At 68.3% G+C, this 115,343-nt stretch carries 103 protein-coding genes, 3 tRNA genes and 2 pseudogenes (2 of these 108 cut by a window edge); 51 read left to right on the top strand and 57 right to left on the bottom strand.

Features of this window, described 5'->3' with window-relative positions; translation table 11 throughout:
* Positions 1 to 524: the 5' end (the start) of a DUF2252 domain-containing protein gene (locus LJ657_RS25455; protein ID WP_232651069.1), read on the bottom strand. It extends 907 nt beyond the left edge of the window; the window shows 524 of its 1,431 coding nt (coding positions 1-524); it begins with the start codon at positions 522 to 524; its stop codon lies beyond the left edge, outside the window.
* Between the two features lie 605 nt (positions 525 to 1,129).
* On the opposite strand from LJ657_RS25455, the gene LJ657_RS25460 reads away from it, so the two are divergent.
* From LJ657_RS25460 to LJ657_RS25490, 8 genes and pseudogenes are all read left to right on the top strand, one after another.
* On the top strand, positions 1,130 to 4,852 hold the full coding sequence (locus tag LJ657_RS25460; protein ID WP_232651070.1) for an nSTAND1 domain-containing NTPase: 3,723 nt from the start codon (positions 1,130 to 1,132) through the stop codon (positions 4,850 to 4,852).
* A 304-nt stretch (positions 4,853 to 5,156) separates the two neighbouring features.
* Positions 5,157 to 5,495 (top strand): glycosyltransferase, encoded by a 339-nt coding sequence (locus LJ657_RS25465; protein ID WP_372487967.1) that lies wholly within the window; start codon positions 5,157 to 5,159, stop codon positions 5,493 to 5,495.
* The gene (locus LJ657_RS25470; RefSeq protein ID WP_232651071.1) at positions 5,492 to 6,880 is read left to right on the top strand and encodes a hypothetical protein; all 1,389 of its coding nucleotides are present in this window, start codon (positions 5,492 to 5,494) and stop codon (positions 6,878 to 6,880) included. The genes LJ657_RS25465 and LJ657_RS25470 overlap by 4 nt, the downstream gene beginning before the upstream one ends.
* 392 nt (positions 6,881 to 7,272) lie before the next feature.
* Positions 7,273 to 8,037 carry a ribosome-inactivating family protein gene (locus LJ657_RS25475; RefSeq protein WP_232651072.1) on the top strand — a complete coding sequence of 255 codons (765 nt, stop codon included), beginning with the start codon at positions 7,273 to 7,275 and terminating at the stop codon, positions 8,035 to 8,037.
* 242 nt (positions 8,038 to 8,279) lie between these two features.
* Positions 8,280 to 8,402: a hypothetical protein gene (locus LJ657_RS48240; protein WP_269786915.1), complete on the top strand. Its 123-nt coding sequence runs from the start codon at positions 8,280 to 8,282 to the stop codon at positions 8,400 to 8,402.
* Between the two features lie 70 nt (positions 8,403 to 8,472).
* Positions 8,473 to 8,922 (top strand): hypothetical protein, encoded by a 450-nt coding sequence (locus LJ657_RS25480; RefSeq protein ID WP_232651073.1) that lies wholly within the window; start codon positions 8,473 to 8,475, stop codon positions 8,920 to 8,922.
* Positions 8,923 to 9,084: 162 nt separating this feature from the next.
* Positions 9,085 to 10,335: a M23 family metallopeptidase gene (locus tag LJ657_RS25485; RefSeq protein ID WP_232651074.1), complete on the top strand. Its 1,251-nt coding sequence runs from the start codon at positions 9,085 to 9,087 to the stop codon at positions 10,333 to 10,335.
* 36 nt (positions 10,336 to 10,371) lie between these two features.
* Positions 10,372 to 10,578, top strand: a pseudogene (locus tag LJ657_RS25490) (hypothetical protein); the annotation flags it as partial.
* Between the two features lie 467 nt (positions 10,579 to 11,045).
* Here LJ657_RS25490 and LJ657_RS25495 read toward each other — a convergent pair.
* Positions 11,046 to 11,132: transfer RNA gene (locus LJ657_RS25495), tRNA-Leu, on the bottom strand.
* 567 nt (positions 11,133 to 11,699) lie between these two features.
* Here LJ657_RS25495 and LJ657_RS25500 point away from each other — a divergent pair.
* From LJ657_RS25500 to LJ657_RS49040, 8 genes and pseudogenes are all read left to right on the top strand, one after another.
* Positions 11,700 to 12,566 (top strand): FHA domain-containing protein, encoded by an 867-nt coding sequence (locus tag LJ657_RS25500; protein WP_232651075.1) that lies wholly within the window; start codon positions 11,700 to 11,702, stop codon positions 12,564 to 12,566.
* 10 nt (positions 12,567 to 12,576) lie between these two features.
* On the top strand, positions 12,577 to 13,092 hold the full coding sequence (locus LJ657_RS25505; protein WP_232651076.1) for an FHA domain-containing protein FhaB/FipA: 516 nt from the start codon (positions 12,577 to 12,579) through the stop codon (positions 13,090 to 13,092).
* Positions 13,093 to 13,182: 90 nt separating this feature from the next.
* Positions 13,183 to 14,736: a Stp1/IreP family PP2C-type Ser/Thr phosphatase gene (locus LJ657_RS25510; RefSeq protein ID WP_232651186.1), complete on the top strand. Its 1,554-nt coding sequence runs from the start codon at positions 13,183 to 13,185 to the stop codon at positions 14,734 to 14,736.
* Between the two features lie 27 nt (positions 14,737 to 14,763).
* A complete protein-coding gene (locus tag LJ657_RS25515) occupies positions 14,764 to 16,212 on the top strand; it encodes an FtsW/RodA/SpoVE family cell cycle protein (RefSeq protein ID WP_232651077.1) in 1,449 nt (482 codons plus the stop codon).
* Positions 16,209 to 17,699 (top strand): penicillin-binding transpeptidase domain-containing protein, encoded by a 1,491-nt coding sequence (locus LJ657_RS25520; RefSeq protein ID WP_232651078.1) that lies wholly within the window; start codon positions 16,209 to 16,211, stop codon positions 17,697 to 17,699. Before LJ657_RS25515 ends, LJ657_RS25520 begins: the two co-directional genes overlap by 4 nt.
* Positions 17,700 to 17,867: 168 nt before the next feature.
* Positions 17,868 to 19,847, top strand: a complete 1,980-nt coding sequence (gene pknB / locus LJ657_RS25525; RefSeq protein WP_232651079.1) for a Stk1 family PASTA domain-containing Ser/Thr kinase — start codon at positions 17,868 to 17,870, stop codon at positions 19,845 to 19,847.
* 875 nt (positions 19,848 to 20,722) lie between these two features.
* Positions 20,723 to 20,782: pseudogene (locus LJ657_RS49035) on the top strand (hypothetical protein); the annotation flags it as partial.
* A 110-nt stretch (positions 20,783 to 20,892) separates the two neighbouring features.
* Positions 20,893 to 21,087, top strand: a complete 195-nt coding sequence (locus tag LJ657_RS49040; RefSeq protein ID WP_372487971.1) for a restriction endonuclease — start codon at positions 20,893 to 20,895, stop codon at positions 21,085 to 21,087.
* A gap of 100 nt (positions 21,088 to 21,187) precedes the next feature.
* Here LJ657_RS49040 and LJ657_RS25535 read toward each other — a convergent pair whose 3' ends face one another.
* The 6 genes from LJ657_RS25535 to LJ657_RS25560 are packed head-to-tail and all read right to left on the bottom strand — an operon-like array spanning position 21,188 to position 25,544.
* On the bottom strand, positions 21,188 to 21,940 hold the full coding sequence (locus LJ657_RS25535; RefSeq protein ID WP_232651080.1) for a class E sortase: 753 nt from the start codon (positions 21,938 to 21,940) through the stop codon (positions 21,188 to 21,190).
* Between the two features lie 13 nt (positions 21,941 to 21,953).
* Complete coding sequence (locus LJ657_RS25540) at positions 21,954 to 23,201, bottom strand: class E sortase (RefSeq protein WP_232651081.1); 1,248 nt, start codon at positions 23,199 to 23,201, stop codon at positions 21,954 to 21,956.
* The gene (locus LJ657_RS25545; protein WP_232651082.1) at positions 23,198 to 23,836 is read right to left on the bottom strand and encodes an aminodeoxychorismate/anthranilate synthase component II; all 639 of its coding nucleotides are present in this window, start codon (positions 23,834 to 23,836) and stop codon (positions 23,198 to 23,200) included. The genes LJ657_RS25540 and LJ657_RS25545 overlap by 4 nt, the downstream gene beginning before the upstream one ends.
* Complete coding sequence (locus LJ657_RS25550; protein ID WP_232651083.1) at positions 23,833 to 24,030, bottom strand: hypothetical protein; 198 nt, start codon at positions 24,028 to 24,030, stop codon at positions 23,833 to 23,835. Before LJ657_RS25550 ends, LJ657_RS25545 begins: the two co-directional genes overlap by 4 nt.
* A 17-nt stretch (positions 24,031 to 24,047) precedes the next feature.
* Positions 24,048 to 24,740 carry a class E sortase gene (locus tag LJ657_RS25555; protein ID WP_232651084.1) on the bottom strand — a complete coding sequence of 231 codons (693 nt, stop codon included), beginning with the start codon at positions 24,738 to 24,740 and terminating at the stop codon, positions 24,048 to 24,050.
* A gap of 24 nt (positions 24,741 to 24,764) precedes the next feature.
* Positions 24,765 to 25,544 carry a DUF881 domain-containing protein gene (locus tag LJ657_RS25560; protein ID WP_232651085.1) on the bottom strand — a complete coding sequence of 260 codons (780 nt, stop codon included), beginning with the start codon at positions 25,542 to 25,544 and terminating at the stop codon, positions 24,765 to 24,767.
* A gap of 142 nt (positions 25,545 to 25,686) precedes the next feature.
* On the opposite strand from LJ657_RS25560, the gene crgA reads away from it, so the two are divergent.
* Positions 25,687 to 25,941, top strand: coding sequence for a cell division protein CrgA (crgA, locus tag LJ657_RS25565; RefSeq protein ID WP_030939008.1), 255 nt, complete (start codon positions 25,687 to 25,689; stop codon positions 25,939 to 25,941).
* Positions 25,942 to 26,208: 267 nt separating this feature from the next.
* On the opposite strand, the gene LJ657_RS25570 is transcribed toward crgA, so the two are convergent.
* The gene (locus tag LJ657_RS25570; protein ID WP_232651086.1) at positions 26,209 to 27,123 is read right to left on the bottom strand and encodes a rhomboid family intramembrane serine protease; all 915 of its coding nucleotides are present in this window, start codon (positions 27,121 to 27,123) and stop codon (positions 26,209 to 26,211) included.
* A gap of 128 nt (positions 27,124 to 27,251) precedes the next feature.
* Positions 27,252 to 27,785, bottom strand: a complete 534-nt coding sequence (locus LJ657_RS25575; RefSeq protein ID WP_232651087.1) for a peptidylprolyl isomerase — start codon at positions 27,783 to 27,785, stop codon at positions 27,252 to 27,254.
* A gap of 363 nt (positions 27,786 to 28,148) precedes the next feature.
* Here LJ657_RS25575 and LJ657_RS25580 point away from each other — a divergent pair, with 363 nt between their 5' ends.
* The 4 genes from LJ657_RS25580 to LJ657_RS25595 all read left to right on the top strand — a co-directional run bounded on the left by LJ657_RS25580 (position 28,149) and on the right by LJ657_RS25595 (position 31,537).
* Positions 28,149 to 28,850: a DUF5324 family protein gene (locus LJ657_RS25580; RefSeq protein ID WP_232651088.1), complete on the top strand. Its 702-nt coding sequence runs from the start codon at positions 28,149 to 28,151 to the stop codon at positions 28,848 to 28,850.
* Positions 28,851 to 29,660: 810 nt separating this feature from the next.
* Positions 29,661 to 30,074: a hypothetical protein gene (locus tag LJ657_RS25585; protein ID WP_232651089.1), complete on the top strand. Its 414-nt coding sequence runs from the start codon at positions 29,661 to 29,663 to the stop codon at positions 30,072 to 30,074.
* A 110-nt stretch (positions 30,075 to 30,184) separates the two neighbouring features.
* Positions 30,185 to 30,793 carry a hypothetical protein gene (locus LJ657_RS25590; protein WP_232651090.1) on the top strand — a complete coding sequence of 203 codons (609 nt, stop codon included), beginning with the start codon at positions 30,185 to 30,187 and terminating at the stop codon, positions 30,791 to 30,793.
* 96 nt (positions 30,794 to 30,889) lie between these two features.
* Positions 30,890 to 31,537, top strand: coding sequence for a hypothetical protein (locus LJ657_RS25595; RefSeq protein WP_232651091.1), 648 nt, complete (start codon positions 30,890 to 30,892; stop codon positions 31,535 to 31,537).
* A gap of 313 nt (positions 31,538 to 31,850) precedes the next feature.
* On the opposite strand, the gene LJ657_RS25600 is transcribed toward LJ657_RS25595, so the two are convergent.
* Positions 31,851 to 33,065 (bottom strand): MFS transporter, encoded by a 1,215-nt coding sequence (locus LJ657_RS25600; protein ID WP_232651092.1) that lies wholly within the window; start codon positions 33,063 to 33,065, stop codon positions 31,851 to 31,853.
* Positions 33,066 to 33,225: 160 nt separating this feature from the next.
* On the opposite strand from LJ657_RS25600, the gene LJ657_RS25605 reads away from it, so the two are divergent.
* Positions 33,226 to 34,056, top strand: a complete 831-nt coding sequence (locus LJ657_RS25605; protein ID WP_232651093.1) for a helix-turn-helix domain-containing protein — start codon at positions 33,226 to 33,228, stop codon at positions 34,054 to 34,056.
* A 151-nt stretch (positions 34,057 to 34,207) separates the two neighbouring features.
* Here LJ657_RS25605 and LJ657_RS25610 read toward each other — a convergent pair whose 3' ends face one another.
* From LJ657_RS25610 to LJ657_RS25655, 10 genes are all read right to left on the bottom strand, one after another.
* A complete protein-coding gene (locus LJ657_RS25610; RefSeq protein ID WP_232651094.1) occupies positions 34,208 to 35,314 on the bottom strand; it encodes a zinc-binding dehydrogenase in 1,107 nt (368 codons plus the stop codon).
* Positions 35,311 to 36,123 (bottom strand): phytanoyl-CoA dioxygenase family protein, encoded by an 813-nt coding sequence (locus LJ657_RS25615; RefSeq protein WP_232651095.1) that lies wholly within the window; start codon positions 36,121 to 36,123, stop codon positions 35,311 to 35,313. The genes LJ657_RS25610 and LJ657_RS25615 overlap by 4 nt, the downstream gene beginning before the upstream one ends.
* A 134-nt stretch (positions 36,124 to 36,257) precedes the next feature.
* Positions 36,258 to 36,992, bottom strand: a complete 735-nt coding sequence (locus LJ657_RS25620) for an SDR family NAD(P)-dependent oxidoreductase (protein ID WP_232651096.1) — start codon at positions 36,990 to 36,992, stop codon at positions 36,258 to 36,260.
* 31 nt (positions 36,993 to 37,023) lie between these two features.
* Entirely contained in the window at positions 37,024 to 37,440 is a 417-nt protein-coding gene (gene panD / locus LJ657_RS25625) for an aspartate 1-decarboxylase (protein WP_232651097.1), read from the bottom strand.
* Between the two features lie 80 nt (positions 37,441 to 37,520).
* Complete coding sequence (locus LJ657_RS25630; protein ID WP_232651098.1) at positions 37,521 to 38,039, bottom strand: flavin reductase family protein; 519 nt, start codon at positions 38,037 to 38,039, stop codon at positions 37,521 to 37,523.
* Complete coding sequence (locus LJ657_RS25635; RefSeq protein ID WP_232651099.1) at positions 38,033 to 39,223, bottom strand: acyl-CoA dehydrogenase family protein; 1,191 nt, start codon at positions 39,221 to 39,223, stop codon at positions 38,033 to 38,035. Before LJ657_RS25635 ends, LJ657_RS25630 begins: the two co-directional genes overlap by 7 nt.
* Before the next feature lie 44 nt (positions 39,224 to 39,267).
* Positions 39,268 to 40,428, bottom strand: a complete 1,161-nt coding sequence (locus LJ657_RS25640; protein ID WP_232651100.1) for an acyl-CoA dehydrogenase family protein — start codon at positions 40,426 to 40,428, stop codon at positions 39,268 to 39,270.
* Entirely contained in the window at positions 40,425 to 40,688 is a 264-nt protein-coding gene (locus LJ657_RS25645; RefSeq protein WP_232651101.1) for an acyl carrier protein, read from the bottom strand. Before LJ657_RS25645 ends, LJ657_RS25640 begins: the two co-directional genes overlap by 4 nt.
* The gene (locus tag LJ657_RS25650) at positions 40,685 to 42,259 is read right to left on the bottom strand and encodes an amino acid adenylation domain-containing protein (protein WP_232651102.1); all 1,575 of its coding nucleotides are present in this window, start codon (positions 42,257 to 42,259) and stop codon (positions 40,685 to 40,687) included. Before LJ657_RS25650 ends, LJ657_RS25645 begins: the two co-directional genes overlap by 4 nt.
* Positions 42,256 to 43,029, bottom strand: a complete 774-nt coding sequence (locus LJ657_RS25655; protein WP_232651103.1) for an alpha/beta fold hydrolase — start codon at positions 43,027 to 43,029, stop codon at positions 42,256 to 42,258. Before LJ657_RS25655 ends, LJ657_RS25650 begins: the two co-directional genes overlap by 4 nt.
* Before the next feature lie 567 nt (positions 43,030 to 43,596).
* On the opposite strand from LJ657_RS25655, the gene LJ657_RS25660 reads away from it, so the two are divergent.
* Positions 43,597 to 44,451 carry a LysR family transcriptional regulator gene (locus LJ657_RS25660; protein ID WP_232651104.1) on the top strand — a complete coding sequence of 285 codons (855 nt, stop codon included), beginning with the start codon at positions 43,597 to 43,599 and terminating at the stop codon, positions 44,449 to 44,451.
* Between the two features lie 413 nt (positions 44,452 to 44,864).
* On the opposite strand, the gene LJ657_RS25665 is transcribed toward LJ657_RS25660, so the two are convergent.
* A tRNA-Ala gene (locus tag LJ657_RS25665) sits at positions 44,865 to 44,937 on the bottom strand.
* Between the two features lie 180 nt (positions 44,938 to 45,117).
* Here LJ657_RS25665 and LJ657_RS25670 point away from each other — a divergent pair.
* Together LJ657_RS25670 and LJ657_RS25675 are read left to right on the top strand one after the other, a co-directional pair.
* Positions 45,118 to 45,666, top strand: coding sequence for a helix-turn-helix domain-containing protein (locus LJ657_RS25670; RefSeq protein ID WP_232651105.1), 549 nt, complete (start codon positions 45,118 to 45,120; stop codon positions 45,664 to 45,666).
* A gap of 173 nt (positions 45,667 to 45,839) precedes the next feature.
* Complete coding sequence (locus tag LJ657_RS25675; RefSeq protein WP_232651106.1) at positions 45,840 to 47,381, top strand: protein kinase domain-containing protein; 1,542 nt, start codon at positions 45,840 to 45,842, stop codon at positions 47,379 to 47,381.
* A gap of 75 nt (positions 47,382 to 47,456) precedes the next feature.
* On the opposite strand, the gene LJ657_RS25680 is transcribed toward LJ657_RS25675, so the two are convergent.
* Together LJ657_RS25680 and LJ657_RS25685 are read right to left on the bottom strand one after the other, a co-directional pair.
* On the bottom strand, positions 47,457 to 48,710 hold the full coding sequence (locus LJ657_RS25680) for a hypothetical protein (RefSeq protein ID WP_232651107.1): 1,254 nt from the start codon (positions 48,708 to 48,710) through the stop codon (positions 47,457 to 47,459).
* Between the two features lie 238 nt (positions 48,711 to 48,948).
* Positions 48,949 to 49,077, bottom strand: a complete 129-nt coding sequence (locus LJ657_RS25685; protein ID WP_003999697.1) for a DLW-39 family protein — start codon at positions 49,075 to 49,077, stop codon at positions 48,949 to 48,951.
* Between the two features lie 327 nt (positions 49,078 to 49,404).
* On the opposite strand from LJ657_RS25685, the gene LJ657_RS25690 reads away from it, so the two are divergent.
* Positions 49,405 to 49,725 carry a DUF6344 domain-containing protein gene (locus LJ657_RS25690; protein WP_232651108.1) on the top strand — a complete coding sequence of 107 codons (321 nt, stop codon included), beginning with the start codon at positions 49,405 to 49,407 and terminating at the stop codon, positions 49,723 to 49,725.
* Between the two features lie 99 nt (positions 49,726 to 49,824).
* On the opposite strand, the gene LJ657_RS25695 is transcribed toward LJ657_RS25690, so the two are convergent.
* The 9 genes from LJ657_RS25695 to dnaA all read right to left on the bottom strand — a co-directional run bounded on the left by LJ657_RS25695 (position 49,825) and on the right by dnaA (position 62,726).
* A tRNA-Ile gene (locus LJ657_RS25695) sits at positions 49,825 to 49,901 on the bottom strand.
* A 260-nt stretch (positions 49,902 to 50,161) separates the two neighbouring features.
* Positions 50,162 to 50,974: a DUF3566 domain-containing protein gene (locus tag LJ657_RS25700; RefSeq protein WP_232651109.1), complete on the bottom strand. Its 813-nt coding sequence runs from the start codon at positions 50,972 to 50,974 to the stop codon at positions 50,162 to 50,164.
* An 18-nt stretch (positions 50,975 to 50,992) separates the two neighbouring features.
* Entirely contained in the window at positions 50,993 to 53,587 is a 2,595-nt protein-coding gene (gene gyrA / locus LJ657_RS25705; protein WP_232651110.1) for a DNA gyrase subunit A, read from the bottom strand.
* Positions 53,588 to 53,629: 42 nt separating this feature from the next.
* A complete protein-coding gene (gyrB, locus tag LJ657_RS25710; RefSeq protein ID WP_232651111.1) occupies positions 53,630 to 55,690 on the bottom strand; it encodes a DNA topoisomerase (ATP-hydrolyzing) subunit B in 2,061 nt (686 codons plus the stop codon).
* Between the two features lie 398 nt (positions 55,691 to 56,088).
* Positions 56,089 to 56,622 (bottom strand): DciA family protein, encoded by a 534-nt coding sequence (locus LJ657_RS25715; protein WP_232651112.1) that lies wholly within the window; start codon positions 56,620 to 56,622, stop codon positions 56,089 to 56,091.
* On the bottom strand, positions 56,619 to 57,740 hold the full coding sequence (gene recF / locus LJ657_RS25720; protein ID WP_232651113.1) for a DNA replication/repair protein RecF: 1,122 nt from the start codon (positions 57,738 to 57,740) through the stop codon (positions 56,619 to 56,621). The genes LJ657_RS25715 and recF overlap by 4 nt, the downstream gene beginning before the upstream one ends.
* Before the next feature lie 52 nt (positions 57,741 to 57,792).
* Entirely contained in the window at positions 57,793 to 58,668 is an 876-nt protein-coding gene (gnd, locus tag LJ657_RS25725) for a phosphogluconate dehydrogenase (NAD(+)-dependent, decarboxylating) (protein ID WP_232651114.1), read from the bottom strand.
* A 140-nt stretch (positions 58,669 to 58,808) separates the two neighbouring features.
* A complete protein-coding gene (gene dnaN, locus LJ657_RS25730) occupies positions 58,809 to 59,939 on the bottom strand; it encodes a DNA polymerase III subunit beta (RefSeq protein WP_232651115.1) in 1,131 nt (376 codons plus the stop codon).
* An 888-nt stretch (positions 59,940 to 60,827) separates the two neighbouring features.
* On the bottom strand, positions 60,828 to 62,726 hold the full coding sequence (dnaA, locus tag LJ657_RS25735; protein WP_308117084.1) for a chromosomal replication initiator protein DnaA: 1,899 nt from the start codon (positions 62,724 to 62,726) through the stop codon (positions 60,828 to 60,830).
* A gap of 374 nt (positions 62,727 to 63,100) precedes the next feature.
* Here dnaA and rpmH point away from each other — a divergent pair, with 374 nt between their 5' ends.
* The 9 genes from rpmH (at position 63,101) to LJ657_RS25780 (ending at position 70,048) form a co-directional block, all read left to right on the top strand.
* Positions 63,101 to 63,238, top strand: coding sequence for a 50S ribosomal protein L34 (gene rpmH / locus LJ657_RS25740; protein WP_005482975.1), 138 nt, complete (start codon positions 63,101 to 63,103; stop codon positions 63,236 to 63,238).
* Between the two features lie 21 nt (positions 63,239 to 63,259).
* Complete coding sequence (rnpA, locus tag LJ657_RS25745; RefSeq protein WP_078912589.1) at positions 63,260 to 63,631, top strand: ribonuclease P protein component; 372 nt, start codon at positions 63,260 to 63,262, stop codon at positions 63,629 to 63,631.
* Entirely contained in the window at positions 63,628 to 63,981 is a 354-nt protein-coding gene (yidD, locus tag LJ657_RS25750) for a membrane protein insertion efficiency factor YidD (protein WP_232651117.1), read from the top strand. Before rnpA ends, yidD begins: the two co-directional genes overlap by 4 nt.
* 3 nt (positions 63,982 to 63,984) lie before the next feature.
* The gene (gene yidC, locus LJ657_RS25755) at positions 63,985 to 65,265 is read left to right on the top strand and encodes a membrane protein insertase YidC (protein WP_232651118.1); all 1,281 of its coding nucleotides are present in this window, start codon (positions 63,985 to 63,987) and stop codon (positions 65,263 to 65,265) included.
* A 15-nt stretch (positions 65,266 to 65,280) separates the two neighbouring features.
* A complete protein-coding gene (locus LJ657_RS25760) occupies positions 65,281 to 65,793 on the top strand; it encodes a Jag family protein (protein WP_232651119.1) in 513 nt (170 codons plus the stop codon).
* 119 nt (positions 65,794 to 65,912) lie between these two features.
* Positions 65,913 to 66,629 carry a 16S rRNA (guanine(527)-N(7))-methyltransferase RsmG gene (gene rsmG / locus LJ657_RS25765; RefSeq protein ID WP_232651120.1) on the top strand — a complete coding sequence of 239 codons (717 nt, stop codon included), beginning with the start codon at positions 65,913 to 65,915 and terminating at the stop codon, positions 66,627 to 66,629.
* 301 nt (positions 66,630 to 66,930) lie between these two features.
* A complete protein-coding gene (locus tag LJ657_RS25770) occupies positions 66,931 to 68,004 on the top strand; it encodes a ParA family protein (protein ID WP_269786945.1) in 1,074 nt (357 codons plus the stop codon).
* Complete coding sequence (locus tag LJ657_RS25775; RefSeq protein ID WP_232651121.1) at positions 68,001 to 69,101, top strand: ParB/RepB/Spo0J family partition protein; 1,101 nt, start codon at positions 68,001 to 68,003, stop codon at positions 69,099 to 69,101. Before LJ657_RS25770 ends, LJ657_RS25775 begins: the two co-directional genes overlap by 4 nt.
* Positions 69,102 to 69,430: 329 nt before the next feature.
* Positions 69,431 to 70,048: a GNAT family N-acetyltransferase gene (locus tag LJ657_RS25780; protein ID WP_232651122.1), complete on the top strand. Its 618-nt coding sequence runs from the start codon at positions 69,431 to 69,433 to the stop codon at positions 70,046 to 70,048.
* Positions 70,049 to 70,142: 94 nt separating this feature from the next.
* Here LJ657_RS25780 and trxA read toward each other — a convergent pair whose 3' ends face one another.
* From trxA to LJ657_RS25815, 7 genes are all read right to left on the bottom strand, one after another.
* Complete coding sequence (gene trxA / locus LJ657_RS25785; protein ID WP_007383275.1) at positions 70,143 to 70,475, bottom strand: thioredoxin; 333 nt, start codon at positions 70,473 to 70,475, stop codon at positions 70,143 to 70,145.
* Positions 70,476 to 70,516: 41 nt separating this feature from the next.
* Complete coding sequence (gene trxB / locus LJ657_RS25790) at positions 70,517 to 71,485, bottom strand: thioredoxin-disulfide reductase (RefSeq protein ID WP_232651123.1); 969 nt, start codon at positions 71,483 to 71,485, stop codon at positions 70,517 to 70,519.
* A gap of 168 nt (positions 71,486 to 71,653) precedes the next feature.
* Positions 71,654 to 72,571, bottom strand: coding sequence for an anti-sigma factor family protein (locus tag LJ657_RS25795; protein WP_232651124.1), 918 nt, complete (start codon positions 72,569 to 72,571; stop codon positions 71,654 to 71,656).
* Entirely contained in the window at positions 72,568 to 73,305 is a 738-nt protein-coding gene (gene sigM / locus LJ657_RS25800) for an RNA polymerase sigma factor SigM (RefSeq protein ID WP_232651125.1), read from the bottom strand. Before sigM ends, LJ657_RS25795 begins: the two co-directional genes overlap by 4 nt.
* Before the next feature lie 31 nt (positions 73,306 to 73,336).
* Positions 73,337 to 75,058 carry a protein kinase family protein gene (locus LJ657_RS25805; RefSeq protein ID WP_232651126.1) on the bottom strand — a complete coding sequence of 574 codons (1,722 nt, stop codon included), beginning with the start codon at positions 75,056 to 75,058 and terminating at the stop codon, positions 73,337 to 73,339.
* Between the two features lie 138 nt (positions 75,059 to 75,196).
* Complete coding sequence (gene murJ / locus LJ657_RS25810) at positions 75,197 to 77,482, bottom strand: murein biosynthesis integral membrane protein MurJ (RefSeq protein WP_232651127.1); 2,286 nt, start codon at positions 77,480 to 77,482, stop codon at positions 75,197 to 75,199.
* 44 nt (positions 77,483 to 77,526) lie between these two features.
* Positions 77,527 to 79,926, bottom strand: coding sequence for a DUF6049 family protein (locus tag LJ657_RS25815; protein WP_232651128.1), 2,400 nt, complete (start codon positions 79,924 to 79,926; stop codon positions 77,527 to 77,529).
* A gap of 258 nt (positions 79,927 to 80,184) precedes the next feature.
* On the opposite strand from LJ657_RS25815, the gene LJ657_RS25820 reads away from it, so the two are divergent.
* Positions 80,185 to 81,627: a CCA tRNA nucleotidyltransferase gene (locus LJ657_RS25820; protein WP_232651129.1), complete on the top strand. Its 1,443-nt coding sequence runs from the start codon at positions 80,185 to 80,187 to the stop codon at positions 81,625 to 81,627.
* A 95-nt stretch (positions 81,628 to 81,722) separates the two neighbouring features.
* Here LJ657_RS25820 and LJ657_RS49050 read toward each other — a convergent pair whose 3' ends face one another.
* The 4 genes from LJ657_RS49050 to LJ657_RS25840 form a co-directional block, all read right to left on the bottom strand.
* The gene (locus LJ657_RS49050) at positions 81,723 to 82,016 is read right to left on the bottom strand and encodes an LppU/SCO3897 family protein (protein WP_372487969.1); all 294 of its coding nucleotides are present in this window, start codon (positions 82,014 to 82,016) and stop codon (positions 81,723 to 81,725) included.
* Between the two features lie 412 nt (positions 82,017 to 82,428).
* Entirely contained in the window at positions 82,429 to 83,691 is a 1,263-nt protein-coding gene (locus LJ657_RS25830) for an MFS transporter (RefSeq protein WP_232651130.1), read from the bottom strand.
* Between the two features lie 88 nt (positions 83,692 to 83,779).
* The gene (locus LJ657_RS25835) at positions 83,780 to 84,862 is read right to left on the bottom strand and encodes an inositol-3-phosphate synthase (RefSeq protein WP_232651131.1); all 1,083 of its coding nucleotides are present in this window, start codon (positions 84,860 to 84,862) and stop codon (positions 83,780 to 83,782) included.
* A 44-nt stretch (positions 84,863 to 84,906) separates the two neighbouring features.
* Positions 84,907 to 85,590 carry a PadR family transcriptional regulator gene (locus LJ657_RS25840; protein WP_232651132.1) on the bottom strand — a complete coding sequence of 228 codons (684 nt, stop codon included), beginning with the start codon at positions 85,588 to 85,590 and terminating at the stop codon, positions 84,907 to 84,909.
* A 353-nt stretch (positions 85,591 to 85,943) separates the two neighbouring features.
* Here LJ657_RS25840 and LJ657_RS25845 point away from each other — a divergent pair, with 353 nt between their 5' ends.
* Together LJ657_RS25845 and LJ657_RS25850 are read left to right on the top strand one after the other, a co-directional pair.
* Positions 85,944 to 88,613, top strand: coding sequence for a transglycosylase domain-containing protein (locus LJ657_RS25845; RefSeq protein ID WP_232651133.1), 2,670 nt, complete (start codon positions 85,944 to 85,946; stop codon positions 88,611 to 88,613).
* A gap of 880 nt (positions 88,614 to 89,493) precedes the next feature.
* Positions 89,494 to 91,002: a glycosyltransferase family 87 protein gene (locus tag LJ657_RS25850; RefSeq protein WP_232651134.1), complete on the top strand. Its 1,509-nt coding sequence runs from the start codon at positions 89,494 to 89,496 to the stop codon at positions 91,000 to 91,002.
* Positions 91,003 to 91,115: 113 nt separating this feature from the next.
* On the opposite strand, the gene LJ657_RS25855 is transcribed toward LJ657_RS25850, so the two are convergent.
* From LJ657_RS25855 to LJ657_RS25865, 3 genes are all read right to left on the bottom strand, one after another.
* A complete protein-coding gene (locus LJ657_RS25855; RefSeq protein ID WP_232651135.1) occupies positions 91,116 to 92,147 on the bottom strand; it encodes an alanine racemase in 1,032 nt (343 codons plus the stop codon).
* Between the two features lie 101 nt (positions 92,148 to 92,248).
* Positions 92,249 to 93,370, bottom strand: coding sequence for a peptidoglycan bridge formation glycyltransferase FemX (gene femX, locus LJ657_RS25860; protein ID WP_232651136.1), 1,122 nt, complete (start codon positions 93,368 to 93,370; stop codon positions 92,249 to 92,251).
* A gap of 179 nt (positions 93,371 to 93,549) precedes the next feature.
* Positions 93,550 to 93,864, bottom strand: coding sequence for a hypothetical protein (locus LJ657_RS25865; RefSeq protein ID WP_232651137.1), 315 nt, complete (start codon positions 93,862 to 93,864; stop codon positions 93,550 to 93,552).
* A gap of 285 nt (positions 93,865 to 94,149) precedes the next feature.
* Between LJ657_RS25865 and rpsF the strand changes: the two genes are divergently transcribed.
* The 4 genes from rpsF to rplI all read left to right on the top strand — a co-directional run bounded on the left by rpsF (position 94,150) and on the right by rplI (position 95,868).
* Positions 94,150 to 94,440 carry a 30S ribosomal protein S6 gene (gene rpsF / locus LJ657_RS25870; RefSeq protein WP_005482942.1) on the top strand — a complete coding sequence of 97 codons (291 nt, stop codon included), beginning with the start codon at positions 94,150 to 94,152 and terminating at the stop codon, positions 94,438 to 94,440.
* A gap of 78 nt (positions 94,441 to 94,518) precedes the next feature.
* Entirely contained in the window at positions 94,519 to 95,109 is a 591-nt protein-coding gene (locus tag LJ657_RS25875) for a single-stranded DNA-binding protein (protein WP_232651138.1), read from the top strand.
* Positions 95,110 to 95,166: 57 nt separating this feature from the next.
* Positions 95,167 to 95,403: a 30S ribosomal protein S18 gene (gene rpsR, locus LJ657_RS25880; RefSeq protein ID WP_003949403.1), complete on the top strand. Its 237-nt coding sequence runs from the start codon at positions 95,167 to 95,169 to the stop codon at positions 95,401 to 95,403.
* Positions 95,404 to 95,421: 18 nt separating this feature from the next.
* Positions 95,422 to 95,868, top strand: coding sequence for a 50S ribosomal protein L9 (gene rplI, locus LJ657_RS25885; RefSeq protein ID WP_030938854.1), 447 nt, complete (start codon positions 95,422 to 95,424; stop codon positions 95,866 to 95,868).
* Positions 95,869 to 95,997: 129 nt separating this feature from the next.
* Here the strand turns inward: rplI and LJ657_RS25890 are convergent, their stop codons facing one another.
* Positions 95,998 to 97,335, bottom strand: a complete 1,338-nt coding sequence (locus LJ657_RS25890; RefSeq protein ID WP_232651139.1) for an MATE family efflux transporter — start codon at positions 97,333 to 97,335, stop codon at positions 95,998 to 96,000.
* A gap of 461 nt (positions 97,336 to 97,796) precedes the next feature.
* Between LJ657_RS25890 and dnaB the strand changes: the two genes are divergently transcribed.
* A complete protein-coding gene (gene dnaB / locus LJ657_RS25895) occupies positions 97,797 to 99,275 on the top strand; it encodes a replicative DNA helicase (protein WP_232651140.1) in 1,479 nt (492 codons plus the stop codon).
* Between the two features lie 71 nt (positions 99,276 to 99,346).
* On the top strand, positions 99,347 to 100,732 hold the full coding sequence (locus tag LJ657_RS25900; RefSeq protein WP_232651141.1) for a serine hydrolase domain-containing protein: 1,386 nt from the start codon (positions 99,347 to 99,349) through the stop codon (positions 100,730 to 100,732).
* A 58-nt stretch (positions 100,733 to 100,790) separates the two neighbouring features.
* Here LJ657_RS25900 and LJ657_RS25905 read toward each other — a convergent pair whose 3' ends face one another.
* Both LJ657_RS25905 and LJ657_RS25910 read right to left on the bottom strand, forming a co-directional pair.
* Positions 100,791 to 101,243, bottom strand: a complete 453-nt coding sequence (locus LJ657_RS25905) for a GNAT family N-acetyltransferase (protein WP_232651142.1) — start codon at positions 101,241 to 101,243, stop codon at positions 100,791 to 100,793.
* Between the two features lie 40 nt (positions 101,244 to 101,283).
* A complete protein-coding gene (locus LJ657_RS25910; RefSeq protein ID WP_232651143.1) occupies positions 101,284 to 102,150 on the bottom strand; it encodes a GNAT family N-acetyltransferase in 867 nt (288 codons plus the stop codon).
* Between the two features lie 198 nt (positions 102,151 to 102,348).
* Between LJ657_RS25910 and LJ657_RS25915 the strand changes: the two genes are divergently transcribed.
* The gene (locus tag LJ657_RS25915) at positions 102,349 to 102,981 is read left to right on the top strand and encodes an HAD family hydrolase (RefSeq protein ID WP_232651144.1); all 633 of its coding nucleotides are present in this window, start codon (positions 102,349 to 102,351) and stop codon (positions 102,979 to 102,981) included.
* Positions 102,982 to 103,370: 389 nt separating this feature from the next.
* Positions 103,371 to 104,906, top strand: a complete 1,536-nt coding sequence (locus LJ657_RS25920) for a globin domain-containing protein (protein WP_232651145.1) — start codon at positions 103,371 to 103,373, stop codon at positions 104,904 to 104,906.
* Between the two features lie 15 nt (positions 104,907 to 104,921).
* On the opposite strand, the gene LJ657_RS25925 is transcribed toward LJ657_RS25920, so the two are convergent.
* The 5 genes from LJ657_RS25925 to LJ657_RS25945 form a co-directional block, all read right to left on the bottom strand.
* Positions 104,922 to 105,404, bottom strand: a complete 483-nt coding sequence (locus tag LJ657_RS25925) for an NUDIX domain-containing protein (protein ID WP_232651146.1) — start codon at positions 105,402 to 105,404, stop codon at positions 104,922 to 104,924.
* Between the two features lie 88 nt (positions 105,405 to 105,492).
* Complete coding sequence (locus LJ657_RS25930; RefSeq protein WP_232651147.1) at positions 105,493 to 106,398, bottom strand: LysR family transcriptional regulator; 906 nt, start codon at positions 106,396 to 106,398, stop codon at positions 105,493 to 105,495.
* A 241-nt stretch (positions 106,399 to 106,639) separates the two neighbouring features.
* A complete protein-coding gene (locus LJ657_RS25935; protein WP_232651148.1) occupies positions 106,640 to 107,791 on the bottom strand; it encodes a cystathionine gamma-lyase in 1,152 nt (383 codons plus the stop codon).
* Positions 107,788 to 108,279 (bottom strand): low molecular weight protein-tyrosine-phosphatase, encoded by a 492-nt coding sequence (locus tag LJ657_RS25940; protein WP_232651149.1) that lies wholly within the window; start codon positions 108,277 to 108,279, stop codon positions 107,788 to 107,790. Before LJ657_RS25940 ends, LJ657_RS25935 begins: the two co-directional genes overlap by 4 nt.
* Positions 108,280 to 108,286: 7 nt before the next feature.
* Positions 108,287 to 108,664, bottom strand: a complete 378-nt coding sequence (locus LJ657_RS25945) for a phage holin family protein (protein WP_232651150.1) — start codon at positions 108,662 to 108,664, stop codon at positions 108,287 to 108,289.
* 59 nt (positions 108,665 to 108,723) lie between these two features.
* Here LJ657_RS25945 and LJ657_RS25950 point away from each other — a divergent pair, with 59 nt between their 5' ends.
* From LJ657_RS25950 to LJ657_RS25965, 4 genes are all read left to right on the top strand, one after another.
* The gene (locus tag LJ657_RS25950; RefSeq protein ID WP_232651151.1) at positions 108,724 to 109,041 is read left to right on the top strand and encodes a cupin domain-containing protein; all 318 of its coding nucleotides are present in this window, start codon (positions 108,724 to 108,726) and stop codon (positions 109,039 to 109,041) included.
* Between the two features lie 149 nt (positions 109,042 to 109,190).
* Positions 109,191 to 109,403, top strand: a complete 213-nt coding sequence (locus LJ657_RS25955) for a DUF5326 family protein (RefSeq protein ID WP_232651152.1) — start codon at positions 109,191 to 109,193, stop codon at positions 109,401 to 109,403.
* 333 nt (positions 109,404 to 109,736) lie between these two features.
* Positions 109,737 to 110,537 carry an IclR family transcriptional regulator gene (locus LJ657_RS25960; RefSeq protein WP_269786952.1) on the top strand — a complete coding sequence of 267 codons (801 nt, stop codon included), beginning with the start codon at positions 109,737 to 109,739 and terminating at the stop codon, positions 110,535 to 110,537.
* A 98-nt stretch (positions 110,538 to 110,635) separates the two neighbouring features.
* Entirely contained in the window at positions 110,636 to 111,073 is a 438-nt protein-coding gene (locus LJ657_RS25965) for an SsgA family sporulation/cell division regulator (RefSeq protein ID WP_232651154.1), read from the top strand.
* Between the two features lie 135 nt (positions 111,074 to 111,208).
* Here the strand turns inward: LJ657_RS25965 and LJ657_RS25970 are convergent, their stop codons facing one another.
* Entirely contained in the window at positions 111,209 to 112,681 is a 1,473-nt protein-coding gene (locus LJ657_RS25970; protein ID WP_232651155.1) for a YibE/F family protein, read from the bottom strand.
* Positions 112,682 to 112,934: 253 nt separating this feature from the next.
* Between LJ657_RS25970 and thiC the strand changes: the two genes are divergently transcribed.
* Positions 112,935 to 114,755, top strand: a complete 1,821-nt coding sequence (thiC, locus tag LJ657_RS25975; protein ID WP_232651156.1) for a phosphomethylpyrimidine synthase ThiC — start codon at positions 112,935 to 112,937, stop codon at positions 114,753 to 114,755.
* Between the two features lie 64 nt (positions 114,756 to 114,819).
* On the opposite strand, the gene LJ657_RS25980 is transcribed toward thiC, so the two are convergent.
* Positions 114,820 to 115,343, bottom strand: partial view of a hypothetical protein gene (locus LJ657_RS25980; RefSeq protein WP_232651157.1) — the final stretch only. 550 nt of this gene lie beyond the right edge of the window; the window shows 524 of its 1,074 coding nt (coding positions 551-1,074); its start codon lies beyond the right edge, outside the window; the stop codon is at positions 114,820 to 114,822.

Here is a 115,343-nt window from a genome sequence, read left to right on the forward strand (position 1 = left end):
CAGTGGTCCTCGTCGGCACCGGCCTCCCGGCCCGCGAGCACGAGGGAGGCGGCCAGCCGCTTCAGGTCCCACTCCCAGGGGCCGCGGACGGTCTCGTCGAAGTCGTTGAGGTCGATGACCAGGTCGCCGCGGGCATCGCCGTACAGACCGAAGTTGGCGGCATGCGCGTCTCCGCAGATCTGCGCACGGATCCGGGTCATGGGGGTGCGCGCGAGGTCGTACGCCATGAGACCGGCCGAACCGCGCAGGAAGGCGAAGGGGGTGGCCGCCATGCGGCCCGCGCGTATCGGAGTGAGCTCGGCGATCCGGCCGCGGTGCGACTCCTCGACCGCGTCGGCCGCGTGCGGGCGGGAGCCGTCGAGGTCGAGCGCGGAGTGCGTGCTGCGCGGCACCCGCTTGCGCAGCGCCTTGCCCTCGTCCTTGGGCGAGCCCTCGGCGGGCCACTCGGCGAAGCCCCGCACCCGGGGGAGCCGCGGCCCGCCCGACTCCGCCGCTTCCGCCGCTGCCTCTACGATTCCGGTCACACCGACCGCCTCCCCCGCACCCGCACGAACATCAACTCGTGCCGACCGTACAGCCGGCGGCCGAGGCGCGTCAGACCCTGTGGACAACTCCACGCCTGTGGAAAACACCTCCCGGACCGGCTGGGCGGGCCATGTGATGGTCCTCGCAGCGCCCTGAACCTGCTGCCGGACCAGCACATCCGAGTGGACCGGGCGGACCGGATCGCCCGATGTGGCGGGCCGGGATCCGGCGGTCATCGAGTGCGGTCACTGCCGTCGGGATCGTTTGCTTTCGATGACGAGAGCTCCGTACCGGGCCCGTCGTGACGACGTCCGACGGGGCGATGGTTCTGTTTCCATCCCCCGTCTCATCAGGGAAAACAAACGCGGCGCCGCTGGTACGAACAACTTCTCCTCCGGACGTCACAGTCGGACGTCACAGTCGGACGTCACAGTCGGACGTCACAGTCGGACGTCACAGTCGGACGTCACAGTCGGACGTCACAGTCGGACGTCACAGTCGGAAAGGGTTCTCGCCCGAGGGGGACGAAAAGTACCTTGTGCTGCCGATCAGCTTTTTGTTCTTGCACGCGTTTTTGTTCTTGCACGCGAAAGAGGCTTCACCGATGGGGCGTCCCGAACTACCGGTCGACCCGGCGGCCGGTCCCGTGCAGCGGCTCGCCCACGACCTTCGGGAGCTGCGCCGCTCGGCGGGCGGGGTGTCGTACCGGACCATGGCGAAGAAGGCCGGCTTCTCGACGACGACCCTGGCGAAAGCCGCGAGCGGCGAGCGGCTGCCGTCGTTGGCCGTGCTCCAGGCGTACGTCCAGGCGTGCGGGGACGATCCCGCTCCGTGGGAGGCACGGTGGGCCGAGGCCGAGGCGCTGTCCGGGGAGGAGCGGCAGGAGGACGCGGACGCCGCACCGCCCTACCGTGGCCTCACTCGCTTCGAGCCGGACGACTGTGAGCTGTTCTTCGGCCGGGACCGGCTGATCGACGAGCTGAGCGAGCTGGCGTGCGGGTCCCCGTTCGCCGTGGTGTTCGGGGCGTCGGGCAGCGGCAAGTCCTCCCTGCTGCGGGCCGGCCTGATTCCCGTGCTGAGGGAGAGGATCGCGCAGCAGGGGCGTACGGCGGTCCTGCGGATCCTCACCCCCGGAGCCCGGCCCGCCACCACCTACGGGCATCTGCTGACGCCCGAGGACGACGATCCGGAGAGCTGGGTGGTGGTGGATCAGTTCGAGGAGGTCTTCACCCTCTGCCGCGAGCGCGCCGAACGGGACCGCTTCCTCGACCTTCTGCTCGCCGCGCGCGATGCGGGAAGCCGACTGCGCGTACTCATAGCCGTACGGTCCGACTTCTACGCGCGGTGTGCGGAGCACCCGCGGCTGGCGGAGGCGCTGCACGCCAGTGGGCTCCTGGTCGGGCCCATGACCGCCGACGAGCTGCGCGAGGCGGTGATCGGTCCCGCGCAGGCGGCCGGGCTCATCGTGGAGCGGACCCTGACCGCACGGATCGTCGAAGACGTGCTCGACGAGCCCGGCGGGCTGCCGATGCTGTCCCACGCCCTGCTGGAGACCTGGCGGCGGCGCAAGGGCCGCATGCTGACCCTGGCCGCGTACGAAGCGGCCGGCGGGGTGCGCGGCGCGATCGCGGCCAGCGCCGAGGAGGCGTACGGGGAACTCTCACCGGCGCAGACCCATGCCGCCCGGCACCTGCTCCTGCGGATGGTCGAACCCGGCCAGGGCAACGCCGACACCCGCCGCCCGCTCAGCCGGGAGGAGATGGCCGGCTGGGAGGACCCCGAGGTGCGGGCCGTGGCCGGGCGGCTGACCAGGGCCCGGCTGCTGACCAGCGACGACGACGGAGTGCAGCTCGCCCACGAGGCGCTCATCACCAGCTGGCCGCGGCTGCGGGAGTGGATCGACGCGGACCGGGAGCGGCTGCGCCACCACCGGCAGCTGACCGAGGCCGCCCGCACCTGGCTGGAGCACGACCGCGACCCGGGCACGCTCTACCGGGGCACCCGCCTTTCGCGGGCCGAGGAACTGTTCGCGGGTGAGGACCGCGGCTACGACGGTTTGACCGCCGACGAGACGGCCTTCCTGGTCGCCGCGGCGGGACAGCGGGCGGCGGAGGAGCGGGCGGCCACCCGGGCCCGGCGCCGGAGCCGCACTCTCACGGCCTCGCTCTGTGCCGTGCTGGCGGTGGCCCTGGTCGTCGGCCTGACCGCGCTGCGACTGCGTCAGGACAGCGAGAAGCAGACCACCGACACGGCGGCCCGCCGGGTGGCCGCGGTCGCCGAAGCGCTGCGCACCACTGACCCGCGCACCGCGATGCTGCTCGGCGTCGCCGCATGGCGCATCTCTGAGCTGCCGGAGTCCCGCCGAGCCCTGCTGGGTGCCCTGGCCCAGCCCGAACTGGGCAACTTCACCGACCCGGCGCCCGGTGACGAACCGACGCGCATCCTCGACACCGGCGGGCGCACGCTGCTCAGCACCAGCGACAACACCGCCTGGCGAAGGTGGGATGTGGGCACCCACCGCCGTATCGCCTCGGGGCCGCTGCCTCACGGGGCGATACTCGCCGCGGGTCCGGGCGGCCGGGTGCTCGTCATCCAGACCGCCCGGCAGATCCAGCGGCTGTGGGACACCCGAACGAGGCGCTGGATCGGGGGCCCATTGCCGTTCAGGGACACCGTGAGCTTCGGGGCGAGTGGCCGCACTTACCTGATGAGGAGCCCGGACGACGACCGGGCCGGGCTCTACTCCGCCACCGACGGCCATCTGGTCTTCCAGACCCCGTCGGCCGGCAGCGGGGAGCTCGCCCACGCGGCGGCCGACGACCGGCTGCTGGCCGTCTGCCCGCGCGGCCGGGCCCCGCAGGTCTGGGACACCTCCGCGCGCAGCGTCCGGTCCGGTGCCTGGACGAGGGCTCGCGGCATCTGTGGTGACGGCGCCTTCCTGAGCCTCACCGGCGGCCGGCTCCTCGCTCTCGCCGGGGGCCGGGTGCGGGTATGGGACACCACGTCGGGACGAGAGCTCGCCGACGTCGCCCACCCGGGTGTCGATTCCGCCGCCGTGAGCGCGGACGGCTCGTTTCTGGCGACCGGCGGCGGCCAGGAGATCAGAGCGTGGCGTCTGCCCAACCACGGCGCCCCCGTTTTCCGGCACTCCCTGGACAACGAGACTCTCTCCGGTCTCGCCTGGGACTCCTCGCGACCCCTGCTGCGGTACCTCGAAGGGGGCACGGTCCACACCCTCGACCTCACCACGACGCTCACCCGCGCCTGGCGCAAGAGTCCGCTCGCCGGGGTCCGGCTCAGCCCCGACGGCAGGACGCTCGCCACCGCCGAACGTATCGGTGAACGCTACGTCTTCCAGCTGCGGAACACGCGCGACGGCCGTCTGCTGCGAACCCTGCCGACCCCGTCCTTTCCCGTCTTCCGCACCGGCATACCGACGGTCCCCGCGGAGATCACTGATCCTTTGCTGTCCTTCAGCCCCGACGGAGGCACGTTCGCGTACGGAGTCTCCGCCCCCTGGGACACGGCGCGGCAGCGTCTGACGGTGTGGGACGTGGCCGCCGGACACGCGAAGACCACGGTGGACCTGGCGCCGACGTCCGCGGCGTCTACGGTCGCCATCGCCCTGGGACCGGGCGGTCGTACGCTCCTCACCGCACGTCAGAACGACGACGGCCTCACCAACGAGACCTGGGAGACGACGCGACAGCGGAGGACGGCGCTTCTGCCCGGCCCGGGCGGCGATCATCTGGCCGTCAGCCGGGACGGCGGGCTCCTCGTGAGCGACAACCGTGTCGTCCGAGCGGGCCGGTCCCAGGTCCATGACCTCGTCCAGCACGATGCCATCGAAGAAATCGCCTTCGCTCCCGACGGCTCCCGCCTGGCGGCCGGCGACAGTACAGGGCGGGTGGCCATCTGGGACGGCGACCTCCGGCACCGAGCAGGCATCCTGCGGAACGTCTTTCTGACGCCCGTCGATCCGTCCTCCGACTCAGCCGAGACCGTCACGGCTCTCGCCTTCAGCCCGGACGGCAGCACGCTCGCCGTGGGCGGCGACGCGGGAACCGTCCAACTCTGGGACACCGCAACCCAGCAACCGCTCGGTCCTCCTCTGCCCACCTCCGGTGAGAACATCGACACGCTCGCCTTCAGCCCGGACAACACCATGCTGTACGTGGGCGGCGACCACGTCCCGCTCCAGCGGTACGTGGTGGATCCGGACCGAGCGGTATCTCTTGTCTGCGCCCGTGCCGGGAACGCCGAGCTGACTCGAGCGCAGTGGCGCACCTATGTTCCGGACCGGCCCTACAGGCGGGTCTGCTCCTGACCATCCCGGCGCCGCGGGTCAGGGTGCGGTCGGCACCTTCGGTGATGTCACGGGCGTCGACGCCCGGCCGCCGTACCCCGGTCTCGTCCCGTACGGCGTCGGAAACCTCTGCGCCGGACAGTGTTTGCCCCGACTGGTCTTCGCGTATCCACGGGGACGGCGCGGAGCGCGCCCGGACAGCCGACCGGACAGCCCAACACGGCCTGGGGGAGCGGGTCTTCCTGATGGGTCGGACACTCCCATCGACGCCGAGTGGGTCAAGGGCTCCATCGCCGTGGCGATCTACACACACGAGTCATTAGGTATGACTATCGTGGAGGCCATGCGCTGTGGCCTGCCAGTGGTGAGCACCGACTGCCCCCACGAGCCCGGCGAGATCATCCGCCACGGTGTCGACGGCTGTCCCGTCCCGCGCGACGGCACCCTGGGCGTGGCCGACGCGCTGCCGGCACTGATACGGGACGACGGCCGGCGTGCGGAGATGGGCAGGGCCGCCAGGGCCGGTGCGGCCGGGCGGGCCGCTCCGCCACCACCCGGTCCGGCCGACTGGCGCGACCGTGCCACGGTTCTCGCCGCCACGGCAGGCATCCTCGCCCGCGCAGCGGTGCGCCGCGGCCGGCGCGAGCCGGGCCGGGTCGGATGAACGCGGATCGCACAGCGGCGGCGCAGCGGATGCTGTGGATCGTGGTCGCCGGGTTCTGTCTGCTGTCGGCCGTCCTCGTACCGCTCACCCTGCCGCTCGGCTGGGACGAGATGGTGTACGCCAGCCGCTTCGGAGCGTACGGTCCCGCGACCCCGTTCAGCGCCCCGCGCACCCGCGGGGTCCCCCTGCTGCTTGCTCCGATCGCCTCCTGGAGCCACTCGACGGTGCTGCTCAGGGTGTGGCTGCTCCTGCTGGCCGGCGGTGCGCTCTGGCTGGGCTTCCGCCCCTGGCTGCGGATCGTGCACCGCCCGGCGGCGGTGTGGGTGGCGGCCGGACTGTACGGCAGCCTGTGGATCACTCTGTTCTACGCCGGTTCCGCGATGCCGAACCACTACACCGCGATGGGTGCCACCGCCGCGGTGGGCTGTTTCCTGGCGCCGCGGCCCCGGTACGCGGGTGTCGCGGCAGGCCTGGCGGTGGTGACCCTGATGCGGCCCAACGACGGCGTGGCCGTCGCCGTGCCGCTGCTCCTGGCCGCCGTACTGATGCCCGCGCTGCGCGGCCACGGCCGGCTGAGGGCGCGCCTGTCGGCCGTGGCGGCCGGACTCGTGGCGGGCGCGCTGCCCTGGGTCGTCGAGGCCGAGGTGCGGTTCGGCGGGGTGCGGAACCGGCTCACGCAGGCCGACGAGGTCCAGGGCGGCCTGCGGGCCGTCTTCTCCCTGCGTGCCCATCTCACCGCGCTGGACGGCCCGCTGCTGTGCCGTCCCTGTACGGGCGACACCGTACGGCTGCCCGTGACGGAGTGGTGGGTTCTGCTGCCGCTGCTGGTCGGCCTGGGGCTGTGGGCGGAGCACCGGGCGCGCCGGTCCACCGCCCCGCTGTGGCTGGCGGTGGCGGTGGCCGCCGCGGCGCCGTACCTCTTCCTCGTCCCCTACGCCGCGCCACGGTTCCTGCTGCCGACCTACGCCCTGCTGGCGCTCCCTGCCGCTGTCGGGCTCCTCGCCGTCGTCCACCGGGCCCGCACCCGTCGTTCGCTGCCGACAGCCGCGGTGCTCGCCCTGGCACTCCTCGGGCACTGGGTCATCCAGGCCGATCTCGTCCACACCCATGCGGGCATCCAGCAGCGGGCCCGCGGAGACTGGGACCGGATCGCCTCCGTGCTGCGCGAGCACGGGGTGCACCCGCCGTGTGTCCTCGCCGGGAACACCTCGACGATCCCCATCGCCCACACGGCAGGCTGCATGGTTCCGGAGACGGATCCCCCGGCGCACCCCAGCGCGATGGTCCTTCGCGAGCAGGAGCCACCGCACTGGGCGCGCGACTGGCCACGTTTTCCGGTGCCGGACACCTACAACCCCGGATGGACCGTCGCCGTGCGTCCATGACGGCCGGCCGTGCGCCTCAGGGCCGGCAGTGCGACGGGTCAGCTACGGGGTACCGGTCACCGGTCCGGGCCCGTACGCGGTCCTTCTGTTGCTGGAGCGCCCGGGCGGCGCCGGCCGGACGGATCCTCCTCGGCATCCCCACCGACACAACTCGGCTGTGAAGCCTTGGCCTCCTCCCGTAGTGCCGCGGGGCGAGCCGGCAGCGAGGGGGCCAAAGACCCAGGGGCGCAGCCAGACGGGCAGGGCGTCGAGCAGCCGCCTCACATCCGGAGAACTAATGTGGAACTCGATCCTCCGGAATTGTTTGCGGCGGCCAAGGGGCCTGCCGGACAACCTCCCGGCTGTGAACGTCGGTCGTGACATCGCCGCGCGTCGAACAACCGGAGCACACCATGCCGACCAGCGTCCTCACCGTGGTCGCCCTGTCCGTCCTTCTCGGGATCCTGGTGTTCTTCCTGACCCCCAGGAACACCGGGACCTCCGCCTCGACGACGGCGGATCATGTGCCGATCAGCGCCGCGACCGTCACCCGCAGGAACCACGACGACCTCCCACAGGTCCGCTGGCACATCAACCGTGGCTCGGGCGCCTATCTGACCATGCTCGACCAGCTGCGGAACCTCGCCGAGACCTCGGCCAACGGCCGAGTCCCGCCCAAGGTCGACACCGGGGTGGACGTCCTCAGCAACGACAGCACGGAACCGCGGAGTTTCGCCGACATCGTGATCAGCGGCGGCAACCACACGCCCACGGTGCAGACGACCGTACGGCTCAGCGACTTCTGCGTCATGCGGTTCTCCTCCAGGGACACCCCGCACAACTTCGTCCTGAACCTCGCCTCCGACGTCCCCGACGAGGACGAGACCACCACCGACAAGTGGTTCCTCGGCAAGGAGGGCCACGACGCCCTCGCCCACGTCGCGAACCAGCCGCTGACCGCCGTCGACCTGAGCGAGTTCAGCCTTGAGAGCAGCCTCAGGGACCTCGGCACCCGCGGCACCGACCGCACCGCACAGGCACGCGGCATCCTGCGCTACATCATCGCCATCACCGAGGCCTCCCGGTTCCGCCCCATCGCCGACCACATCGCGAACGGCATGGACAACGGGTCCAGCGTCTTCGTCACCGCACAACAGGCCGACCTGATGCGTAACTAGACCGGCCTCCGCGATGTCTTCACCGACCGCACCAACGCACGGCCCTATCCGCCGGCACAGCTCGTGACCGGGTGGATTCAGTACATGACATATTCAATACACCGCGGCCCTGCTTTCGACCAGGACGAAGACGGCGAGCAGGAGCACCGCGCCGACCAGCAGCACGGACCAGGTCCCTCGGCAAGGCCGGCTACGCCAACCATGCCGCCGTCCACGGGTACACGGTCGCGAGCTGGTGGGCCGTGTCGATCCTCGGCATCGCCGCGCTGGCCGCCTTCACCCTCATCCAAGGTCCCAGCCAGGACTCCGGCCCATCCGCCGCGACCGACACGGAGAAGACGACAGCGCCCGTCCTGCACTGCTGAGACACGCTGAAGGGGTTCCTCCCGGTAGCCCGGAGGAACCCCCAGCCGCAGCCGCTCGGCGGGGCCGCCCATGATCCCGCTTGGCGTTGATCTTGAACTGGTACGCGCCTGCTTCCCGCCCGGCGCGAAGCAGCGGCGCGCACGGATGCGGGAGCAGGAACAGACGACCGTCCCCACCGTGCTGCACAACCTGGCCGCCGTTCTCATCGTCTTCCAGACCGCGGTGCTGTACTTCGCCGCCGGCTACTGGAAGATCACGGGGAAGATGTGGCAGGACGGCGTGGCCATGTACTACATCGGCCGGATCACCGGCTTCGAGATGTCGTCGGCCTATGCGCATCTCATGAACAACGCCTTCGTGGGCACCGCCGTCCGCCACTTCACGATCTTCATCGAACTCGCGCCGGCCATCGCCATCCTGCCGCCCGCCCATGGGGCCGGAAGGCCAACACCGTGGCCCTGGAGGGCCCGCACCTGGGCATCGCGGCCTTCATGGGCCTCATATGCTTCGGCCTGCTGATGATCGGCGCGGACTGCACCTGCCTGCGTGACGACGACTACCGGTCGCTTGCCCGGTGCTTCCGGTCCGTCAAGGACCGGCTGTCGCAACGCCGTTGGGCACCGCCGCCCACAGGCGGAATGACCCCCGTGGCCATGTTGGCCGGACAGGACGGTGCGCCCGATGCGTGACACGACCGGGGAATCGGTGACGCCCCGCCGGGCGGGGCGGCCGGACCCCGGACCGGCAGGTGCCGCGGCGCAAGCCCTGTACCGCTTCCTCACCGCCGAGGCCGCCGACCGGGAGCATCTCGCGCCGCGCGTGGTCGCCGCCGTGGGCCGCGCACGGCTCGACGAGATCGTGGACGTCACGCTCGCGCGCATCGGAGACGTCACCGGCATACGCGACAGCCGCGACGGCCTGGTGATCGAGGGCACCACCGGCCGAGCCCTCGCCTTCGCCGTCAGCCAGGACGGCCTGCGACTCGACGAGCTCCTGATCCAGCCGGGGGCGTACCGGCCACCGCGCCTGCGCATCCCGCCGGAGGTACGCGGAGCGTTCGGGTGGATCGTCCTGGCACTGTTGCTCGTCCTGCGCATCGAAGCGTGCTGGGATGCACCCTCCCGCATCGTCTGGTGCGGGAGGGTGCTCATGGTGGTGGCCGGCTACGTGGCCCTGGAGGGCTGGTTCACCCCCGCTCGGCTCCCGTGGTGGATCCGCCGGCCCGTGGAGGCCGGGGCACTCGTCGCTCTTGCCTCCGCGTGGCGTCTGCCCGGACTGCCCGTCTCCGGTGGCAATGCCGCCGAACCCGTCGTAGGCCTCGTCCTGGTCGGTGTCCTCGGTGCGTTGCTCGTCCGGGCACGACGCCACCGCTGGGGAACGGCCGTCTCCCGCCCCCTCGTGTTCCCCCTGCGGGGCGGCAGGTGGTACATCGCGCAGGGCGGAGGGCGCGGCCTCAACCACCATTTCGCCTTCCCCGAACAGCGAGGTGCCCTGGACATCCTCCAGGTCGGCCCCGGCGGTGCACGGGCGCGCCACCGCGCCCGAGGCGACCGCGCGGGCGGTAAGAACATGAGCTATCTCGTGTACGGGCAGCCCGTGCACGCCCCCTGCGACGGAACGGTCGTCTCCGCCGCCGACCACATCGACGACCAGGAACCCGGCCTCATCCGCTACCAGCCCCGTTACGGCAACCACGTGTGGATCGACACGGGCGCCGAGATCGTCAAGCTGGTCCATCTGCGCCCCGGCACCGTGACCGTGGCCAAGGGCGACACCGTGCGCGCCGGGCAGGTGCTCGGCGAGGTCGGCAACTCGGGCAACAGCACCGAGCCGCACCTGCACATCCACGCCGAACGCGACGGCGTCGGCCTCGACCTGGAGTTCGAGGGAGTCTCGGGCCCGCTGTGCCGGGGCCGGACCGTCCGCTCGTAGACCACAGCACGCCCTTCATCACGGCAGGCAGCCCTCCGGCCCGCATTCCGCCCACGCCCTGCCCTCAACTCGTACGCAACGGGCATCCCCGGCGTCTACCTGTGCTCGGCGGCGACGCCACCGGGCGCGGGCGGGCACGGCATGTACGGCCACAACGCCGCGAGATCGGCACTGCGAGAACTTGGCCCCACCGTGGCCGCGCCCGCCTGCCCGTCAAACCGAGAGGCCGATTCGCCGCACTGAGCGACTCTGTCTGGGATCTTGAGAATCCTCGACGGCTGGGCGTGATCAACCGGCGTGCCCGGCTCGATTCCGAAGATGAACAACCGTTGACGGGACAAGGGCTTCGAGGCCTGGCACCCGCACGACGGACACCCTGGGTCATCGCCCAGTGCCCCCTCAAACCCCACACCCTGGTCGGCGGCATCTGGTCGGCGGCATCCACCTCCCGCACATCGACCCCGCGCACCGAAAACCTGGACCACGACCGGCCACCTGACGCCAGCGGCGTAGATCGAGTCCGACCCCCAGACATCACGGCACGACGAAGACAGGCCCCACCCGTGAGATAGCTCACGAGCTGGGGCCCTTCACATGTCCTGACAAGGATGTGCGATGCCTCACAGCCGCCGGACCATTCACCGGACAACGAGAAACGGGCCCCTGCCGTGACTTCCGTCACTGGCAGAGACCCGTATCGTCGGTATCTCTGGTGCGCGAGGGGGGAGTTGAACCCCCACGCCCTTGCGGGCACTGGAACCTGAATCCAGCGCGTCTGCCTATTCCGCCACCCGCGCATTGGGTGTGTCCTCCGGCTCCTGGCCCTTTGGGCTGGCGCCTTCCGACACGCAGAACATTAGCACGCTGGCAGGGGTGGGTTCACATCCCTTATCCCTGCGCAGCCGCCCACCAGCACAGACGCGCCCTCCGGCCGCCGACCGGCCCACGACCTGCCGGTCCACACCCCGCCGCGCCACGCGACCCGTCGCGCGACCCGGCGGCGCACACGACCGACCCGCGAAGCCCCCCGCTCCGTATCAACACGTACCGGTTCACGTATCAACCTCGTACCGGTCCTGCCCGTCTCCCCCGGAGCCGGGCAGGGTCCACAGTCAGGTGCGGGACACTGGTCTGCGGCCGCCTCTACGATCCTTGGCAGAAGGAGTGCGCGGGAAGAGTTCGAAGGGCTGCTTCGGAGGGAACCTCCGGAGGGAACTTCGTCCAGCGTCGACACCCGTCGACAGGGCCGACAGGGGGAACCAGCTGATTCACCCGCGCGTGGATACGATCAGTAAGCAGTACCAGGCAAGGCAGCGCCCGCCAGCCGGGACACTGGACGGAAGCGACATCGGAGGAGGTGCCTCATGGGAGTCCTGAAGAAGTTCGAGCAGCGTCTCGAAGGTCTGGTCAACGGCACCTTTGCCAAGGTGTTCAAGTCCGAGGTCCAGCCCGTGGAGATCGCCGGAGCGCTCCAGCGCGAGTGCGACAACAACGCCACCATCTGGAACCGCGACCGGACGGTCGTGCCCAACGACTTCATCGTGGAACTGAGCACACCGGACTTCGAGCGGCTCAGCCCCTACTCCGGCCAGCTCGGCGACGAACTCGCCGGCATGGTGCGCGACTACGCCAAGCAGCAGCGCTACACGTTCATGGGACCCATCAAGGTCCACCTGGAGAAGGCGGACGACCTCGACACCGGCCTGTACCGGGTGCGCAGCCGTACGCTCGCCTCCTCCAGCAGCCAGCAGGCTCCCGGGCCCGCCGCTCCGGCGGCCGGATCCGCAGGCCGCCCCGGCGGAGGCTACGGCTACCCGCCGGCCGCCGCGCCCGCGGGCGCCCCCCCGATGCCTGCCGCGCCGCCACCCGCCGCGCGCCCCGGCGCCGCGCCCTACGGCCAGCGTCCCGGCGCGGCCGGCGGCCCGGTCGGCGCACCGCAGCCCGGCTCACGCACCCGCCACTGGATCGAGATCAACGGCACCCGCCATCAGATCTCCGGGTCCACGCTGGTGCTGGGCCGCAGCACCGAGGCCGACGTGCGGATCGACGACCCCGGCGTGTCCCGCAGGCACTGCGAGATCCGGACCGGAACGCCCTCGACGATCCAGGATCTCGGGTCCACGAACGGCATCGTGGTGGACGGGCAGCACACAACCCGCGCTACGCTCCGCGACGGCTCGCGGATCGTCGTGGGCAGTACCACCATCATTTACCGGCAAGCCGAAGGGTGAAGCGGGGGCAATGTCAGAGCTGACCCTCACGGTCATGCGGCTGGGTTTCCTGGCCGTACTGTGGCTGTTCGTGATCGTGGCCGTGCAGGTCATCCGCAGCGACCTCTTCGGTACGCGCGTCACCCAGCGCGGGGCCAGGCGCGAGGCCGCACGGCCTCAGCAGGCCGCCCGCCAGCAGGCCGCGCCCCCGCAGCAGCGTCAGCAGACCGGCGGCGGCCGCCAGCGCCGCAACGCCCCCACCAAACTCGTCGTGTCCGAGGGCACCCTCACCGGCACGACCGTCGCGCTCCAGGGCCAGACCATCACCCTGGGCCGGGCGCACGACAGCACGATCGTGCTGGACGACGACTACGCCTCCAGCCGCCATGCCAGGATCTACCCGGACCGCGACGGCCAGTGGATCGTCGAGGACCTGGGCTCCACCAACGGCACCTACCTCGACCGGAGCCGGCTCACGACCCCCACGCCGATTCCGCTGGGCGCGCCGATCCGCATCGGCAAGACAGTCATCGAGCTGCGGAAGTAGTACGACAATGAGCGAGCGGAGCGAGCACGCAGCGGCGGCCCCCACCACGGGCTCCGGCGCGCTCCCGACCGGAGGGTGGGCACCGTGCGGATGTACCCGGAGCCGACGGGCGAGGTGCGCATGAGTCTGTCACTGCGCTTCGCCGCCGGATCGCACAAAGGCATGATCCGCGAGGGCAACGAGGACTCCGGATACGCCGGTCCGCGCCTGCTCGCGATCGCCGACGGCATGGGCGGCGCAGCCGCCGGCGAGGTCGCCTCCTCCGAGGCCATCTCCACCATCGTCGCCCTCGACGACGACGTGCCGGGCTCCGACATCCTCACCTCCCTCGGCACCGCCGTACAGCGCGCCAACGACCAACTGCGCTCCATGGTCGAGGAGGACCCCCAGCTCGAGGGCATGGGCACCACGCTCACCGCCCTGCTGTGGACCGGCCAGCGCCTCGGCCTCGTCCACGTCGGCGACTCACGCGCGTACCTGCTGCGCGACGGCGTCCTCACGCAGATCACCCAGGACCACACCTGGGTGCAGCGCCTGGTCGACGAGGGCCGCATCACCGAAGAAGAAGCCACCACCCACCCGCAGCGCTCCCTGCTGATGCGCGCGCTGGGCAGCGGAGAGCACGTCGAGCCGGATCTCTCGATCCGTGAGGTCCGTGCCGGCGACCGCTACCTGATCTGCTCCGACGGCCTGTCCGGGGTCGTCTCCCACCAGACGCTCGAGGACACCCTCGCCAGCTACCAGGGCCCGCAGGAGACCGTGCAGGAGCTGATCCAGCTCGCGCTGCGCGGCGGCGGCCCCGACAACATCACCGTCATCGTCGCCGACGTACTGGACCTGGACACCGGCGACACCCTCGCCGGGCAGCTCTCCGACACCCCGGTCGTGGTCGGCGCGGTCGCGGAGAACCAGAACCACCTGCACGACCCCGGCTTCATGGAGACCCCGGCAGGCCGCGCCTCCGGCCTCGGCCGCCAGGGCCACGGACAGGGCGGCGGCGAGTTCGGCCCGCCCGGCTCCGGCGACACCACCGGCTACATCCCCGCCGGCAGCTTCGGCGACTACAGCGACGACGACTTCGTCAAACCCCGCAGAGGCCGCACATGGGCGAAGAGATCCTTCTACATCGTGCTCGCCCTCGCCGTCGTCGGCGGCGGCCTCTACGGCGGCTGGCGCTGGACGCAGACGCAGTACTACGTCGGCACCAAGGAGGAGCACGTCGCGCTGTACCGGGGCATCAGCCAGGACCTGGCCTGGGTGTCCCTCTCGAAGGTGGAGAAGGACCACCCCGAGATCGAACTCAAGTACCTGCCTCCGTACCAGCAGGTGCAGGTCAAGGCCACGATCACCGAGGGCGGCCTGAGCGAGGCCCAGTCGAAGATCAACGAGCTTTCCGTGCAGGCCTCCGCGTGCAAGAAGGAGTCCGAGCGTCAGGCGGCCGAGAGCAAGAACAACGCGAAGACCGGCACGGGCCAGGCGGGCGGCACCACGGGAACCACCAAGACCTCCCGCACGTCCAAGGCATCACCGAGCCCCTCGACCTCACCGACCCCGTCCACATCAGCGACCGCACCCACCCCCAGCCCCGGCCCCACCCTCTCGGAGGATGAGCAGAAGGTCGTCTCGCTGTGCGGTAAGCAGTAGGCAAGCCGTGAGAGGCCCTGTCACACGATGAGCAGTACTACCAACACACCGACGCACCATACGTCCACGATCGGCGCGATCGGCGCACCGAGCCGGCGCAACACCGAGCTCGCGCTCCTGCTGTTCGCCGTCGTCATCCCGGTCTTCGCCTACGCCAACGTGGGCCTGGCCATCGACGACAAGGTGCCGGCCGGGTTGCTCGGCTACGGTCTCGGACTCGGCCTGCTCGCGGGCGTCGGCCACCTCGCCGTACGGAAGTTCGCCCCGTACGCCGACCCACTGCTGCTGCCCCTGGCCACACTCCTCAACGGCCTCGGCCTCGTCGCCATCTGGCGCCTCGACCAGTCGAAGCTGCTGCAGTCCATCGGAGTCGCTGGCGGCAAGGCGACCAACCAGCTGATCTACACCGCGCTGGGCATCGCCCTGTTCGTCATCGCGCTGATCTTCCTCAAGGACCACCGCGTCCTGCAGCGGTACACGTACATCTCCATGGCGGGCGCGCTGGTCCTGCTGCTGCTCCCTCTGGTCCCGGGCCTCGGCGCGGACCTCACCTACGGCGCCAAGATCTGGATCAAGGTCGGCAGCTTCACCATCCAGCCGGGTGAGTTCGCCAAGATCGTGCTGGCCATCTTCTTCGCCGGCTACCTGATGGTGAAGCGCGACGCGCTCGCCCTCGCCAGCCGCCGCTTCATGGGCCTGTACCTGCCGCGCGGCCGCGACCTCGGCCCGATCATCGTCGTCTGGATGATCTCGATCCTCATCCTGGTGTTCGAGACCGACCTCGGTACGTCGCTGCTGTTCTTCGGAATGTTCGTCATCATGCTGTACGTCGCCACCGAGCGGACCAGCTGGATCGTCTTCGGTCTGCTGATGTCCGCGGCCGGCGCCGTGGGCGTGGCGAGCTTCGAGCCGCACGTCCAGACTCGTGTCCAGGCCTGGCTGAACCCGATGCACGAGTACGTGCTCAGCCGTACCCCGGGCGTAACCGGAGTCCACTCCGACCAGTTGCAGCAGGCCCTGTGGGCCTTCGGATCCGGCGGCACCCTCGGCACCGGCTGGGGCCAGGGCCACTCCGAGCTCATCCGCTTCGCCGCCAACTCCGACTTCATCCTCGCCACCTTCGGCGAGGAGCTGGGCCTGGCCGGCCTCATGGCGATCCTGCTGATCTACGGTCTGATCGTGGAACGCGGTGTCCGCACCGCCCTCGCGGCCCGTGACCCCTTCGGCAAGCTGCTCGCCGTCGGCCTCTCCGGCGCCTTCGCCCTCCAGGTCTTCGTCGTCGCGGGCGGCGTCATGGGTCTCATCCCGCTGACCGGTATGACGATGCCGTTCCTGGCGTACGGCGGTTCCTCCGTCATCGCCAACTGGGCCCTGATCGGCATCCTGATCAGAATCAGCGACACCGCCCGCCGCCCGGCGCCCGCGCCCGCCGGCAACCCCGACGCCGAGATGACCCAGGTGGTCCGCCCGTCATGAACAAGCCCCTGCGCCGGATCGCGATCTTCTGCGGCCTGCTGGTCCTCGCACTGCTCATCCGTGACAACTGGCTCCAGTACGTCAAGGCCGACAGCCTCAGGACCGACCCGAAGAACCGCCGCGTCACCATCGCCCGCTACTCCTCCCCGCGCGGCGACATCATCGTCGACGGCAACCCGATCACCGGCTCCACCAAGACGAGCAAGAGCGGGCTCAACGATCTCGAGTACAAGCGCACGTACAAGGACGGCGCGATGTGGGCGCCCGTCACCGGATACGCCTCCCAGGCCTTCGGCGCCAGCCAGCTCGAGTCGATCGACGACGGCATCCTCACCGGCACCGACGACCGGCTCTTCTTCCGCAACACCCTCGACATGTTCACGGGCAAGCAGAAGCAGGGCGGCAACGTCGTCACCACCCTGAACGCAGCCGCGCAGAAGGCCGCGTACGACGGCCTGCAGAAGCAGGGCGGCAAGGGCGCCGTCGCCGCGATAGACCCGTCGACCGGCAAGATCCTCGCGCTCGCCTCCTACCCGTCGTACGACCCCTCGACCTTCGCGGGCAACTCCACGGGCACCGACACCACGGCCTGGCAGAAGCTCCAGAAGAAGGTCAACCCCAACGATCCGATGCTCAACCGGGCGCTGCGCGAGACCTACCCGCCCGGCTCCACCTTCAAGGTGGTCACCGCAGCGGCCGCGTTGGAGAACGGCCTGTACACCTCCGCGGACCAGGCCACGAACTCGCCGCTGCCCTACATCATGAAGGGCACCACGACCGAGCTGAAGAACGAGGGCAACATCCCCTGCAAGAACGCGACGATGCGGGTCGCTCTGCGGGTGTCCTGCAACACCGTGTTCGGCAAGATGGGCTCCGACCTCGGCAGCGACAAGATGCTGGCCGAGGCGAAGAAGTTCGGCTTCGACGCCGAACAGTTCACACCGGTCCGCTCCAGCGCCTCGGTGTTCTCCCAGGACATGAACCCCTCGCAGACCGCGCTGTCCTCGATCGGCCAGTACAACACCGCCGCGACCCCGCTGCAGATGGCCATGGTCGCCGCAGCGGTCGCCAACAACGGCAAGCTGATGAAGCCGTACATGGTCGACAAGCTCCAGTCGTCCGGCGTCGACACCATCGCGCAGACCGAGCCGCAGGAGCTCAGCCAGCCCCTGTCGGCGAAGAACGCGCAGATCCTGCAGTCGATGATGGAGACGGTCGTCAAGGAAGGCACCGGCACCAAGGCCCAGATCGGCGGCGGCATCACCGTCGGCGGCAAGACCGGTACCGCCCAGCACGGCGTGGAGAACAGCGCGAACCCGTACGCCTGGTTCATCTCCTACGCCAAACTCCCCGACGGCAGCTCGCCGGTCGCCGTGGCCACGGTGATCGAGGACGACAACGCCAACCGTGACGACATCTCCGGCGGCGGCCTCGCCGCCCCGATCGCGAAGAGCGTGATGGAGGCAGTCATCAACTCCAAGAAGTGACCCCGCTCACGTCCCCTTCACATCGGTGCACGTTGCGATACCGGTCCTGTATCGGGTGACGCACTTAGCCAGGTCACACAAAGCTAGCCGGGTACGGTAGGCCCGGACGGCAGCCTCCGACCGCACACACGTGTGAGTCGGGACCGACGGAGAGGGCTGGTAGGAGCTATGGAAGAGCCGCGTCGCCTCGGCGGCCGGTACGAACTGGGCCAGGTGCTCGGTCGTGGTGGCATGGCGGAGGTCTACCTCGCGCATGACACCCGCCTCGGGCGCCAGGTGGCGGTGAAGACACTGCGCGCGGACCTCGCACGCGACCCTTCCTTCCAGGCCCGGTTCCGCCGGGAGGCCCAGTCGGCCGCCTCGCTCAACCATCCCGCGATCGTCGCGGTCTACGACACGGGCGAGGACTACATCGACGGGGTCTCGATCCCGTACATCGTGATGGAGTACGTGGACGGCTCCACCCTCCGCGAACTCCTCCACTCGGGCCGCAAGCTGCTGCCCGAGCGCGCGATGGAGATGACCATCGGCATCCTCCAGGGCCTGGAGTACGCCCACCGCAGCGGCATCGTCCACCGCGACATCAAGCCGGCCAACGTCATGCTGACGCGCAACGGCCAGGTCAAAGTCATGGACTTCGGCATCGCCCGGGCCATGGGCGACTCCGGCATGACCATGACCCAGACGGCCGCCGTCATCGGCACCGCGCAGTACCTGTCGCCGGAGCAGGCGAAGGGCGAGCAGGTCGACGCACGGTCTGATCTTTATTCGACCGGCTGCCTGCTCTACGAACTCCTCACCGTACGGCCCCCGTTCGTAGGGGACTCCCCGGTCGCGGTCGCGTACCAGCACGTACGTGAGGAAGCCCAGGCTCCCTCCGTCTTCGACCCCGAGATCACGCCCGAAATGGACGCCATCGTCCTGAGGGCCCTGGTCAAGGACCCGAACTACCGCTACCAGTCCGCCGACGAGATGCGCGCCGACATCGAGGCCTGCCTCGACGGCCAGCCCGTCGCGGCCACCGCGGCCATGGGATCCGTCGGCTACGGCGGCTACCCCGACGACCAGCCGACCACAGCCCTGCGCGCCACGGACGCCGGCGCCACGTCGATGCTGCCCCCGATGAACCCGGACGACGGCGGCTACGGCTACGACGACCGCTCCCGCCGCCGCCAGAAGAAGTCGAACACGTCGACGATCCTGCTGGTCGTGGCGGGCATTCTGGTGCTCGTGGGCGCGATCCTGATCGGGAAGTATGCGTTCAGTGGGAACGGTGGCGTCGGGAACGACAAGGTGGACGTGCCCAACCTCGTCAGCCTGAGCGAGAGCGACGCCAAGAGTCAGCTGGACAACATCGGCCTCAAGGTCGGGACGGTCAAGAGGCAGCCCTGCGATGCCCAGAGCAAGGGCAACGTCTGCTCGCAGGACCCAGGCAAGGGCGCCAGCCTCAAGAAGGGGGAGGCGGTCAACCTAGTGGTGTCGACGGGCGCTCCGAAGGTGCTCGTTCCGGACGTCACGCGCCTGCAGTACGACCAGGCGAAGACCCAACTCGAGAACAAGGGCTTCGTCGTCGACCAGCAGACCCAGGAGTCCGACCAGCCCGCGGGCCTCGTACTCAAGCAGGACCCGAGGGGCGGCACGGAGAAGGAGAAGGGCACCACGATCACCCTGACCGTGGCCAAGACCGCGGCGACGGTCCCCGTGCCCAACGTCGCCGGCCAGAGCTGTGACGACGCCAGGACCGCGCTGCAGGCCGCCGGCCTCACCGGCAACTGCGTCAACGCACCCACCACCGACGACAACCAGGTCAACAAGGTCATCTCGACCAACCCGACGATCGGCACCCCGGTCAAGAAGAACACCACGGTCCAGATCAGCATCGGCCAGAAGCAGAACAACCAGGTCCAGGTGCCGAACATCCAGGGTCAGAAGCTGAAGGACGTCGAGAACGCCCTTAAGCAGGCGGGCCTCCAGGTCGGCAACATCAGCGGCTCCCAGGACGACAACGCCTTCGTCGTCAGCTCGGACCCGACCCAGGGCAGCACGGTCGACCAGGGCACGCCGGTCAACCTGACGACCATCGGCGGGGGCGGCAACAACGGCGGGAACAACGGCGGCACCAACATCTTCGGCGGTACGACCGGCTGATCCCACCGCACCCCAACGAATGGGCCCCTGCCGGACTTCCCGGCAGGGGCCCATCTGTCTGCCCGAGCATGGGACAGGAGGGATGCCTCGTAAAACGTTTGTTCTTGCGTCGATCGTGTCTTCATATGTGCCGACTCGTTGATCGGGTGGGGCGGGGTCTCGGAGCTCTGCCCTGGCCGTACGGCCACACCACGAGCGGAAGGGCAGAACGTGATCAACGAATCGGTACTACTGGAGTCGAAGAGCCTGCGCGACAGCGTGCTGGAGCGCACGGACGTACTCGACAGAGTCAAGGCGCTGTCGCTGCTGCCGGACGGGATGCATGTGACGACGGCGATGGTGGCGGCGTACTTCGAGGTAGGGCTCACCGCCATCACATCACTGGTGCATGATCACCGGGAAGAGCTCAAAGCCAGCGGCTATCGCGTATTGACAGGTTCAGAACTGACTTCCTTCAAGGAACTCAGTGGAATCCAGTCACGTACAAGGTCCCTTGCCCTCTTCTCCCGCCGAGCCGTCCCAACATCGCCATGCTGCTCAGGGACAGCGAAGTCGCACGTCAGGTGCGTGTGTACCTCCTGGATGTGGAGTATCTGGCGCGTACGCAGCCTGTGGATAACTCCGTCCACAGCGATGTCGTCTCCCTCGACGACCGCATCGACCAACGCATCACCCACATCCTCGGCAAGACGGTCGTGCCCATGTTCAACGCCCTGATCGAAACCTCGGGCGAGCACCGCAAGGAGCTGGTCGCCCTTCGGACGGGAGTCCAGCGCATCGAGCGTCGCCTGCGCCAGCACCACACCCGGCTGAAGCGGCTCGAAGGGGTACGGGACGACCGCCCGGCCATCGGAGTGATGGCCGCGATGGACGCCATGAACGGGCACACGTTCGAGCGCCACATCGCCAAACTTCTGATCCGCGACGGCTGCACCAACGTCGTCGTACAGGGCGGTCATGGGGATCGGGGCGTCGACGTCATCGGGCTCACGGCCGAGGCCGACGTCTTGTCGTCCAGTGCAAGAGGTGGGCGCCCTACCAGTCCATCAGCAGCCCAGACATCCAGAAGTTCATCGGGTCGGCGAAAGTTCTGTTCAGTGCAGAGGTGGCACTCTTCGTGGCAACGTGCCCCTTCACCCCTGACGCACTGAGCCTCGCTGCCGAGACCGGGATCACGGCCGTACACCGTGGGCTGCTGGAGGAATGGAGTGCCGGGGAGCCGCTGAAGATCCTGGAGTAGGCACGGCGTGACGCAAAGAGGCCCGAAGCCGCAAGAGATGGTTGCGGCTTCGGGCCTCCGCCATGCTAAGTGACTGAGGTCCTCTCAGGACCTCAGTCACTCACCGCAGTTCCTTCGGCAGCGTCCTCTTGCTGTCCACCTTGTCCACCCGCACCAACTCCCCCCACACCACATACCGATACCGGCTCGTGTACACCGGCGTGCACGTCGTCAGCGTGATGTAGTGACCGGCCTTCTTCTTCCCCGACTCCTTCGGGATCTGCGAGATGACCTTGACGTTGTACTTCGATGTTTCGTCGAGGATGTCGTAGACCTTGTAGACGTACCACTTGTCCTTCGTCTCGAAGACGATCGGGTCGCCGACCTTCAGCTTGTCGATGTTGTGGAACTTCGCGCCGTGGCCGTCCCGGTGGGCGGCCAGCGTGAAGTTGCCCTTCTTGCCCGTGGTCGGCAGGGCCGCCTTGACCGGGTCCGTGTAGTAGCCCGCCACGCCGTCGTTGAGGACCTCCGTCGACGTGCCCTTCTCGACCAGGACCTCGCCGTTCTTCATGGCGGGGACATGCAGGAAACCGATGCCGTTCTTGGTGTCCAGCGCACCCGGGCCCGTGTCCTTGGCCGGATGGGCCCATGCGTCGCGGACCTTGTCGCCCTGCTTGTCCGCCGCCCGGTCGGCTATGACGTTCGTCCACCAGAGCGAGTAGACGACGAACAGGCCCAGCACCAGGCCCGCCGTGATGAGGAGTTCGCCGAAGACGCTCACCGCCGCCGCGATACGGCCCGTGCCGCGACGGCGGGCCGGTGGCGCCGCGGGCGCGTCCGTTTCCTCTTGAGTGTCGTCGGTGGTCGCTGCCACGTTCAATCTGCCCCTACTCGACGAGCGCATCCGGCTTGCCCTTGCTGCGCGGCCGTTCCTCGACCATCTTGCCCCAGACGATCAACCGGTACTTGCTGGTGAACTCCGGAGTACAGGTGGTCAGCGTGATGTACCGGCCCGGCTTCGTGAAACCCGACTGGGGCGGCACGGGACCGATCACGCTCGTATTGCTCGGCGACGTCACCGGCAGTGTCGACGTCACCTTGTACACGAAGTACTCGTCCTGCGTCTCGACGACGACCTCGTCGCCCTTCTTCAGCTTGTTGATGTACCGGAAGGGCTCGCCGTGCGTGTTGCGGTGGCCCGCGAGCGCGAAGTTGCCGGTCTTCGCGTCGGGCATCGCCGTCTTCAGCCTGCCCTCGCTGTAGTGACCGACCATGCCCTTGTCGAGCACCTGCTTGTTACTGACGCCCTGGGCGATCGGCACGACCACGTCCAGTTCGGGGATGTGGAGGATCGCGAAACCCTGGCCCGGCTCGAACTCGCCCGGAGCGCGCTTCCCGCTCGCCCAGTCGTTCTGGAGGGTGCTGGTCTCCTGGTCCGCCGCCGCATGCGCCCGGACGTTCGTCCACCACAGCTGGTAGGTGACGAACAGCAGCATCAGCACGCCGGTGGTGATGAACACCTCACCGACCGCCCGGCTCGCGACGACGCCCGGACTGGGCTTGCGTGCGCGTGCCTGCCGGCGAGCCTCGACGCGCGAAAGCGGCGCCCCGGAACCCTCGGCGGACGCCTCCTCGGTGTCTTCCGACACCTCCGAGATCGCACGAGCGCCCCCATGGCGCCCATGACGGCGCTTGGCGGCCTTCCTCCGGGCCGCTCGGCCGCCCGGAGTGGTTCCAGTGGCAGACGTGGCCGTTGAGGCGTCAGAGGGCGATATGGAACCGCCCGCCGACGGCTCCGGTATCCGCAGAGCCACCGTCTCGTCGTCGATGGGCGGGAGATACGACTCCGGCTCCTCCGCGAGCGGCGGTACGTACGACTCCTCGACAGACGGTGCGTACGGCTCTTCCCCGACCGCCCCATACGCCCCGTGCCGCCCCTGCTGCCCCGCCGCATCAGCGTTCCACTCATCGAAGGCCCCGGAGGCCCCGAACGCACCGGACGCACCGGACGCACCGGCCGCACCGGACGCCTCGAACGAACCGGACGCCTCATACCCCTCGTACGACTCGTACCCCTCGTACGGCTCCTGCCCGTACGAGGCGGCGGACTCGCGCTCGGGGCGCAGCGCGGTCACGCCGTGGCCCTGCCCACCACCGGGGCGAGCCCCGCCGACCTCGCCACGGCACCCTGGTCGCCGCACTCCACCAGCCAGTTGGCCAGCATCCGGTGGCCGTGCTCGGTCAGCACCGACTCCGGGTGGAACTGCACGCCCTCGACCGGCAGTTCACGGTGCCGCAGCCCCATGATGATCCCGTCGTGCGTCCGCGCGGTCACCTCCAGCTCGGCCGGCACCGTCTCCGGCTCCGCGGCCAGCGAGTGGTAGCGCGTCGCCGTGAACGGCGAGGGCAGCCCGGCGAAGACACCCCGGCCCCCGTGCTCGACCAGCGAGGTCTTGCCGTGCAGCAACTCGGGCGCACGATCCACCACACCGCCGTACGCCACCTGCATCGACTGCATGCCCAGGCAGACACCGAACACCGGGACACCCGTCGCCGCGCAGTGCCGCACCATCTCGATGCAGACACCCGCCTCCTCCGGCTTACCCGGCCCGGGCGACAGCAGCACACCGTCGAAACCGTCCTGGGCGTGCGCCGTCGACACCTCGTCGTTGCGCAGCACCTCGCACTCGGCGCCCAGCTGGTACAGGTACTGCACCAGGTTGAAGACGAAGCTGTCGTAGTTGTCGACGACGAGAATCCGCGCACTCACTGGTTGTCCACCGTCACATCGTTGAAGGGCAGCAGCGGTTCGGCCCACGGGAAGACGTACTGGAACAGGACATAGATCACGGCCAGGACCAGCAGGAGTGAGATCAGCGCCCTCACCCACACGTTTCCCGGCAGATGCCGCCAGATCCAGCCGTACATGCCGTCCCTTCCGTTCCACCACGGCACCAGACTCACGCCGTACCCGCACCAGACTAACGGCGCAGCGCCTCTGGTTTCCCGGCCTCCACAGGCTGTGTGGAATCCAGGTGCGCCCACACGATCAGCCGGTGACTGTGCCCCCACTCCGGATCGCACGTGGTGAGCGTCAGATAACGGCCTTCCCGCGTGTACCCCGACTTACGTGGCACAGGATCGATCACCTCAACGTCCGTCGGCACAGTTTTGTAGGGGCCTTTGTCGATCCGATACGTGAACCAGGTGGTCCCGTCGGTCAGCACCACCGCGTCACCGGGCCGCAGCTTCGGGAAGTCCACGAACGGATCTCCGTACGTACGCCGGTGCCCCGCGACCGCGAAGTTGCCCTCCTGCCCCAGCTGCGCGGTGTTCGCGTAGTGACCGAGCCCCTTCTTCAGCGTGCTCACGGCGGTGTCCTCGAGCACGGGCTTGTTCCACGTGAAACCAAGCCGCGGGATGTACATGATCGCGAAGGGCCGGCCCCCGACATACGGAGCCGGCCTCCTGGGACCCGCGGAAGCACCGGGCGCGACAGTCGCCGCCGGATGCGCCGTCTGCTTCGCCCACTGGTCCTTCAGGACATCGATCTGATGGTCCATCGCACCGTTCGCCCGCACACCGGTCCAGAACAGTACATAAACGACGAAGAGGACGATCAGGCTACCTACGGTGATACAGAGCTCACTGACGGTCCTGACGACGACGCGCACCGGCAGCTCCCGAAACGGCTCAGTTCACTCCACGGGCTGGGCGTAGTGCAGATCCACTGTGCCCGAGTAACCCGGCAGAGTCACCGTCCCGTCCTGGGTGACTTTCCAGCCTAGGCCGTACACATTCACGTACACCATGTAGTTCTGGATCGCCGGGGACGCGGACAGCGCCTTGTTCAGCCGGTCGGGATCCCCGATCGCCGTGATCTTGTACGGCGGCGAGTAGACGCGCCCCTGAAGGATCAGGGTGTTGCCCACACAGCGCACGGCACTGGTGGAGATCAGCCGCTGATCCATCACCTTGATGCCCTTCGCGCCGCCCTGCCACAGCGCGTTCACCACGGCCTGCAGATCCTGCTGGTGGATGACCAGATAGTCGGGCTGCGGCTCGGGATAGCCGGGAAGCTTGGCGGTGGCGTCCGGCGGGGCGTCGTTGAGCGTGACGGTGATCGCCTCGCCCTTCACCTGCTGCGTACCCGCGCCCTTCTCCAGAGCCGCGAGCTTCTCGTCCTGCGCCTTGGTGCTGCCGTCGTCACGCTCGGCGAAGGACTCGACCTCACGGCGCAGGGAGCCGTTGGACTCGTCCAGCGCGCCGTTCTTGCGGCTGCGCTCCTGGATGAGGTCGGAAAGCTTCAGCAAGGACGTGTCCGTGCGGATATTGGTGCCCTTGGCCGTGTTGAAACTGGTGAAGAAAATGAGCCCCGCGAGGGCGAAGACGGCCACCGTGAGCACCCGCACCGGCCGGAGACGGCGTCCGCGGGCAGGACTGGATCCGTCCTGGGGGGAGTCGGCAGAATTGCTCAACGTACCCTTATCTCCTTCGGCGCCGCGGAAGCACTACGCTAACGGACGCCCGGGGGAGCGCTAAGAGTCCCCTTGTACGCTGCTCCGGAGCCAGCCCCAGTTCCCTGCGCGGCCACGCAGCGCATCGACAGGAGAGACCCTCGTGCCGAAGTCACGTATCCGCAAGAAGGCCGACTACACGCCGCCGCCCGCGAAGCAGGCGACCAGCATCAAGCTGAACAGCCGTGCCTGGGTCGCGCCCGTCATGCTGGCCATGTTCCTCATCGGCCTCGCCTGGATCGTCGTTTTCTACGTGACCGACGGTTCACTGCCCATCGACGCTCTGGACAACTGGAACATCGTGGTGGGCTTCGGCTTCATTGCCGCCGGATTCGGCGTCTCCACGCAGTGGAAGTAACGGCCACACCTCGGTGAACACAGCCCTGCCCAGGGCTATCCGCTGAGTTATCCACAGCCCGCAGAAAAATCCACAGCTCCTGGGGAAAAGAACGACCATCTGTGGATAACCCGTCGAGCATTGACGCCGATACGACCATCCCACCCACCATCGCAAGCCTGTTCGCCCCCTTCCTGACCTGCACAAACGCAGGTCAGTGACAGGGGGCACAGCTGTTCCCGCACGCTATGCACAAGATTGGCAACCCGCTGTGGACAACCGCGCACGTCAGGTGAGTTGTGCCGTCCTGAGCAGGGTCAGGACCACCACGACCACCAGGACCAGGGCGCAGGTGCCGTACTGGACGAGGGCGCGGTGTTCGCGCGGGGCGTGGACCATGGCGTAGCCGGTGATCACGCCGGCGACGAGGCCGCCGATGTGGGCCTGCCAGGCGATGTTGAAGCCCGGACTGAAGGTGATGATGAGGTTGATCACCAGCAGAGCGATCAAGGGCCGCAAGTCGTAGTTGAGTCGGCGCAGGAGGACGGCGGTGGCGCCGAGGAGCCCGAAGATTGCGCCGGAGGCACCCAGAGAGGGCTGGTTGGGCGCTGCGAGAAGATAGGTGAGCGCGCTGCCGGCCAGTCCGGAGACGAAGTAGAGGGTGAGGTAGCGGGCGCGACCGAGGGCTGCTTCCAGGGGGCCGCCGATCCACCACAGGCTGAGCATGTTGAACAGGATGTGGATGTAGCTGCCGTGCAGGAACATGGCGGTCAGCAGCCGGTAGTACTGGCCTTGGGCAATGCCTTCGACGCCGCCGAGCTGGGGAACGTAGGCCTGGCCGATGAGTTCGAACCGGTTGGTGAAGCGGTCTCCGACGGACATCTGGACGAGGAAGACGGCGAGGTTGATCCCGATGAGCAGCTTGGTGATCAGGCGGGGGTCGGCGGTGATGGTGCCGCCGGCGATGGTGCGGGGTCGGGTGGCGGCCGGGGGGTGTCCGGTGCCGGAGTCGCCGCGGGCGCATTCGGGGCATTGGAAGCCGACGGAGGCGTTGACCATGCATTCGGGGCAGATGGGGCGTTCGCAGCGGGCGCAGCGGATGCCGGTCTCCCGGTCGGGGTGGCGGTAGCAGCCGGGCGGGCTCTGGGCGTGCCGGGGTCCCTGGTCGTCCGGGCCCTGTGGGCTGCCTGGCGCCTGGTCCATGAGATCCCCTAGGTCGTCGGTCGGGCGCCGTGCACAAATGCACCGCCCCGCCCATCTTTACGGATGGGCGGGGCGTTTGGTTCCTGCTGTGCGGGGACTCGACCTTGCGGGTGTTGTCCTCGTGGGTCTCAGCCCTCGCGGGTTTCCACGACGACGGATTCGATGACGACGTCGTTGACCGGGCGGTCGGTGCGGGGGTTGGTCTGGGCGGTGGCGATGGCGTCGATCACCTTCTGGCTGGCGGCGTCGGTGACCTCTCCGAAGATGGTGTGCTTGCGGTTCAGCCACGTCGTGGGAGAGACGGTGATGAAGAACTGCGAGCCGTTGGTGCCCGGACCGGCGTTGGCCATGGCCAGCAGGTAGGGCTTGTTGAAGGAGAGGTCGGGGTGGAATTCGTCCTCGAACTGGTAGCCGGGGCCACCGGTGCCGTTGCCCAGCGGGTCTCCGCCCTGGATCATGAATCCACTGATCACCCGGTGGAAGACCGTGCCGTCGTAGAGCTTGTCGGTGGTCTTCTGGCCCGTTTCGGGGTTGACCCACTCACGCTCGCCCGTGGCGAGCTCGACAAAGTTCCGGACCGTCTTGGGCGCGTGGTTCGGCAGGAGCCGGACTTCGATGTCGCCGTTGTTGGTCTTCAGGGTGGCGTAAAGCTGCTCAGCCACGATCTGCCTTCCGTTGTCTTCCTGTGACTCCCTGATCCTCGCACGGTCTGGGTCGCCCGTCGCCCGGCGCCCGTCTACGAGCGCTTGTCGGGGGGTGTTGTTTGCAGAAAACCGGTCGAGTGTGTCCGGGCCGGGGGCGCTCGGCGGCGATCCGTGGCATTGTCGACGACAAGCGCCTGTTGCCCCGTATTCATCCTCTATTGGACTTGATCGGCTCTTGGTCATCTCTTGTCGGGAGATCGTCCTGAGTCGGTTTGCATGACCCGGATGCCCGCCCTCACATGCCCCGTTGTCTCTTGACAGGCATGATCCGTAAAAGGGTGGAAAGTCGAAATACCGTACGCCACCGAGGAGGAGGAACCCGTGACCCGCATCGACAGCGTGCGCGCCGCGACCGGTTCGGCGAAGGACAGCGTGCTGCACGCCGCGGAAGTGGTGGCGCCCTACGCCGACACGGCCAAGGACAGGGCTGCGCACTACGCACACGAGGCACGCGTACGGCTCGCGCCGAAGGTGTCCCAAGCCGCCGATCAGGCCCGCGTCCAGTACGACGCCCATGTCGCGCCGCGTCTGGAGCTGGCCCGTACGCATGTGCCGCCGAAGGTCGACCAGGCCGCCCATGAGGCTGCCGTCCGTACCCGGCTGGCGGCCCGGCAGGCCGCCGACTATTCCCGGCCGAGGCTTGAGCAGGCGGTGGCCGTGGCCGGGCCCGTGAGGGACGAGGCCGCTGCGCGCGGTGCCGCCGCGTTGGCTGCGCTGCGCGGTCAGGTCTCGGCGAAGGAGATTCAGAAACTGGTTCGTCGGCATGAGCGGCGGGCGAGGGCCGGCCGTGCTGCGAAGGTGCTGCTGGTGCTCGGTGCTCTTACGGGCGGTGCCTTCGCTGCCTGGAAGTGGTGGGACAAGCAGGCCAATCCTGACTGGCTGGTCGAGCCGCCCGCCGCGACGGAGGTTCCGGAGTCGAGTCGGCTGTCGTCGGTGGACGGCAGTGGTCAGTCGCTGCTCGACCCGGAGGTGCAGGCCAAGGAGGCCGAGGAGGAGGCCGCGCAGCGCGACGACGGCCGGTGACCTGCTGTGGGTCGAACTGCGGTGTGGGGCGGGAGACTTGAGGGTCTTCCGCCCCATGGCTGTTTCACGTGAAACACAGCAGGCGGCGCAGTTCGCTCGATGGTTGATGGTGGTGGCGTGCGAGATGGCGGATCTGCGCGGTGAGCGCTCTGTGCCCAGGGGCTCCCGGACGGGTGCCCGCAGCGTCAATGTCTTTCGGTACCACGGGGCCGCTTGGCTCAGCGTGATCCTCCCGCAGCATCGGTGCGTGCGGGATGGGCGGCGGGGTGCACGGTGCCGGGTGGGACGTGTTCGGGGGTCCTGGCGAGGGTGACCGGCAGTCGGGCCAGTCCATCGGCCGCGATCATGGGGAGTGAGGTGCTCTCCCAGGTCGACCCGCGTGGCGGCCTTCGGTGTCGGACGTAGCCGCCGACGCGGCTTTGCCCGAGCAGGCCCACCCGGGAGGTGTCGATCCGGCCCTTCACGCCTTTGACCGCCAAACCGTGGTCGATTCCCCGTGTTGCGTTGAGGTCGGAGAGCGGCCGCGGATGCGCGTTGACCAGGTCGGTGTAGCGATGGGGCCCAACTCCTTCTGCCCGCTTCCCGCGCAGCGCGCAGCGCGCAGCCGAACGAGCCCAGCAGGGAGCAGCGCAAAGCATCAAGGTGACACATGTGAGCTGAACGAAGGGTGACCATTCAACGCTGCTCTGGTGATGGGAATTGATTGACCTGCCCGGGAATTGATTAGCCGCCTCGATCTGACTCCCTGATCAACCCCTGCCCCCGAAGAGTTCTGTCTGCCCGAACCAACAGGACAGAAGGGAGCGGGGCGTGTCCCGTTCACTCCGCAAGAAGTTCGCCGGCGCCCTGGCCGTCGCCGCCATGGTGGGTGGGTCGCTGACCCTGGCCGCCGGTGAGGCCAGTGCCATCCCCGTCCCCAACCCTCCCTGCAACTCCCCCGCCCTCACCGCCTGCGTCGCGATCTCCAACCACAGCGTGGACGCGTCCAGCTGGCGTATCAGTGTCACCGAGCCCAACGGCCACCGGTGGAACCGGTGCCTCCAGGGCGGCCGGGAGCACTCCACGAGCCACTGGACGAACGTGTGGTTTTCCAACAGCGACCAGGTCTCGCTGACGGCCTACCGCGGCGGGAACTGCGAGGGCTGGAGCAGGAACGACGACTGGTGGGGCGACTGGTTCTCGACCCAGGACCAGTACCACATGATCGTCGTCAACAGGCACTGACCGTCGTACACCGCTCGCACCACGGACCTCACCCCCCATTGCCTTTCTCCCCGCAAGGAGCCACTCAAGTGCGTCCCCATGCTCCGACGACCCCCGAAGCAGCGCCCACCGTGAACAAGAAGCGAAAGGCCCGCCGCTGGCTGGCGCCGGTACTGAGCCTGGGTCTCGCCCCGCTCATCCTGCTGGCCTCGCCCGGCTCCGCCTCGGCGGACACCTGGTGCTGGAAGCCGGACGGCTACGACATCCGCAAGGGCGACACCACCTGGGCCAGGTCCCAGACCCAGGCCGGCAACACCTTCCAGGACTGGGTGTGGCGCGGCCCCACCTTCCGCTGCCCCGTGAACTCACCCGGCTGCTCCTACTCCTGGCAGGAGCAGAAGACCACGGGCTGGCAGTGGTCGGTCGGCGTCAGCGTCAGCAACCCCGTCCCCTATCTGAACCAGGTGCTCGCCAGCATCACCCCCTCCTACGGACGCAACGGGTCCACTTCCACCACGTTCAACTTCGGCACGAACCTCCGCCCGGGGCAGTACGCCCAGCCGATCCAGGTGGTGGAGCGCCGCTGGACGAAGGGCACCTTCGTCGGCGCCTTCCGCACCGACCACTCCGGCTGCGAACACGGCTCGGAGCGGTACTGGTGGGACGGCAACTACGAGTGGGGCAGCTGGCAGGCCAACCTCAGGGTCAACGACTACGGCTCGTACAACATCTGGAACTGACCGCCCCCCAGGTCGGCCCGGCCCCGGTGTTCCTGCACCTTCACCGGGGCCGGGCCCCTTCCCGTTCGACCTCCGACTTCGTGAGGAACTCCAGCCATGCACCCGCGTCGTCTCCGCCGTCTCCCCCGCACCGCCCTGCCCGCGGCCGCCGCCCTCCTGTGCGCTCTGCTGGCCTCCTGCTCCTCGGGCAGCGCGTCCCCGGCCGCCGCCGGAGCTTCCCCGGCCGGGGCCGGTCAGGTGACGACCGTCTCGCCCGGCCCCGCCGTCACCCCCTCCGTCGCTTCCTCGCCCAAGACCCTGCCGCCTTCCCGCCTGTGCGCCGTCCTTGACCACTCCGCCGCCCGGCAGGTCCTGACCGGCCCGAAGCAAGCCCCCAGCCTCGCACCCGTCAAGGGCACGGCTGGGGACTCGTGCAGCTACGCCTCCGGCGACGGGACGGCCCTGCTGACCCTCAACCCGTCCGCGCGCTCCTACGACGCCGAGGTCTCCGCCTCGCGCAACCTGGTCCGCGACCCCGCGTCGGCGGGCATGCGCGACGTGAAGGTCACCGAGGTCACCGGGCTGGGTCAGGGCGCCTTCCGCGAGACCGTGCAGGTGCTGCAGCCGCAGCAGAACGTGGCCTACGTGGTGTGGCGCGCGGGTTCCAAGGTCTGGGTGCTCACCCTCGCGGACACAGCCGGGCCCAAGGGCGCCGACCACCTCGTATCGCTGGCCCGGCAGATCACCCCCCGGCTCCCGCGCTGACACCGCATGCCCGCCGATATGGCGCGTCCGGCACGTACGTCCGCCACTCTTCGCGCGTCAGGCCGGTGCCCGCCCGGGCGCAGACCCGCCTGAGCGCCCGTCCCGGATCGACGGCGTACCGCTGGAGCGGGACGTGCGCACTGCCCGCGTACAGGGTCCTGCCGTCGGGGGAGAAGGCCAGGGACTCGATGCCGTCGCCGGGCGTGGTCAGCGGGGTGCCGAGAGGATGGGTTCCGACCCACGTGCGCCCCGGTCCCTCACCTGGGGGTAGGGATGTGTTTCGGCACCTGGGCGCAGCGACGACGCGGGCGGGTCAGCTCCGGTAGCGGGCGCGGCCCACAGCGGCGGCCGCGGTCAGCGGGACGGCGAGGATCGCGGCTGTCAGGAACATGCCCCGGTACTCGTGGTGCTCCGCGGGCCCAGCGGCGACGGCGCTGGCCAGGGCGCTGCCGACGTAGAGGGCCACGCCGAACATCGCGACGCCGGTGGCGCGGGCCGCTGGGGACAGGGCGGTGGCCCAGGACTGGATCGTGGAGTGCATGAACGACCAGCCACCGCCGAGCAGCAGAGCGCACCCCACCAGCGCGGGTACCGACCGGCTGGCCGCGGCGAGACCGAACGCCACCGCCATCTGCACCCCGCCGACCACGATCAGCCGCACCGGCGTCCAGCGCCCGACCAGCCGCTTGACCATCTGCGCCGCGGCCATCGAGCCCACGCCGTACAGCGCGGACACCGCACCGGCCAGCGTCGCCGAGGCGCCCTGGGCCTCGAGCGCCGGCGCGATGTACGTCAAGAAGCCCAGCAGGACGGCGCCTTCGAGCATCGCGACGGCCATGACGTACCACTGCCAGCGGGAACTCAGGACGACCTTGAGCGGTGCGAGCAGCGCACCGGGCGCCGCACGCGGCGGTTCCGGCAGTCGACGCAGGGCGACGACCAGGTAGGCGGCGATCAAGCCGGGCAGGGCGAAGACCAGCCGCCAGCTGACGTAGTGCGCCAGCGCCCCGGCGACGACGGTAGCCACGGCGGTGCCCAGCGCGAACGCGGTCATCAGCTCACTGAGCGGGCGCTGGCGGACCGCGGCGGGCACCATGTCCCCGACGTAGGTGATGGACGCGGCGATGGACGCGGCGAAGAACACGCCGGCCGCGACTCGGGCCACGATCAGCACCGTCGCGCCGGGTGCGATCACCGAGCAGAGTGCGGCGACAGCGGCCCCGGTCAGCGAGATCCGCATGACCCGTACCCGGCCCAGCCGGTCGCTTGCCAGGCCCCAGACCGGCTGCATCAGGCCGTAAGCAAGGAAATAGCCGCTGGCGGCGAGCATCACCGTGGTCAGTGGCACACCGAGCTGGGTGCCGATGAGCAGCAGCATCGGGGTGATGCAGAAGCGGTCGAAGTTGCTGACGAAACCGGCTGCGCGCAGCAGACGCAGCGAGGCAGCGGGCATCGGCGGGCAGGCCGGGCCGGTGGCGGCGGGCGGAGTGGGTGTGGGAGTGGTGCGGGGTGAGTCGGCGGTGTCCATGGGGCTCCTTGTGTCGTGCCTGCCGGTGCTGTCGGACCGGCGGATCCAGCCCATCACCGCGGCCGACCTGGGTGACCCCGTAGCCGATTACCCTTGCTCACACCCTGGGCACGGTGCGATGCCCCAAGGGCGGGCCGGCGGTGCAGTGAGGAGCGGGGACGTGAACGGGAGCGAACCCGGCGGCCCGCGCCGCGAACTGGGCGGGTTCCTGCGCTCCCGCCGTGAGCGGCTGGCGCCTGCTGACGTGGGGCTGCCCGGCTCACGGCGGCGCCGTACCCCGGGGCTGCGGCGCGAGGAAGTCGCCGGGCTGGCCGGGGTCAGCAGTTCCTGGTACGCGTGGCTGGAGCAGGGACGAGTCCGTACGTCGGAGCAGGTGCTGCGGTCCGTGGCACGGGCGCTGCGGCTGAACGCGGATGAAACCGCGCATGTGCTGTCGTTCGTGGAGCACGCCGGGCCGACCGAGCGGCCGCCGGGGTGGGTGTCGCGGAATCTGCTGTCGCTGGTGGAATCGCTGGCACCGAACCCGGCCGTGGTGCTCGACCCGCACTGGGACCTGCTGGCCTGGAACTCGGGGTACTCGGCACTGCTCACCGACCTGGCGCGGCTGGCGCCCAAGCAGCGCAATCTGCTGTGGCTGGTGTTCCGCTGGCCGCCTGCCCGTACGCTGCTGGCCAGTTGGGAGCCGGAGGCGCGGAGTCTGCTGGGCCAGTTCCGGGCGAAGGCGGCCCGGCATCCGGAGGACTCCCGGTATGCGGAGATCACCGAGGAGTTGCTGGCCGACCCGGACGCCGTCCGTTGGTACGGGCGGCGGGAGACCTCGGCGTTCCATCCCGCCGTACGCCACTTCCGGCACCCGGTGGCCGGGGATCTGCGGTTGCGGTACGTCAAGCTCGCTGCCGTGGACGAACCGGGCCACCACCTGCTGGCCTATCTTCCCGACGACCAGGCGACGAAGGAGGCGCTCGGGGCACTGGGGGCGCTCGCCGAGTGAGCAGCCTGGGCCGCTGCACGCAGGCGGGTGAGCAGGCAGCGGTGACGGCCCGACCACGCCGGAGGCCTGCTGTCGGGCCGTCACCTTCACCGTCACCGGCGCACCGCGGGGGCCGGTGCGTCAGGAGGTGGGCATCGGGAGATGAGAAGTGTCAGGACGTGAGCACTGCCTTCATCACCGACCCGCCGGCGACCGCGGCCAGTGCGTCGGCGTGCTGCTCCAGCGGGAACGGCGTCACCAGGCTCGCCAGGTCGAACCGGCCGGTGAGGGCCGGCAACAGACGGACGTATTCGACGAGATGGGCGCCGGTGAAGGCCCAGGAGCCGACGACGTCGAGCTGCCGGTGGACGATCTGGTGCGGATTGATCAGGGTGTCCCCGGCGTCCGTGTACTGGCCGATGATGAGGTAGCTGCCACCCCGGCGGGCCAGGGTGAGGCCCTGCCCGACGGCGGCCGGCACCCCGGCGCACTCGATCACCAGTTCGGCGCCGTCCCCGCCGGTGGCGGCGCGTGCCTCGCGCAGGACCTCCGCGGGGTCGGCGGCGTCGGCGATGTTCAGGTGGACGTCACCGATGCCGGCGGCGGCGGCCCGGTCCAGCCGGCCGGCCGGGCCGCCGATGACGACGACCTTGGCGGCACCGGCCAGCTGCGCGAACGCGGCCGCCGCCAGTCCGACCGGGCCGCTGCCCTGCACCACCACCGTCTCGCCCAACCGCACCGGCCGCCTCTCGTACAGCGCGTGTGCCACGGTGGGCCCGGCGCAGGCCAGCGACATTGCGGCGAGCGGGTCGGTGCCGTCGGGGACCTTGATCACGGTGGTGCCGGGTTGCAGCACGATGTGGTCGGCCCAGGCCCCGGAGAGTTCCGGGCCGTGGGCGAGGGCGCGGTTGACCCCGTAGGTGCGGCGCCGCTCGCACAGGGTCGGTTCGCGGTGCAGCCGGCAGGGCGGGCAGACGCCGCAGGCGATCGAGGAGGCCCACATCACCGTGTCGCCGACCGCGAGCGGCGCCCCGGCGGCGTCCTGGTGGGTTCCGGCGCCCAGCTCTTCTATGACACCGAGCCCTTCGTGGCCGAGCACGAGCGGGACGGGGATGTCCAGGTGGCCCTGCTGCAGATGCAGATCCGTGCCGCAGACGCCGCCGTATCCGCAGGCGACGACCATGCCCCCGTCGGGGGCCGCGGGCAGCGGGAACTCCCGCAGTCGCAGTGGCTCGGCGAACTCCTCCAGGACGACGGCGCGTCCGGTGCGGTGTGTCATGCCGTCACCGTGCTCAGGGTCTGGGAGAACGGGGCAGCCAGCGGGCGCAGCGGCTCGGTGTCGCGGCACACGACGTAGTCCGGGCGGGGTTCGCCCTTGGGCTGCGGCAGGTTGGCGGTGTCGTTGTAGGTGGCGATCAGCAGCCGGCGGGCGAACGGCGACATGTTGGGGGACGAACCGTGCACGATCTCCGGGGAGAACAGCACGACGGAGCCGGCCGGGCCCTTGGGGCTGGTCATACCGTGCCGGTCGACGAGTTCGGCGAGCTGCTGCGGCGACAGCGAGATGTCGTCGGGGTCGAGGTGCTGCTCGGACCTGGCGGCGGCCGAGCGGCCCTTGTGGACGAGTCCGTTGCGGTGCGAGCCGGGCAGGAAGATGACCGGGCCGTTGAACTCGGTGACATCGTCGAGGAAGACGCCGATGTTGACCTGGCGCGGGGCGGGCAGGTTGTCGGCGAGCCGCCAGGCGAGGAAGTCCTGGTGCCAGGCCCACTTGTCGCCGCCGAACGCCGGCTTGGCGTTGATCTTGAACTGGTAGACGTAGACGTCATCGGTGAGCAGTTGCTGGACGGGCTCCAGGATGCGCGGGTCGCGGATCAGACCGGCGTACTCGGGCTGCCGCTGGTGCGAGGAGTAGACCGCGCGCACCCGCGTGCCGCCGTCCTCGGTCACCACCTGCGGGCCGGTCACCTTCGCATCGCGCTCGAAGGCCGCGCGAAGCGTCTCCACCTCCTGCGGGTCGAGGAGGGAATCGAGCACGAGGAATCCGTGCTCGTGGTAGTGGTCGGCCTGTTGCTGGGTCAGGCGCATGCGCTTGTTCTCCTGAGAGGTGAGGGAATCCGTCGAGGCGGACCGGTGGGCGTGAGCAGACCGGTGGGCGTGAGCAGACCGGTGGGCGTGAGCAGACCGGTGGTGGGGGGGGCAGACCGGTGGTGGGGGGCAGGTCATCCCATGAAGTGGCCGCCGTCGACGATGAGTTGCTGTCCGGTGACATAGCCGCTGCGCGCGGTCACCAGGAATTCGAGGGCGTCGGCCATGTCCTCGGCCGTGCCGAGCCGGCGGCCGGGGATGGTGTCCAGGACTGCGGCCAGCTGCTCCGGGGCATCGAGGCGGTAGCGCTCGGTGACCTCTTCGGTGTCGGTGAATCCGGGCAGCAGGGCGTTCACCCTGATGTGCGGGGCGAGTTCGAGGGCCAGGCACTTGGTGAGCTGGAGCAGACCCGCCTTGCTCGCGCAGTAGTTGGCGCCGTTCGCACGGGGTCGGATCGCCGTGGTGGAGGCGACGTTGACGATGCTGCCGCCGCCGGCCTCCACCATCGCGGGCGCCAGGGCCCGGGTGAGGTGGAAGGGGCCGGAAAGGTTGGTTGCCAGCACCGTGTTCCAGTCCTCGGCGGTCATCGACATGAACGGCCGATCGCGGTTCACACCGGCGTTGTTGACGAGCACGGACGGTGCGCCGTACCGGCCGGTGATCCCGTCGCAGACCGCCTGGATCTCCTCGGGCCGGGCGAGGTCGCAGCGCAGCGTCTCGATCCGGCCGTCGCCGGCCTTCGCAGTCTGCTGTGCGGCGACGTCGTCACCGCGGTAGAGGGCGATCACGCGGTGGCCGAGGGCGGCGAGCCTGAGGCTCAGTGCCCGTCCGATGCCGCGGGTGCCGCCGCTGACCACGGAGAGTGTCATGGCATCTCCCTGAAGTGGCGTATGCGATCGGTCAGTCGGCGACGAGGTCGCCGCGCTTGAGACCCGACCCTTCAGGCACCTCGGCCGGGTCGCCACCCAGGCCCGAAATGGCATTGCGCTCGTCGACGAAGACGACGTTGGGGACGAAGGAGGCGGCCTCGGCGTCCGTCATGGAGGCGTAGGCGATGAGGATGACGAGGTCGCCGGGGCTGATGAGCCGGGCTGCGGCGCCGTTGATGCCGATGACGCCGGAGCCGGCCGGGCCCTCGATGACGTACGTGGACAGCCGGGCGCCGTTGTCGATGTCGACGATGTCGACCTTCTCGCCGGCCATCAGGTCGGATGCCTTCATGAGGTCGGAGTCGACGGTCACGGAGCCGACGTAGTGCAGGTCGGCCTGGGTGACGGTGGCACGGTGGATCTTCGACTTCATCAGGGTGCGGTACATGCGGATTCCTCACATGTCGTGGGGCGTGTGGTTGGGGCGGCACGGCCGCGGGTGGGGCCGTCCGGTGGAACGCGGCCGGGTCAGGTCGGCCAGGTGGCGTAGCGGCGCATGCCGTAGAGCAGCGGCGCCTCTTCGGTGGCCCGGGTGTGCGTCTGGGTGTGCAGCACCTCGCCGATCACGATGGTGTGATCGCCGGCCGGGGTGAGCCGGGTGACACGGCACTCGGCGGTGGCGTGGGCGTCCTGGGTCAGCGCCGGCAGGCCGGTGGCGGGCGCGGGCTGCCAGCCGATGGTGCTGAACCGTTCGGCTGCCGGCCCGGCGAACGCCTCGGCGGCGCGCCGCCCGGAACTGTGCAGGAGGTTGACGGTGAAGGCCCCGCGGGCGGCGAGGACCGGGAGGGTGCTCCCGTTGTTGCCCGCGCACACCAGCAGTTGTGGCGGGTCGAGGGAGACCGAGCACAGGGCGGTGCAGGTGAAGCCGTACGGCGTGCCCTGCGCATCGGCGGTGGTGATGACGGCGACGCCACTGGGGTGGGAGCCCATCAGGGCCCGGAAGGCGTCGCGGGTCACCGCAAGTTCGTCCTGGACGGGGGTCACCATGCGAAGGCCCGGGCGTCGTGGAGGTTGACGCCGACCGCGGCCTTGCCCAGGTATTCCAGGCACTCCTGCGGTTTGGCGGGCATCACATGGGCGAACTGGGTCTCGCGGATCAGCCGCTCCAGCGGGTGGCTGCGGCTGACGGCGGCCGAGCCGCAGAGCCTCAGCGCGTCCTGGGCGAGCTGCGGGCCGACCTCGCCGACGACGTACTTGGCGGCGTGCACCATGGCGTTGGCCTCCACGCTGCCGCGCTCGGCGGTGACGTGGTCACCGGCCTCGTGCACCAGGGCGCGGGCGGCCCGCAGCCGGGCGGACATCCGGCCCAGCTCCTGCTGCACGACGGGCGAGGCGGCGCGGGCGGCGGAGGCGGTGACATGGTCGACGGTGTGCCGGAAGACGGCCTCGGCGATGCCGAGGTAGGCGCCGGTGTAGCCGGCGACCATCCAGTGCGGTTCGCGCACGACCTTGAAGAGAGACATGCCCTCGACGCCGAGGTAGAGGCGGGAACGGGGCACCGGGACCTCGTCCAGCGTCATCGGGGCGGTGCTGGTGCCGTACATCGCCGACATGTGCTGCACGCTGCCGAAGCTCACGCCGGGGTCGTCGGCGGCGACGACGAAGTGCGAGGCCTCGCCGGTGTCCTCGGCGCCGTTGTCGGCGGCGGCCGCGACGACGTAGTAGTCGGCGGCGCCGGCCAGCGACACAAAGGACTTCTTGCCGCTCAGGATGTAGTGCGTGCCGTCGCCGGAGAGGCGGTAACGGGTCTGCATTCCGCGGAGCTTGGCGCCGCGGCCGGCCTCGGAGGTGGCGGAGGCGAACAGCTTGCGTCCGTTCACGACCTCGTCCAGCATCCACGCCCGGAACGTCTCGGCAGCCGGGGGCAGCCGGGTGCCCGCGGCATCGGCGAGCGCGCCGATGACGACATGGTGCATGTTGAAGCCGAGGGCGGCGGCGCCGTTGTGCGCACCGAGTTCGGCCAGCACCCGCCAGTAGTCGCCGAAGCCGAGGCCTGCGCCGCCTGCTTCCCGGGGGACGAGCAGGGCGAGCAGACCGGACTCGCGCAGGATGCGGTAGGTCTCGTGGCCGTCGTCGCGTCCGGCGTCGGTGTCGGCGGCGAGCGGGGCGAGCCGTTCGCCCGTCTCCGCGGCGAGTTTGAGGAGGTCGTCGAGTTGGGTCGGCAACGTCATCGAAGTCCTTCGGGTCGGCGTTCGGCCGGTCGGATCTCGACCGGTCAGTTCTCGACGGGCAGGCCGAGTTGCCGTGCGACACCCACGCGCAGCAGGTCGTTCGGACCGGCGTAGGTGAGGGCTGCCATGGGGCTGGCCAGGTCGGCGGCGAGGTCGAAGTCGGGAAGGAAGGCGCGGACGCCGGACAGCGCGGTGGCGTGCTCGGTCATCCGTACGTAGTCCTCGGAGACGGAGATCTTGGTGAGGGCCGCTTCGGCGGCCAGCTGCCGGGCGGGCGTACCGGCGTCGAGCCGGGCGGCCATCGCGTAGAGCTGAACGCGGGAGCGGTGCAGCGCCAGGGCCATGTCGGCGACTCGGCCTGCGACCTGGTGGCTCGCTCCCATACGACGGCCGAAGTGGTCGCGGTCCGCGGCCCAGTCGACGGTACGGGCCAGGATGCGCTGCATCGGGCCGAGGGCGTAGCCGAGGATGACGGAGCGCTCCCAGGCGGTGGTGGAGGCCATCACCGCCAGTCCGGATCCCTCCTGACCGAGCAGCGCGCTCCCGGGCAGCCGGGCGCCCTCGAAGATGAGCTCCCCCATCGGCACGGTGGGCAGCGCGGTCTTGGTGAAGGTCTCGCCGCGCCGGATCCCCGGCAGGTCGAGTGGGAAGAGGAACGCGGACAGCGCGAACGGCGAGCGGCCCTCGGCGGTACGGGCGAAGACGATCGCCCGATCGGCCACGGGGGCGGCGGTGATGAACGTCTTGGCGCCGTCGACCACAAAGCCGTCTCCGTCGCGCCGGGCGCGGGTCTGCATGGAGAACGGGTCGCTGCCGCCGCCGCGTTCGGTCAGCGCGTGGCACAGCAGCACCCGGCCCTGCTGGACGTCGGCAACCGCGCGCCACGCGTCGGCGCCGAGGACATCCCGCAGCGGGAACTGCATCCCGAAGATCTGTGAGGCCAGGGCATAGCACAGCCCCGGGTCGGCACCGGCCAGACCGATGCCCTCCATCATGGCGAGCGAGCGGGTGACCGGGCCGGGGGCCTCGGCGTCCGGCGAGGCGAGCCGGAGCACACCGAGGTCGGCCATGGCCTGCCACTGCGCGGTGAAGTCCTCGTCCGCGATCTGCGCCACCACCGGTGCGGCCAGGTCCCGGTAGGTGTCGACGAGTTCCTCGGTCTCCGGTGCGCCGGTGCGCAGCGCCGCGGCGGCCGCCGCACTCATTTGCGGCCCTCGCCGGAGAGGTTCTCGATGGCGTTCCAAAGGGCCTTGGGCGTACGGAAGTTGGCGGCGACGATCTCGGTGTCGGGCAGGGCGATACCGGCTTCCTTGCCGAGCGCCGCGACGATCTCCATGATCGCCAGCGAGTCGACCAGGCCCATCTCGAGCAGCGGGGTGTCGGCGTTCAGGGAACTGGCGTCCTCGCCGCGTCCCCAGGTGATACGGCTGCCGATGAGGGTGCAGAGTTCTTCGACGCTGTTCATACGGTGATCTCCTCCGGGAGTGCAAGGGCGGCGGTGTGGCCGGCGGTGCCGCTCAGGGCGCGGCGGTCGACCTTCCCGCTGGTGGTAGTGGGCAGGGTGGCAAGCGGAACGATCCGGTCGGGCAGCATCCGCTTGGGCAGCACATCGCGCAGCGCGGCCAGCACCTCCCGTTCGGTGGCCTCGGTCTGTGCGTAGGCCCAGATCTGGCCGAAGTGCGGGCCGTCCTTGGCGACGACCGCGGCGGTGGTGATCTGCGGCAGCTCCAGGACGGCGTTCTCCACGTCCATCAGGTCGATGCGGTGGCCGCGCCGCTTGACCTGGTTGTCGCGCCGGCCGCGCAGAAAGACCCGGCCGTCGGGGGTGATCCGGCCGATATCACCGCTGGCGTAGGCGCGACGTGCCACGCCGTCACGACAGGTGACGGTGACGGTGGGGTCGTGGGGTGCGCCGCCGCGCAGATAGCCCTGGAAGACGACGGGTCCGGCGATGTGTATCTCGCCCTCGCCGTCGGTCGGCCGGCCGTCCTTGTCGAGCACGTCGATGTGGACGCCGCCGATCCCGCGGCCGATGGGCAGTTCCTGGTCGGCGGTCCAGTCGGCCGGCACCCGGTAGTAGGTGCAGGCGTTGGTCTCGGTGGGCCCGTACAGGTTGTAGAAGGGCACCCCGTCCAGCAGCCGTAGATACCGCTCCAGCAGTTCGGGGGCGAACGCCTCCCCGCCGAAGGCCACGATGCGCAGGGCGGGCGGTGGGGCGTCGGCGATGCCGCCCTGCTGGAGCATGTTGTGGTAGAGCGACGGCACGGCCATGAAGGCGGTGATGCGCTGTTCGGTCAGCCAGCCGACGACATCTCGCGGGAAGGCTCGCAGCATGTCCGGCATCAGGACCGTGCAGGCCCCCGCGGCGGCGGCGCTGAACAGGTCGAAGGTGGTCAGGTCGAAGGTGAGGGCGGCCTGGGAGCCGATCCGGTCGTCCGGGGTGAGGCCGAACTCGCCGGCGGCCCACAGCGCGTAGTGGGCAACGTTGTCGTGGGAGAGCAGAACGCCCTTGGGCCAGCCGGTGCTGCCGGAGGTGAAGAGGATGTAGCCGCCGGAGTCGGTGGGCGCGGGCAGCGGCCCGGGCCGGTCTTCGGGGGCGAGGACCCGCAGCCAGTGGAGGCCGTGGTCGAGGGCGCCCTCGTCGGCCGGCGCGCCGTCGCGGGCGCGGGTGGCCGCGTGGTGGGCCCCGGCCAGGGCACGGTCGGCGGTCACCAGCAGGGACAGACCCGCGTTGCGGATCATGCGGGCGGTGCGCTCCGGCGGGTCGGCGATATCTAGGGGCGCGGTCACCGCGCCGGCCCGCAGCGCCGCGTACAGGGCGATGACGGTGGCCGGGGTTTTGGGGGCGTAGACGCCGACCCGGTCGCCCGGTGCGACGCCGGTGGCGGCCAACCGGACCGCCAACGCATCCACGGCGCGGTCGAGTTGGGCGTAGGTCCAGCTCTCACCGGCTCCCTCCAGGGCGGTGCGGTCGGGGTGGGCCTGCGCGGAACGGGCCAGCAGGGCGTCGAGGCGTACGGGGGCCTGCGCGGTCATCGGGTGGCCACCACGGACTGCGGATGCCCGGCAAGGAAGTCGCGGACGGTGTCGGTGACGAGGTCGGGGCAGACCAGATGGGGGTAGTGGTCGCAGCCCTCGGGGACCAGGCGCCGGAAGGGGCCGCTGACCGCGCGCTCGACGGCGTCGACCTGGTCCATGGAGCCGTACTCGTCCGCGTCCCCCTGGATCGCCAGCACCGGCGCGGTGACATCGAGGTCGTTCTCGATGGACCAGGTGCGGAAGGCGGGCGAGAGCCAGACCCCGCTCCAGCGGTCGAAGACGCCCCGGGGGTCGTCGTGCAGCATGGCCATCTTCCTGGCGAGCGGGCCCGCCTCGTAGGAGGCGCGGGCGTTCTCGATGCCGATGCGGTTCTGGTCTTCGAAGTACATGTGCGGACCCATCCCGACGACGGCTTCGACGGGGTGCGCCGAGGCGTACAGCAGGGCGATGGAGGCGCCGTCGCTGTGGCCGATCAGGACGGGGCGGTGCATGCCCAGCGCGTTGAGCAGTTCGGGCAGCACGTCCTGGGCGTGCTCGTGCATATAGCGGCTGGTACGGGGCAGCGGGTCGGGGCCGCTGCCGCCGTTGCCGTGGCGGGAGTAGACCAGGGCGCGGCGTCCGGTGGCGGCGGCCAGCCGGGCGGGGAAGCGTCCCCAGGCCGCGAGGCAGCCGAGGCCGCCGTGCAGGAAGACCAGGGGTGCCAGGTCCGGGTCACCGCCGATGACGACATGTTCAAGGGGACCGTTGCGTGTATCGATTACCGGCACAGCAAAATCCTTCTCAGTAATTTACGGATTTACGGCAGAACGGACATCCCGGCAAACCCGGCCAGCACCACCAACGACGGCCCGCCGTGGCGCGGGATAAATTCGAATGATGGATGGAAAAGCGGCAGCAGTAGTTGAGCAAATAAGCCCCACGAAGGCAGCGGTCATCGACGGAACGGCGACGTGAGGTCAACACATCGCATTACATCGAATTGCCCATGCCGCACCCACCGTCACCGCTGCGCGGCGCGGCGCGGCCGGAAACCGATCTACGAGGCGTCCCCAGACGCTACAAAGAAAGCGATTTCAGACACGGATACCTGTCAGACGATCCGTTCACCCATGGGCTCTTTTGCTTTCCATTTGCCCATTTTTTGCGCTATGCCGTTTGATGGCGCGCCAACGTTTCCGCACGTTACCCCCGTTGAACACACAACTACACACCAGCGGTGTCGGCTATCGGCCCATGCTTCCCAGGCACCCTGTCCGCTCGGCTACACCAAGAACACTAGACGCTGCGCAGGGGGTGGAGAAATAACATTGCTGAACCACCTATACGCTCGACGAATGAACATCGACCTGCGTCACTTGCGATACTTCCTGGCCGTTGCCGAGGAAGGAGGCTTCACGGCCGCTAGCCACTGCCTGCATCTGGCCCAACCGACCCTGACCCGCAACATCAGGACTCTTGAGGAGTCCCTGGGCGTACAGCTTTTTGAACGCAGCACCCGCAGAACGGAGCTGACCGACAAAGGCGAAACCCTGCGGAAGGCCATCACCCCCCTGCTGCGCCAACTCGATTCGACACTGAGTGATCTGCAGAAAGGGGAGAAACTGCGCATCGGGTTCAGCTGGGGACTACCCGAGGGTTTGTCGCGACTGGCCGCCCGGTTCGGGGAGGAGACCGGGGTCGGAGTCGAATTCATCCGCTGTGACACTCCCCAGGCCGGACTCGACACCGGCCAGGCGCATCTGGGCCTGCTACGCGGCGCACCCCTGCCGAAGGGACTGCGCGGCGTCCTCCTCTACGAAGAGTCCCGTATCGCGGCTGTCCCCGCGAGCTGGCAGCTGGCCGAACGCACCGAACTCGACTGGGCAGAACTCGCCGACCTGCCGCTGATCATCAACACCGTCAGCGGCACCACCTTCCCTGACATGTGGCCCGACGGCAGTCGGCCAGTGGTCGGCGCCGAATGCCGCAACTTCGACGAATGGCTGGAACAGGTGGCCGTCGGCCTCGGCGTGGGCACCGCACCGGTCTCCACCGCCCGCCGCTACACGCACCCCTCCGTCCGCCTCGTCCCACTGACCGGCGCACCCACCGTGCGTGCCTATCTTGCCTACCCCTCGCACGGCGCCCACCCTCAGGCCACGCGCTTCGCCGACCGCGCCTGGCGGGCGGCCGACGAGCTACAGATGTAGGCGACATCACCTGTATGTAATGGTCCGTCGGCAGCTGTCAGGCTCCAGGAAGCGCGACGATGTGCTTCCTGCACGGTGCATACGCATCGAAGCTCAACGGAGTGTTCTGGGCACCGGCTGAGCCTGCAACAGAAGGGCCCAGAGACCTGAGTGCACGGAAGCGGACCCGCCCCTAGAGAGCCCCCCACACGACCTGGTGCCGACGGCCCGATTGCACACCCGTCCCTCAGGGGAACAGCGGATCAGGGGATCAACGGGGGATCCGCAGGGGATCCCCCCTCGCCCAGAACCCAGGAAAATCAAGGGCTTCGCCCCCGTCCATCCCGCCCGATGCGCGCACACGTGCGCACCGTGTGTGCACCAAAAATGCCCCCTGAAACTGCGTTTCCGCAGGTCAGAGGGCATTTCACGGGTGGAGCCTAGGGGAGTCGAACCCCTGACATCTGCCATGCAAAGACAGCGCTCTACCAACTGAGCTAAGGCCCCGGAAAGGGAGCATCCCCGGATGTACCGCGTTCCGGTGGGTGCCGGAGACCAGAGTACCGGGTCACCCCGGGGATCTCGCAAAAAGATTGGGGGTCCCCGTGGACGACCACGCTCCGTAAGATGCTCGGCGTGGTTCGCTACAGCGAACCACAGTACTTGGGGAAGCGATGGGGAGACGCAATGGACGCCGCACAGCAGGAAGCGACCGCAAGAGCGCGGGAACTGCAGCGGAACTGGTACGGGGAGCCGTTGGGGGCGCTCTTCCGTAAGCTCATAGAAGATCTGGGCCTCAACCAGGCCCGTCTCGCGGGGGTGCTGGGCCTGTCCGCTCCGATGCTGTCGCAGTTGATGAGCGGCCAGCGGGCGAAGATCGGCAACCCGGCTGTCGTGCAGCGGGTGCAACTGCTGCAGGACCTGGCGGGGCAGGTCGCGGACGGCAGCGTGAGCGCGGCCGAGGCCACGGAGCGCATGGAAGAGATCAAGAAGTCGCAGGGGGGCTCGGTGCTCAGCAACACCACGACCACGACGAGCAGTTCGGGGGCGCCCACGGTCAAGCGGGTGGTCCGCGAGATCCAGTCGCTGCTGCGTTCGGTGGCCGCCGCGGGGGACATCATCGATGCCGCGGAGACTCTCGCACCCAGTCATCCGGAGCTGGCAGAGTTCCTCCGGGTGTATGGCGCAGGCCGCACCTCTGACGCGGTCACGCATTACCAGTCGCACCAGAGCTGAGCCCGTGGCCCGGTCGCCGAAGGGGGTTCGGCAGCCGGGCCGACGGCCGAGGAGAGGTGCGGGGGCTCGTATCACTCATCACACTCGTCGATGAACGGCACTGAGGGGAGTCGTATCACTCGTCGAGGGGCAAGCAAGGGGGGTAGCCGAAGGGGGAGGAGCAACGCACAGCCATGGGTGAGGTCTTCGCCGGCCGGTACGAACTGGTCGACCCGATCGGACGCGGAGGAGTCGGCGCCGTCTGGCGTGCTTGGGACCACCGCCGGCGCCGCTATGTGGCCGCGAAGGTGCTGCAGCAGCGCGACGCGCACTCTCTGCTGCGCTTCGTCCGCGAGCAGGCGCTGCGTATCGATCATCCCCATGTGCTTGCGCCCGCCAGTTGGGCCGCCGACGACGACAAGGTCCTGTTCACCATGGATCTCGTCGCCGGCGGCTCGCTGGTTCATCTGGTCGGGGACTACGGTCCCCTGCCCGCGGCCTTCGTGTGCACCTTGCTCGACCAGCTCCTGTCCGGGCTGTCCGCGGTGCACGCGGAGGGCGTGGTGCACCGCGACATCAAGCCTGCCAATGTCCTGCTGGAAGCGACCGGCACGGGTCGCCCGCGGCTGCGGTTGTCCGACTTCGGCATCGCGATGCGGCTGGGTGAACCGCGTCTGACGGAGACCAATCTCGTAGTGGGGACGCCGGGTTATCTCGCGCCCGAGCAGATGATGGGTGCGGAACCGGACTTCCCCGCCGACCTGTTCGCGGTGGGTCTGGTCGCGCTGTATCTGCTGGAGGGGGCCAAGCCGGACGCCAAGGCGCTCATCCAGTACTTCGCGGCGCACGGTACGCCGAGCGCGCCCAAGGGCGTTCCCGAGCCGCTGTGGCAGGTCGTCGCGACGCTGCTGCAGCCTGACCCCCAGGCCAGGTTCCGCACGGCCACAGGGGCGCGCAAGGCGCTCGCCTCCGCCAGGGAGCTTCTGCCGGAACCCGGCCCCGACGACGAGTTGATCGAGATCTTCGACCAACTGGGCTCGCTCCCGCCGGGGTTCATTTCCTCGGGACCTCTCAAAGCCGCACCGGGAGTCGAGTCGAAGAGGGAGGCTGATACGGACGGGGCCGGTGCAAGTAAGGCTCCGTCGCGGCCAGTTGAGCAGCCTGTCGGAGCCGAGGAGCATCCCTTGCCGTCCCCGTCGGACGCGGGCAGCAGGGCGTCCACGAGCCTCACGCCCCTGGCGGATCCGCGTCAGGGCGCCGGGCACCAGTCGGAGCCGTCCGTCCCGACACAGCCGCCCAGCATGTCGGACACCGGCAGCTTCCATCTGCCGCCTCCACAGGCCACCGGGTCCTCCGCCCGAACTTCCGCTCCACAGGCGCCCGAGCCCCAGGTTCAAGCCCACCCCCAGCAGGGCAGCCACCACCATTCCGCTTACGCGGCCCCACATGACCCCACGCATGTACTGCCCCCCTCTCAGCCGCACACACCGCTGCAACCGGCTCAGGCCCTGACGCCGCCGCCGTACCAGCGCGCTGATGTCTCTACTGTTTCGTACACCGCCCAGGCCCCTCAGGTTCCGCATCCCGCGCAGGCAATCTCGCGGGAGCCGACGCGCCGCAGCCATCGTGCCCGCCCCGCACGCCGTCCCGGCCCGCCCGCCAAGGTGGCGATCCCGCTCCTGCTTCTCGCGCTGACCTGCTACGCCGTGGGGTTCTGGGCGCTGACCCGCATATGAGCAGGCGTCAGCCGACCCGACTCGCGGGCCGCATGCCTCACCGGGCCTGCGCCCTCCATCGGGCGGCAGGACGACTCACCAGGCTCGTGCCCTCCGCCGGGCCGTGGCCGTCCACACCCCGAGGACGACGAGCACGACGGTGCCCGCTCCGATCCCACCCACGGCGACCGCCTTCATCGTGGCATCGGCGTGTGCGGCCCCGCCCTCCCCTGCTGCCCCCCGGTCCTGCGCGGTGACCTCGAAGACGTTTCCCGGCACGGACTGCCCGGCATACCCGGGACCCTCCTGCGCCGCGCCCTCGACCCCGACGCGCAGCGTCAGACCGAACGGCCCGTCGCCGAACTTGTCTGCCACTCCTGCGGCAAGGTGCACCACGAGGAAGTACGAGCCGGCGAACCGCATTCCGTTCACTTTGTCGGGGATGGCGTAGCGGTTGGTGTAGTCGACGGCCGGCACCGCGGCGAGGGAGGCCGGTTTCTGCCGGCCGTCGTAGCCGTCGTAGCCGACGTTCGCGTCCTCCACGTCGGCGCGGACGGGGTTGTAGAGCGTGAGGGCCAGGGCGTCGACGGCGTAGCCGTGGCCGGTGCCGCTGACGCTGCTCAGTTCGGCCGTGGCGGACGGCTGTTGGCCCCAGCCGACCGGCACCTTGTAGAAGAGGGTCTGCCCTGGCGAGATGTCGGCGCGCCAGACGCCCGGTCCCACGGTGGCCGCCCGCGAGAACCCCGCGCCGCCCTGTCTGTGCTTGGCGGCCCCCGAGACGGGGGTGGGTGAGGCGGAGTTCCAGACCGTGGGTGGGCTCGTCGAAGCGGCCTGCTTCAGAGGCGGTTCAGTTGTGGTGGTGAGCTCCAGGTCCCAGGCACCGGGCGAGGAGTCCGCCGTACCGGTGCGCTCGACGACGACGTAGTAGATGCCGGCACCCCGGCACACGGGCTTGGGCGGGGCGGTCGTTCGTGCGCCCCACGCCGTGATGGGGTGCGGGCTCCTGGCCGCGCCGAAACGCGCGCGCTCGTTGGAGCAGGAGTGGTTGTCGTCGTCCGTGACCGAGACGCTGATGCCGTCGATGATGGAGAGTGTGGAGCCCGCGCGGGGGACGGCGGTGACGGAGACGTACGCGTTGGACGCGGCTTCGAGGTCAAGGCGGTAGTAGACCTTCGCATCCCTGGGGAGGGAGCTCCGGTAGGTCTTGCCGGCTTCGAGGCGTTCGGCGTCCTTGGGCCCTTTCGCTCCGCCCACGGGCTGGGCGTCCTCCGCGAAGGCGTAGGAGGAGGCAGCGGAGGAGACGTTGGCGCTCGGGGTTCCGGCTGCCGCAGCGGCGGCCGGCCAGGACACCGCAGCTACGGTGCACAGCAGCGCTGCCACAGCCGTCACGCGCGCGCGTGCGGACGGACGCCCGCGCCATGCCCTCGCGTGCCACCGCTCCGTACGCCGCCCCTTCACGCGCCACCCCTCGTCGTCGTACGGACCGGACCGTGGCCCATCCTGCCCCGCGGGGGCACGCCTCATCCGCGCAACACAAAACCCCGACCGCAAGGACGGCCGGGGTCTGTTCAGATTCCGTTGTCGATACTCACGAACCCGTGGGCACGGAGTCAGTCGCCTCCGTCCACAGATCCTGCTCGGCGCGATCCGCCTGGATCTGGCGGTACACGAGGAGCCCGCCGATGGCGGCCAGTGCGACCAGGAGAAGCTTCTTCACCGCGCGACCTCGTCTTTCCTTGACGTAGGGGACCTCTGGCGCCCGACTATACACACCGACCGATACCGATCGGTGACCTGCGTGGGCCCTCAACTCCCCTCCGGCACACCGCAATAGAACCGGAGCCGACCGCTCCGATCGGAGGGTGATCACACCCCCACAGACGGTGACTTTGCTGGCCATTGTCCTATCTTCCAGCCGTTTGCGCCCATCCGGGTGTTGTTCATCTGAACATCGCCGCGCCACGAGCGTCGGTCCCCCACTTCGCGACCCCGATACACATCATGAGGAAAGTACGCAAATCGCCCGACCCGAAAGTGAGGGGCCATGGCCCAGAACCAGGTCATGAAGCTGTGGAACGCCATCGTCACCGCCTTCCTCGCGCTGTGCACGACGCTCGGACTCATCACGACGACCGCCGCCGCGGCCGTACCGCAGACCGAGCCGACCGGCAACTGCAGCGCGCCGGTGACGACGCCGACGGCATCCCACTGGTCCTGGTCCTACGCCAGGGCCCTGCCCCCCACGATGAAACAGCGCATCCGCGCCGAGGCCCACGGAAAGTCCCCCAGCTGCCGCCACAGCCCGCTCCCGGAGACGGAGGCAGGCACGGACGCCTCCGAGCCGGCCACTCCCCTCAAGCTGTGAGGCACCGGCCCCGGCATCCCCGGCGTAACGGCGAACTTGCGTACCCGAACCGCCCACGCAGAAGACCCCCAACCGAAACCGGTTGGGGGTCTTCTGTGCTGGTGGGGCTAACAGGATTTGAACCTGTGGCCTCATCCTTATCAGGGATGCGCTCTAACCAACTGAGCTATAGCCCCGCCGCGCTCTGCGGTGTGTGTCCCGCGCGCTGACCCCTGAAGATTAGCGCACGACGTGGGCAGTCCCAAAATCGGTTGTCTCAGGCCAGGCGACAGGACCGGCAGCCGTACCGACTGCAGGACTGGCGGTGGGACTGGCGGTGGGGCCGACCGCCGGACCGGGTAGGCCCGGCGGCAGCACCGACGTCAGGACCGGGCAGGACCGGGCAGGACCGGGCAGGACCGGGCCTAGAGGTTTGAAACGAAAGTCACGGTTAATGTCACTCGTCCTCGGCGAGCGTCAGCTCGACGCCGCCGACGAAGCCCGCGGAGAGGTTGTAGATGAACGCGCCGAGGGTCGCGAGAGCCGTCGCGAGGACGACGTCGATGACCGCGATGATCGACGTGAAGATCAGGACGTGCGGGAGCGACAGGAACGACTGCAGGTCGAAGCCGTTCGACTCGTTGGATCCGGTGGCCTCGGAGATCGTGCCGCCGACCGTCGAGAAGACGCCCATGGCGTCCATGACCATCCACAGCACCGCGGACGCGACGATCGTGCAGATGCCCAGCGCGATGGAGAGCAGGAAGCTCACCTTCATCACCGACCACGGATCGGCCTTCGCCACGCGCAGACGTGCCTTGCGGACACGGGGCGTGGTGCGCGCTCCGGTGCGCGGCCGCCGTACGGTACCGGCCGGTGACACAGCGGGCGCCTGGGCCTGGCTCGGGTAGGCCTGCGGCGGGTGGTAGGGCCCGGCGGGCTGCTGCGGCTGCCGCTCACCGGGGAGCGGAGAGGCCGCCGGGGGCGCTGCGGGCTGGGCCGGAGGCTGTTGGGGCTGCGGCTGGGGGCCTGGTACGGCGGGACCCGCTCCAGCCTTGTGCTGCTGGGTTTTCGGGCCTCGGGCTTCCGTCACAGTTCCCCCCTGGGATCCATGAGTCTCGGACGAGGGCGACCCGCTCTCATCTGCGTCGATCTTGCGCAGTTGGGTCGTGTGCGAATCTGTCGCACGCGCGGCGGAGCCACGGCCGCCTCCGTCCGATTCCGTACCCGTGGGGGTAGCGGCCGATCCGGCGCCCGTGGCTCCGCTCACGATGACTCACTCCTCGTGCTACTCGGACGAGGGCGCCTCACCCTCGTCCGTGCCGGTGGTCGCGGCGCCTTCGGCGGTCTCGTCGACGGCCACATCGCCGTCGACCTCCTCCGCCTCGCGTCCCGCCTCGGCGTTACGTGCGATACCGACGACGGCATCGCGCTTGCCCAGGTTGATCAGTTGGACGCCCATGGTGTCACGGCCCGTCTCCCTGACCTCGTTGACTCGCGTACGAATCACACCGCCCGACAGCGTGATGGCGAGGATCTCGTCGGTCTCCTCGACCACCAGCGCGCCGACCAGCGAACCGCGGTCCTCCACGATCTTGGCGGCCTTGATACCGAGGCCGCCGCGACCCTGGACGCGGTACTCGTCGACGGCAGTCCGCTTCGCGTACCCACCGTCCGTAGCAGTGAACACGAACGTACCGGGTCGAACAACATTCATCGACAGAAGTTCATCGCCCTCACGGAAACTCATGCCCTTGACACCGGAGGTGGCACGGCCCATGGGCCGCAGGCTCTCGTCCGTGGCGGTGAACCTGATCGACTGCGCCTTCTTGCTGATCAGAAGCAGATCGTCATCGGCCGAAACGAGTTCGGCTCCGATCAGTTCGTCGTCCGAACCGTCCTCCGTCTCCCGGAGGTTGATCGCGATCACACCACCGGAACGCGGCGAATCGTAATCCTTCAGCGGCGTCTTCTTGACCAGGCCGCCCTTGGTGGCGAGGACCAGATACGGCACGGCCTCGTAGTCGCGGATCGCGAGGATCTCGGCGATCGCCTCGTCCGGCTGGAAGGCGAGCAGGTTCGCGACGTGCTGGCCGCGCGCCTCACGGCCGGCGTCCGGAAGCTCGTACGCCTTCGCACGGTAGACGCGACCCTTGTTGGTGAAGAACAGCAGCCAGTGGTGCGTGGTCGACACGAAGAAGTGGTCGACGATGTCGTCCTGCTTCAGCTTCGTGCCGCGTACGCCCTTGCCACCCCGCTTCTGCGAGCGGTAGTCCTCCGCCTTGGTGCGCTTGATGTAGCCACCGCGCGTGATGGTGACGACGATGTCCTCTTCGGCGATCAGGTCCTCCATGGACATGTCGCCGTCGAAGGGCACCAGCATCGTCTTGCGGTCGTCGCCGAACTTTTCGACGATGGCCGCGAGTTCCTCGCTGACGATGCCGCGCTGGCGGACCGGGGAGGCCAGGATCGCGTTGTACTCGGTGATCTTCGCCTGGAGCTCGTCGTGCTCCTGGATGATCTTCCGGCGCTCCAGGGCGGCCAGCCGGCGCAGCTGCATCTCGAGGATGGCGTTCGCCTGGATCTCGTCGATCTCCAGGAGGTCCATCAGGCCCGCGCGCGCGATGTCGACGGTGTCGCTGCGCCGGATCAGCGCGATGACCTCGTCGATGGCGTCCAGGGCCTTCAGCAGACCGCGCAGGATGTGCGCCCGCTCCTCGGCCTTGCGCAGCCTGAAGCGCGTACGGCGGACGATGACCTCGATCTGGTGCGTCACCCAGTGGCGGATGAACGCGTCCAGGGACAGCGTGCGCGGGACACCGTCGACCAGCGCCAGCATGTTGGCGCCGAAGTTCGACTGCAGGTCCGTGTGCTTGTAGAGGTTGTTCAGGACGACCTTGGCGACCGCGTCCCGCTTCAGCACGATGACCAGGCGCTGACCGGTGCGCGAGGACGTCTCGTCACGTACGTCCGCGATGCCGCCGATCTTGCCGTCCTTCACCAGGTCGGCGATCTTCTGTGCGAGGTTGTCGGGGTTGGTCTGGTACGGCAGCTCCGTGACCACCAGACACTGGCGGTTCTGGATCTCCTCGACCTCGACGACCGCGCGCATGGTGATCGAGCCGCGGCCCGTGCGGTACGCCTCTTCGATTCCCTTACGGCCGACGACGAGCGCGCCGGTCGGGAAGTCGGGGCCCTTGATGCGCTCCATGAGCGCATCAAGCAGCTCCTCGTGAGAGACGTCGGGGTTCTCCAGGTACCACTGGGCGCCGGCCGCGACCTCGCGCAGGTTGTGCGGCGGGATGTTCGTCGCCATGCCGACCGCGATACCCGCCGAGCCGTTGATCAGCAGGTTCGGGAAGCGGGCCGGCAGGACGGTCGGCTCCTGGGAGCGGCCGTCGTAGTTGTCCGTGAAGTCGACGGTCTCCTCGTCGATGTCACGGACCATCTCCATCGACAGCGGTGCCATCTTGCACTCGGTGTAGCGCATGGCCGCCGCCGGGTCGTTGCCCGGAGAGCCGAAGTTGCCGTTGGAGTCCACCAGCGGCATCCGCATCGACCACGGCTGCGCGAGGCGGACCAGCGCGTCGTAGATCGAGGAGTCACCGTGCGGGTGGTAGTTGCCCATGACGTCGCCGACGACGCGGGCGCACTTGTAGAAGCCGCGCTCGGGGCGGTAGCCGCCGTCGTACATGGCGTACAGGACGCGGCGGTGGACGGGCTTGAGGCCGTCCCGGACGTCCGGCAGCGCTCGCGAGACGATGACGGACATCGCGTAGTCGAGGTACGAGCGCTGCATCTCCGTCTCGAGCCCGACGGGCTCGACACGCATCGCGAGTTCGCCGCCCTCTTCAGGGGTGACAGGTGTGTTCTCGTCGGCCATTGCTGGTGAAGATCCTTCCTGGTGCGGTCAGCTGAGACCGACTCAGATGTCGAGGAAGCGGACGTCCTTGGCGTTGCGCTGGATGAACTGGCGGCGCGCCTCCACGTCCTCGCCCATCAGGACCGAGAACAGGTCGTCGGCCTGCGCCGCGTCGTCCAGGGTGACCTGGCCGAGGACCCGGTGCTCCTGGTCCATCGTGGTCACGCGCAGCTCCTCGGCGTTCATCTCGCCGAGACCCTTGAAGCGCTGGATCGAGTCCTCACGGACACGCTTGCCGCGCTGACGGCCCATCTCGATCAGCGCGTCACGCTCGCGGTCCGAGTAGGCGTACTCCACGTCGTCCCGACCCCACTTGATCTTGTACAGCGGGGGACGGGACAGGTACACGTGCCCGGCCTCGACCAGCGGCCGCATGAAGCGGAACAGGAAGGTCAGCAGCAGGGTGCTGATGTGCTGGCCGTCGACGTCGGCGTCCGCCATCAGAATGATCTTGTGATAGCGGAGCTTCTCGATGTCGAAGTCCTCGTGCACGCCCGTGCCGAAGGCCGAGATCAGCGCCTGGATCTCCTGGTTCTGCAGGATCTTGTCGATCCGCGCCTTCTCGACGTTGAGGATCTTTCCTCGGATCGGGAGGATCGCCTGGTACTGCGGGTTGCGGCCGGACTTGGCCGAGCCGCCGGCGGAGTCACCCTCGACGATGAAGATCTCGCACTTGGTCGGGTCGTTCGACTGGCAGTCGGAGAGCTTGCCCGGCAGGGACGCCGACTCCAGCAGGCCCTTGCGTCGGGTGAGGTCACGGGCCTTGCGGGCCGCCACGCGCGCGGTGGCCGCCTGGATGCCCTTGCGGATGATGTCCGCGGCCTCGTTCGGATTGCGGTCCAGCCAGTCGTTGAGGTGCTCGTAGACCGCCTTCTGGACGAAGGTCTTCGCCTCCGTGTTGCCCAGCTTGGTCTTGGTCTGGCCCTCGAACTGCGGCTCGCTCAGCTTCACCGAGATGATCGCGGTCAGACCCTCGCGGATGTCGTCACCCGTGAGGTTGTCGTCCTTCTCGCGCAGCAGCTTCTTGTCGCGCGCGTACTTGTTGATGAGGTTGGTGAGCGCCGCGCGGAAGCCCTCTTCGTGCGTACCGCCCTCGTGCGTGTGGATGATGTTGGCGAAGGAGTACACGCCCTCGCTGTAACCGCTGTTCCACTGCATGGCGACTTCGAGGGAGAGGCTCTTCTCCCTGTCCTCCGCCTCGAGGTCGATCACGGTGGGGTGCACCACGTCTCCCTTGCGGGAGTTGAGGTACTTCACGAAGTCGACGATGCCGCCCTCGTAGTGGTACGTGACGTGCTTGACCTCGGCGGTCTCGTCGGCACCCGCCTCGTCCGCCCCGGAGGTGGCCTTCGCCGACTCGCGCTCATCAGTGAGTTTGATCGTCAAACCCTTGTTGAGGAACGCCATCTCCTGGAAGCGCCGCGAGAGCGTCTCGAAGGAGTAGTCGGTGGTCTCGAAGATGTCGGCGTCGGCCCAGAAGGTGACCGACGTGCCGGTCTCCTCGATGGCCTCGTGCTTGACGAGCGGCGCCGTGGGGACGCCCATCTTGTAGTCCTGCGTCCAGCGGTGACCGTCGGTCCTGACCTCGACGGCGACCTTCGCGGACAGCGCGTTCACGACCGAGACGCCCACGCCGTGCAGACCACCGGAGACCGCGTAGCCGCCGCCGCCGAACTTGCCGCCCGCGTGCAGCACGGTCAGCACGACCTCAAGGGCCGGCTTGCCCTCGGAGGGGACGATGCCCACCGGGATGCCACGGCCGTTGTCGACGACGCGGACACCGCCGTCGGCCAGGATCGTCACGTCGATGGTGTCAGCGTGGCCGGCCAGTGCCTCGTCGACGGAGTTGTCGACGACCTCGTACACGAGGTGGTGCAGCCCTCGCTCACCGGTCGAGCCGATGTACATACCGGGGCGCTTGCGGACCGCGTCCAGGCCCTCGAGGACGGTGATGGCGCTGGCGTCGTACGAGGCGGTGACCTCGCCGTTCGACGAAGTCACCGCGCCGTTCTCGCCGGCGTCGGTGGACGGGATGTTCTCGTTGGGGTTGCCGGAATCGGCCACGAAGCGCCCTTTCTGGCACAGCACGAGCCAGGCTCGTCGGCGGGTTGCCGGAGCGGCTGCGGCATGTTGCGTTGGTAAGCCTTGTTCAGCGTTGCTCAGCTTTTCCCGGACGGTCCCCGTGAATGGGGCGGGATTGGCTTCCAGTCTACCGGTAGCGCCGACAGTGATGGGGGTTTGCCGGTACCTGAGTCCTCATGTGGCGCCCTGAACCGGCGTCTTCCGGGTCCCCATATACGGAGCAGGGCTCCAAGAGGCTCACAGCGGCACTCAGCGCTTCCGACTGTCAACCCTTGGCTACTTGGGAGTCAGGTCGGTACTCGCAACCGTGTGCGGTGGTACGGCACGGCGGCCACCGACGCCACGACCAGACCGCCGACGACCTGCCGATGTGAGGTCTGTCACCCATACGTGTCGCCGGGTCCCGTGCTGCCAGGGGCACGCAGGGGACCATAGCGACGGGCGGGGCCTCCGGGACCGTTGACCTTGATCATCTTCACCGCGCCGTGCCCGAGGTCCTCGTTGAGACGGGCCACGAGCGTCGGGGCCAGCAGGCGCAGATTCGTCGCCCAGGCCGTCGAATCGCAGCGCACCACCAGTACGCGCTCGTCCTCGTCGTACTTCTCCGGCACACAGTGCTTGGCCAGGTCCTCGCCCACGATCTGCGGCCAGCGGCCCATCACCCCGCCCACCGCCGCCGGGGTCTCCCAACCGCGCTCGGTGATGAGCCGGTTGATCGCAGCACCGAGCGCCATGGGGTCGCGCCCGTCAGCGCGAGCGCCGGAGCGCAGGCCACCGCGTCGCGCCTGCTTCTTCTGCTGCGCCGCGTCCCCACGCGCGCGTGCCTGCTCCTTCGCCGCCCTCAGCGCCACGCGCGCCAGGTCGACGCCGGACGGCTCGGGGGTCTTCTCGGGCGCGGGCTCTTCGCTCGTCATGCGTGCTCCACCGTCCCGTCCGACACGGAGTACCGCGTCCCTGCCAGTACGTGCGGTACGTCGTCGTCGACCGCGGCGGTCACCAGCACCTGCTCACCGGGCGCGACCAGCTCCGCCAAGCGCTCCCGGCGACGGGTGTCGAGCTCGGCGAAGACATCGTCGAGGACGAGCACCGGCTCATTGCCCTCGGCCCGCAGCAGGTCGTACGAGGCGAGGCGCAGCGCCAGCGCGTACGACCAGGACTCCCCGTGGGAGGCATACCCCTTGGCGGGCAGCTGACCGAGTCTGAGAAGCAGATCGTCCCGATGGGGCCCCACGAGGGTGACACCCCGCTCGATCTCCTGCTTGCGCGCCTCGGCGAGAGCCCCCATCAACTGCTCGTGGAGATCCTCGCGCGTATGGGCCTCACCTGGGGCGGACGGCTTGTACTCCAGGGCGACCGGGCCGCCCCCCGGCGCCAACTGCTCGTACGCCTTGTCGGCCAGCGGCTGGATCGCCGCGATCAGGTCCAGGCGCTGGGCGAGCAACTCGGCACCCACGCGCGCGAGATGCTGGTCCCAGACGTCGAGTGTGGACAGGTCCATGGAGCGGCCGCCGTGCCGACGGGCCAGCGCGGCCGACTTCAGGAGCGTGTTGCGCTGCTTCAGGACCCGCTCGTAGTCGGAGCGCACGCCGGCCATGCGCGGGGAGCGGGCGGTGATCAGCTCGTCGAGGAAACGACGCCGCTCACCAGGGTCGCCCTTGACCAGGGAAAGGTCCTCCGGGGCGAACAGGACGGTCCGCACGATACCCAGCACGTCACGCGGCCTGACCTGCGAGGACCTGTTGATACGGGCCCGGTTGGCCTTGCCGGGGTTCAGCTCCAGCTCGACCAGCTGTTGCCTCTCGCCCTGCCTGACCTGCGCCCGGATGACCGCGCGGTCGGCGCCCATGCGCACCAGGGGCGCGTCGGAGGCCACCCGATGGCTGCCGAGGGTGGCGAGATAGCCGACGGCCTCGACGAGGTTCGTCTTGCCCTGCCCGTTCGGGCCGACGAAAGCGGTGACGCCCGGGTCCAGCGGAACTTCGACCCGGGCGTACGACCGGAAGTCGGCCAGCGACAGGTGCGTGACGTGCATGGTCGGTCGCCGACCTCCCCCAGTGTTGTGGACTGTTGCACAGCCCTGTGGACTACTTCTTCTCGACCGCGTGCCCGCCGAACTGGTTCCGCAGCGCCGCGATCATCTTCATCTGCGGAGAGTCCTCCTGACGCGACGCGAACCGCGCGAAGAGGGAGGCCGTGATCGCGGGCAGCGGCACGGCGTTGTCGATGGCGGCTTCCACAGTCCAGCGTCCCTCGCCGGAGTCCTGTGCAAAACCTTTCAGCGTGTCCAGGTGCTCGTCCTCGTCGAGGGCGTTCACCGCGAGGTCCAGCAGCCAGGAACGGATGACCGTGCCTTCCTGCCAGGACCGGAAGACCTCGCGCACATCCGTGACCGAGTCGACCTTCTCCAGCAGCTCCCAGCCCTCGGCGTAGGCCTGCATCATCGCGTACTCGATGCCGTTGTGGACCATCTTCGCGAAGTGGCCCGCGCCGACCTTGCCGGCGTGCACCGAGCCGAACGTCCCCTCAGGCTTGAGGGCGTCGAAGACCGGCTGCACCCTGGCGACGTTCTCCGCGTCGCCGCCGTACATCAGCGCATAGCCGTTCTCCAGGCCCCAGACGCCGCCGGAGACACCGCAGTCGACGAAGCCGATGCCCTTGGCCGCCAGCTCCTCGGCGTGCTTCTCGTCGTCCGTCCAGCGGGAGTTGCCGCCGTCCACGACGACGTCCCCCGGCTCCAGGAGCTCGGCCAGCTCGTCGATCGTCGACTGGGTGGCCGCACCGGCAGGGACCATCACCCAGACCACGCGGGGCCCACTGAGCTTGCCCACAAGCTCTTCCAGGCTGTGGACATCGGCGAGGTCCGGGTTGCGGTCGAATCCGATGACGGTGTGGCCTGCGCGGCGTATCCGCTCACGCATGTTGCCGCCCATCTTGCCGAGGCCGACGAGACCGAGCTCCATCAGTTGTTCCTTAGGTTGCTGTGTGGCGTGTGGGGCACTCTCGTACCTGCGTCCGAGCCTAAACCCGGACGCTCGCGCACACCTGTGGGCATACCCGCTCAAACGTATGCCCCAACCTGCGGATTCTCTGAGGACAGCGATCAGCCGCTGAGACGCACAGGCATGATCAGGTACTTGTAGGCCTCGTCCGCCTCCGCGTCCAGCGCCGGCTTGCCGCTGAGCAGGGCGGGCTTGGTGGACGTCGTGAACGACAGCTGGGCCACCGGGGAGTCGATGGCGCTCAGTCCGTCCAGCAGGAAGGTCGGGTTGAAGGCGATCGAGATGTCGTCACCCTCCAGCTGCGCGTCCACCCTTTCCACAGCCTGTGCGTCGTCGCTGGAGCCGGCCTCCAGGATCAGCACGCCCTGTTCGAAGCTGAGCCGGACCGGGGTGTTGCGCTCGGCGACCAGGGCCACACGCTTGACGGCCTCCACGAAGGGGGCGGTCTCGATCACGGCGACGGTGTTGAACTCCGTCGGGAACAGCGTGCGGTACTTCGGGAGGTCACCCTCGAGGAGGCGGGTGGTGGTGCGACGGCCCGCACCTTCGAAACCGATCAGCCCCTCGCCCGAGCCCGAGCCGGACAGCGCCAGGATCACGCTGTCGCCGCTCGTGAGGGCCTTGGCGGTGTCCAGGAGCGTCTTGGCGGGCACCAGGGCGACCGCGGAGGCCTCCGGGTTCTCCGGCTTCCACAGGAACTCGCGGACCGCGAAGCGGTAACGGTCGGTGGAGGCCAGGGTGACGGTGTCGCCCTCGATCTCGATGCGCACACCGGTGAGGACGGGGAGCGTGTCGTCACGACCGGCCGCGATCGCCACCTGCGCGGCGGCGGAAGCGAAGACCTCACCGGGAACGGTGCCTGTCGCGTTCGGCATCTGCGGCAGTGCCGGGTACTCCTCCACAGGCAGGGTGTGGAGTGTGAATCGCGAGGAACCGCAGACCACGGTCGCCCGTACACCGTCTGTGGAAATCTCTACGGGCCGGTTGGGGAGGGCGCGGGAGATGTCGGCGAGCAGCCGACCGGAGACCAGGACGGTGCCCTCCTCCTCGACCTCCGCCTCCACGGACACCCGCGCGGAGACCTCGTAGTCGAAGCTGGAGAGGCTGAGGACGCCGTCCTCGGCCTTCAGCAGAAGGCCGGCGAGGACAGGCGCCGGCGGACGGGCCGGGAGGCTGCGTGCCACCCAGGCAACTGCCTCCGCGAGTACGTCGCGTTCCACCCGGATCTTCACTGTTGCCGCCTCCTGCTGTTGCCGGCGCTTCTCGCCCTGCCTGGCTTCGTCGTCTGTCGCGGTGTCGTCGGCCCCTGTGATGGGAAGGACACCGGGGACCAGTCTGACGCACCGCACTGACAGTAGGTGCCTGTCGGGGTCAAGTCGTGACGAGGGCCAGCCGGGACCCGGACAGCAAGTTGTGCACAGGACCCCCTTCGAAACGGATTCCCAGCTCTCTCTAGTTGGGAGTAGTAGTAGGGGCTGTGGAAACCGTGGATAACCCTGTTTTCCCAGGTCAGAGGCGAAATTTTATCCACTGCCCCTGTGGGCGGAGGCAGTGGACAACTCTGGGGTTCTGTGGAGAACGGAAAGTTCTGCACACCCCGTGCACAGCCTGAGGTGAGTTCTCCCCAGCGCCGTCCCCAGCTTTACCCCCGTTGCCCACAGCCCAACCTGGCACCTTTGTGTGACGCCTTTCACTCGACGCGGTGATCAGGCGCGTCACGTTGCCGAACAGTGGACAGCGATGTGGAGAAGCCACCAATCGCTGGGGACAACTGAGGCAGGCCTGTGGGTTGTCGGTGGACAACTTCGTGCACAGCTTGTGGATCATCTCGTCGTCCACAGTCTGTGGAGATCCTTCATCCACTGTTCCACAGCCACTTGACCTGGCTGGATGGTGGTTCGGCAGGTGTCCTGTGGATCGCGATCTGGACAACTTCACAGTCCCCAGCATGTGGACGGAAGAAAGTTCCGGAATCTGTGGAGAGTGGCCGTAACCCGGCAGTTAATCGAACAGCGGACAACGCCGACATGAAGGAGGGCGCCCTCCGGATCTCCTCCGGGGGCGCCCTCGGCGTGTGTCTGGACGCGTATCGAGGCGTCTGGGACGGGCCTGTGTGGCTGTCAGCCGTTCTTGATGCGGTTCGTCAGCTCGGTCACCTGGTTGTAGATGGAGCGTCGCTCGGCCATCAGATTGCGGATCTTGCGGTCCGCGTGCATCACCGTGGTGTGGTCCCGGCCGCCGAACAGCGCACCGATCTTCGGCAGGGAGAGGTCCGTCAGCTCCCGGCACAGATACATGGCGATCTGGCGGGCCGTCACCAGTGCCCGGCCGCGGGAGGTGCCGCACAGGTCCTCGACGGTGAGGCCGAAGTAGTCGGCGGTCGCGCTCATGATGGCCGTGGAGGTGATCTCGGGGGCGGAGTCCTCGCCGCCGGGGATGAGGTCCTTGAGGACGATCTCCGTCAGGCCCAGGTCCACCGGCTGGCGGTTGAGCGAGGCGAAGGCCGTCACGCGGATCAGCGCGCCCTCCAGCTCGCGGATGTTGCGCGAGATGCGGGAGGCGATGAACTCCAGTACCTCCGGCGGGGCGTTGAGCTGTTCCTGCACCGCCTTCTTGCGGAGGATCGCGATGCGCGTCTCCAGCTCGGGCGGCTGGACGTCGGTGATCAGGCCCCACTCGAAACGGTTCCGCAGCCGGTCCTCCAGGGTGACCAGCTGCTTCGGCGGCCGGTCGGAGGACAGCACGATCTGCTTGTTCGCGTTGTGGAGCGTGTTGAAGGTGTGGAAGAACTCCTCCTGCGTCGACTCCTTGTCCGCGAGGAACTGGATGTCGTCGACGAGCAGGATGTCCATCTCGCGGTAGCGCTTGCGGAAGCTGTCGCCCTTGCCGTCGCGGATGGAGTTGATGAACTCGTTGGTGAACTCCTCCGAGCTCACATACCGCACGCGCGTGCCCGGGTAGAGGCTGCGCGCGTAGTGCCCGATGGCGTGCAGCAGGTGTGTCTTGCCGAGCCCTGACTCCCCGTAGATGAACAGGGGGTTGTACGCCTTTGCCGGTGCCTCGGCGACGGCGACCGCGGCGGCGTGTGCGAAACGGTTCGAGGCGCCGATGACGAACGTGTCGAAGAGGTACTTCGGGTTCAGGCGTGCGGTGGGCTCACCGGGGCCGGTGGCGGGCGCCGGCTTTGCGGCCAGTGGGCCGGGCGCACCGCTGGAGGCGGGCAGCGAGGAGCCCACCGGGCCGCCGCGGTGGACGTGCCCGGAGCCGGACGGCTGCTCGGGCAGCTCCCGGCGTGCGTCGCGATGGTCGTAGTCGGGGCGGGCGTCGCGATGGTCGTAGTCCGAGCGCGGCTGGTCGTAGTCGGGTCGCTGCGCGTCGTACGGCGGGCGCTCCATCGACTGCGGACGGTAGTCCTGCGAGGGCGGGCCGTACGAGTCCTGTGGCGGCGAAGCGTAGGGGTCCCGCTCGGGGAACCCGAGGCGCTGCTGCTGTTGCCAGCCGTACTCCTCGCGCGACGGACGGGGCCAGGCGCCGGGCTCGGGGCGCTGGTACTCCGAGGGGTAGGCCGGACGGGCGGTGGGGAGCTGGTCGCCCGGGTCGCCGGGGAGCTGTTCGGGGCGGTTGGCCCGGTGGTCGTCGGCCCGGTGGCGGCCGTAGCCGTCGTACTGTCCGGAGGGGAGCTCGGGCTCTTCGTAGCGCGGCTGGGGGCGGGCCGGTGGCGTAGGCGGGGCGGGGGGTTCGCCCGCGGAGTCGTCGACGGTGATCGCGATGCGGATCGGGCGTCCGCACTCGCGGCTGAGGGTTTCGCTGACGATGGGGGCGAGGCGCCCTTCGAGTACGCCCTTTGCGAACTCGTTCGGTACGGCGAGCAGCGCGGTGTCGGCGACCAGCGCGAGTGGCTGGCAGCGCCGGATCCAGTGCTCGTCCTTCGTCTCCACGCCCTGCCCGCGGCCCTCGCCGAGAAGTTGTTCCAATACGCGTGGCCACACTGCGGCAAGATCGGCAGGTACGTCAGCCACAGGGCACGCTCTCTCACGGGTCCCACGAACGTGTGATTGTGGGACGGGTTGGGATTCAAATGGGGTGGGGCAGGTACAAGGGAACGAATCGGAGTTCAGCCACGGTAGTCAGGGCGACGGGTGCGGTTCAAGTTGTTGTCCCCAGGCTGTGGATAGTGTCTCCTAGTGACCGCTGGTTTGACCGGATGGCGTAGCCCCGCGTACCGTAACCAGGTCGAGTTGTCGATGGCTGCTGCCGCCTGCCTCCGATGGGCACAGATCGCGTCAGGTGATCGGGAAGCGGTGCAATCGGGCGTGACTGCGAGCTACTCGTGGGCGCACGGTGACAGCCAGGACGGCACCCGCCGCCACCGATTGATTTCTGGAGCCCCCGAGTGAGCAAGCGCACCTTCCAGCCGAACAACCGTCGTCGTGCCAAGACCCACGGCTTCCGCCTGCGGATGCGTACCCGTGCCGGCCGCGCGATTCTGGCGAACCGCCGCAGCAAGGGTCGCGCCAGCCTGTCCGCCTGATCCCGGTCAGGTCATGCCGTCGTGCTGCCCACCGAGAACCGGCTGAGGCGGCGCGAGGACTTCGCGACCGCGGTACGACGAGGGCGCCGGGCCGGACGCCCGTCCCTCGTCGTCCATCTTCGTAGCGGTGCCACGGACCCGCACGCGCCTGGGGAGAGCGCTCCCCCGACGCGTGCGGGTTTCGTCGTGAGCAAAGCCGTGGGCGGTGCGGTGGTACGCAACAAGGTCAAGCGCAGACTGCGCCACCTGATGCGTGACCGAGTCGCCCTGTTGCCTCCCGGTAGCCTGGTAGTCGTACGAGCGCTGCCCGGTGCGGGCGACGCCGACCATGCACAACTGGCCCGAGACCTGGACGCCGCCATCGAGCGGCTGCTGGGAGGGGGCGCGCGATGAAGTACCCGCTGCTGGCTCTGATCAAGCTGTACCAGTGGACGATCAGTCCGCTGCTCGGGCCGGTGTGCAAGTACTACCCGTCGTGTTCCCACTACGGCTATACGGCCATCGACCGGCATGGTGCGATCAAGGGCACGGCGCTCACCGCGTGGCGCATCCTGCGGTGCAATCCGTGGTCGCTGGGCGGTGTGGACCATGTCCCGCCGCGCAAGCGTCCGCGGTGGCACGAAATGCTGCGTGGCGCCTGGCGTGCACGCAAGGGCGGGCCCTCCGCCGGCGAACCGGCCACCGAGGAGATTTCTCCTTCGAGCCCGGCCGCAGAGACCTCGTCCCATGCCCAAGGAGCATGATTAGTGGACACGATTGCCAGCCTCTTCAGCTTCATCACGACACCCGTTTCATGGGTCATCGTCCAGTTCCACTCGATGTACGGGAAGGTCTTCGGTCCCGACACGGGCTGGGCCTGGGGCCTGTCCATCGTGTCCCTGGTGATCCTCATCCGCATCTGCCTGATCCCGCTCTTCGTGAAGCAGATCAAGTCGACTCGGGCCATGCAGACGCTGCAGCCCGAGATGAAGAAGATCCAGGAGCGCTACAAGAGCGACAAGCAGCGTCAGTCCGAAGAGATGATGAAGCTGTACAAGGAGACGGGTACCAACCCGCTCTCCTCGTGCCTTCCCATCCTGGCGCAGTCCCCGTTCTTCTTTGCTCTGTACCACGTGCTCAACGGCATCGCGACGGGCTCGACGATCGGTGTCATCAACGACTCGCTGCTCGCCAGCGCGCGTAAGGCGCACATCTTCGGCGCCCCGTTGGCCGCGAAGTTCACCGACAGCTCGGCGAAGGTGGACGCGCTCGGCGCATCCATCACCAACGTCCGAGTCGTCACCGCGATCATGATCGTCCTGATGTCGGCGTCGCAGTTCTACACGCAGCGCCAGCTGATGACGAAGAACGTCGACACCACGGTGAAGACGCCGTTCATGCAGCAGCAGAAGATGCTGATGTACGTCTTCCCGGTCATGTTCGCCGTCTTCGGTATCAACTTCCCGGTCGGTGTTCTGGTCTACTGGCTGACCACCAACGTGTGGACCATGGGTCAGCAGATGTACGTCATCCACAACAACCCGACCCCGGGTTCCAAGGCTCAGGCCGCCTACCTGGAGCGCCTGACCAAGCACGTCACGCACCACGGCAAGACCCGCAAGCGGAGCGAGAAGACGATCGTCAAGGCGATCGTCGCCAAGGGCCGTGACCGCAACGAGTTCGAGCGCAAGTTCATCAACGCCCTGAACAAGGCGGGTCTTGCTGCCCAGACCGACGGCACCGTGATGAAGAGCGAGAGCGCTGCCGCCGCTCAGTCCGAGGACGGTACGCCGACGACTGGTGCGGCCGCCGTTCCCAGGCGCCAGCAGCCCAAGCGCCAGAGCAAGGCCCAGCGCCAGTCCGGCGGTCCGAAGGAAGCCGGCGAGTCCGAGCCGAAGACATCGCTGAGCAAGTCCGATGAGCCGGAGGACGCCAACCCCTCCACCGCTGCGAAGCCCGAGCCGAAGCCTGCCGGCGGTACTCGCAGCAAGGCTCAGTCCGGGCAGCGCAAGGGCCCGCAGCGCCCCAAGTCCCCGTCCAAGAAGTAAGAAGGAGCCCATCCCGTGACGGAAGGCACCACCTCCGCCGCTGCCGAGGGTGCAGACACCCTTACCCGCCTGGAGCAGGAGGGCGAGGTCGCGGCGGACTACCTTGAGGGTCTGCTGGACATTGCCGATCTCGACGGCGACATCGACATGGACGTCGAGGCCGACCGCGCCGCTGTCTCGATCATCAGCGACGCGAGCAGCCGAGACCTGCAGAAGCTGGTCGGCCGTGACGGTGAGGTGCTTGAGGCGCTGCAGGAGCTCACGCGCCTGGCAGTGCACCGGGAGACCGGGGACCGCAGCCGGCTGATGCTGGACATCGGCGGGTACCGCGCCAAGAAGCGTGCCGAGCTTTCCGAGCTGGGTGCGAAGGCAGCCGCCGAGGTCAGGAGCACCGGCGAGCCCGTGAAGATGAAGCCGATGACGCCGTTCGAGCGCAAGGTCGTGCACGACGCAGTCAAGGCCGCGGGCCTGCGCAGCGAGTCCGAGGGCGAGGAGCCGCAGCGCTTCGTCGTCGTGCTTCCGGCCTGATCGGTCCGTACGTTCCTTCGGCCCCGTCTGTAGCGCAGGCGGGGCCGAGCTTTGTCAGCCTGATAGTTCTGGTGGTCTCGGCGCTCGGTGCGCTGATGCGGTACGGAAGGACGGTCCCCGTGACGGAGGCAGCGGAGCTTCCCCCTGCGCCCGAGCAGGCGCGTGAGGTGTTCGGCGATCGCTTCGCGGACGCGGTCCGCTATGCGGAGCTGCTCGCCGAGGCGGGTGTGCAGCGCGGTCTGATCGGCCCGCGTGAGGTGCCTCGTCTGTGGGAGCGGCATCTGCTGAACTGCGCGGTGCTTTCCGAGGTCGTGCCCGAGGGCGTGACCGTGTGCGATGTCGGCTCGGGTGCCGGTCTGCCGGGTATTCCCCTCGCGCTGGTCCGCGAGGACCTGAAGATCACGCTGCTGGAGCCTCTGCTGCGGCGTACGACCTTTCTGACCGAGGTCGTGGAGCTGCTCGGCCTGGACCATGTGACGGTCGTCCGTGGCCGCGCCGAGGAGGTCATGGGCAAGGTGGCGCCGGTGCATGTCGTGACGGCGCGAGCCGTGGCCCCGCTTGACCGACTGGCCACATGGGGCATTCCACTGCTGCGGCCGTACGGGGAGATGCTGGCGCTCAAGGGCGACACCGCCGAGGAGGAGCTCAAGAGCGCGACCACCGCGCTGAGCAAGCTCGGTGCTGTGGAGACGTCCATCCTGCATGTGGGTGAAGGTGTGGTGGATCCTCTGTCCACGGTCGTGCGGGTCGAGGTCGGGGAGAGTCCCGGCGGTGTGCGCTTCGCGGCGAAGAAAGCGAAGGCCGCGCGGACGGGGCGGGTACGTCGGCGCCGCTGATGCGCCCTGACGACGAGACGTACTCCACACAAGCTGCCAAACCTACGCACGTCGGAGTGTCGCGACAGTTCGGCCACTGCTGCTGTGCATCGTGTTTCACGTGAAACGTCGCTCACTGCTCCACGGCATCATCAGCCGCGGCCGCGCCGCTGCCGAACCCCGCGACCGTAAGCCTCTCGGTTCACTCGGAGAGGCATCCGTATCCGACGGCACCAGGTCCCCCGTGAGGGGGGCCGAGTTGTCCACAGAGGTGGATTTCTCCACAGAACAACAGGCCTCACTGGTTCACGACCCCGAAGACATGGGAGGCTCTGTTCATTGCGAGCCTGAAGTCGAGGAGAGTGAATCCTTGCGGTCCGACGCCAACATCGCGGGACCGATGACCGATCCGGTCCCCGGTCCCCGTACCGAGTCGATGGGGGACGATGTTTCACGTGAAACACCGCCCCCGATGGACGACACTCCGATCGGTCGTGCTGCCCAACTGGCGGTGGAAGCTCTGGGCCGCGCAGGCGAGGGCCTGCCACGGCCCGAGCAGACACGCGTCATGGTGGTGGCCAACCAGAAGGGCGGTGTCGGCAAGACGACGACCACCGTCAACCTTGCCGCCTCCTTGGCCCTGCATGGCGGCCGTGTCCTGGTGATCGACCTCGACCCTCAGGGCAACGCATCCACCGCGCTGGGGATCGACCATCACGCCGAAGTCCCGTCCATCTACGACGTCCTGGTCGAAAGCAAGCCCCTCGCGGAGGTCGTCCAGCCGGTTCCGGACGTCGAGGGTCTCTTCTGTGCCCCCGCCACGATCGATCTCGCCGGTGCGGAGATCGAGTTGGTGTCTCTGGTGGCACGGGAGAGCCGGCTGCAGCGAGCCATCCAGGCCTATGAGCAGCCGCTGGACTACATCCTGATCGACTGTCCCCCCTCGCTCGGCCTCTTGACGGTCAATGCGTTGGTGGCCGGTGCGGAGGTCCTCATCCCGATCCAGTGCGAGTATTACGCGCTGGAGGGCCTGGGCCAGCTGTTGCGCAACGTCGACCTGGTGCGGGGGCACCTCAACCCCACGCTGCATGTATCGACGATCCTGCTCACCATGTACGACGGTCGGACGCGCCTGGCGTCCCAGGTCGCGGACGAGGTGCGCAGCCACTTCGGCGACGAGGTGTTGCGGACGAGCATTCCCCGCTCTGTCCGCATCTCCGAGGCGCCGAGCTATGGACAGACAGTGCTGACATACGATCCGGGATCGAGTGGCGCCCTGTCCTATCTTGAGGCGGCACGAGAAATCGCGCTGAAGGGTGTCGGCGTGGCATACGACGCGCCGCATGCCCACATCGGCGCCCAGAGCGACCCGAGCATGGTGGAGGGCATTCAGTGAGCGAGCGACGGAGGGGTTTGGGCCGTGGTCTCGGCGCGCTGATCCCTGCTGCCCCGACGGAGAAGACGCCGGTTCCGGCCGCTGTGGGAGGCGCTGGTTCTGCGTCTCCGTCAGCGGTCCCTGTGCTGACCACCGAGCGGGGAGTGGCAGCGGCGAAGGTGACAACGCTGCCGCCTGTTTCACATGAAACCGAGGAGCCGTCGCTGAGCGGCATCGTGGAGGCGCCCGAGTCTCCTCTAGGCGCCCACTTCGCGGAGCTCCCGCTCGACTCCATCACGCCGAACCCGCGCCAGCCGCGTGAGGTCTTCGATGAGGACGCGCTGCAGGAACTCGTCACCTCCATCAAGGAGGTGGGTCTCCTCCAGCCGGTCGTCGTGCGGCAGCTGGGCCCGGCCCGCTACGAGCTCATCATGGGCGAGCGGCGCTGGCGGGCCTGCCGCGAGGCCGGCCTCGAGGCGATCCCGGCGATCGTGCGGGCCACGGACGACGAGAAGCTTCTCCTGGATGCCCTGCTGGAGAACCTGCATCGGGCGCAGCTGAACCCGCTGGAAGAGGCCGCCGCCTACGACCAGCTTCTGAAGGACTTCAACTGCACGCATGACCAGTTGGCCGACCGGATCGGTCGTTCCCGTCCACAGGTCTCCAACACGCTGCGTCTGCTGAAGCTCTCGCCAGCGGTCCAGCGCCGGGTGGCTGCCGGGGTTCTGTCCGCCGGCCATGCGAGGGCGCTGCTCTCCGTAGACGACTCCGAGGAGCAGGACCGGCTGGCTCACCGGATCGTGGCCGAGGGGTTGTCCGTGCGAGCGGTCGAGGAGATCGTGACCCTGATGGGGTCGCGGCCGCAGACCGCTCAGCGGTCCAAGGGCCCTCGGGCCGGCGCCCGGCTCTCTCCGGCACTGACCGACCTCGCGACCCGTCTTTCGGACCGCTTCGAGACTCGGGTGAAGGTCGACCTGGGGCAGAAGAAGGGCAAGATCACCGTCGAGTTCGCCTCGATGGAGGACCTCGAGCGAATCCTCAGCAGCCTCGCTCCCGGCGAGGGACCCGTCCTGCAGAAGAGCCTGCTGGAGGACGATTCCGAGGACCTGGAGGGCTAGACAGCCTGTGGCCGACAGGGCGGCTCCGCCCGGTAGGCCGACCGAGTGGGCCGTGTCCGGTGTGTACCGGAACACGGCCCGCTCTTTGCTTTGAGGCGCTATCGATGGAATCGCTTCGTGGATACGATGCGTTCTGGTATGGCGCATCCACCTGGCAGTACCTCTGAGAGGGAGGCAGGGGCCATGCGAACGATGAGCCGCACCGGACTGGTGGGCGCAGGTCTCGGACTGGGCGCGGTCGGCGGTTTCGTCGGCGGCCTGTTGAGGGAACGGAGCGCTTTGACAGCCGCCCGCGACGCTGCGGGCGAAGGAAGCGAGGAACAGCCTTCATGGGGCGTCGGCTCGTACCGCTCACGCTGGACATCCTTCAGGACCTTCCCAACCGCTGTCGCGCGTGTGTCTTCTGGGAGTTGGACCCGGTCAGCGGTGAGGCCGCGCTGAAAGCGGGTACGTCTGCCCTGGAAAAGGAAGGGTGGATCTCGGCTGTCCTGCTGGACTGGGGGTCCTGCGGCCGGGTCGTCTACGTCGACGACGTTCCGGTGGGTTTCGTTCTGTACGCCCCTCCGGCCTACGTTCCGCGCTCCACGGCCTTCCCTACGAGCCCCGTCTCGCCCGACGCGGTGCAGTTGATGACCTCGTTCATCATGCCGGGCTATCAGGGGCAGGGGCTCGGGCGGGTCATGGTCCAGACGGTCGCCAAGGATCTACTGCGGCGGGGGTTCAAAGCCATCGAGGCTTTTGGTGACGCGCGATGGAAGGAACCGGCGTGTGTCTTGCCGGCCGACCATCTGCTGGCCGTGGGCTTCAAGACGGTCCGCCCCCACCCGACCTACCCCCGTCTGAGGCTGGAGTTGCGGACGACGCTCTCCTGGAAGGAAGACGTGGAGATGGCGCTCGACCGGTTGCTGGGTGCTGTACAGAAGGAACCGGTACTGAGGCCGCTGTGAAAAGCGTCCGGACAAGCGAATGGGCCACCCCCTCGGGGTTGGCCCATTCGTGTTTCACGTGAAACATCCGCCGCCGACTCGACGGCTGCGCCGACTACTCGGCGATGAAGTCCTCGAGGTCGCGGACGATCGCGGCCTTCGGCTTCGCACCGACGATGGTCTTGGCGACCTCGCCACCCTGGTAGACGTTCAGCGTCGGGATGGACATGACGCCGTACTTGGCGGCCGTACCCGGGTTCTCATCGATGTTGAGCTTGACGATCTCGATCTTGTCGCCGTACTCGGCGGCAATCGCCTCAAGAGACGGCGCGATCTGGCGGCACGGACCGCACCAGGCGGCCCAGAAGTCCACCAGTACGGGCTTGTCGCTCTTGAGGACGTCCTGCTCGAAGGAGTCGTCGGTCACATTCTTCAGGGTGCCGGCCACGGCGGGCTCCTTAACTGGTTGGTGCGTGGGGCGGATGGGGGTCAGACAGAGGTCTTCTCGGGCTCGGCCTGCTCCTCGTCCGCAAGGGCGGCGAGGAAGCGCTCGGCATCGAGCGCGGCGGAGCAGCCGGTGCCGGAGGCGGTGATCGCCTGGCGGTAGGTGTGGTCGACCACGTCACCGGCGGCGAAGACACCGGTGAGATTGGTGCGGGTGGAAGGAGCGGCAACCTTGAGGTAGCCCTCCTCGTCGAGGTCGAGCTGGCCCTTGAAGAGCTCGGTGCGCGGGTCGTGGCCGATCGCGATGAACAGGCCGGTGACCGCCAGGTCCGAGAGCTCGCCGGTCTTGAGGTTGCGCAGCTTCAGACCCGAGAGCTTGGGGTCGCCCTGGATCTCGGCGACCTCGCTGTCCCACACGAACTTCACCTTCGGGTCGGCGAAGGCGCGCTCCTGCATCGCCTTGGAGGCGCGCAGGGTGTCCCGGCGGTGGACGATCGTCACGGACTTGGCGAAGCGGGAGAGGAAGGTCGCTTCTTCCATCGCGGTGTCGCCACCGCCGATCACGGCGATGTCCTGGTCCTTGAAGAAGAAGCCGTCACAGGTGGCACACCAGGAGACACCGCGACCGGAGAGGGCGTCCTCGTTCGGCAGTCCGAGCTTGCGGTGCTGGGAGCCGGTGGTGACGATGACGGCCTTGGCCTTGTGCACGGTGCCGGCAGTGTCGGTGACGGTCTTGATCTCGCCGGTCAGGTCGACGGAGACGATGTCGTCCGGGACGAGCTCGGCACCGAAGCGCTCGGCCTGGGCGCGCATGTTGTCCATGAGCTCGGGGCCCATGATGCCGTCCCGGAAGCCGGGGAAGTTCTCCACGTCGGTGGTGTTCATCAGAGCGCCACCCGCGGTGACGGCGCCCTCGAACACGAGCGGCTTCAGCGACGCGCGCGCGGTGTAGAGCGCCGCCGTGTAGCCGGCGGGCCCGGAGCCGATGATGATCACGTTACGAACGTCGCTCACGGCTTGTTTCCTCGTCTCTGGACTGCGTCGTCGGACCGGGGGAGCCCCTCTCAGAACTCTCACCCCACCCAACGGATCCTAAGGGGCGCGCATTCCCACTGTGTCCGGGCACACGGGGACGCGACACGGCACGGGATACCACGCAGGACGGAGACGAAGCGTGTTCGTTCAGGGACGGGTGTAGGAGTGCGTCAGGAGAACCTTCGCCTTGGCGGCGGACGCATGACCCACACAGCTCGCATCGACGAGGTATGCGGTCACCTTGGTGCTGGCGGAGGCGTCGGACATGACCACGAGCAAGGCGTCCGTGCCTTTGTAGGTCCCTTCCTTCGTGGCGAGCGCCGGATCGGTGCGCCCGATGCCATTACGGATGCAGTCCGGGACCGTGGGTTCCTTGAAGATCTTGGGCTGGTTGGTCCCACCCTCGACACCGAGACTGTGCGGAGTATGGGAGCCGCTGCCGGAGCCCTGGCTCTTGAGGAGACCGGTGACCTGGTCCGCCAGCTTGGCCTCCGAGAAGGTGTCCGGGGTGGCGGACTCCCGGCCGTGGGCCGCAGACGCGGGCGGTTTCCCGTCGTTCAGCGACGTCAGCAGTACGGAGCCCAAGCCCACCGCGGCGACTGTGAAGACGGTGCCCAGGATGGCGACCCTGCGGTGTCCACCCCTCTTGCGCTGCTTGCGACCCGGTCCGGTGGAGGCGTGGGTATATCCCGCTGGGCGGTCTGCCGTTGCCGATGTTTCACGTGAAACACGGGCGCTGTCACCGGCATCGTCCATGGAACGCGAGATGCCGAGGAGCGCTGCCGGGGCGTCTGTGACATCGGGTGCTGTCGCGTTCAGCAGTGCCTCCGCAGCGAGAGCGGCGTCGATCCGGCCTGCGACCTCGGCGGGCATGTGTGTCGGGCCCGGCACCGAACCGAGAAGCCCTCGGATCTCCTCCAGTGACGCGTAGACGTCCGCGCAGAGCTCGCACGCGTCCAGATGCCGTCTCACGTCGGCGGTGCGGGACGGGGGAAGGAGCCCGTCGGTGAGGTCGGAGATCTCGGCGACGTCCGGGTGTCCGGCCATGTCCGTCGTGGATGTCACGCTCGCCCACCTCCGCCCTTCACAGCAGCTGAATCGCTTGGCCCCGTATCCGGCCTCGTATCGCGTGGACCGGCAGTCGGCGGTCCCGCTGCCGGTGGGACGGATGTCCCCTGAGTCCGGTTCCGCCCCTCGCTCTGTTCCTTGCCGCCACCGGCGTTTTCCGGCCTCAGATGAGTGAGGAGCGGCAGGAGTCTGGCTCTGCCGCGGGCACAGCGGCTCTTCACCGTGCCGGTCGGGACATCGAGCACGCGAGCGGCTTCGGCTACCGGGTATCCCTGCATGTCCACGAGAACGAGGGCGGCGCGCTGGTCCAGAGGCAAGGTGCCGAGTGCCTCCAACAGCTGCCGGTGCAGATCGTTGCGCTCTGCGGGAGCCGATGCCTCCTCGTGCGGCTCAAGCAGTTGCTCCAGCCGTTCGGTGTCGTCGACCGGGGAGGTCTTGCGCGAGGCGGCCTTGCGGGCGCGGTCGAGGCAGGCGTTCACCGTGATCCGGTGCAGCCACGTCGTGACGGCCGACTGCCCCCGGAAGGTGTGGGCGGCCCGGTAGGCGGACACAAGGGCGTCCTGAACGGCGTCAGCGGCCTCCTCGCGGTCCCCCAGTGTCCGCAGGGCCACCGCCCACAGACGGTCACGATGACGCCGCACAAGCTCACCGAAGGCGTCTGGGTCGCCCCCTACATGGCGGGCGAGGAGGTCCTGATCGCTTGCGTCGCTGTATGGGGTGTCATCTGCCATCGGACCCCCTCCCCTGGGATGCGGTGCGTTGTCAGCCGGTGAACTTCAGGTCCGTCACGGCCTGCTTGTAGCCCGGGTCGCTGTACGAGTCCCCCTGCGCGTACGGCAGTGCCGTGAACCACACCAGTACGTACCGGCTCTTCACCGGCTTGGCGACTGTCACCTTCGCAGATGTGCCGGAGGTCGTAACGGATCCCAGCTTCGTCATGGAAGTCAGCGGAACCGACGAACTCATGGAGTCCGTCGCGTACAGCGTGACCGTCGTGTGGTCGCCGCTGAACAGGAGCCCTATCGAAGCGGCGGAGACCTCCTGCTCCGAGCCGAAGTCATAGACGATGCCGACGCCGGGCTTGAAGGCCGGCTTCATGTCCGGGCCGTCCCTGAAGCTGGCGGTACGCCAGTACGTGGAACTGTCCTTGTCGTATGTCTTGTCGACGTCGTTGGGGTGCTGGGCGTCACCCTTGGCGACGTACTCCTGGGCCCTCTGGATCGGGAGGGTCTTGACCGGCTTGGGGGCGGCGTTGTTCTTGTCGCCCCCGTCCGTCGTCTGGGTCTTGTTCGTGTCGTCGGAATTGTTCCCGCTGTCCATGAGCGCGTCCGCGAGCTGCCAACTGCCCAGACCCAGGGCGGCGATGAGGAGAGCCGAGACGGCCCATTTGAGAGCCTTGCCGGTCCGGCTCTGCAGTGGGGCCGGAGGAGTCGGCACCGGCTGCGTGGCACCGGGGTGCGGTGCCGGGCGGCCGTAGGTGCCCTGCTGGTACGTGGTGCGCTGGTATTCCGGCGGTGCGGTGAACGCGGGCTCCGGCGGGCGGATGCGGGGCATCTCGCCGATCGCCTTCACCAGCTCCTCGGGCGTCGTGCACGGGGATTCGTGACGGGAGGCGGTCGCCCCGTCGTTGACGAGTGCCCGCATGGACAGCTCGGACAGACCGCGGTGGACACCTGCCCGCACCTGGTCGGGTGCGATCAGACCGACGTCCTTGGGCAGCCCCGACAGACCGTACGCGTCGCTCTCGTACGGCCAACGCTGGGTGAGCCCCGCATACAGGAGCGCGCCGACGGACTCCGTGTCGGTGCGCTGCGGGGTGTCTGAACTGATGCCGCGCAGCGCGGCGTTCACGGCGAGGCCACGGATGCGCCACTGGCCGCTGGAGGTACGCAGCACGGCGTTGGGGTTCAGCCGCAGATGGGCCAGACCCTCGCGGTGCGCCGCGGCCATCGCGGAGGCGATCTGACTGACCATCTGGTAGGCGTCGTGCGGCTCCAGCGGGCCGGAGGCGAGCAGCGTGGTCAGCTCGGCGGCGTCGGGCAGCCACTCGTGGACGACGTAGACGAGGTCGTTCTCCTCGACGGCATCCAGCACCTGGACGAAGCGGGGATCGCCGAGCAGCGCCGAGGAGCGGGCCGCGGCCAGCACGGAACGGGCCCGTGAGTGGTCCGCGGGCAGGATGTGGACGCCGACGGCGCGGCGAAGTTTCTCGTCCACGGCACGCCAACTGCTGAATCCGTCCAGACGAGTGACGCACTCTTCGAGCCGGTACCGTCTGGCGAGTTTGTGGCCGCTGTGCAGCTCGGGTGGTGAGGCCTTCCCAGGACCCTCGGTCCCGCCACTCCCCTGTGCCTCGTCGATCTCCGTGTCCCGCTCCCGGTTCTGGGCCACCCCGTCGGCCGTGGACTGGTCCGCCTCTGCGGTCAGCGGTTCGTCGCCGCTGTTGTCTGCCACGTCGACGGCAGCCGTGCTCCGTTCCGCCACCGTCGTTCCTGCCTCCCCATTCAATGCGCGCCGACCAACATCCGTGCGCGCTGTCCGACGCCGAAACCAATTGTGCCCACAGTCCGCCGCTATGCACGACACACGGTGGCGGACGATGGTTGTGCGCGTACCCCCGAGTCAGCGCCCCAGACGCCCGCGGACCATGCCGACCAGCGAGTTCAGCTCCTCGATACGCATCTTGCGGGCCGCCAGGAAGAAGATCCCGAGCAGGACCGCGCCACCGGCCAGCAGGGCCGCGAGGGATCCGACGACGCCCTGGCCGAGCGTGTGGCCGATCTCGTAGCAGGCCGCGCCGCTGAGGGCCGCAGCGGGCACCGAGGCGATGCAGAGCCTGGCGTACGTCCGCAGGACACGGGCGCCGTCCAGGTCGCCGCCCAGCCGCTTGCGCAGCCGGTTCCAGGCGACGCCGACGCCGATCGCGTAGGCGAGGCCGTACGAGGCGGCCATGCCGGCCACGGCCCAGCGGGGCGGCAGAGCGACGTAACACAGCGCCGAGGCGCCCGCGTTGACCACCGCCACGATGACCGTGTTGTAGAAGGGCGTCCGGGTGTCCTCGTAGGCGTAGAACGCGCGCAGGACGACGTACTGGACGGAGTACGGGATCAGGCCGAGGGCGAACGCCATCAGCATGAAGCCCATGTTGGTGGCCTCGCTGATGCCGGAGGAGCCGAAGATCAGCGTGCACATCGGGATGCCGAGGGCGAGGAAACCGAAGGCGATCGGCACGATGGCGACGGCCGTGGTGCGCAGGCCCTGCGAGATGTCGTCGCGCACGGCTCCGCTGTCGTCCTCCGCCGCCGAACGCGAGATGCGCGGCAGCAGGGCGGCCATCAGGGAGACGGTGATGATGGCCTGCGGCAGGCCCCAGATCAGCTGGGCGTTGGCGTAGGCGGCGAAGCCGGTGCCGTCGACGGGCGAGGCCTTGCCGGCCGAGGTGGACAGCTGCGAGACGACGATCGCGCCGGCCTGGTTGGCGAGGACGAACAGGACGGTCCACTTGGCGAGCGTTACGGCCTTGCCGAGGCCGTGGCCCCTCCAGTCGAACCGCAGCCGCAGCCGGAACCCGGTTTCGCGCAGGTACGGGATCATCGCCAGGGCCTGGACGATGAGGCCGAGCAGAACGCCGATGCCGAGGAGCCGCTGACCCTCCGGCGGGATGTTGGTGACCTTCATGCCGGAGTCGGCCGCGGTGCCGTAGACCCACATGAACATGCCGAGCGTCACGATGATGACGATGTTGTTCAGGACCGGCGTCCACATCATGGCGCCGAACTTCCCGCGGGCGTTGAGGATCTGTCCCATCACCACGTGGACGCCCATGAAGAAGATCGAGGGCAGGAAGTAGCGGACGAAGGTGATGCCGACCTGGTTGGCCGCCGGATCGCTGGCCACCGAATCCGACAGCAGGCGGATCAGGAGCGGTGCGCCGAAGACCGCGAGGACCGTGAGAGCGCCCAGCGCCACCATGACCAGAGTGAGCAGACGGTTGGCGTATGCCTCGCCACCGTCCTCGTCCTCCTTCATGGCCCGCACGAGCTGCGGCACGAACACCGAGTTGAGGCCGCCGCCGACGGTCAGGATGTAGATCATCGTGGGCAGCTGGTAGGCGACCTGGAAGGTGTCACCGAGCAGACCCACGCCCAGGGCCGAGACGATCAGTGCGGAGCGGATGAAGCCGGTGAGGCGCGAGACCATAGTGCCCGCGGCCATCACGGCGCTCGACTTGAGCAGACCCCCGCCGCGCCCGCCCTTCTTCGCCGGGGCCACAGGAACTGCTTGGGACGCGGGTGCTGCGGCCGACGCGGTGCCGAGGTTCATGGTCTGGTCGGTCGCGGGCGTGGGTGCCGCCGGGGCCTGGTACTGCGTGGCCGGTGACGGGGTGCCCGGGGCGGCCGCCGGGCCAGGCACCGATGGGGGATCCGACGGCAGGTATCCGCCGTTCTGCTGCTGGTCCCGGAAGAGGTGTGCGAAGGCGTCCGGCTCGTGGCGCTCCTCACCGGCCCGGGTGACCAGATCGTCGACGCCCACGTACTGGGTCGTGTGGGGGTCGTCGCCGTACGGCAGGTACTGGCTCGGACGGTCCGGCTCCGGCGCCGGGGTCTGGGCCCAGACACGAGAGTCGGGGGCGTGGGGGGACTGAGGCGGCTGGGCGTACAGCGGTTGCTGCGGCTGGTAGGTCCCGGGGGGCGGCGGTGGGTGTGCGGCCCGGTCGTAGAGAGCCTCGGCGACCGGGTCCTGGGCGGAGAGATCCTGTGCCCGGTAGGGGTCCTGGTCGTAGGCGTCCTGGAGGTACATGTCGGCGGGGGGCTGAGGCGGTACCTGGCCGTGCTCGGGCGGCGGGCCCTCGGGTGGGCCCGAGCTGCCCGCGGCCTGGCCGCGGTCACCGTCGTACGGCGCGTTCATGGTTACCCCACCTCATCGTCCCGGGCCCACCGGCCACGACATCCTCAACGGTCCACTCTCTCACCCGTGCCGGACGGGTCGGTGCTTTCCGGTGCGGTGTCCGGTGTCGGGTCACTCGGCTGCTCAGGCTCGTCTGCCCGGGCGTCGGTGCCGGACTCCTCCCTGAGACGGTCTTCGGGGCCCTCGGGGTTCTTCGGTCCGCCGGCGGGCTCGTCCGCTTCGTCGGGACCGCCCTCCTCGCCCTCCTCGGCCTCACGGGCGGCTGCCCGCTTGCGCTGCGTGTACATGCGGAAGCCGGCGAGGACGAGCAGCAGGAAGCCGCCGCCGATGACCAGCATCACGGTGGCCGTGAACTCGGTGACCTTGACGTCGAAGGTGACGGCGTTGCCGTATTCCTGGCCGTCTTCCGTGTACAGCTGGGCGACCACCGTGGCCTGGCCGTTGGCCTTGGCCGTCGTGGTGAACTTCACCGTCTGGCTGTGCCCGCCGGAGACCGTGACAGCTTGCTCCTGGTAGGCATGGCCGCCGATCTGGAGGCGGGTGGGGCTCGTCGAGGTGAGGCGCAGCGTCAGGTGCTGGACACCCTGCACCAGGTTGTTCTGGACGGTCACGGGGATGGTGGCGCTGCGTCCGGAGAGTTTGGTGTCGGACTTGTCGATCAGCTTGACCTGGCTGGTCAGATCGGTGAGGTGGTTGTCCACGTCGTCGCGGAAGCTTGCCGCGGTGGTGGCGCGGCCGCGCCATGACGTGGACATCCCGCGGTTCATGGCGCGCCCGAAGGGGGTCACCACGCGGGACTCGTCGCTGAGGATCACCTTGAAGTTGTCGAGTTCGTCCTGTGTGGTCGCGATCTCCTCGAAGGCCGAGCGCGGCAGTTCCTGCTTGCGCAGCGACGAGGGATACGCGGTCGTCGACGGCACCTTCGTCGTGGCACCCGGGTCCGGTTTGGCCTTGGCGGCCGCCGTGAGCTTCTGGGCCTCGGACCAGTTGCCGCCCTGGAGGGCGGCCAGCGCATCGGCCATGGCCTGGGCCTGGTGCGTCGTCGGGATGCGCTGCGGAGCGACGACGATGCTGCGCTGCTTGTTGGTCTGGAGGTCGAGCGACAGGGTCTGGGCAAGGAACTGCTGCACGGCGAGAGTGCCGTCGGACGCCGTCGTGAGGTCGCCCTGGAATGCCTCCGACAGGCGGGCGTCCGCGACCACCGCCGTGGTGCCTCCGCCGATGGGGCGGGCTGCGGAGGGGGTGTAGGAGAGGCCGCCGGTCTCCTGGAGGCTGTCGCTGCGCGCGATGACCTGGTCGGCGCCGGCGGAGGTGGCGACCTTCACGATCGACGGATCGACGGCGCCCTCCACGGGCCAGGCGAAGTCTGTGCTCGGCTTCACGTGGAGGATCGGCTCCACCGTGTTGGCGACGACGTCAGTGGCTTCCTTGAGGTGGCTCAGCGAACCGGTCACGCTCGTGCCGTTGTGGGCGAGGGAGGCCAGATCCGGGTCGGCGAAGGGCAGCGCGACGACCTCCTTGTCGGCCACCGCCTTCTGCAACTCGGCGAGCCACCGCTTGGCGACCGCCTGGTGCGTGCCCGCAGTAGTGGTGTTGTTGGCGGCACGGACCCGATAGGTACGGGTCATCGCATCGACCGAGGCCAGCAGGTCCGGGTCGATCACCCACGTGACGTCGAGGCTCTCTCCCAGGGACAGCATCTCGTCCAGGCGGCCGCCCGGGGAGATCTCCTTGGCGAGATCGTCATTGAGGAAGACCGGTGTCTGCTGCTCGTTCGAGCCCGTCTCCGCCGTCATGTGGACGGTGGAGACCAGCGGCCACAGAAATGTCGTCTTCGTCTTGGTGTCGGCCTCGTCGGGCTGCCAGGGCAGGTAGGTCCGCTGGATGCCGAGGACCTGGTTCCACGGCTGCGCGGAGGTCTGGCCGGACAGCGAGACGGCGAACTGGTAGACCCCGTCGTCGCCGAGGTCCAGCTTGTCGACCGGCACGGAGATACTGAAGTGCTCGGCGACCCCCGGAGTGAGCTTGGAGAACTTCTCGACGTACTTGCCGCCGATCTCCGAACCGGTCGTCCCCTGGACGCTGCCGCTGTCCTTGGCGATGTCATCGATGGCAGAGCGTGTGTTCAGCTGGGGGCCGACGCTCAGTCCCACGTGGGCGCCGGTGACCGCCTGCTTGCCGTTGTTGGTCACGGTGCCCGACACGGTCAGCGTGTCCCCGTCCGTGGGGACACTGGGGCTGAGTGAGTCGAGGGCTACGGCCACCGAGCCCGAGCCTGTGGCGTCCTGCAAGGGGGTCTGACCAGCCGCGTTCGCGGAAGCGGCGGACGGCAGCTGGAGGAGGCCGGCCAGTAGAGGCGCCCCCGCGAGCAGTGCTGCGGTGCGCCGGAGCCACCGGCGGGCAGGTGAGGGATTCGTCCCCTGGAAGTCTGCCGCCTCGGCCACGCGCTCGCCCGTCCCTCGTCGTCGTCAGTGGTCGTCGGAATGTGCGTCCACGCATGGTAACGATGCGCGCCGAGGGGAAGTGCCGCGGACTGCCGCACAAGATCGGGGGCAGGGCCGACCTGTCCTTTATCTGCGCGTATAAAGAGAAGCGCGAGGTGTACGCCTCAACAGGGGTGCTTGTACCTCTATCTCCGCAGGTGTCCGCGGAGGCGTAATGGAGGCGCTTGCGGTCGCCTGGGCCACGTACCCTCTTCTGTTGTGCCGAATGCCAACGAAGCCAACCCCAGTGCCCTGAGCCAGGAGCCGCATCGCGTGCCGAGTGAACCGCTGCGGGTGGATCCTGTTGCTGACGACCTCGCCCGCCGTTTTCAGGATGCCGGGTTCTCACTCGCCCTGGTCGGCGGATCGGTCCGGGACGCGCTGCTCGGGCGGCTCGGCAACGACCTCGACTTCACGACCGACGCCCGCCCCGAGGACGTTCTCAAGATCGTCCGTCCGTGGGCGGATGCCGTGTGGGAGGTGGGCATCGCCTTCGGGACGGTCGGAGCTCAGAAGAATGGCTTCCAGATTGAGGTGACGACCTACAGGTCGGAAGCCTACGACCGGACCTCGCGCAAGCCCGAGGTGTCGTACGGCGACTCCATCGACGAAGACCTCGTACGGCGCGACTTCACCGTCAACGCGATGGCCCAGGCGCTTCCGGAGAAGAAGTTCATCGACCCGCATGGCGGGCGGAGCGATCTTGCTGCGCGAATCCTGCGGACTCCGGGCACTCCTGAGGCGTCCTTCTCCGACGATCCGCTGCGGATGATGCGGGCCGCGCGCTTCGCCGCGCAGCTCGACTTCGAGGTGGCTCCTGAGGTCGTGACGGCCATGCAGGAGATGGCCGGCCGCATCGAGATCGTCTCGGCCGAGCGCGTACGGGACGAGCTGAACAAACTGATCCTGTCCGCGAACCCGCGCAAGGGTCTGACGCTGTTGGTCGACACCGGTCTCGCGGACCATGTGTTGCCCGAGCTCCCGGCCCTGCGGCTGGAGCGCGACGAGCACCATCGGCACAAGGACGTCTACGAGCACACGCTGATCGTCCTGGAACAGGCGATCGCGCTGGAGGAGAACGGCCCGGACCTGACTCTTCGCCTGGCCGCGCTGCTGCACGATGTCGGCAAGCCGCGCACCCGCCGCTTCGAGCAGGACGGTCGGGTCTCGTTCCACCACCACGAGGTGGTCGGCGCGAAAATGACCAAGAAGCGCATGACGGCGCTCAAGTACTCCAACGAACTGGTGAAGGATGTCTCACGCCTCGTCGAACTCCACCTGCGCTTCCATGGCTACGGCACTGGGGAGTGGACGGACTCGGCGGTGCGCCGCTACGTCCGTGACGCCGGCCCGCTTCTCGACCGCCTCCACAAGCTGACCCGCTCGGACTGCACGACGCGGAACAAGCGCAGGGCGGCAGCGCTGTCGCGGGGGTACGACGGGCTGGAGGAGCGCATCGCTCAACTCCAGGAGCAGGAGGAGCTGGACGCGATCCGGCCCGACCTCGACGGCAACCAGATCATGGAGATCCTCGGCGTCGGCCCCGGCCCGGCCATCGGTCAGGCGTACAAGTTCCTGCTGGAGCTGCGGCTGGAGAACGGGCCGATGGAGCATGACGCGGCGGTGGCGGCACTCAAGGAATGGTGGACCGAGCAGAGCTGAGGCCGTGAAACGGGTCATGTTTCACGTGAAACATGACCGGGACGCGCGGTGGGGCGGTGTTTCACGTGAAACACCGCCCCACCGCGCGTCCCGGCCTATTTCTTGTAGTCCTTCAGGCAGAGCAGGAAGTCGTTGCTGTCACTGCTCTCGGTGTACGAGTACTGGAAGTCCTTCGCGGCCGCCACGCACTTGGTGTCGGCCTCGGTCTCCGAGTAGTTGCCACTGATCTTGGCCAGCACGATGTACTGGGCCTGCGACGAGTCGCACTTCACGACCTCGAGGTCCGGGTGGCTGTCGTCGCTGCTGCCGCGGTGCATGCAGTCGCCGACCGTCGCTGTGTCGGCGTCGTTCCGGCTCGCTATGTATCCGCCGATGGCGAGGCAGGCCACCACGGCGACAATGACGATGTTCTTGATCCTTTGGGGCCGAGCTTGCGACTGGGCTGCGGCGGAACCGCGGCGTACGGCGGGGGAAACCCGGGCTGACCTGGCTGCTGCGGGTACCCGGCCTGGGGCGGATACGGCGCCGGGCCCTGGGGCGGATACGGCGCCGGGCCCTGGGGCGGATACGGCGCCGGGCCCTGGGGCGGGTATGGCGTCTGGCCCTGGGGCTGACCGTAGGGCTGCTGGCCCTGTGCGTACGGGTTCTGGCCCTGGGGCGGCGGAAAAGTCACTTGGGAGTCCCCCTGGAAGCAAGCATGAGTGTGTGGCGCGTATAAGGCGTGAGTAAGACGGACGTAAGTTATCGGGACTCACTGACATCTCTGCAACTCGGAGGGGGTCTGTGCCATTGATGTGACACTTACTGGCGATCAAAGCGGCCCATAGCCCCAGCAACTGCCCCGTAGACAACAGCGACCGTGACCACCAGCGGTATGGAACGGCCATCCGGCGGCAGCATCAGCGCGGCCACCGCCGCGGCTCCGACGAAGGCAACGTTGAAGAGCACGTCGTAGACGGAGAAGATCCGGCCCCGGAAGCCGTCGTCGACGGAGGACTGCACGATCGTGTCCGTGGCGATCTTCGCGCCCTGGGTCGTCAGACCGAGGAAGAACGTCGCGATCAGCATCGGAGCCACGGTGAACGGAAGGCCGAGGGAGGGTTCCAGGACGGCAGCCGCCGCGGCGCACACGGCGATCCAGCGGCCCGGCCCGAGGCCTCCCGCAGCCCAGGGAGTCACCGCGGCCGCCGCGAAGAAGCCGGCCGCGGAGGTCCCCAGTGCCAACCCCAGCAGGCGCAGTCCGCCGTCCGCGGTCGAGGAGAAGGTATACCGGCACAGCATCAACAGCATGACCAGCAGCGCGCCGTAGCAGAACCGCATGAGGGTCATGGTTCCGAGTGCCCAGGCTGCCTCACGGCGCTGCGGTGCCGCGAGGTGCCGTAGAGCCGCCGTCAGGTCGCGGGCCGTGCCGGTGAGTGCCGTGGTCAGCCTCGGCTGTACCAACTCGGCTTCCGGCCCCAGCAGTTCCGGTGCCAGGCGCAGTGATGCGAGCGCCGCGCACAGGTACAGGGCGGCGCCCAGCAGCACCACAGCGGCATCGGAGTCCGCCACCACCAGCCGTACGACGAAGGCGAGACCGCCGCCCGCGGTCGCGGCGAGCGTCCCGGCGGTCGGGGAAAGGGAGTTGGCCATCACCAGGCGCTCGGCGTCGACGACACGCGGCAGTGTGGCGGACAGCCCCGCGAGCACGAAGCGGTTGACGGCGGTGACGCAGAGCGCGGACACGTAGAAGAGCCAGTCCGGGACGTGACCGAGGATCAGGGCGGCCGTCGCCGACGCCAGCACGGCGCGCAGCAGATTGCCGTAGAGAAATACCTGGCGGCGGCGCCAGCGGTCCAGGAGGACGCCGGCGAAGGGGCCCACCAGAGAGTACGGAAGCAGCAGGACCGCCATCGCGGAGGCGATCGCGGTGGCCGAGGTCTGTTTCTCCGGCGAGAAGACGACGTAGGCGGCGAGTGCGACCTGGTAGACGCCGTCGGCGCCCTGGGACAGCAGGCGTACGGCGAGCAGACGCCGGAAGTTCCCGAAGCGCAGGAGGGTGCGCAGGTCACGGACGACGGCCATGGGGCACAGCCTCACATACGGGGAGGGTCCCCGGGTCGGGTGACCCGGGGACCCTCAACGCCCTGGCAGGAGCAGTTTGTGTCGGCGACTAGCGCTCGACTTCACCCTTGATGAACTTCTCGACGTTCTCGCGGGCCTCGTCGTCGAAGTACTGGACCGGCGGGGACTTCATGAAGTAGGAGGACGCCGACAGGATCGGGCCGCCGATGCCACGGTCCTTGGCGATCTTCGCGGCGCGCAGGGCGTCGATGATGACACCCGCGGAGTTCGGGGAGTCCCAGACCTCGAGCTTGTACTCCAGGTTCAGCGGGACGTCACCGAAGGCACGGCCCTCGAGGCGGACGTACGCCCACTTGCGGTCGTCGAGCCAGGCGACGTAGTCGGACGGGCCGATGTGGACGTTCTTCTCGCCGAGGTCCCGGTCGGGGATCTGCGAGGTGACGGCCTGCGTCTTGGAGATCTTCTTGGACTCCAGGCGGTCACGCTCGAGCATGTTCTTGAAGTCCATGTTGCCGCCGACGTTCAGCTGCATCGTGCGGTCCAGGACGACGCCCCGGTCCTCGAACAGCTTCGCCATGACGCGGTGCGTGATGGTGGCGCCGACCTGGGATTTGATGTCGTCGCCGACGATCGGGACGCCGGCCTCGGTGAACTTGTCCGCCCATTGCTTGGTGCCGGCGATGAAGACGGGGAGGGCGTTGACGAAGGCGACCTTGGCGTCGATGGCGCACTGGGCGTAGAACTTCGCCGCGTCCTCGGAGCCGACGGGCAGGTAGCAGACGAGGACGTCGACTTGCTTGTCCTTGAGGACCTGGACGACGTCGACCGGCTCGGCGTCGGACTCCTCGATGGTCTCGCGGTAGTACTTGCCGAGGCCGTCGAGGGTGTGGCCGCGCTGGACGGTCACGCCAGTGTTCGGCACGTCGCAGATCTTGATGGTGTTGTTCTCGGAGGCGCCGATGGCGTCCGCGAGATCGAGGCCGACCTTCTTCGCGTCGACGTCGAAGGCGGCGACGAACTCGACGTCACGGACGTGGTAGTCGCCGAACTGGACGTGCATCAGGCCGGGGACCTTGGACGCCGGGTCGGCGTCCTTGTAGTACTCCACTCCCTGAACCAGCGACGCGGCGCAGTTGCCCACACCGACGATGGCTACGCGAACCGAACCCATTCCGGTTGCTCCCTGTGTGTACGAGTGAGGCCCTGACTGGGCTCTCACGTGGCGGTGTCGCCGGGCGTATCCGTCCCGGGGGTGTCCCCGGGACGGGGCAGGACGCCCGGCGATCCAGTGGTGTTGTTCTGCTGAGCGGACCCCCCGGAGGCGGGACCCTTCAGGTCCCGGCCGGCCCGCTCGCTCTCGATGAGCTCGTTCAGCCAGCGCACTTCGCGCTCCACGGACTCCATCCCGTGGCGCTGGAGCTCAAGCGTGTAGTCGTCGAGGCGCTCTCTGGTGCGTGCCAAGGAGAGGCGCATCTTCTCCAGACGCTCCTCCAGCCGGCTGCGGCGTCCCTCCAGCACGCGCATGCGTACGTCGCGTGACGTCTGCCCGAAGAAGGCGAAACGGGCGGCGAAGTGCTCGTCCTCGTACGCGTCCGGGCCCGTTTGCGAGAGCAGCTCCTCGAAGTGCTCCTTACCTTCCGCCGTCAACCGGTAGACGATCTTGGCGCGACGCCCTGCGAGTGGTGCCGCGAGGGCGTCCTCAGGGGTGTGTCCCGGTTCTTCGATCAACCAGCCGTTGGCGACCAGCGTCTTGAGGCAGGGGTAGAGGGTGCCGTAGCTGAACGCACGGAACACACCCAGTGACGTATTGAGTCGTTTGCGCAGCTCATAGCCGTGCATCGGGGACTCGCGGAGCAGACCGAGTACGGCGAACTCGAGGATCCCTGAACGCCGGCTCATCCGCTCGCCTCCTCGCCGTTATCTCGCACCGATGTATCGACTCGATACATCACGACGATAGAACGGCCTTCCGGACGGGACAAGTGGGGAGACGGTGAACGGGATCACATCACTTATTCATCCGAGGCAAGTTGCCTGATTTGGGGTGAAGTCTGGGGCTCAGTGGGTTTTGGCGGTGCGTAGTCTGTGCGGCATGCAAACCACCGGGAGCCGAGTGACACCAGGGGGTGTCATGGCTCCCGGCGCAGTACGGGTGAATGCGGGATCGACCACATCCGTACTTCGGGGGGACCGGAAACCAGCCGCCGTTTCCAGGCGCGCAAAGGTGCGCCTGCCCGAGGAGTAGTCGTTCGATGAGCGAGCACCGTCGCAAACCGCCGCAGCCGCAGGGAGGCGGACGTGCCGCGGCCCGACGCGGCCAGTCCGGCTCGTCCTCCGGCCGCCGCGCGGCACCGCGAGGCGCAACCGGGTCCCCGGCCGATTACGGACTGGGCCAGGGGTCGGCTGACGAGGAGCGGTCGTACGGCGGCCGCGCCGACGCCCGCCGCGCGGCACAGAGAACTGGAGGCGGCCGCCGTAGAGCGGCCGAGCCCGGCCGCGGAGGTCGACGCGGCGCGCCCGGCGGCCCCAGCGGGCCCGGGCGGGGCAGAGGGCGAGCACCCGTTCCCGGCAGAAAGCGTCTGATCGACTATCCGCGGGCGGGCAAGTACGGCGTGGGGCGCTGGGTGCCGTCGTGGAAGCTGGTGACAGGCCTGTTCATCGGCTTCATCGGAAGCCTGGTGGCCGTGGCGGGCATCGGGTACGCGATGGTGAGCATCCCGAATGTCGCCGACGCCGCGACGGCGCAGAACAACGTCTTCTACTGGTCCGACAAGAGCGAGATGGTCGCGACGGGTGGTGAGACGAACCGCCAGATCGTCAACCTCTCCCAGATTCCCAAGGCGATGCAGTACGCCGTCGTCTCGCAGGAGAACAAGACCTTCTACACCGACAGCGGCATCGACCCGAAGGGCATCGCCCGCGCCGTGTTCAACATGGCCCGGGGCGGTGCGACGCAGGGTGGCTCCACCATCACCCAGCAGTACGTGAAGAACGCGCGGCTCGACGACCAGTCGCAGACGATCACGCGTAAGTTCAAGGAGATCTTCATCTCCATAAAGGTGGGTGCCACGGTCTCGAAGGACGAGATCATGAAGGGCTACCTGAACTCCGCGTACTACGGGCGCAACGCGTACGGCATCCAGGCGGCTGCCCGCGCGTACTTCAACAAGGACTCCGTCGACCTGAACCCGGGTGAGTGTGCGTTCCTGGCGGCGATGCTCAAGGGCGCCACGTACTACGACCCCGCGGGATCCACCTCCATTGACCCGGCGGCCACCCAGGAGGCCAACAGCAAGCGTGCGCTGCGCCAGATGCAGAACACCCTCGACAAGATGGTCGAGTACCACCACCTGGACGCGGCGACCCGGGCCAAGTACACCAGGCTCCCCGACGTGAAGAACCCGCGGTCGAACACTGCGCTCGGCGGCCAGGTCGGCTACCTGGTCGACCTCGCCAAGGCCTACTTGATCAACAACACCAACATCACCGCCAACGACCTGCAGCGGGGTGGCTACTCGATCTACACGACCTTCGACAAGAAGAAGGTCAAGGCGCTCGAGGCCTCGGTCAAGAACGTCCAGAAGGCCAACATCAAACCCAAGGAACGCCCGAAGACGGACACACACGTCCAGTTCGGTGGCGCTTCCGTGGACCCGACGACCGGCGCCATCAAGGCCATCTACGGCGGTGAGGACGCTACCAAGCACTTCACCAACAACGCCGACGTCACCGGCGCCCAGGTCGGTTCGACCTTCAAGCCGTTCGTGCTCGCCGCGGCGATGAAGTGGGGTGTCAAGAACCCGAGCCTGGGCCCGGAGCAGGCACAGGACGAACGCACCCAGGTCTCCCCGAAGAGCCTGTACAGCGGCCAGAACAAGCTCAAGATCGAGGAGTACGACAAGACGGTCTGGAAGAACGACAAGGGCGAGGAGTGGCTGCAGACGAACGACGGCAATGAGTCGTACGGCAGTCCGCCCAAGTACCAGATCGACTTGCGTGAGGCGATGCGGGAGTCGGTGAACTCCGCCTATGTGCAGCTGGGCATGGACGTCGGGCTGGACAAGGTGAAGGAGGCGGCCATGGACGCCGGCCTCAAGGAGAACAGTCTGGCCGGTACCAGCTTCCCGTCCTTCTCCATCGGCATCTCCGACCCGAGCGCGATCCGCATGGCGGGTGCGTACGCCACCTTCGCGGCCAGCGGTGAACAGCGTGAGCCGTTCTCCGTCACGAGGGTCACGAGCAAGGACGGCACGGTCTTCTCGCACAAGGATCAGCCGAACGAAGCGTTCACCGCGAAGGTCGCCGACAACGTCACCGACGTGCTGAAGACCGTGGTCGACAAGGGAACGGGTACAGCCGCCCAGCTGACCGGTCGCCAGGTGGCCGGCAAGACGGGTACCACCGATGGCAACAAGTCCGCCTGGTTCGTGGGCTACACCCCGCAGCTGTCCACGTCGATCACGATGTTCCGTTACAACGACGACGAGTCGGAGAAGAACCGCACCTTCCTGGAGATGTATGGAACGGGCGGTCAGAAGAAGATCCACGGTGCCTCGTTCCCGGCCGAGATCTGGCACGACTACATGGCCGAGGCGTTGAAGAACGATCCGCCGAAGGACTTCCCCACGCCGGAGCCGATTGGCACGATCGTCAACGACGTGCCCAGCCCGACGGCCGTTCCGACGCCCAGCCAGAGCCTTACGAGTCCGACACCGAGTCCGACACCCAGTGAGACCTTGACGAGCCCGTCGCCCTCGGCGAGCGAGTCCTGCAGGTTCGGCTGGCAGTGCACGGACACCGGCGGCACGGGTACCGGCGGCGCGGACGGGGGCGTGACCTCATCACCGACGGCGACGGACACATCCGGGACGGGCAACAACAGAGGCAACGGCAACGGCGGGCTCTTCGGGGGCGCGGGGTGAGCCGTTGACCGAGAGGTCGTCGTAAGGGCGTGATACGCGCGGATGACGGGCCGGCGTTCCTCGATGGAGGACACCGGCCCGTTTCCGTGTCTCCTCGAGGCCACCGGTGTGGTGAGTGCGGCCCTGGCCCTGCCGGCCACGGTCGGCCTGACCGGCACGGCCAGCGCGAAGGTTCGGCCATCGGGAACTCGGTCGAGATCGGCGCCTGGATCGGTACGCCGGACGGCAGCGGCTGGGCCGACGCGGGCAAGTACGCCTCCTATCGCGCCCGATCAAGGTCACCGCGAGCTTTGTGAAACTGGGAAGGGCAGTACAGGGACAGCAGCTATTCCAGCCAGCCCTGTTGAGACAAGGCCGTACGAGAAGTGCGCGAGAGGCCGCTCCGGGTACCGGGGCGGGCTTTGCCGTGCCCCAGCTTGGAGGAGGCGAGGATGAACGACAGCCTGAGGTGGCTCGGGGAGCACTGTTACAAGCCCCCGGAAAGGTGCCGAGTATGCGGGGCGGCGTATCACGCACCGCGGTGCGGGGGCTCCCCGTAGGGGAACTCCTCCAGCGCCTGTGGGCACGCGGGGAAGAGACGGCGGCTCCAACATCGCGGTGCAGCCATGCTGGCTCGCGTGCGCCCCGGCGGCGACGGTGCCGTGCGGTTCACCGAGTTCGGGGAAAGCCCCCCAGCGGCCGGAAAGCGGATGCGACCGGGATAGTGGCGGCCCTGGATGCGGCACTGCGCGCCGGCCGGCGCGGCGAATCCCGGACCGGTCGAGTGTAGGGCGCCGCTCGGCTCCCGCCTCCGGTGTTTCACGTGAAACGTCGGCCATCGCGCCCACCGGGTAGGGCGGTCCTGGGCGTACTCCCAGGCATGTACGGCAGGATGTGCCCCATGCCCAGCGCAGAATCGACGCAAGCGAACGTGCACGAGCAACACACGGTGCGTCCGACCACGGAGGATGCGGTCGCCCGGTCCGGCAGCGAGCTGATCGGCGGCCCCCTCGGGCGGCGCGCCCTGCTCGGGACGTCATGGTGGACTCCCGTGCGGGTCGTCGCGCTCGTGGCGATCGGCATGTTCGCCCTCGGGATGGTGCAGAAGGCGCCCTGCTACAACAGCGGCTGGTTCTTCGGTGCCAGCTCGCAGTACACGAAGGCGTGCTACTCGGACATTCCGCATCTCTATCAGGGGCGTGGTTTCGCCGACGGGCTTGTGCCGTACTTCGACAAGCTGTCCGGCGACATGCCGTACCTCGAGTACCCGGTGCTGACCGGCGTGTTCATGGAGGTCGCCTCCTGGCTCACGCCGGGCAGCGGCAGCATCCAGGACCAGGAGCAGTGGTACTGGATGGTCAACGCCGGGATGCTGATGGTGTGCGCGGCCGTCATCGCGGTCTGCGTGGCCCGTACGCACGCCCGGCGTCCCTGGGACGGGCTGCTGGTCGCTCTGGCGCCGGCTTTCGCGCTGACCGCCACCATCAACTGGGACCTGCTCGCGGTCGCTCTGACGGCCGCGGCGATGCTGATGTGGTCCCGGGGCCGCTCAGTGGCGTTCGGGGTCCTCCTGGGGCTGGCCACGGCCGCCAAGCTCTATCCCGTCTTCCTGCTGGGCCCGCTGTTCCTGCTGTGCTGGCGTGCGGGCAAGTGGCGGGACTTCGGCAAGGCCCTGGCCGGAACAGTCGTCGCCTGGCTCGCGGTGAACCTGCCGGTGATGTTCTTCGCCTGGGACGGCTGGTCGCAGTTCTACAAGTTCAGCCATGACCGGGGTGTGGACTTCGGATCGTTCTGGTTGATCATGGCCCAGAACTCGACCGACCCGCTCAGCACCGACACCGTCAACAATCTGGCCACGGCGCTGGTGGTGCTGTGTTTTGTGGGCCTCGGTGTGCTCACCATGACCGCCCCGCGCCGCCCGCGCTTCGCTCAGCTCGCTTTCCTGATCGTCGCGGCGTTCATCCTCACCAACAAGGTCTACTCCCCGCAGTACGTCCTCTGGCTGGTTCCGCTCGCTGTGCTGGCCCGCCCGAAGTGGCGGGACTTCCTGATCTGGCAGGCGTGCGAGGTCGCGTACTTCCTGGGTATCTGGCTGTATCTCGCGTACACAACAAGCGGGGACGCTCATAAGGGGCTGCCGCAGGACGGCTACCACTGGGCCATCGGCGTGCACCTGCTGGGAACGCTCTACCTGTGCGCCGTCATCGTGCGCGACATCCTCATGCCGGAGCGGGACCCGGTGCGCCGGGCCGGTGACGACGATCCTTCAGGGGGTGTGCTGGACGGCGCGGAGGACGTCTTCGCCCTTGGCGTTGCCGCTCATCCGCCGCGCCACGCGGCTCAATTCGACGGGCCTCAGGTGGAGTGGGGCAGCAGTGGAACGGCATCTTCCACCGATAGTTCGCTCTGAGCGAACAGACTGTCGACGACGGTGTCGACCCCCGTCGCCGGCCCCACACGGACTTGCGCGAAAGGCCGTACACGGCGTGCCGTGTACGGCCTTTCGGTTGGCTGATGCCTCGCTCAGCGGTCGACGATGCGGTCGAACTGCGTAGTGGTGTGCCGCAGATGGGCCACCAGTTCCTCGCCGACCTTCGGCTCCGGTGCGTCCGACGGCACGAACAGGATGGAGACCTGCATGTGCGGCGGCTCCGCGAACCAGCGCTGTTTACCGCCCCAGACGAACGGAGAAAGGTTCCGGTTCACCGTGGCGAGGCCGGCTCGGGCGACGCCCTTGGCACGCGGCATGACGCCGTGCAGCGCCTTCGGGGCCTCCAGGCCCACCCCGTGCGACGTGCCGCCCGCCACGACCACCAGGAAGCCGTCGGAAGCCGCCTTCTGCTGGCGGTAGCCGAAGCGGTCCCCCTTGGCGACCCGCGTGACGTCCAAGACCGCGCCGCGGTACTCGGTGGCCTCGTGGTCCCCCAGCCACAGCCGTGTGCCGATGCGGGCCCGGAAGCGCGTCTGCGGGAACTGCTGCTGCAGCCGGTGGAGTTCGTCGGCCTTGAGATGGCTGACAAACATCGTGTGCAGGGGCAGGCGGGCCGCACGCAGGTGGTCCATCCAGCCGATGACCTCCTCGACGGCGTCGGAGCCGTCCGTGCGGTCCAGCGGCAGGTGGATGGCGAAGCCCTCGAGGCGGACGTTCTCAATGGCGGCGTGCAGCTGCGGCAGGTCCTGGGCACTGATGCCGTGCCGCTTCATCGAGGACATCACCTCAATGACCACACGGGCCCCTACGAGGCCGTACACGCCGTCCACCGACGACACTGAGCGGATGACGCGGTCGGGCAGCGGGACGGGCTCCTCGCCGCGCCGGTACGGCGTCAGCACCAGCAGGTCACCGCCGAAGAAGTCCTTGATCCGCGCAGCCTCGTACGTAGTGCCGACGGCGAGGATGTCCGAGCCCAGCCGTGTGGCCTCCTCCGCCAGCCGCTCGTGCCCGAAGCCGTAGCCGTTGCCCTTGCAGACCGGGACGAGTCCCGGGAACTGCTCCTGCACGTGCTTGTGGTGCGCCCGCCAGCGCGCGGTGTCGACGTAGAGCGTGAGCGCCATGGCCGGACCTGGAACCTTTCTCGTGGCTGCGGTGTATCAGAGATATGGAAGCGAACGAAGCAGTCGGACTTGTCGGAGTAAACGGCCGCTGCCGCTGGGGCTCAGCGGCGCGACATGTAGATGTCGAGCGCCTTGTGGAGCAGCTTGTTGAGCGGGAAGTCCCACTCACCGAGGTACTCGGCTGCCTGGCCGCCGGTGCCCACCTTGAACTGGATCAGGCCGAAGAGGTGGTCGGTCTCGTCCAGCGAGTCGGAGATGCCGCGCAGGTCATAGACGGTCGCGCCGAGAGCGTATGCGTCGCGCAGCATCCGCCACTGCATCGCGTTCGAGGGCCGGACCTCACGGCCGATGTTGTCGGAGGCACCGTAGGAGTACCAGACGTGCCCGCCGACGATCAGCATCGTCGCCGCCGACAGATTCACGCCGTTGTGCCGGGCGAAGTACAGCCGCATGCGGTTGGGGTCCTCGGTGTTGAGGGCCGTCCACATGCGCTGGAAGTACGACAGCGGGCGAGGCCGGAAGTGGTCGCGCACGGCCGTGATCTCGTACAGCCGCTGCCATTCCTCGAGGTCCTGGTAGCCGCCCTGGACGACCTCGACGCCGGCCTTCTCGGCCTTCTTGATGTTGCGGCGCCACAGCTGGTTGAAGTTCTGGTGGACCTCTTCCAGGGAGCGGTTGGCCAGTGGCACCTGGAAGACATAGCGGGGCTGTACGTCGCCGAAGCCGGCCCCGCCGTCCTCGCCCTGCTGCCAGCCCATACGGCGCAGCTTGTCGGCGACCTCGAAGGCGCGCGGCTCGATGAAGTCGGCCTCGATGTCGCGCAGCCGCTTCACGTCCGGGCTCTGGATGCCCTGCTTGATGGAGCCGGCCTCCCAACGCCGGATGATCACCGGGGGGCCCATCTTCACAGAGAAGGCACCCTGCTGCTTGAGGTGCGCGAGCATCGGTTCCAGCCACTCGGTCAGATTCGGCGCGAACCAGTTGATGACCGGGCCTTCGGGCAGATAGGCCAAGTAGCGCTTGATCTTGGGCAGTTGGCGGTAGAGGACGAGGCCCGCACCGACCATCTCGCCGGTCCGCTCGTCGAACCAGCCGAGGCTCTCGGAGCGCCACTCCGCCTTGACATCGGCCCAGGCCGGAACCTGCATGTGGCTCGCCGAGGGCAGGCTCTGGATGTACGCCAGATGTTGCTCGCGGCTGATCGTCCTCAGGGTCAGGCTCATTCGGGGCGCTCCTCGGGCTGGTGTGTCCCCATGGGTACAGGGGCTCCGGCTCTCGCGCCGAAGCCTACTGCGCCTTGCGAGCGCCCCGACTGGGCGTACGGAACCTGCACCCCGGCTTGTTGGCCGCCGAGGCGTTCAGTGGTGCTTTGTCCGGTGTTCGAGAGTCGGTGTCCCTGGCGTCAGCCGATGACCCCGCCGAAGAGGCCGCCGTGCGCCATGCCGAGGAAGAAGCCGACCGCCGAGGCACCGAGACCCAGGATGAGTCCGAAGCGCTCGCGGGTCGTCTCCGAGATCCACTGGCCGTACGCACCGGTGAGGATTCCCACCAGGCCGGCCCAGGAGCTGAGCAGGTGCAGGTGGTGGAAGAAGCCGGTCACGAACGCCGTCACGCCAACAACCAGGGTCACCGCGAGCAGGGTGTCCTGGATGGGGTGGGGTTTTCCGTCCGTGGCGAAAAGGCCTCCGACGGTGTTGGGTCGCAATGCTTGTGCCATAGGGCACCTCCTGCGGAAGACGGCGCATCGTAGCGCCATACACACCCGATGTGTACAGATTGACGGTCCCCGCGGCCGGATTTCAACCGGAAGCGGGTATGCAGGTAGTCTGTACCGTCTGCACCGGTGTCTGCCCAGGCAGAGCCAGGGAACCGTCCAGTCAGGCCGGGGATGTCGCTCGCCGAACCCCGATTGTCAGTGGCGGCCGATACCGTTGCGTACGCATCACAACCCTCCTGCCACGGAACGACCGTGGCCGCTGAGTCCAAAGGAGGTGGGTTCCACATGCGTCACTACGAGGTGATGGTCATCCTCGACCCCGATCTGGAGGAGCGCGCTGTCGCCCCCCTGATCGAGAACTTCCTCTCCGTCGTCCGTGAGGGCAACGGCAAGGTCGAGAAGGTCGACACCTGGGGCCGTCGTCGTCTCTCGTACGAGATCAAGAAGAAGCCTGAGGGCATCTACTCGGTCATCGACCTGCAGGCCGAGCCTGCGGTCGTCAAGGAGCTCGACCGCCAGATGAACCTGAACGAGTCGGTCCTCCGGACCAAGGTCCTCCGTCCCGAGACCCACTGAGCTTTCCCGCTCAGTTGATCTCGGGATCCGAGTAGCAGCAACCAAGCAGCCAGAGCAAACCCGCCGAGAGGTACCCCCATGGCAGGCGAGACCGTCATCACGGTCGTCGGCAATCTTGTCGATGACCCCGAGCTGCGCTTCACCCCCTCCGGTGCGGCGGTCGCGAAGTTCCGTGTCGCGTCCACCCCCCGCACCTTCGACCGTCAGACGAACGAGTGGAAGGACGGCGAAAGCCTCTTCCTGACCTGCTCGGTCTGGCGTCAGGCGGCGGAGAACGTCGCCGAGTCGCTCCAGCGAGGCATGCGCGTCATCGTGCAGGGCCGGCTGAAGCAGCGGTCCTACGAGGACCGTGAGGGCGTCAAGCGCACGGTCTACGAACTGGACGTCGAGGAAGTCGGCGCCAGCCTGCGCAACGCCACGGCCAAGGTCACCAAGACCGCCGGCCGCGGTGGGCAGGGTCAGGGCGGATACAGCGGCGGTGGCGGCCAGGGTGGCGGCGGCTGGGGTGGAAACTCCGGTGGCGGCCAGCAGGGCGGCGGCGCTCCCGCCGACGACCCGTGGGCGACCGGCGCTCCCGCCGGTGGCAACCAGGGCGGCGGTGGCGGCGGCTGGGGTGGAAACTCCGGCAGCGGTGCTGGCGGCGGCTACTCGGACGAGCCCCCCTTCTAGGCCTTTGGCCGGAGGGCGGGTCGTACCCAAACTTCTTGATCACACAGGAGAAACACCATGGCAAAGCCGCCTGTGCGCAAGCCGAAGAAGAAGGTCTGCGCTTTCTGCAAGGACAAGGTCACGTACGTGGACTACAAGGACACGAACATGCTGCGGAAGTTCATTTCCGACCGCGGCAAGATCCGTGCCCGCCGCGTGACCGGCAACTGCACGCAGCACCAGCGTGATGTCGCCACGGCCGTCAAGAACAGCCGTGAGATGGCGCTGCTGCCCTACACCTCCACTGCGCGATAAGGGAAGGGTGACCGAAACATGAAGATCATCCTCACCCACGAGGTCTCCGGCCTCGGTGCCGCGGGCGACGTCGTCGACGTCAAGGACGGTTACGCTCGCAACTACCTGATCCCGCGGAAGTTCGCTATCCGCTGGACCAAGGGTGGCGAGAAGGACGTCGAGCAGATCCGTCGTGCTCGCAAGATCCACGAGATCCAGACCATCGAGCAGGCTAACCAGGTGAAGGCCCAGCTCGAGGGCGTCAAGGTCCGTCTGGCCGTCCGCTCCGGCGACGCCGGTCGTCTCTTCGGTTCCGTCACCCCGGCCGACATCGCCTCGGCGATCAAGGCATCCGGTGGCCCCGAGGTCGACAAGCGCCGTATCGAGCTGGGCGCGCCGATCAAGACGCTGGGCGCTCACGAGACGTCTGTGCGTCTGCACCCCGAGGTTGCCGCCAAGGTCAACATCGAGGTTGTCGCGGCCTGATCGCCGCGCTTGGCTTGAACAGCTGAGAGAAGGGGCGGCACCCCTATGGGGTGTTGCCCCTTCTTCGTGCTCCGGTTTGGTACGGGAGCACGCATGTTTCACGTGAAACGCCGGTTTCACGTGAAACAGTCACCGGGTGGCGCCCGTGACCAGCCAGCGGCCTGAACGGGTGCGCAGCCAAAGGGTCAGCATGCGTACCCCCATCATCAGCGTCATTGCTGCCCACAGCGCCATGAGGCCGCCGCCGAAGGCTGGGACCAGCAACGCCAACGGGGCGAAGACCGCGAGGGTGACCACCATGGCCCACGCCAGATATGGACCGTCACCGGCTCCCATCAGGACGCCGTCCAGGACAAAGACGACGCCGCAGATCGGCTGGGAGAGCGCCACCACGAGCAGGGCGGGCAGCGCGGTGTCCTTCACCACGTTGTCGCTGGTGAACAGCGGCAGGAACAACGGCCGGGCGGCCACCACCAGCACACCGAGCACAACACCTACTGTGACTCCCCAATGCACCATGCGGCGGCATGCATCGCGAGCCCCCTGGGTGTCCTCGGCTCCGAGATAGCGTCCGATGATGGCCTGACCGGCGATCGCGATGGCGTCAAGGGCAAAGGCGAGCAGGCTCCAGAGGGACAGGATGATCTGGTGTGCAGCGATGTCGGCGTCGCCGAGTCGGGCGGCAACAGCTGTGGCGATCATCAGGATCGCCCGCAGTGAGAGTGTGCGGACCAGGAGGGGAACACCCGCTTGTGCGGAGGCCCGTATCCCCACTGCGTCGGGACGCAGTGAGGCGCCATGTCTGCGGGCTCCGCGGACAACCACGGTGAGGTAAACGGCCGCCATGCCGCACTGCGCGATGACGGTGCCCCAGGCGGAACCGGAGATGCCGAGGTCGGCGCCGTAGACGAGGCCCGCGTTGAGGGCGCCGTTGGCGACGAAGCCGGCGATGGCTACACGGAGTGGTGTCTTGGTGTCCTGCAGGCCGCGCAGGACACCAGTCGCGGCGAGTACGACGAGCATGGCCGGGATGCCGAGGGCAGAGATGCGCAGATAGGCGGTCGCATAGGGGGCCGCACTGTCCGAGGCGCCGAAGAGGGCCACAAGGCCCGGCGCCGTCGGCAGTACGGCGGCGATGACGGCGGCGCCGAGCAGAAGTGCCAGCCAGATGCCGTCCATGCCTTGGCGGATGGCAGCTTGGAGGTCGCCGGCGCCGACGCGTCGAGCGACTGCGGCGGTGGTGGCGTAGGCGAGGAAAACGAAGATGCTGACTGCTGTCGTGAGGAGGGCCGAGGCGACACCGAGGCCGGCGAGCTGTGCCGTACCCAGATGGCCGACGATCGCGCTGTCGGCCATGACGAAGAGGGGCTCGGCGACCAGAGCGCCGAAGGCCGGGATGGCTAGCGCGACGATCTCTCGATCGTGCTGTCGCCGGGTGACCCGGGGGGTCGCGGGAGCCTGTGTCATGAGCACCAATCTAATCGTCCACAGGTAAGAGATGTAAAGCTTTACTGACCCTTACTTCGCGTCTTACTGCGTGGTCTTTCGTGCGCCGTTCGAAGCGATCTTGGCCCGAGTGGGGAAGTTTTTCTTCTACACAGCCGGTGGATGGGAAAACTGCAGGTCAAGGCGGTAGGAGTCGCGGAGGTTGATGCTTGTTCACAGGGCTGTCCACCGTGTCGTGCACAGGTTTTGTGGAGTTCTCCACAGCATCCGGGCCGTCGTCCACATGGCCTGTGGATAACCAGATTGGCTGACGGTGCCCGCGGGCCTACCGTGGTCCGGCGCCCGCTCCGTTCGTCGGCAGGGAAACCAGCCCAAAACCGACGTGCAGTAACCGGAGTTGGGCCTCTCATTTGTCAGTGCCGTGCCGTAGAAAAGAGGGCATGGCTAGGTCCGCTCGGCGGCGGACGGGAGGAGGTGGCTCGGTGAGTATTTCCGAGCCCTTGGATGATCCGTGGGCCGACAGCGGTCCAAGCGATCGTCTGCCTGCTTCCCGTCGACGCGGCGACGGGGGACGGGGCCGCGACGAGCAGCACGACCGTGGAGGGGACAGCGGAGAATGGGATGGCGGAGGTACGTCCTTCGAGCGAGTGCCGCCTCAGGACCTGGATGCAGAGCAGTCCGTCCTCGGCGGCATGCTGCTGTCCAAGGACGCCATCGCCGACGTCGTGGAAATCCTCAAGGGCCATGACTTCTACAAGCCCGCACACGAGACGATCTTCCAGGCGATCCTCGACGTCTACGCCAAGGGCGAGCCGGCCGACCCCATCACGATCGCCGCCGAACTCACCAAGCGCGGCGAGATCAACAAGGTCGGTGGCGCATCGTATCTGCACACCCTCGTGCAGACCGTGCCGACCGCCGCCAACGCCGAGTACTACGCGGAGATCGTCCACGAGCGGGCGGTTCTGCGCCGTCTGGTCGAGGCAGGCACCCGCATCACTCAGATGGGATATGCGGCCGACGACGACGTCGACGAGATTGTCAACCGTGCCCAGGCCGAGATCTACGCGGTCACCGAGCAGCGCACCAGCGAGGACTACCTGCCGCTCGGCGACATCATGGAGGGCGCACTCGACGAGATCGAGGCGATCGGCTCCCGCAGCGGCGAGATGACCGGTGTACCCACGGGCTTCACGGATTTCGACTCGCTCACCAACGGGCTGCACCCGGGCCAGATGATCGTCATCGCTGCCCGTCCCGCGATGGGTAAGTCCACGCTCGCGCTGGACTTCGCCCGGGCTGCCTCGATCAAGCACAACCTGCCCAGCGTCATCTTCTCCCTCGAAATGGGACGCAACGAGATCGCGATGCGTCTGTTGTCGGCCGAGGCCCGGGTTGCCCTGCACCACATGCGCTCCGGCACGATGACCGACGAGGACTGGACGCGACTGGCCCGCCGAATGCCGGATGTTTCGGCCGCGCCGCTGTTCATCGACGACTCTCCGAACCTGTCGATGATGGAGATCCGTGCCAAGTGCCGCCGTCTCAAGCAACGCAATGACATCAGACTGGTCGTCATCGACTACCTCCAGCTGATGCAGTCCGGTGGCTCCAAGCGTGCCGAGAACCGCCAGCAGGAGGTATCGGACATGTCCCGTAACCTCAAGCTCCTCGCCAAGGAGCTGGAGATTCCGGTCATCGCGCTGTCCCAGCTGAACCGTGGCCCCGAGCAGCGCACAGACAAAAAACCGATGGTCTCCGACCTGCGTGAGTCCGGCTCCATCGAGCAGGACGCCGACATGGTCATCCTGCTGCACCGTGAGGACGCCTATGAGAAGGAGTCGCCGCGGGCCGGCGAGGCCGACCTGATCGTGGCCAAGCACCGTAACGGCCCGACGGCGACGATCACGGTCGCCTTCCAGGGTCACTACTCGCGGTTCGTGGACATGGCGCAGACCTGATCTGCCCCGATCTCGGCGTCCCGGGGCAAATGAATTCGACGGCCGCCCGTTCCGCGGGATGGACTGGGGCCATGACGACATCTCAGGAAGAGCCGCTCCCCGGTACGCGTCGGGCGCTGCTGCACCGGATCGCCGAGGCCCAGGCCGAGGGACGTGCGCCGTCGCTGGTCGCGGCGGTCGTGAGGGGCGGGCGGCCCGTATGGCACGGCGCGCGGACCTCGGTGGACGGGCATGGTCCGGACGAGACCGTGCAGTACCGCATCGGTTCGATCACCAAGACCTTCACCGCGGTTCTGGTGCTCCGGTTGCGTGATGAGGGCCTGCTCGATCTCGGTGACCCGCTGGAGAAGCATCTGCCGGGAACCGGTGTGGGGGAGGTGACCATCGCCGATCTCCTCGCCCATACGAGCGGGTTGGCGGCGGAGTCGCCTGCTCCGTGGTGGGAGCGCACTCCAGGATCCCTGCGCCCCGAACTCTCCGACGTCCTGGGAGAGCAGCCTCTCCTGCATCCGGTGGGCCGCCGCTTCCACTACTCCAACCCCGGCTACACCCTGCTGGGGGCACTGGTGGAGAAGCTGCGTGGGGCACCGTGGGAAGAGGTACTTCGTCGTGAAGTGCTCGAACCCCTGGGCCTCGACCGTACGAGTGGTCACCCCCAGGCGCCCTACGCAGGTGGATGGGCTGTGCACCCCTGGGCCGATGTTCTGCTGCCCGAACCCGCCGAGGATCTGGGACGGATGGCACCCGCCGGTCAACTGTGGTCCACCACGGGTGACTTGGCGCGCTTCGCTGTCTTTCTGACCCGGGGCGACGACCGGGTACTCAGCGCCGAGACCGTGCGAGAGATGCGGACTCCCGCGGCGCCGGCCGAGGCCGCGGATGTCGTGGACGGAGTCACCTACGGGCTGGGGCTGCAGATCCAGCACCGGGGCGGCAGGCTGCTCGTGGGGCACTCCGGGTCGCTGCCGGGGTTTCTGGCGAACCTCACCATCAGCGTCGAGGACGACGTCGCGGCCGTGGTGCTGGCCAACTGTACGTCTGGCCCCCTGCTCTCCACCGTCGGGGCCGAGCTCATCCGCATCGTCGCCGAGGCTGAGCCCCGCATGCCCGATCCGTGGCGTCCGCTGCCAGACGTCGACGCGGCGGTGCTGGAGTTGGCTGGACCGTGGTACTGGGGAACGCATGCATTCGCCCTGCGGCTGGCGGCAGAGGGAGGAGTCTCGCTGGAGCCGCTGTCGGGAAGCGGCCGCCGCTCGCGCTTCAGAGCGAACGACGACGGCACCTGGACCGGACTTGAGGGTTACTACGCCGGAGAGCTTCTGAGGGCCGTACGGCGCCCGGACGGGACCCTGAGTCATCTGGATCTCGGGTCGTTCGTTTTCACGCGCCAGCCGTACGACGAGGAGGCTTCCGTGCCCGGCGGGGTGGACCCGGACGGGTGGCGGGGGATCCGCTAGAAGCGAGCGCCCGGCAGGCGCGCTGTTTCACGTGAAACGTGGCCCCCCTTTCGCGGCCTCAAAGTTGCAGCTTGAAGCCCGTGTGTGAGGCCGTGAAGCCGAGCCGTTCGTAGAAGCGGTGGGCACCGGTGCGGGTGTTGTCGGAAGTCAGCTGGACCAACTGGCAGTCCTGGCGCCGAGATTCGTCGATCGCCCACTCGATGAGCTGGGTGCCCAGGCCGCTGCCGCGCTCATCGGCATGGATGCGGACGCCTTCGATGATCGATCTGATGGCACCGCGCCGCGACAGACCGGGGATGATCGTGAGCTGAAGCGTTCCGACGACGCGGTTCTCACGGACGGCGACGACCAGGTGCTGGTTCGGGTCGGACGCAAGACGTTCCAAGGCGGCCAGGTACGGAGCGAGGTCGTCCGGTGACTCGCGCTGGGCTCCCAACGGATCGTCGGCGAGCATCGCGACGATCGCCCTCACGTCGTCCGCCGTGGCGGGCCGTATTTCAAGATCTCCCATGTCCTGCACCTTACGCACCCCTGCCCCCAGGGGGCAGTGCTCAGCCCGCAGCCACGGTCAACGGAGCGAATCGCCTGGTCCAGTCGCCGGGTGGTTCCGGGATCCCGTACGTCATGACCGCGTTGAACGCGATGGACGCGAGCCCCCGCTGCTTCGCCCACGCCAGCAGCTCTTCGTGCCGTACGTCGATGTCGGTGCGCAGGGGGCGGTCGGTGTGGGCGGCGAGAGAGGAGATGAGCGCCTTTGCCGTTTCCGTGTCCCTGGCAATCAGCGGGCCCACGACATGGGTCTCCATGTTGGGCCAGGCGGCCGCGTACCCGATGAGTCTGCCGTCCTCCTCGGCGACGCGTAGCTGGTCGGCGAAGGCAGGCAGCCGTGTGATGAGGGGCGTGCGGTCGGCGCCGAACACCTCCTCGTCGAGCCCCAGGATCGCCGGGAGGTCCTCGGCTGTGGCCGCGCGTGTGACCACCTCGGGCTCCGACCCGCCGGGCGTGAAATGCCCGCGCATCATCTCGGCCCTGCCGGTGACCTTGAAGCCGAGTTCTTCGTAGAGCGGGCGACCGTACGGGGTCGCATGCAGTGTCAGCGGGGTGGTGCCCATAGCCGAGACGATGTGCCGCATCAGGTGGCGTCCGATGCCTCGGCGGGCATGCCGTTCGGCGACCAGCACCATGCCGATGGCCCCGAGAGCGGGGTGTTCCTGCGGCCCGTACTCGGTGACGACACAGGCGCTGACGAGGCCGCCGCCGGGGTCGTCGATGCCGTATCCCTTCCCGGCGGTAAGGAGGAGGCCCCACTTGTGCTCCTCGCGCGGCCACCCCCGGTCTTCGGACAAGTCGGCGCAGGCGGTGAGGTCGCGAAGCGTCAGACGGCGGACGGCAAGAGGGGGGAGAGAAGGAGTCGGCACGCAGGTCAGGCTGGCCGACGGCTACCCCCGCCGTCCACCTGTTTCCGGTGAGAAGCAGGAGCTTTTGGCCATGTCGTGGGCAAGTGCACCGGGGGCCGGCATCAGTTGGGTGTTTCACGTGAAACACGGGCGAGCAGCGAGTAGCAATCGGGGGTCACTCAAGGGGGGCAGCCATAGGCCCCATTACCCTCGAGCCCCATGCCAAGACTTCATCTTTTCGATCTCGACGGCACGCTGCTACAGGGCACGTCGGCGCCCGTGGAGATCTCGCGGCAGCTTGGGCTGGAAGCCGAGACGGCAGCGCTCGATCAGGCGATCTCCGAGGGACTCATTGGCCCGCCGGAGTATGCGGCGCAGGTGTACGCGCTCTGGGCGGAACTCACCCAGGCACACGTGTCGGCCGCGTTCGAAGGCGCCCCGTGGCTGGAGCGCATTCGTGAGGTCTGGGAGGAGATTCGGCAGGTGGGCGACTACTGCGCCGTCGTATCGCTCTCGCCCTCCTTCTTCGTGGAGCGGCTCATCGGGTGGGGCGCGCACGCGGCGTTCGGGTCCCGTTTTCCCGTGGTGCCGTTCACCGAGCCGGTTGATCCGGCTGGGGTGCTCAGCGCCGCGGCCAAGGTCGAGATCGCCGATCGGCTGTGCGGGCAGTTCGGCGTGGCCCGGGCCGACTGCGTTGCCTATGGCGACTCGTTGTCGGACAGGGATCTGTTCGGGGCGGTGCCGATTTCGGTAGCGGTCAATGCGGACGGTCATCTATCCGGTCTTGCGACACACTCGTACATGGGCGGGGATCTGTGGGAAGCCTATGAATTGGTGCGTGACGCCCGGTAATTGAAGGAGTTGATGGTTCGCCCGCTCTCCCCTTCGTGGTGGAGGAAGGGGGGACTTGTGATCGGAGCGTGGGCCGGTATGGTCGACTCCGGTTCGCTGCGGCGCGAGGCGTGTGCATCCTGTGCGGACCGAGGACAGGGCGAAGCAGCCTAACGGGACGGAGAGATCAAAGACTCGCATTTGCGGTTATGCGACCGGGGTGTCCATGCCCGATGGGATGCTGCGGATAGAGCACTGCGGTTAATGTCACACTCTCGCCTTACTTGTCCGTACAGAACGTGAATCCAGGTTGAATGTGGCCGCATTGGCCGCGGCATGAAACGGGGAGCAAGCCGTCTGCGGGGGAAAAGGCACCTTCCGACCGAGGAAGGGCGCGGACCGACCGAGAGATGTTCGAGGCGAGGCACACCATGGACGCTCCGACCACCGCGTCGGCCGACAACGGCACTTCCGGCGGCGGAGGTGGCGGCTGGTTCACCCCGCGCCAGCAGCCCGCGACGACTCCGGACAGCGAGCGCGAAGCCGCCGAAGGCAGCCGCCGCGCCGCGATGCGTCCGACGGGGAGGACCTCGGCGGACACGGACGGGGACCAGACCGCGCAGGACGCTCGGCAGTCGCCACCGCCCGTCCAACCCGCTTCGGCTGCTTCCGCCTCACCGCCCCCGCATCCGCCCTCAGCCGCACGGCCCCAGGCAACAGACCCCTCTGTCCCCCAGCCACTCTCCGCTGACCTGCTAGTGCCCGCCCAGCGCTCCACCGCTCCCGCAGCGCAGCCACACGAACCGTCCGCTCAGGTCCGGGCCGAGAGCGCGTCACCCGATGCCCTCCTCATCCGTCGGACGATGACCGAGGTGGCGCCGATCGCCGACAAGGTCACCTCGTACTTCTACGCGCTGCTCTTCGTCCGACACCCCGATCTGCGGTCGTTGTTCCCGGCCGCGATGGACACTCAGCGCGACCGGCTGCTCAGGGCGTTGCTCACCGCGGCCGAGCACATCGACAACACCGACGTCCTCGTCGCGTATCTGCAGAACCTGGGCCGTGGCCACCGCAAGTACGGCACCCGGGCCGAGCACTACCCGGCCGTCGGTGAGTGCCTCATCGGCGCGCTGAGCAAGTACGCCGCCGGTATCTGGGACGCGGAGATGGAGGCGGCCTGGGTGCGGGCGTACACGACGATCTCGCAGGTCATGATCGACGCAGCGGCCGCGGATGAACTGCGTTCCCCGGCCTGGTGGTACGCCGAGATCGTCGCGCACGAGCTCAGGACCCCGGACGTAGCGGTCGTCACCGTCCGCCCCGATCAGCCCTACCCGTTCCTCGCCGGGCAGTACACGAGCCTGGAGACGCCGTGGTGGCCGCGCATCTGGCGGCACTACTCCTTCGCCTCGGCACCCCGCTCCGACGGTCTGCTGACGTTCCATGTGAAGGCCGTCCCCGCGGGCTGGGTGTCCAACGCCCTGGTTCACCGCGCCCGCCCCGGCGACATCATCAGACTCGGGCCGCCGACCGGTTCGATGACCGTCGACCACACCACCGACAGCGGGCTGCTGTGCCTGGGCGGCGGTACCGGAATAGCGCCCATAAAGGCGCTGGTCGAGGATGTCGCCGAGCATGGCGAACGGCGGCCTGTCGAGGTGTTCTACGGTGCCCGCACCGACCACGACCTCTACGACATCGACACGATGCTCAGGCTCCAGCAGTCCCACCCGTGGCTCTCGGTCCGAGCGGTCATCGACCAGCAGGCCCAACTCCAGCTCCCGGACGCCATACGTGAATACGGGCCGTGGAACGAGTTCGACGCCTATCTATCGGGTCCGCCCGGAATGATCCGCAGTGGTGTGGACGCGCTGAGGAACATCGGCATCCCGTCGGAGCGAATACGGCACGACTCGGTGGAAGAGCTCGTCACCACCGGAGACTGATTCGGCGCCGGGGTATCAGCCCAGGTCAGGGGCGTGCATGGCGCGTACGCCCTCGATGTTCCCGTCCAAGTAGTGCCGCAGGGACAGCGGTACGAGATGCACGGAGGCGATCCCCACGCGGGTGAACGGTACCCGCACGATCTCGTACTCGCCGGCGGGCTCGTCCACCTCGGGGCCGTGCCGCAGGGACGTGTCCATCGACTCCAGCCGGCAGACGAAGAAGTGCTGCACCTTCACACCGGTCGCGCCGCCGTCCTCACCGATGTGCTCCACGGTGTCCACGAAGCAGGGCACCACGTCGGTGATCTTGGCGCCGAGCTCCTCGTGCACCTCTCGGTGCAGGGCGTCGACGACGGTCGTGTCCCCGGGCTCGACCCCACCACCGGGAGTCACCCAGTAGGGATCGACACCGGGCTTGGTGCGCTTGATCAGGATCAGGTTGTCGCCGTCCAGCAGAACGGCACGAGCGGTGCGCTTGACCACGGGTCGGACGGTCATGGGAGAAATGTGGCCCGGTTGGTTCCACGTGAAACATCGCGGTGGGTCACCAGTCGAGCCCGCCCTGTGACCGCCGGAAACGTGCTGGTCAGCACCAGTCTGCCGCCGCTCGCAGCAGCCATTCGTGAGCCCGTGCGATGTGCGGCATCGCGAGGGTGCCGGTACGGACCACCAGGAAGTACGTCCGCAGCGGAGGTACCGGGGGTTCGTTGAGGGCAACGATCTCACCGCGCTCCAGGGCGCCTCCGCACAGATAGCGGGGCAGCACCGCGAGCCCCGCGCCGGCCACGGCGCAGGCCAGCACCGCACGCAGGTCGGGAACGATGACGGTGCCCGGCGCCGCAGGGCGGGAGTCGAAGACGGAGGCCCAGTAGCGGGAGACGAAGGGCAGCGACTCGTGCACCTCGATCACGGGGACGTCCTCCAGTGCGGGCGCTCCCTTGCGGCGTGGCCTCCCGGGGCCTGTCTGCTCGGCCCGGCCGGGAGCGGCGACCAGGACGTGCTCTTCGTCGCAGAGCGGAGTCGCCGTGAGCAGGGCGCCACGTGGACGGGCCGTACAGATGACCAGATCGTGATGCCCGGCGGCGAGCCCCTCCAGGGTTTCCTCGGCGTTCCCGAAGGAAGCGCGTAGTGCGAAGCCCTGGCCGTCCTCGCCGGTCAGCTCCGTCAGGGCGGGCAGTGCCCTTTCCGCGGTGAACTCAGGAGGACCGGCGAGATGCAGGGTCCGTAAGGAGGACTCGTCGTCGAGGCCGGTCTCGGTGATCTCCACCAGAGCGTCGAGATGTGGAGCGGCCTTGTGCGCGAGTTCGTCCCCGATGCTCGTGGGGGTCACTCCGCGGGCCTGCCGCAGGAACAGAGGGCGGCCCAGCTGCCGCTCCAGCGTGCGGATCTGCGAGGTCACGGCCGGCTGTGACAGGCCCAGCAGGGCGGCGGCCCGGGTGAAGGAGCCGGCCCGGTGCACGGTCACGAAAGTGCGCAGCAAGGCCAGATCCATGGTTCTTCCTCCCCAGTTCCCTGCCCTTCTCCCGGCCCCCAGGCAGGGCCCAACTATAAATAAGTCGATAGGTCTCTGTCGCTACTGTGATTGGACACTGACACAGAGTCAACTAGCCTTGTTCGCGCGGTTCTTCGCGCGCGGAACCGAGGACGGTCCGAGCCACGAGGGGGGAGGCTCGGACCGTCCGTTGCACGTCACAGGGCATGGACCCGGTGACCGTAAAGCGTCGCTGAAGCCGTCATTCCGCCGACGCGTCCAGCGCGCGCAGCACATCCGCCACCAGGTCCTCGGGGTCCTCGGCACCGACCGAGAAGCGAATGAAGCCCTCCGGCACGGCGTCCCCGCCCCAGCGCCCGCGCCGCTCGGCCGTCGACCGCACCCCGCCGAAGCTCGTCGCGTCGTCCACGAGCCGCGCGGCATCGAGAAAACGGTCGGCATGTGCGCGCGTGGGAAGCGTGAAAGAGATCACGCACCCGTAGCGGCGCATCTGCTGCGAGGCGATCTTGTGCGAGGGGTCGTCGGGCAGCCCCGGGTAGCGCAGTCCGGCCACCTCGGGCCGCTTCCGCAGCGCCTCGGCGACGGTGAGGGCCGTCGCGCACTGCCGGTCGACACGCAACTGGAGCGTGGCGATCGAACGGTGCGCGAGCCAGGCCTCCATGGGCCCGGGAATCGCGCCGACGATCTTGCGCCAGCGGCGTACGGCGGCCATGGCCTCGGCGTCACGGCCGACGACGTAGCCGAGGAGGACATCCCCGTGCCCGGTGAGCTGCTTGGTGCCGCTGGCCACGGCGAAGTCCGCGCCGAGCTCCAGCGGACGCTGCCCCAGAGGCGTGGCAAGGGTGTTGTCGACGGCGACGAGGGTGCCACCCGCGTGTGCCGCCTCGACGAGCCGCCGGATGTCGCACACGTCGAGCCCGGGGTTGGAGGGCGACTCGAGCCACAGCAGCTTCGCGCCGTCGAGGACGTCGAGCTGGGCGTCACCGCCGGTCGGCGCCGTGCGCACCTCGATGCCGTACGCCTCCAGCTGTGCGCGCACCAGGGGCAGCACCTGGTAGCCGTCGCTGGGCAGAACGACTGTGTCCCCCGCGTGCAGTTGAGAGAAGACCACTGACGAGATGGCGGCCATCCCGGAGGCGAAGGTGAGCGTCTCGACGCCTTCCTGCCCCGGTGCCTCCAGCTCGCCGATGGCCCGCTCCAGCAGGCTCCAGGTCGGGTTCTGGTCGCGGCCGTAGGTGTACGGGCCGTCGACGTCTCCCGGCAGGTGGAAGTGGGCGGCGAACGCCGGTCCGGGCAGGTGCGGCTGGTTCTTGACCGGCTCGGGCAGCCCGGCCCGCACCGCGCGGGTGCCGTCACCACTTCCCGCCGACCGGCCCGTACCGGAATCGCTCATACCGCCTCTACCTCCACTTGCTCGCGTACGGCGGCGAGCAGACCCTCGCTCGCCGCCTCCACCATCTCAAGGCACTCCTTGAAGCCGTCCATGCCCCCGTAGTACGGGTCCGGTACGTCGAGGTCGTCGCCCGCTGCGGGGTCGTAGGAGCGAAGTAGGTGCACCTTCGCCGCCTCCTCCGGGGTGCGGGCGAGGCGGAGCAGGGCCTTGAGGTGGCCGGCGTCGAGGGCGACGACGAGGTCGATGCGGGAGAACCACGAGGGCTGGAACTGCCGTGCCGTGTGGCTGCTCTCGTAGCCGCTCTCCTCCAGGACGGAGACGGCGCGAGGGTCGGCGCCGTCGCCCTCGTGCCAGCCGCCGGTGCCGGCGCTGTCGACCTCGACCAGGCCGTCGAGTCCCGCCTCCACCGTGCGGGCCCGGAAGACGGACTCCGCCATCGGGGAGCGGCAGATGTTGCCGGTGCAGACGAAGCAGACGCGATAGCTCATCGCGTGCTCAGTCGTTGTCGGGCAGGACGACGTGGAGCGCCCAGGACACGATGGAGATGATCAGGCCGCCAAGGACCGCAGTCCAGAAGCCCTCGACGTGGAAACTCAGGTTGAGCTTGTCGGCCAGCCACGAGGTGAGCAGCAGCATCAGTGCGTTGACCACCAGGGTGATCAGGCCCAGCGTCAGGATGAACAGGGGGAAGGTCAGTACCTTCACGATCGGCTTGACCAGGAAGTTCACCACGCCGAAGATCAGCGCGACGATGATCAGGGTGCCTGCCTTCTTGCCCGTGCTGTCACCGGTCAGGGTGATCTTGTCGAGCAGCCATACGGCGACCGCCAGGGCACCCGCGTTGGCGATCGTCTTGACTACGAAATTCTTCATGTGTCTGATCGTGGCAGACGAGATCGGTCACGAGCAGTGGGACGAGGGCGACAAGGGCGATGAAGGCATTCCGGCTGGACGAACTGGAGGCGGAACGTGCCGCCAACGAGGGTGCCTACCTGCAGTTTCTGCGTGAGCGGCACATGTCGGTCGGTCTGTATGCGCTCAATGCCGGCGAACATGATCCACAGAAGCCACACAATCAGGACGAGGTCTACTTCGTCGTGAGCGGCCGCGCCTCGATCACCGTCGGTCTGGAGACCACCGAGGTCGCGCGCGGCAGTGTGGTGTACGTGCCGGCCGGTGTCGCCCACAAGTTCCACCACATCAGCGAGGACCTGCGGGTGGTCGTGGTGTTCTCTCCGCCGGAAAGCTGACGTGACGTCTCGGGGTTCCCTAGGGGATCAGTCAGGGGAGGACAAGGGGTGCGAGGCCCCCGCCGGGGCCCCTGCCGGCCCTAGCATCGAGTGCAGGACATCAATGGGCCCCTGCACTGCAGCCGGGCGGAGAGGTAAGGACGAGCGCAATGAGTGAGATCTTCGGCGGACTGCCGTGGTGGGTGAAGTGGATCGCGGTGCCGGTCATCGCGCTCGTCGTGTTCGGCGGGCTGATAGCCAGCGTCGTCGGCTTCGTCATCGGGCTGCTGTTCAAGGTGCTGGTCTTCGTGGCACTGGTCGGCGGACTGATCTACGTCGTGCGGAAGTTCACGTCGAGCTCCTCGTCGCGCAGCGACTGGTGAGGGCCCTGGGACACCGGTGATCGGTAACAGGAATCACCGGTTCCCTCGCGCGAGGGAAGTTTTCCGGGCGGGCCGCCTCAAGGCGGCATCTGACCATTAGAGTCCGGAATTCGACGCGGGGGCGACCCCGCGAGCGGCGTACACCCCTCCCGTGTTCCCCACGGCACGGGCAGCCCCCTCGCGCTTCGGGAGTGACCCTTGGCCACGGTAGACACCGCACCCACGGACCCCCACGTACCCCCCACCCCCGTCCCGGGGCACCGCATCAGGCCCCCCGAACAGCCGGGCCCCTCGACGCAGGAACGCGTCACGGCACGACCTGCGCCGTCACGCCTGACGGCGCCGCCGGCGCAGCCGCCCCCGGAAACCACTCCGGCGCCGTCGCAGTCCGCGACCCTCATCGGATCCGTCCAGCGCGCGATGCACCTGCTGGAATGCGTCGCCGGGCACGAACACGGAGCTCCCGCCAAACAGCTGGCCCGCGAGACCGGTCTGGCTCTCCCGACGGCGTACCACTTGCTGCGCACGCTCGTCCACGAGGGCTATCTGCGCCGGGACAAGGGCCTGTTCTTCCTCGGTGACGCGGCTGTGCGGTTGAGCAGCAGCGGAGCCCAGCAGAAACGTCGCAGCACGATCGTCGACGCACTGGCACGCTGGCGGGACGCGATCGGCGTTCCCGTGTACTACGCCGTGTACCGCGAAGGCGAGATCGAGGTCATGTGCGTCTCCGACACCCCGGGCAATCCGGCCGTGGAGGAGTGGGCGGACTTCCGTGAGACCGCACACGCGCATGCGATCGGTCAGTGCCTGCTCTCCCAGCTGGACGACGAGGCCCGCCGCGACCACCTCGACCGTTACCCCGTGCAGTCCATCACGCCGTACACCGTGCGTGACAACCACACTCTGCTCCGGCGGCTCGAACGAACGCGGCGGATGGAGCCGGTGACGGAGCGGCAGGAGTACGCGCTGGGGACGGCATGCGCGGCGATTCCGATCACTGTGGGTACGACGGCCGCAACAATGGCCATTTCTCTCCCCTCTCATCAGACCGACCGGCTGATGTCAGCGGCCCATCAACTCCAGAGCGAAATCGGACGGCTGATGGGGTCACTCGCGCTCTCTATCAGTATCTGAAAACTCACTCCTTGTGATCTGTCGTGTACGTTCAGCAAGATTCCACCAGTGTCAGGGGATCACTCCCAGCCGGTCGGCTTCACATGACGGGGTAGGCGATGCGCGAGTCCGTACAGGCAGAGGTCATGATGAGTTTTCTCGTGTCCGAGGAGCTTTCCTTCCGCATCCCGGTGGAGCTGCGCTACGAGACCTGTGATCCCTATGCCGTGAGGCTGACCTTCCACCTGCCCGGCGACGCGCCGGTGACCTGGGCGTTCGGTCGTGAGCTGCTCATCGACGGGGTGTGCCGGCCGTGCGGGGAAGGGGATGTGCGCGTCTCACCCGCCGAACCGGACTCCCTGGCCGAGGTCCTGATCCGGCTGCAGGTCGGCCGTGACCAGGCGCTGTTCCGCGCGTCCACGGCGCCGCTCATCGCGTTTCTCGACCGAACCGACAAGTTGGTGCCGCTCGGGCAGGAGGGCTCCCTTGCAGACTTCGACGCCCACCTCGACGAGGCCCTGGACCGCATCCTGGCGGAGGAGCAGAGCGCGGGCTGAGGCGGGACGGCACGGGGTCGCCGGAACGCTTCTGCGCGGGCTGTGGAAGGCGCAGTAACGCTTCTCCATGGGCAGGTTCGGCTGGTGTCTGAACTGCCCGAACCGTCTGTTCACTTCTGCGGAGTGGCCCTCGCCTCACCGCTTGCGCCGTCGGCCCCGCCTCGTTCGCGCCGGAACAGGTGTTCCACCGACCGTCGCCGGACCCGGACGGTCGGCCGCGACCACCAGTGCCGCGAGCAGCGTCGTGACCGGCACCGAGGCGACCAGGCCGATCGAGCCCACCAGTGTGCGTACGACCTCCTCCGCCACCAGTTCGCTGTTGGCAACCGTCCCCACACCGCTCTGCGCGATGGAGAAGAGCAGCAACAACGGCAGCGCGGCGCCCGCATAGGCGAGGACGAGAGTGTTGACGACGGATGCGATGTGGTCGCGGCCGATGCGGATGCCCGCCCGGTACAGCCCCCGCCAGCCCATCGACGGATTCGCCTCGTGCAGCTCCCACACTGCCGACGTCTGGGTGACCGTCACATCGTCGAGGACACCGAGCGAACCGATGATGACGCCCGCGAGCAGCAGGCCGCTCATGTCGATCGACGGATACAGGCCATGGATCAGACCGGTGTTGTCGTCCGTGTTGCCGGTCAGTGCGGCCCAGCTGATGAACTCGGAGCCGAGTAGGCCGATCAGTACGAGTGAGAGCAGCGTGCCCAGCACCGCCACGGATGTACGGGCCGACAGACCGTGGCACATGTAGAGCGCGATCAGCATGATGGCGCTCGCCCCGATCACGGCCACGAGCAGGGGATTCGAACCCTGCAGGATCGCAGGGAGGATGAAGAAGGTCAGCACCATGAAGCTGACGGCCAGCGCGATCAGGGCCATCAGGCCGCGCATCCGGCCCACCACAACGACGGCGAGTGCGAAGATGCCGGCCAGCAGCGCCATGGGGAACCTGCGGTTCACATCGGTGACCGAGTACTGCAGGTCCTTCGGCGCGGAGGGCTCGTAGGCGGCCACGACCTTCTCGCCCTCGTTCAGTTGCCGCGGCTGGTCCGGCTGCACGATCTCGGTGAACGTACGGCCCTTGTCCTTGCCGGTGTCGACGCGGATCGTCGCCTTCTTGCAGGTGCCGCTCGCCTGCTGTTGGGCGGAGGAGCCCTCGGCGGTGGAGGTGTTCCCTGTCGGGGTCTCGCCCGAGGCGTTCACCGACTTGCAGCTCACACTCACGACCTTGGTGACGGTCGCCTGCTGGGTCTGCCGGTCGAAACCCACGCCGGTGCGCTCGTGCGCCGGGGCGCCGCCGGGCCACAGCACCACGAGCCCGACTGCCACGGCCGCGGTGAACGGGATGAGGATGGCGGCGATGACCTTGCGCAGGTGCTTGGAGACGGGGGCCGCTGGACCGTGGCTGTGCGAGTGACCATGCCCGCCTCCGGAACCATGGCTGTGTCCCGGCCTGTGCCCGCTACTGGGGTCGTGACCGTGCCCGGCTCCGGCCCCCGACCCGTGGCTGTGGCCGGCACCCGAACCATGGCCGCTGCCGTCTCCGGAACCGTGTCCGCGGGGCGGCTCCGAAGACGGGTACGGGGGCTGATCTGTCGTGGTCACCGCCCGATCATCGCAACAACGACGGGGGCCCTCTGTTCAGCGCGCCCGAATTGACGCTAGCGTGGAGGCACCTTTGCACACGCGGGAGCTCGGAGCACCGGGCTGAGAGGGCGCTGACCTCCGTCCCAGCGATGTTTCACGTGGAACATCACCGAATTCGAGTGATGTTCCCCACGAAACGTCAACAGACGGAAGCCGCTGCGTCGACCGCCGAACCTGTTACCGGGTAATGCCGGCGTAGGGAGTAGGTCTCATGACCAACAAGGACGCACGCACGCCTGCCTCCAGCCAGGACGAACAGCCCATTCAGGGCGAACAGTCCCAGGAGGCCGGGAAGTCCATCGGCTGGCACAAGGCGTATGTCGAGGGCTCACGCCCCGATCTGCGGGTGCCGGTCCGTCAGGTGCACCTCACCAACGGGCAGTCGGTCACGCTGTACGACACGTCGGGCCCGTACACCGATCCGCTCATCGATACCGATGTGCGCAGGGGGCTCGCCCCGCTGCGCGAGAACTGGATCATCGCTCGCGGTGACACCGAGGAGTACGCGGGCCGTCCCGCCCGTCCCGAGGACGACGGGATCAAGCACACCTCTCCACGAGGCGGTCTGCGTAACCTCGACGCGGTCTTCCCGGGCCGGCCGCGTCAGCCGCGCCGCAGTCGCGACGGCAAGGCGGTCACGCAGCTCGGGTATGCCCGCCGCGGAGAGATCACGCCGGAGATGGAGTACGTGGCCATCCGGGAGAACGTTTCGCCCGAGGTGGTCCGGGAGGAGATCGAGGCGGGCCGCGCGGTACTGCCGGCCAACGTCAATCACCCGGAGATCGAGCCGATGATCATCGGCAAGCGGTTCCTGGTGAAGGTCAACGCCAACATCGGCAACTCCGCCGTGACGTCCTCCATCGAGGAGGAGGTCGAGAAGATGACCTGGGCGACCCGCTGGGGCGCCGACACGGTCATGGACCTGTCCACCGGCCGCAACATCCACACCACGCGTGAATGGGTGCTGCGCAACTCCCCCGTCCCCATCGGCACGGTGCCGCTCTATCAGGCCCTGGAGAAGGTGGACGGCCGCGCCGAGGAGCTCACCTGGGAGATCTACAAGGACACCGTGATCGAGCAGGCCGAGCAGGGTGTGGACTACATGACGGTCCACGCGGGCGTCCGTCTGCCGTACGTCCCGCTCACCGCGAACCGGAAGACCGGCATCGTCTCGCGCGGCGGCTCGATCATGGCGGCCTGGTGCCTCGCGCACCACAAGGAGTCGTTCCTGTACGAGAACTTCGAGGAACTCTGCGAGATCCTCGCCGCCTACGACGTCACGTACTCGCTGGGCGACGGTCTGCGACCGGGGTCGATCGCGGACGCCAACGACGAGGCGCAGTTCGCGGAGTTGCGCACGCTCGGGGAACTCAACCGGATCGCCAAGCGTTTCAACGTACAGACCATGATCGAGGGCCCGGGACATGTCCCGATGCACAAGATCAAGGAGAACATCGACCTTCAGCAGGAGATCTGTGATGAAGCTCCGTTCTATACGCTCGGCCCGCTGACGACGGACGTCGCGCCGGCGTACGACCACATCACCTCCGGCATCGGTGCCGCAATGATCGCCTGGTGGGGCACGGCCATGCTCTGCTACGTCACGCCCAAGGAACACCTGGGCCTGCCCAACCGGGACGACGTCAAGACCGGCGTCATCACCTACAAGATCGCCGCCCATGCAGCCGACCTCGCCAAGGGGCACCCCGGTGCGCAGGAATGGGACGACGCGCTGTCCGACGCCCGCTTCGAGTTCCGGTGGGAGGACCAGTTCAACCTCGCCCTGGACCCGGACACGGCGCGGGAGTTCCACGACGAGACCCTCCCGGCGGAGCCGGCCAAGACCGCCCACTTCTGCTCGATGTGCGGGCCGAAGTTCTGCTCGATGAAGATTAGCCAAAGCATCACAGAGCGGTTCGGTGGTGCGGCGACTGAAGGGGCGTCACCCGAGGAGGTCGCGGAAGGCATGCTCCAGAAGTCCAAGGAGTTCGCGGCCTCGGGCAACCGGGTCTACCTCCCGCTGGCGGACTGACAGCGGCTGCTGATGCGTTGCGCCGGAGTGGGGAACGGCATTCCGGCGCAACGCCTCGGACCTGCTACTGAGCGGAGACGGCCCAGCGGGTCAGTTGTCCGGAATCCGCGTTGTGGGTGAGCCAGGTTCCGTCACCAAGTGGCCGGGCCGGTCCTTCTATGGGACACGGATAGCCGACTTGCCCCAGCACCTCCAACGTGGCGGAGTCAAGCAGCCAGTGACGGCCTTCACCGTGCTCCTCGTCGGCCTCGGTGGTCGAGGCTATGACCGCCGTTGAGTCGATGTGCCCGCAGTAATAGTCCCAGTACGCGGGGTCTTCGTTCTCGTAGTCCTCGTCTCCGTCTTCGGGCTGGAGCGGGGGGATAGTGGAATCGTCGACGGTTGCCATTGCGGCTCCCGAAGGGAATGCGTGGACAGAGAGGTCCCCGCAGTTGTGGTCCAGGGTCAGGAACCTGGTGCCCGATGGGTGGACATCGACGAGGATGCGGTCGTCGTCGTTCATGTCCCAGCTGTGCAGGGCGCCTTTCTCCCATCGCGCCCAGTAGAGCATCGACCCGTCCTGACCCAAGCCGATGCTCAGTCCCACGT

The organism is Streptomyces guryensis (assembly GCF_021261325.1).
Lineage (GTDB): Bacteria > Actinomycetota > Actinomycetes > Streptomycetales > Streptomycetaceae > Streptomyces > Streptomyces guryensis.

Bases quoted from the DNA above. Each gene is read 5' to 3' on its own strand.
- LJ657_RS25510 (WP_232651186.1), top strand. From the start codon at position 13,183: ATGTACCCGGAGCCGACGGGCGAGGTGCGCATGAGTCTGTCACTGCGC.
- LJ657_RS25520 (WP_232651078.1), top strand. From the start codon at position 16,209: ATGAACAAGCCCCTGCGCCGGATCGCGATCTTCTGCGGCCTGCTGGTC.
- LJ657_RS25855 (WP_232651135.1), bottom strand. From the start codon at position 92,147: ATGGCGCTCACGCTCTACGTCGACACCGCGCGCTGGCGGGCGCACCAC.
- LJ657_RS25715 (WP_232651112.1), bottom strand. From the start codon at position 56,622: ATGACGAGCGAAGAGCCCGCGCCCGAGAAGACCCCCGAGCCGTCCGGC.
- gnd (WP_232651114.1), bottom strand. From the start codon at position 58,668: ATGGAGCTCGGTCTCGTCGGCCTCGGCAAGATGGGCGGCAACATGCGT.
- panD (WP_232651097.1), bottom strand. From the start codon at position 37,440: ATGTACCGCACCCTGATGAAGTCGAAGATCCACCGTGCCACCGTCACC.
- rpsR (WP_003949403.1), top strand. From the start codon at position 95,167: ATGGCAAAGCCGCCTGTGCGCAAGCCGAAGAAGAAGGTCTGCGCTTTC.
- LJ657_RS25900 (WP_232651141.1), top strand. From the start codon at position 99,347: ATGACGACATCTCAGGAAGAGCCGCTCCCCGGTACGCGTCGGGCGCTG.
- LJ657_RS25460 (WP_232651070.1), top strand. From the start codon at position 1,130: ATGGGGCGTCCCGAACTACCGGTCGACCCGGCGGCCGGTCCCGTGCAG.
- LJ657_RS25610 (WP_232651094.1), bottom strand. From the start codon at position 35,314: ATGACACACCGCACCGGACGCGCCGTCGTCCTGGAGGAGTTCGCCGAG.
- gyrA (WP_232651110.1), bottom strand. From the start codon at position 53,587: ATGGCCGACGAGAACACACCTGTCACCCCTGAAGAGGGCGGCGAACTC.
- LJ657_RS25915 (WP_232651144.1), top strand. From the start codon at position 102,349: ATGCCAAGACTTCATCTTTTCGATCTCGACGGCACGCTGCTACAGGGC.
- LJ657_RS25770 (WP_269786945.1), top strand. From the start codon at position 66,931: ATGGGAGGCTCTGTTCATTGCGAGCCTGAAGTCGAGGAGAGTGAATCC.
- LJ657_RS25845 (WP_232651133.1), top strand. From the start codon at position 85,944: ATGAGCGAGCACCGTCGCAAACCGCCGCAGCCGCAGGGAGGCGGACGT.
- LJ657_RS25485 (WP_232651074.1), top strand. From the start codon at position 9,085: ATGCGTGACACGACCGGGGAATCGGTGACGCCCCGCCGGGCGGGGCGG.
- LJ657_RS25930 (WP_232651147.1), bottom strand. From the start codon at position 106,398: ATGGATCTGGCCTTGCTGCGCACTTTCGTGACCGTGCACCGGGCCGGC.
- murJ (WP_232651127.1), bottom strand. From the start codon at position 77,482: ATGAACGCGCCGTACGACGGTGACCGCGGCCAGGCCGCGGGCAGCTCG.
- rpsF (WP_005482942.1), top strand. From the start codon at position 94,150: ATGCGTCACTACGAGGTGATGGTCATCCTCGACCCCGATCTGGAGGAG.
- LJ657_RS25850 (WP_232651134.1), top strand. From the start codon at position 89,494: ATGCCCAGCGCAGAATCGACGCAAGCGAACGTGCACGAGCAACACACG.
- LJ657_RS25480 (WP_232651073.1), top strand. From the start codon at position 8,473: ATGATCCCGCTTGGCGTTGATCTTGAACTGGTACGCGCCTGCTTCCCG.
- LJ657_RS25890 (WP_232651139.1), bottom strand. From the start codon at position 97,335: ATGACACAGGCTCCCGCGACCCCCCGGGTCACCCGGCGACAGCACGAT.
- LJ657_RS25935 (WP_232651148.1), bottom strand. From the start codon at position 107,791: ATGAGCGATTCCGGTACGGGCCGGTCGGCGGGAAGTGGTGACGGCACC.
- LJ657_RS25470 (WP_232651071.1), top strand. From the start codon at position 5,492: ATGAACGCGGATCGCACAGCGGCGGCGCAGCGGATGCTGTGGATCGTG.
- LJ657_RS25660 (WP_232651104.1), top strand. From the start codon at position 43,597: ATGAACATCGACCTGCGTCACTTGCGATACTTCCTGGCCGTTGCCGAG.
- LJ657_RS25835 (WP_232651131.1), bottom strand. From the start codon at position 84,862: ATGGGTTCGGTTCGCGTAGCCATCGTCGGTGTGGGCAACTGCGCCGCG.
- LJ657_RS25940 (WP_232651149.1), bottom strand. From the start codon at position 108,279: ATGAGCTATCGCGTCTGCTTCGTCTGCACCGGCAACATCTGCCGCTCC.
- rplI (WP_030938854.1), top strand. From the start codon at position 95,422: ATGAAGATCATCCTCACCCACGAGGTCTCCGGCCTCGGTGCCGCGGGC.
- LJ657_RS25505 (WP_232651076.1), top strand. From the start codon at position 12,577: ATGTCAGAGCTGACCCTCACGGTCATGCGGCTGGGTTTCCTGGCCGTA.
- yidD (WP_232651117.1), top strand. From the start codon at position 63,628: ATGAAGTACCCGCTGCTGGCTCTGATCAAGCTGTACCAGTGGACGATC.
- LJ657_RS25690 (WP_232651108.1), top strand. From the start codon at position 49,405: ATGGCCCAGAACCAGGTCATGAAGCTGTGGAACGCCATCGTCACCGCC.
- LJ657_RS25670 (WP_232651105.1), top strand. From the start codon at position 45,118: ATGGACGCCGCACAGCAGGAAGCGACCGCAAGAGCGCGGGAACTGCAG.
- LJ657_RS25925 (WP_232651146.1), bottom strand. From the start codon at position 105,404: ATGACCGTCCGACCCGTGGTCAAGCGCACCGCTCGTGCCGTTCTGCTG.
- LJ657_RS25515 (WP_232651077.1), top strand. From the start codon at position 14,764: ATGAGCAGTACTACCAACACACCGACGCACCATACGTCCACGATCGGC.
- sigM (WP_232651125.1), bottom strand. From the start codon at position 73,305: ATGGCAGATGACACCCCATACAGCGACGCAAGCGATCAGGACCTCCTC.
- recF (WP_232651113.1), bottom strand. From the start codon at position 57,740: ATGCACGTCACGCACCTGTCGCTGGCCGACTTCCGGTCGTACGCCCGG.
- LJ657_RS25865 (WP_232651137.1), bottom strand. From the start codon at position 93,864: ATGGCACAAGCATTGCGACCCAACACCGTCGGAGGCCTTTTCGCCACG.
- LJ657_RS25840 (WP_232651132.1), bottom strand. From the start codon at position 85,590: ATGAGCCGGCGTTCAGGGATCCTCGAGTTCGCCGTACTCGGTCTGCTC.
- LJ657_RS25620 (WP_232651096.1), bottom strand. From the start codon at position 36,992: ATGACACTCTCCGTGGTCAGCGGCGGCACCCGCGGCATCGGACGGGCA.
- LJ657_RS25920 (WP_232651145.1), top strand. From the start codon at position 103,371: ATGTTCGAGGCGAGGCACACCATGGACGCTCCGACCACCGCGTCGGCC.
- LJ657_RS25650 (WP_232651102.1), bottom strand. From the start codon at position 42,259: ATGACCGCGCAGGCCCCCGTACGCCTCGACGCCCTGCTGGCCCGTTCC.
- LJ657_RS25475 (WP_232651072.1), top strand. From the start codon at position 7,273: ATGCCGACCAGCGTCCTCACCGTGGTCGCCCTGTCCGTCCTTCTCGGG.
- LJ657_RS25675 (WP_232651106.1), top strand. From the start codon at position 45,840: ATGGGTGAGGTCTTCGCCGGCCGGTACGAACTGGTCGACCCGATCGGA.
- LJ657_RS25965 (WP_232651154.1), top strand. From the start codon at position 110,636: ATGCGCGAGTCCGTACAGGCAGAGGTCATGATGAGTTTTCTCGTGTCC.
- LJ657_RS25630 (WP_232651098.1), bottom strand. From the start codon at position 38,039: ATGGTGACCCCCGTCCAGGACGAACTTGCGGTGACCCGCGACGCCTTC.
- LJ657_RS25780 (WP_232651122.1), top strand. From the start codon at position 69,431: ATGGGGCGTCGGCTCGTACCGCTCACGCTGGACATCCTTCAGGACCTT.
- LJ657_RS25875 (WP_232651138.1), top strand. From the start codon at position 94,519: ATGGCAGGCGAGACCGTCATCACGGTCGTCGGCAATCTTGTCGATGAC.
- LJ657_RS25595 (WP_232651091.1), top strand. From the start codon at position 30,890: ATGCACCCGCGTCGTCTCCGCCGTCTCCCCCGCACCGCCCTGCCCGCG.
- LJ657_RS25600 (WP_232651092.1), bottom strand. From the start codon at position 33,065: ATGGACACCGCCGACTCACCCCGCACCACTCCCACACCCACTCCGCCC.
- femX (WP_232651136.1), bottom strand. From the start codon at position 93,370: ATGAGCCTGACCCTGAGGACGATCAGCCGCGAGCAACATCTGGCGTAC.
- thiC (WP_232651156.1), top strand. From the start codon at position 112,935: ATGACCAACAAGGACGCACGCACGCCTGCCTCCAGCCAGGACGAACAG.
- LJ657_RS25615 (WP_232651095.1), bottom strand. From the start codon at position 36,123: ATGCGCCTGACCCAGCAACAGGCCGACCACTACCACGAGCACGGATTC.
- LJ657_RS25465 (WP_372487967.1), top strand. From the start codon at position 5,157: ATGACTATCGTGGAGGCCATGCGCTGTGGCCTGCCAGTGGTGAGCACC.
- LJ657_RS25955 (WP_232651152.1), top strand. From the start codon at position 109,191: ATGAGTGAGATCTTCGGCGGACTGCCGTGGTGGGTGAAGTGGATCGCG.
- LJ657_RS25645 (WP_232651101.1), bottom strand. From the start codon at position 40,688: ATGAACAGCGTCGAAGAACTCTGCACCCTCATCGGCAGCCGTATCACC.
- LJ657_RS25905 (WP_232651142.1), bottom strand. From the start codon at position 101,243: ATGGGAGATCTTGAAATACGGCCCGCCACGGCGGACGACGTGAGGGCG.
- LJ657_RS25635 (WP_232651099.1), bottom strand. From the start codon at position 39,223: ATGACGTTGCCGACCCAACTCGACGACCTCCTCAAACTCGCCGCGGAG.
- LJ657_RS25570 (WP_232651086.1), bottom strand. From the start codon at position 27,123: ATGGACCAGGCGCCAGGCAGCCCACAGGGCCCGGACGACCAGGGACCC.
- pknB (WP_232651079.1), top strand. From the start codon at position 17,868: ATGGAAGAGCCGCGTCGCCTCGGCGGCCGGTACGAACTGGGCCAGGTG.
- LJ657_RS25500 (WP_232651075.1), top strand. From the start codon at position 11,700: ATGGGAGTCCTGAAGAAGTTCGAGCAGCGTCTCGAAGGTCTGGTCAAC.
- LJ657_RS25945 (WP_232651150.1), bottom strand. From the start codon at position 108,664: ATGAAGAATTTCGTAGTCAAGACGATCGCCAACGCGGGTGCCCTGGCG.
- LJ657_RS25830 (WP_232651130.1), bottom strand. From the start codon at position 83,691: ATGGCCGTCGTCCGTGACCTGCGCACCCTCCTGCGCTTCGGGAACTTC.
- LJ657_RS25640 (WP_232651100.1), bottom strand. From the start codon at position 40,428: ATGAGTGCGGCGGCCGCCGCGGCGCTGCGCACCGGCGCACCGGAGACC.
- LJ657_RS25950 (WP_232651151.1), top strand. From the start codon at position 108,724: ATGAAGGCATTCCGGCTGGACGAACTGGAGGCGGAACGTGCCGCCAAC.